Consider the following 115,077-nt stretch of genomic DNA (forward strand, 5'->3'; position numbering starts at 1 on the left):
AAGGGCTATCGATGCCGGTGAAATTCTTGAGCTGGCCTGCGCGCGCCTTCTTGTAGAGGCCCTTCACGTCGCGGCGCTCGGCCTCCGCCAGCGGGGTATCGATGAACACCTCGATAAACTCGCCTTCGGGCAGCATGCTACGGACCATTTCGCGCTCGACGCGGAAGGGCGAGATGAAGGCCGTGATAACGATCAGGCCGGCGTCGCTCATCAGCTTCGCTACCTCGCCGACGCGGCGGATATTCTCGATCCGGTCGGCCTCGGTAAAGCCAAGGTCGCGGTTGAGCCCGTGGCGCACATTGTCGCCGTCGAGCAGGAAGCTGTGACGGTTCATCCGGTGCAGCTTCTTTTCGACAAGGTTCGCGATCGTCGACTTGCCCGATCCCGAAAGCCCGGTGAACCACAGCAGCGCGGGGCGCTGGTTCTTGAGATCCGCACGCATGTCACGGCTGATGTCGGTTGCCTGCCAATGGACATTCTGCGCGCGGCGCAGGCTGAAGTGCAGCATTCCCGCGGCAACGGTCGCGTTGGTGAGCTTGTCGATCAGGATGAAGCCGCCGAGCGTGCGATTGTCGCCATAGGCTTCGAAGGTGATCGGCTTGTCGGTCGATAGCTCGGCGACGCCGATGCCGTTGAGGTCGAGCGTCTTCGCCGCGAGATGGTCGAGCGTGTTGACGTTGATCTCGTACTTCGGCGCCTGCACCGTCGCCGAAACGCTCTGCGTCGCAAGCTTCAGCCAATAGGCGCGCCCCGGGATCATCGCCTCGTCCGCCATCCAGACCAGCGTTGCCTCGAACTGGTCGGCCGCCTCGGGCGGATTGTCGGCGGCAGCGATCACGTCGCCGCGCGAGCAGTCGACTTCGTCGGCGAGCGTCAGCGTGATCGACTGGCCCGCGACGGCCTCGTCAAGGTCGCCGTCGAGGGTGACGATGCGGTCAACCGTCGTCGTCTTGCCGCTGGGCAGGATGCGAACCGCGTCGCCCGGCCTGACCTTGCCGCTCGCCAGCTGGCCCGAAAAGCCCCGGAAATCGAGGTTCGGGCGGTTGACCCATTGTACCGGCAGACGGAACGGCTTCGCCTCGTCGGCGGCCGCGCCAATCTCGACATTTTCGAGATGCTCGATCAGCGCCGGCCCCTTGAACCAGGGGGTGTTGTCCGACAGTGCGGTGATATTGTCGCCCTTGAAGCCTGAGATCGGGATCGCGGTGAAGTTGGTGATGCCGATCTCGCTCGCGAAGGCGCGGTACGCCAGCGTAATCCGGTCGAAGATAGTCTTGTCATAATCGACGAGGTCCATCTTGTTCACTGCGAGCACGATATGCTTGATGCCGATCAGGTGCGCGAGGAAGCTGTGGCGGCGGGTCTGGGTGAGCACGCCCTTGCGCGCATCGATCAGGATGACGGCAAGGTCGGCGGTCGAGGCGCCGGTGACCATGTTGCGCGTGTACTGTTCGTGCCCCGGCGTGTCGGCGACGATGAACTTGCGCTTTTCAGTCGTAAAAAAACGGTAGGCGACGTCGATCGTGATCCCCTGCTCGCGTTCGGCGGCGAGGCCGTCGACGAGCAAGGCGAAGTCGATCTCCTGCCCCTGTGTGCCGACGCGCTTGCTGTCGGCTTCGAGCGCGGCAAGCTGGTCTTCGAAGATCATCTTGCTGTCGTAGAGAAGACGGCCGATCAGCGTCGACTTGCCGTCGTCGACCGAGCCGCAGGTGATGAAGCGCAGCAGCGACTTCTTCTCATGCCCCGCAAGATAGGCGTCGATATCCTCGGCGATCAGCGCGTCGGTGACGTAAGCAGGAGAGTCCGGGGTATTTGGCATCAGAAATACCCCTCCTGCTTTTTCTTCTCCATCGACGCATCGCCGCCATCCTTGTCGATGATGCGGCCCTGCCGTTCGCTGGTCGTGGTGAGCAGCATTTCCTGGATGACTTCGCTGAGCGTCTTCGCCTCGCTCTCGACCGCCCCGGTAAGCGGATAGCAGCCGAGGGTGCGGAAGCGCACGGAACGTTCGACCGGCGTCTCGCCGGGAAGCAGCGGGAAGCGGTCGTCGTCGACCATCAGCAGCAGGCCATCGCGCTCGACCGTCGGGCGCGGCGCGGCGAAATAGAGCGGCACGATCGGGATATTCTCGCGCGCAATATATTGCCAGATGTCGAGCTCGGTCCAGTTCGAGATCGGGAAGACCCGGATGCTCTCGCCCTTCGCCTTGCGGGCGTTGTAGAGGTTCCAGAGCTCGGGGCGCTGCTTCTTCGGGTCCCATCCGTGGCTCGCGGTTCGGAACGAAAAGATACGCTCCTTCGCGCGGCTCTTTTCCTCGTCGCGGCGCGCGCCGCCGAAAGCGACGTCGAAGCCGTGAAGGTCGAGCGCCTGTTTGAGCCCCTCGGTCTTCCACATGTCGGTGTGCAGCGGGCCATGGTCGAACGGATTGATCCCGCGCTCCTTCGCCTCGGGATTCTGATAGACGATGAGCTCCATCCCGCTCTCAGTGGCCATGCGATCGCGCAGCTCGTACATCGCCCGGAATTTCCACGTCGTATCGACATGGAGCAGCGGGAACGGCGGCGGCGAAGGATAGAAGGCCTTGCGCGCAAGATGGAGCATCACCGCGCTGTCCTTGCCCACGCTATAGAGCATCACGGGCTTCGCCGCGTCGGCCATCACTTCGCGCATGATATGAATGCTCTCGGCCTCGAGCCGGTCGAGATGGGTCAGCGTATCGGTCATGCCCCGCCCTTGCCTCCGCTATCTGGGGCGATCAAGCTGTATGGCCTTTTGCGGGTGCAAGCCAGACTTGTGAGGAACCGGATCATGCGACGGCGTCGACCCTTGTCTCGCGCCATTCAGCCGCGACCGCGGCGATCGTTTCGAGGGCATGGGCCAGCCGCGGTTTGACATCGGGCAGGCTACCCCACGCCGGGTCAGCGATCAGCCCGAGTTCGCGCCGGAAATCATAGCCCGCGACTTTCAGCGGCACGATCCCTTCGATCGCCAGCGAGACAGGCGCCGTTGTAATCCCGATCCCCGCCGCGACCATACGCAGGCAACGCTCGTCGCTCTCGCTGCGCAGCGCGAAGCGCGGGCGCACGCCGTGGCGCGTGAAGAAGCGGCTCGTCGCATCGAGGAATTCGCACGAACGGCGCGCGATCATCGTCTCAGCCGCTAGTTCCTCGGGCCCCACCTCGATACGCCCCGCGAGCGGATGGTCCGATGCAATGAACATCGCGAGCGGCTCTTCGTAGAGCGGCAGCACATGGTCGCCGCGCTCCCCCGCGCGCAGCGGGACAAGCGCCATATTGATACGGCCGCTGCCAAGAGCGGCGCGCAGTTCGGAGTCGCTGTTTTCGATCAGTTCGATCGCGAACGCGGGCCGCAGCGCCGCAACGATCGACTGGAGCAATTCGCCGGGCGCCGACCGGATGATGCCGAGCTTGAGCCCTGTCTCCTGACGATCCTCCTCGCGGCCGAAGCTGTCGGCCGCGCGAAAGCCGCGATCGAGGTCGCGCGCGATCGGCAGGAACCGCCCGCCCGCCTCGGTCAGCCGGATCTGGCGGCGGTTGCGGATGAAGAGCGGACCCCCGACCAGCTTTTCAAGCTCGGCAATGCCGGTCGACAGCGCCGGCTGGGTGACGCGAATACGCAATGCCGCTTGCGTAAAGCTGCCCGCGTCGACGACAGCGAGAAACTGGCGGATATGGGTGCGTTTAATCATAGATTTTACTTATGCTAAAACTATGATCCTTTCAATTTCCCTATGTTGATTTTTTGGGGCAGTATTCACGCCTGCCCTGCCCCTCGATCGATAGGTTGATCCATGCGCGCCACCCCCGATTTCGACTTTGCTCTCGGCGAAACCGCCGACATGATCCGCGACACCACCGCCCGCTTCGCCGACGAACAAATCGCGCCGCTCGCCGCCAAGGCCGATGCCGACGACTGGTTCCCGCGCGATGAACTCTGGACGCAGATGGGCGATCTCGGGCTGCACGGCATCACCGTGGAGGAAGAGTTCGGGGGCCTTGGCCTCGGCTATCTCGAACATGTGATCGCGGTCGAGGAAGTGAGCCGCGCTTCGGGTGCGATCGGCCTCTCTTACGGCGCGCACTCGAACCTCTGCGTCAACCAGATCCGCCGCTGGGGCAATGCCGAGCAGAAGGCGAAGTATCTCCCCAAGCTGATCAGCGGCGAACATGTCGGCAGCCTTGCGATGTCCGAGGCGGGCGCGGGCAGCGACGTCGTCTCGATGAAGCTGAAGGCCGAACGCAAGGGCAGCGGCTATGTCCTCAACGGCACCAAATTCTGGATCACCAACGCGACGCACGCCGACACGCTCGTCGTCTATGCGAAAACGAGCCCCGAGGCGGGATCGCGCGGGATCACCGCCTTCCTGATCGAAAAGGACATGCCGGGCTTCAGCATCGGGCAGAAGATCGACAAGGTCGGCATGCGCGGCTCGCCGACCGCGGAGCTCGTCTTCACCGACTGCGAAGTGCCCGAAGAGCAGGTGATGGGCCCCGAAAATGGCGGCGTCGGCGTGCTGATGTCGGGTCTCGATTATGAGCGCGTCGTGCTCGCGGGGCTTCAGCTTGGCATCATGCAGGCGTGCCTCGACACGGTCATTCCCTATGTTCGCGAGCGCAAGCAGTTCGGCAAGCCGATCGGATCCTTCCAGCTGATGCAGGCGAAGGTCGCGGATATGTATGTCATGCTCCAGTCGGCACGCTCCTATGTCTACAACGTCGCCAAGGCGTGCGACGCAGGTCAGACGACGCGTTTCGACGCCGCGGGCGCGATCCTGCTCGCGAGCGAGAATGCGGTAAAGGTCGCGGGCGAAGCAATCCAGGCCTTGGGCGGCGCGGGTTACACCAAGGACTGGCCGGTCGAGCGTTACTGGCGCGATGCCAAGCTGCTCGACATCGGCGCGGGCACCAACGAGATCCGCCGCATGCTGATCGGCCGCGAACTGATCGGCGCCGGCGCGTGATCTGGCTCTGGCTGTCGGCCGCCTTCATGGTGACGACGGCCGGGGTTCATTCGGTTCTGGGTTACCGGCGGTTGATCGTGCCGATGTTGCGCAGCGAAGCTGGGCCGCTCGCCGATCCGCTGTCGCGGCGGATCATCCGGTTTGCCTGGCACGCAACGTCGGTGCTGATGCTGATTTCGGCGGCGGCGGTCGCATGGCCGGGAACGCCGAATGCGCTGCGGATCGTCATCGGCGGCGGATGGCTCGCCACCGGTCTGTTCAATGCCGTCTATACGAACGGCCGTCATATCGCATGGCCGGCGCTCAGCGGCGCGGGCATCTTCGCGCTGATCGGCGCGTTGGGATGAGCATGCGCGGGCTTGTCCATCATATCGATCTGACGGTCACCGACAGGGAACGGTCGCGCCTCTTCTACGACGCCGTGCTCGGCTTCCTCGGCTATCGCCGCTCGGCCGATTACGAGCATGGAAGCGACTGGGATCGCGAAGGCGAACCCTTTCATTCGATCGGGATCATCGAGGCGCGCGGCGAAGGAGCAGCGCGCGCGCACGACCGTTATTCGCCCGGTCTCCATCATCTCGCATGGACTGCCGAGAGCCGTGCGGACGTCGACGCGCTTCACGATTTGCTGCGCAGTATCGGCGCGACGGTGCTCGACGCGCCTGCCGATTATCCGCGCTACGGCCCCACCTATTACGCCCTCTTCTTCGCCGACCCCGACGGGTTGAAGCTCGAGTTCGTGTACGGGACGACCGGCGGATGAGCGATACGCTGCTCGACGCCCTCCAATATTATGGCGCCGCCGCAGCGACGCTTGCGGCACTGCTCGTCTCGCTCAACCTTGGCGAGCGCTGGAACGGCTGGGCGTTCGTCATCTTCGTGACGAGCAGCCTCGCGCTGATCGCATGGGGTTTCCTCCAGCCCGACAGCGAAGGCATCGGCTGGCAGAATGTCGCGCTGCTCTGCATCAATCTGGTCGGCGTCTACAGCCACCTGATCCGCAAGAAGCCTGTCGCAAAGAAGGAGGGCGGAGCATGACGCCCCGCCCCGCCCTGTCATCAGCCCCAGACGCGCACGCGCTTGTCGGGCGCGAGGTAGAGCTTGTCGCCTTCCTTGACGTCGAACGCCTTGTACCAGGCGTCGAGGTTGCGGACGGTGAGCGCGCGGTACATGCCCGGCGCATGGCCGTCGGTCGCGATGCGCGCCCGAAGGGCTTCGGCGCGCATCCTGGTCGCCCAGGTCTGCGCAAAAGCGATGAAGAAACGCTGGTCGCCGGTAAAACCGTCGATCACTGGCGCTTCCTTGCCGCCAAGCGACGCACGGTACGCGTCATAGGCGGCCTGAAGCCCCGCAACGTCGGCGATATTCTCGCCCAGCGTCAGCTTGCCGTTGACCGAAAGGTCGGGGAACGGCTTGTAGGTGTCGAACTGCGCCGCGAGCGCGTCGCCCGCAGCGTTGAACTTCGCCAGGTCCGCCGGGGTCCACCAGTTGCGCAGCGCGCCGGTGGAATCGAACGCCGCGCCATTGTTGTCGAAGCTGTGGCTGATCTCGTGGCCAATGACGGCACCGATCGCGCCATAGTTGAACGCGGGGTCGGCCTTGGCGTTGAAGAAGGGCGGCTGAAGGATCGCGGCGGGGAAGTTCAGCGCGTTCTGGACGGGCAGGTTCACCGCGTTGACGGTCTGCGGGACCATCCACCATTCGCCCTTGTCCATCGGCTTGCCGATCTTGGCGAGCTGGTGTGCATATTCGGCCTTCTGCCCCGCGACCTCGTTTGCATAGGCGTCGGCGCCGACGGTGTAGCTGCCATAATCGCGCCAGGTGTCGGGGTAACCCACCCCCACGGCAATGGTCTCGACCTTCTTGATCGCTTCTTTCTTCGTCTCGGGCGCCATCCAGTCGATCGTGTTCACCCGGGTCGCAAAGGCGGCCTTGATGTTCTTTACCATGTCGCCGACTTCAGCCTTGGCCGAGGCGGGGAAATATTTGTCGGCATAGGCCTTGCCCACCGCATCGCCGAGATAGACGTCCAGCGCGTCGAGCGCGCGCTTTTCGCGGCCACGCTGCTGCGGCGTGCCCGCCATCGTCGTCCCATAGAAGGCGAAGTGCGCGCTATCGATCGCGCTCGGCAGCACGTCGCTGTGGCTGTTGATCTGATGGAAGGCGAGCCAGTCCTTCCATGCATCGAGCGGTTCGGACGCGACGAGCGCCGACAGGCCGGTGATCGCATTGGCATGATAGGCGCCGAACTTGCCCGCACCGTCGAGCTTGGCGGCGGCAAAGAAGGCCGGCCAGTCGATGCCGGGGGCCTTTTTCGCGAAATCGCCCTTCGCCCAGACGTCGGCAGACTTGGTGAAATCCTCGCTCTGCTCGCGCGTCGCATGCGCCTTGGCGATCTTGACCTCGAGATCGTAGATGCGCTTCGCCTTCGCCGCGGCGTCGCTCTGCCCGGCGGCAGTCAGGAGCTTGGCGATATAGGCCTGATAGGCGGTGCGGATGCTCGCCATCTTGGGGTCGGCCGACAGATAATATTCGCGCTCGGGCATCCCGAGCCCGCCCTGCAGCAGATAGGGGATGACCTCGCCCGGGGTCGCGAGACCCTGCGTCACGAACACGCCGAAGAGATTTTCGGTCTGGAAGTTGGTCGCGTTGAGCGGATCGACGTCCGCGCGAAGCTGCTCGCCCAGCACCTTCGACAGACCGGCCTTGTCGCTGATCGCGGCAAAGCGCGCGAGGTCGGCGGCGACGGGCTTCATCCCCGCGGCGTCGATCGCCTTCACATTGGTGAAGGCTTTATAGAAGGCAGCGATGCGGCCTTCGTTCGTGTCGGCCCCAGCATCACCCTTGACGATCGCATCGACCAGTTCGCGGTTGCGTTTCTCGGTTTCGAGTTGCGCGACATAGAAAGCGCCGATCGACGAGCGGTCGGCGGGGATTTCATTCGCCTTGTCCCAATTGCCGTTGGCGTAGGCGTAAAAGTCGTCGCCGGGCTTTGCGGCCGTGTCCATCGCGGCCTTGCTGATCCCGATATCGGTGCCGACGGTGTAGGCGGCGCTGCCTTCCTCCTTACCGCTGGTACAAGCGACGGGCCCCGCAAGAACCGCGGCGGTGGACAGAAGGACGGCGAAGACAGCTTTTTTCATGAGAATGACCTTATTTTGTCACGGAAAGGCAGGCCGCCGACGCGTGGGAAAATCCGGTTTCAATACCAACCATTTTCGGCCTGCTGCGCTTTTCAATCGACGAGCGGCGGGTTAGTTCCGAACCGACTTCAGGGAGAGACTGTACAGTGAGCGCACCGGTTCTTGGCACGAGCATCAACGCGGACAGCGACGAATATCGCACCCGCAGCGCGCATAACCGCGCGCTGACCGACGCCCTGCGGACGGCGGTCGCCGAAGCCGCGCTTGGAGGCAACGAAAAGTCGCGCGAACGGCACACGAGCCGCGGCAAATTGCTGCCGCGCGAGCGCGTCGAGCGGTTGCTTGATCCGGGCGCGCCCTTTCTCGAAATCGGCCAGCTCGCCGCGAACGATCTCTACGACGGCGAAGTACCGGGCGCGGGGCTTATCTGCGGCATCGGACAGGTGTCGGGACGCCAGTGCATGATCGTTTGCAACGACGCGACGGTGAAGGGCGGCACCTATTATCCGATGACGGTGAAGAAGCATCTTCGTGCGCAGGAAATTGCCGAGGCGAACCGCCTGCCCTGCATCTATCTCGTCGACAGCGGCGGCGCGAACCTTCCGCATCAGGATCAGGTCTTCCCCGACCGCGACCATTTCGGCCGCATCTTCTTCAATCAGGCGAACATGTCGGCGAAGCGCATCCCGCAGATCGCGTGCGTAATGGGAAGCTGCACCGCCGGCGGTGCCTATGTCCCCGCGATGTCCGACGAGACGGTGATCGTGCGCAATCAGGGCACGATCTTCCTCGCCGGCCCGCCGCTGGTGAAGGCCGCGACGGGCGAGGAAATCAGCGCCGAGGATCTTGGCGGCGGCGATCTGCATGCCAAGAAATCGGGCGTCGTCGACCATCTCGCCGAAAATGACGAGCATGCGCTGACGATCGTCCGTGACATCGTCAGTCACCTCGGCGAGGACAAGGGTTTCGAGGTGCCGATGAAGGCCCCGCGCCCGCCCAAATATGCCGCCGAGGAAATCTATGGCGTCGTCCCCGACGACGTCCGCGCGCCTTACGACGTGCACGAGGTCATCGCGCGCATCGTCGACGGCAGCGAGTTTCACGAGTTCAAAGCGAACTACGGCGCGACGCTTGTCTGCGGCTTCGCGCATATCTGGGGCATCCCCGTCGCGATCCTCGCGAACAACGGCGTGCTGTTCAGCGAGAGCGCGGTCAAGGGCGCGCATTTCATCGAACTGGCGCAGCAACGCCGCATCCCCCTCCTCTTCCTCCAGAACATTTCGGGCTTCATGGTCGGCGGCAAATATGAGGCCGAGGGGATCGCCAAGCATGGTGCGAAGCTGGTCACGGCGGTTGCCACGGCGACGGTGCCCAAGATCACCGTGTTGATCGGCGGCAGCTTCGGCGCGGGCAATTACGGCATGTGCGGCCGCGCATACTCACCGCGCTTCCTGTTCAGCTGGCCCAACAGCCGGATCAGCGTGATGGGCGGTGAACAGGCGGCGAGCGTGCTCGCGACAGTCCACCGCGACGCCGACAAATGGACTCCGGAAGAAGCCGAAGCTTTCAAGGCGCCGATCCGCCAGAAATATGAGGACGAGGGCAATCCCTATCACGCCACCGCGCGCCTCTGGGACGACGGCATCATCGACCCCGCGCAGACGCGCGACGTACTCGGCATCGCCTTCGCGGCCACGCTGAATGCGCCAGTCGAGGACCGCGGCTTCGGCGTGTTCCGGATGTGACGATGCCCGATCCGGTCCTTTTCATACTCGCCGTCGTGACGATGCTGATGATCGCGGGCTTCGTGCTGGGCCTGACCGATCGCGGCGGATTTTCGCCACGGTGGCTGTTTGTCGCGGCGGGACTCGTCGTGGTCAACGACGCGCTGCTGACCAATTTCTATGGCGCGCTGCCCGACATGGTCGGTGCGAGCGACTGGAATTGGCAGGGCAAACTGCTCGCGCTGGCCGCGACGCTGGCGATCGCATCGCATCCGGCATTCGGCTGGCAGCGTTCGGGACTGACGCTCAAGCAGAACGCCGGTTCGCTACGTGCGGCGGTGCCGGTCGCCCTCCTCTATTGCCTCTTCTTCCTGGCGCTCGCCTTTTCTTTTCCGAACGAGCCCGCGTCGGGCGAAACCCTCGCCTACCAACTTACGATGCCGGGGTTCGAGGAAGAGCCCTTCTATCGCGGCATCCTGCTCTTGGCGCTCAACGAGGCATTCCGCGGCCGGATTCGGCTGCTCGGTGTCGACTGGGGCTGGGGTGCGGTGCTGTCATGCGCCTTGTTCGGCCTCGCGCATGCGTTGAGCTATTCCGCTGGCGATGGATTCCAGTTCGACGTCATCACGATGGCCCTCACCGCCATCCCATCCTTTCTCGCAGTTTGGCTCCGCGAACGCACGGGCAGCCTGCTTCTTCCTGTTGCGGTGCATAATTTCGGCAACGCGATCATGCTGGTGGTGTGACCATGAACGACCGTCTTTATCTTCTCGATCCGCTGTTCGAAGACCCCGCGCTGCCCGGACGCAATTTCTATTGCCGCGACTGCATTACCGTCGACGGGTTGCTGGCGAACTTTCCCGAACAGGCCGCGTCGCTCGAGGTCATCCGCATCGCCTATCCACGTCCGCGCAATGCCGTGATCGCAGCGATCGGGGCGGCGAACCAGAATCTGCCGGTGCTGGTGCTGGCCGGCGACGCCCCAGCTGAGCTTGCCGATGGTGAGCACCAGGGCACGCGCTTTGTCGGCGATTTGAAGCGGCTGCTCCACGCGCTGCACATCCGGCACGGCTTTCCGGAGGCGCATCCATGATCGCGCGGCGCTGGCACGGGATCGTCCCCAAGGACAAGGCCGAAGCCTATTTCCGGCTGATGCTCGACGTCGCCATTCCCGATTACCGGTCGGTCGCGGGAAATCGCGGCGCATGGTGCCTGCAGCGCGCCGACGGCGATATCGTCCATTTTGAGATGCTGACCTTCTGGGACAATCTCGACGTGATCGAGGGTTTCGCCGGCACGCCGGTCGACGCCGCCAAATATTATGATTTCGACGATGACTTCCTGATCGAAAAGGAAGCGCATGTTCTGCATTTCAAAGTGAACGGAACCCTATGATCCAGTCCCTGCTTATCGCCAATCGCGGCGAAATCGCCTGCCGCATCATCCGCACCGCGCGCGAGATGGGTATCCGCACCGTCGCCGTTTATTCGGACGCCGATGCCAAAGCGCTGCATGTGCGCGAGGCCGACGAAGCCGTGCATATCGGCCCGTCGCCGGCACGCGAGAGCTATCTCATTGGCGAGAAAATCATCGCCGCCGCAAAGGCGACTGGCGCGGAGGCGATCCATCCGGGCTACGGCTTTCTGTCCGAGAATGCCGAGTTCGCGCAGGCCGTCGCCGATGCCGGGCTGGTGTGGGTCGGGCCGAAACCCTCATCGATCACCGCGATGGGCCTCAAAGACGCCGCAAAGAAGCTGATGGCCGACGCCGGGGTGCCGGTGACGCCGGGTTATATGGGCGAGAACCAGGACCCCGCCTATCTCGCCGAACAGGCCGGGCAAATCGGCTTTCCCGTGCTCATCAAGGCGGTCGCCGGCGGCGGCGGCAAGGGGATGCGCAAGGTCGACGCCGCGGCAGACTTTGCCGACGCGCTCGCCTCATGCCAGCGCGAGGCCGCCGCGTCGTTCGGCAACGATCACGTGCTGATCGAGAAATATATCCTCACCCCGCGCCATATCGAGGTGCAGGTGTTTGGCGACACGCACGGCAATGTCGTCCACCTGTTCGAGCGCGACTGCTCGCTCCAGCGCCGCCACCAGAAGGTGATCGAGGAAGCCCCCGCCCCCGGCATGGACGAAGCGACGCGCGCCGAGCTGTGCGCCGCCGCCGTCCGCGCCGCAAAGGCGGTCGATTATGTGGGCGCGGGGACGATCGAGTTCATCGCCGACGCCAGCGAGGGCCTGCGCGCCGACCGCATCTGGTTCATGGAAATGAACACGCGGCTGCAGGTCGAGCATCCAGTGACCGAGGAGATCACCGGTGTCGACCTCGTCGAATGGCAGCTCCGCGTCGCGTCGGGCGAGCCTATCCCGCTGAAGCAGGACGAACTCGCGATCAACGGCTGGGCGATGGAAGCGCGGCTTTATGCCGAAGACCCGGCCAAGGGCTTCCTGCCCTCGATCGGCACGCTCGAACTGTTCCAGCTTCCCGAACATATGGGCCGCGTCGACACCGGCGTATACGAAGGCGCCGAGGTCTCGCCCTTCTACGACCCGATGATCGCCAAGGTCATCGCATGGGGCGAGGACCGCGAGGAAGCGCGCGAGCTTTTGTCCGAGATGCTCGAAGACAGCGCGATCTGGCCGGTGAAGACCAACTCGGCCTTCCTGATCAATGCACTCGACCATCCCGATTTCGTTGCGGGCACCGTCGACACCGGCCTGATCGGCCGCGACGGCGACGCGATGACCGAGGAGCCCGTCCCGACCGCACAGGCGCTGACCAACGCCGCCATGGCGATGGTGCCACGCTCGCTGCAATCGGGCTTCCGCCTCAACGCGCCCGACGTGCGCAGCGCGCCCTTCCTGCTCGACGGCAAGCGCGTCGAGGTCGAACTGCACGGCCCCGGCGCCGAAGAACCTGCTCCCGCGATGCTCGTCGCCGAAGCCGGATCGGTGTGGCAGCTCACCCCTTGGCGCGCCGAAGGCAGTGCCGTCGGCGCGGCGGGCGACGGCGCGATCCTGTCGCCGATGCCGGGCAAGGTCATCGCGGTCGATGTCGCCGCGGGCGACAAGGTGACCAAGGGGCAGAAATTGCTCACGCTCGAAGCGATGAAGATGGAGCACAGTCTGACCGCGCCATTCGACGGCGTCGTCGCCGAACTCAACGCGGCCGCGGGGGCGCAGGTGCAGGTCGAGGCCCTGCTGGTGAAGATCGAGAAGGAAGAATGATCCCCCCCGTTTGTGCTGAGCTTGTCGAAGCACCGTACTTCCCTTTAGCCTCGCAAAAAAGAACAGCCCTTCGACAAGCTCAGGGCGAACGGAGTTGAGAAAATGGCCGGCAAATATTTCGACGAATGGGCGATCGGCGACACGCTGACGCACGACATCCGCCGCACGGTGACCGAGACCGACAATCTCCTCTTCACCACGATGACGCACAATCCGCAGCCGCTTCATCTCGATATCGAGGCGGCGAAGGCGTCCGAATTCGGCCAGATCCTCGTCAACGGCACCTTCACCTTCAGCCTGATGGTCGGGCTGTCGGTCGGCGACACGACGCTCGGCACGCTCGTCGCGAACCTCGGCTACGACAAGCTCGTCATGCCGAAGCCGGTGTTCATCGGCGACACGCTTCGGGCCGAATCCGAGGTGGTTGGTCTCAAGGAGTCCAAATCACGGCCGAATGCGGGTATCGTGACCTTCCTCCACCGCGCGATCAACCAGCGCGATGAAATCGTCTGCCAGTGCGAACGCTCCGCGCTGCTCAAAAAGAAAGCCGCCTGATGCGCCTGCGCTCGCTCCTCTTCGTTCCCGGCGACCGGCCAGAACGCTTCGCCAAGGCGGCAGCGTCGGGCGCCGACGCGATCATCCTCGACCTTGAGGATTCGGTATCGCCCGCGAACAAGGAGGCGGCGCGCGCCGCGATTGCCGACTATCTGGCGGGAACACGCGAAGTCGTGACGCTGGTGCGCGTCAATCCGCTCGACGGCCATATGACCGCCGCCGACGTCGCCGCGATCGCCGCCGCGCGTCCCGATGCGATCATGCTGCCCAAGGCCGAGGGCGCGCCCAGCATCGCACAGCTCGATACGATCCTGCGCAGCGAGTCCGCGCGCGATGCCTCGCTGCCGCCGATCCTGCCGATCGCGACCGAAACGCCGGCGGCAATCTTCACGCTCGGCAGCTATCGCGAGGCGAAGGATCGCCTGCTCGGCCTGACCTGGGGCGCCGAAGACCTGCCCGCCGCGATCGGCGCGACGACGAGCCGCGAAGCCGACGGCAGCTATACCGCGCCCTATGAGGTCGCGCGCGCGATGACCCTGTTCGCCGCGCACGCCGCGGGCGCCGCGGCCATCGACACCGTCTTCCCTGCGATCAAGGACGAAACCGGCCTTGCCGCCTATGCCGCCCGCGCACGCCGCGACGGTTTCACCGGCATGATGGCGATCCACCCGTCGCAGGTCGAGCCGATCAACGCCGCCTTCACGCCGTCGGCCGACGAAGCCGCGCGCGCGCAGGCGATTGTCGATGCCTTCGCCGCCAATCCAGGCGCGGGCGTGCTGCAGGTCGACGGCAAGATGGTCGACGCCCCGCATCTCAAGCAGGCGAAGCACATCCTGTCGCTGGCGGACTGATCCTAGCGCTTCACGTGCCCGAAAGGCCTGTGGCGTTTCATCCAGTTGCGGCCGCGATGCCAGCTTTTCCTTAAGCCGCGCTCGGTCAGGCTTTCGAACATTTCATCGGGGCTGGTCGGGTCCAGCACCTCATTCTCCGCGATGAATTCGTCCATCGGCCCCGGCGGCACGAGGTCGAGCAGTTCGAGCGAGCGCCCCTTGCCGCGCAGCGCCTCGATCGTGTCGATCAGCGATCCGGTGCGTTCGAAGCTTGCCGCAACCTCCTCCTCCGACACGTCGAGATGTTCGGCGATGAGCGACGTGCGCAGGCGCGCGATGGTCGGTTCCACACCCTTGTTCGCAGGAAGCGCCGTGTCGATGGTGACATCGCATTCGCTGTCGAGACCCATCGACCGATTGTTCATATTGGCCGATCCGACGCGGATCATCCGGTCGTCGACGATTGCGGTCTTCGCGTGGACATATATCGCCTCGCCGCCTTTTGTGCGCGGATAATAGACCTTCAGCCGGTCGCCATGCTTGGCCTTGGCGATTTCGCGCACCAGCTTCACGCGCGCCGCGTCCATCGCCATCTGTTCGAGCCAGCCGTCGGCAGTTTGAGGCATCACCATCACGAACTCGGGCGGATCGTCCTCGTTCAGCCGCTCTGCGATCGCGGCGGCGATCTTGCCGCAGGTGAAATATTGATTCTCGAAATAGATGAAGCGTTTCGCCGCGGCGATCATGTCGAGATAGAGCTGCTCGATCTCGCGGATTTCCTCATGGCCGTCATATTCGGCGCGGGTGCGCGAGATGGCGACATCGACGCCCTCGAAATCGGGTTCGAGATCATCGGGCCAATTTTCGCCCTCGCCTTTCAGGTCGCGCAGCGGCTTTTTGGTCGCGCGCTGCCAGCGCTCGTTGCCGAGGTCGGCGAGCGCGTTGCCGACGGGGCCGGCAAGGATCATCGTGCTGTCGTGCCACGGCATATAGGCCTTGCCGTCGGGTGCGGTGCGGTGCGGGTCGCCGTCCTTGTGATCGCGCGTATCCCAGCGGCGCGCGCCGACGTCGATTCCCCCGCAGACCGCGAGATGGTCGTCGAACACCGCGACCTTCTGATGATGGCTGCATCCGACCGGATGCGCGCTGTCGAGGCGGAAGCTGATCGAGCGCGTCAGTTTCCAACGCGCGACCATCGACAGGATGCGCGGCATCGCAAATTGTTTCAGCCCGCCGAAATTCCAGCGCAAGATATCGATGTCACGATCGGGCTTTTCATGCGCGAGACGCAGCAGATAGTCGCCGAGCGGTTCGCCCTTGCCGTCCTTGTCAGGCTTCAATGCGATGCGCGGATCGAAGTCCCAGCCGATGAGCAGGATGCGCTGTTTCGCGTCGGCCATCAGCCGTTCGAGCAGCGCAAAATAATCGGCCGCATCGACGATCATGCGCGCCTTGTCGGCGCGTTCGATCCGCCAGCAATTGCGGCCCTCGACGACTATAGGTTTCAGTTCGGTCCCCATCGCCGCCACCACGCATGATGGCGGCGATAGTTGCAAGCGCTATCGATCAGGCTGCGACGAACTGCTCGGGCGTGAGCGCCATCATTGCCTCGCTGCCCGCTTCGATCTTGCGGCGGAGCGAGCCTGCGTCGGGCAGGAAGCGTTCGCCGAAATAGCGCGCGGTGACAAGCTTGGCTTCGAGGAAAGCCTTGTTTCCGCGACCTTCGGCAAGCGCCTTCTGCGCCGCCTCGGCCATCATCAGCCACATCGAACCCAATGCGACGATGCCCATGATGTGCATATAATGATGCGCGCCGGCGCCGACATTGTTCGGGTTCGCCATGCCATTCTGCATGAACCACATCGTCGCGGCCTTGAGCTCGCCATTCGCCTTTTCGAGCCGCGTCGCGAAATCGGCGAGCGCTTCGTTGCTCTTGGCGCGCGCGCATTCCTCGTCGACGACGGCAAAGAAGGCCTGGATCGCGCGACCGCCATTCTGCGCGAGCTTACGGCCGACAAGGTCCATCGCCTGCACGCCGTTCGCGCCTTCGTAGATCATCGTGATGCGGGCATCGCGGACATATTGCGACATGCCCTGCTCTTCGATGTAGCCGTGGCCGCCGAACACCTGCTGCGCGTTGGTCGCGACCTCATAGCCCTTGTCGGTGCCGAAGCCCTTGATGACGGGCGTGAGCAGGCTGACGAGGTCGTCGGCGCGCTGGCGTTCTTCCTCGGTCTCGGCGACATGCGCGAGATCGACCTGCAGCGCACCCCAGGTGCAGAGCGCGCGGAGCCCCTCGACCGTCGCCTTGCCGTCCATCAGCATGCGGCGCACGTCGGGGTGAACGAACAGCGGATCGGCCTTTTCCTGCGGGTCCTGCGGCCCGGTGAGCGCGCGGCCCTGACGACGGTCATGCGCATATTGAACCGCGTTCTGATAGGCGACGTCGGCCTGGCCGAGCCCCTGGATACCGACGCCGAGGCGCGCGGCGTTCATCATCACGAACATCGCGGCAAGGCCCTTATTCTCCTCGCCGACCATCCAGCCCTTTGCGCCGTCATAGTTCATGACGCAGGTCGAGTTTGCGTGGATGCCCATCTTGTGCTCGATCGACCCGCACGACAGCGTGTTGCGATCGCCGAGCGAACCGTCTTCATTGACGATGAACTTGGGCACGATGAACAGCGAGATGCCCTTGACGCTGTCGGGCGCATCGGGGGTTTTCGCGAGGACAAGGTGGATGATGTTGTCGGTGAGGTCATGCTCGCCCGACGAGATGAAGATCTTGGTCCCGGTGATGGCATGGCTGCCATCGCCGTTCGGCACGGCGCGGGTGCGGATCATGCCGAGGTCGGTGCCGGCGTGCGGCTCGGTCAGGTTCATCGTGCCGCCCCATTCGCCCGAAATCATGCGGGGAACATAGGTTGCCTTCTGCTCTTCCGATCCCTTGACGAGGATCGCGGCGGTCGCGCCCTGCGTGAGCCCGGGATACATGGCGAACGCCTGGTTGGCGGCGTTGCGATATTCCTCGACCGGGAAGCCGAGGACGTGCGGCAAGCCTTGCCCGCCGAATTCTTCCGGCGCGGTCAGCAGGCCCCAGCCCGCTTCCGAATAGGCCTTATACGCCTCCTTGAACCCCTTCGGCGTCGTCACCGATCCGTCGTCATGGCGCGTACAACCTTCGAGGTCGCCCGACTGGTTGATCGGGAACAGCACTTCCTCGCAGAATTTGCCCGCTTCGGTCAGCACCGCCTCGATCATGTCGGGGGTTGCATTCGCAAAACCGGGCAGGTTCGAATAACGCTCGATCCCGAGCACATCGTTGAGGAGGAAGAGCGTGTCCTGCACGGGGGCGCGATAGACGGGCATGGGGTATCCTTCTGAAAAGCAGTAGCGATGTCAAACTTGCCTGGGGAGAGGCTTCAGTCGACCTTTTGGCCGGCGTCGACTTTCTTCACCATATCGATGAAGCGCGACAATTCCTCGACAGCGCTGTCGATATCGTCGCGCTGACGCTGCAACAGACCGATGCGTTGTTCGCATTTCTCGATCGTCACCTGACGCTGCGTCTTGCGGCCATCGCCGACGTCGTAAAGGTCGATCATCTCGCGAATGTCGGCGAGGCTGAACCCCGTGCGCTTGGCGCGCAATATCCAGGCGAGCCGCGCGCGGTCGCGTTTCGAATAGATGCGCGACAATCCCTTGCGCGACGGACTGATCAGCCCTTCATCCTCATAGAAACGCAGCGCACGGGCGGTGACCCCGAACTCGGTCGACAAGTCGGTGATGCTGAATTGTTCGCGCCCCAGATGATCGGGCGTATCGATATGGGCGTGGCCATATGGTTCGGTCATGCCGATGAAACTAGTTTCCGTTGACGTGAACGTCAAGACCGGCAGAGCGGGTCATTTCGGGGCAGCTCAGCCCCCGCAAGGACGCTGTATATTGCCGTGCCGATCGGTGATCCGCAAGTCCCCTGCGTCGTCGGCCGACCAGCTTGCGCGCGGCAGGCGCAAACCCAAGAGCGAGGCGTGATTGGGGCAAAGGCGCGCGCATTGCGGTGGCAGACTTCCAGGCAGTCTCAGTTCGTCCTCTTCCTCATGGACGAGCGCCTCACAGCCGTCGACACCGGCAAAGCGCATCCGCCAGCCGTCGCCTTCGCGAACCATCGTTCCGGAGGCGGTGCAAGATACGGTCGCGCCGAAAGCCGCCGTGACGGCAAAGCGCCATTTCCCGGCCCCATCGGAAACGACGCACATCGCGTCGCGGCCCAGATCATGCTTGCGCTCGAATACGCCGACCGGGCTTTCCGCCTCGGGACGAACGACACCGCGCTGGCGGGCGGCGACCTCAAGCGGATTATTGGCGTCGATGCCTTCCCCGTTTTTTGCCGGCGCAGGCCGGTCGCACGCCGCGAGGAGCAGCGATGCGAACGCCAAAAGGACGCTAGCCCTGCGCATCGTCCGCCAAGAATGTCAGGCTGCCGTCGGCTTCGACGCGGCGATAGAAGCAAGAACGCCGCCCCGTGTGGCAGGCCGGGCCCGCGGGCCGGACACGAAGCAACAGCGCGTCCTGATCGCAATCGACGCGCATCTCGACAAGCGTCAGCCCGTTGCCCGACGTCTCGCCCTTCCGCCACAAGGCCTGCCGCGACCGCGACCAGAAATGCGCCTGCCCCGTCGCGCGAGTCTGCTCGATCGCCTCTTCGTTCATGTGCGCGACCATCAGCAGGATATGCGTGTCGGCATCGATGACTATAGCCGTCACCAGTCCGGCTGCGTCGAAACGCGGGAAAAATCGGTCGGTCGTGTCGCGCTGGTCATCCATAAACCGGGCTTTAGAGCAGGATATGAGCCGCTGTCACCCTGTCCGTCGCGACGCATATGACAAATGCGTGATTAGGGGGGCGACATTTGCGATTGCCGTCCCTATATGCGCCGCAGTCACTGCCCCTGCCCCTGGAATGACATGCTGACGACCCATCCTTTCGACGACGACAAGCTCCGCGAGGAGTGCGGCGTATTTGGTATTCATGGCGCCGATAGCGCCGCCGCGGTTGTCGCGCTGGGGCTTCACGCCCTGCAGCACCGTGGACAGGAAGCCGCAGGCATCACTGCCTTCGACGGCAAGGAGTTCCACACCCACCGCGCGATGGGCCATGTCGCGGGCAATTTCGACCGCGACGACATCATGCGCCAGCTCCAAGGCGGATCGTCGGTCGGCCATGTCCGTTATTCGACGACGGGCGAAACCGCGCTACGCAATGTCCAGCCCCTGTTCGCGGATCTTGCCACGGGCGGATTTGCCGTGGCTCACAATGGCAACATTTCTAACGCCGCCGCACTTCGCAAGGTGCTCGTCCGCCGCGGTTCGATCTTCCAGTCGACCAGCGATACCGAGGTGATCATCCACCTCGTCGCGACGTCGAATTATCGCTCGCTGCTCGACCGGTTCATCGACGCGCTGAAACAGGTCGAGGGCGCCTATTCGCTGATCTGCCTGACCGCCGAGGGCATGATCGGTTGCCGCGACCCGCTCGGCATCCGCCCGCTCGTGATCGGCAAGCTTGGCGACGCGCATATCCTCGCGTCGGAAACCGTCGCACTCGACGTCGTGGGCGCCGAATTTGTGCGTTCGGTCGAGCCCGGCGAGCTCGTCATCATCCGCGATGGCCAGCTGACCTCGCATCGCCCCTTCGCCGACCATCCGGCGCGGCCGTGCATCTTCGAATATGTCTATTTCTCGCGCCCCGATTCGATCGTCGACGGGACGAGCGTCTATTCGGTGCGCAAGGCGATCGGCGCCGAACTCGCGCGCGAGAACCCGGTAGAAGCCGACCTCGTCATCCCCGTCCCCGATTCGGGTACGCCGGCGGCGATCGGCTATGCGCAGGAATCGGGCATTCCGTTCGAACTCGGCATCATCCGTTCGCACTATGTCGGGCGCACCTTCATCCAGCCGGGCGACAAGGTCCGCCATCTGGGCGTCAAGCTGAAGCATAATGCCAATCGCGCGCTGATCGCCGGCAAGCGCATCGTGCTGATCGACGATTCGATCGTCCGCGGCACGACCAGCCTCAAGATCGTGCAGATGATGCGCGACGCCGGCGCGACCGAGGTGCATATGCGCATCGCGAGCCCGCCGACGCAGCACAGCTGCTTCTATGGTGTCGACACGCCCGAACGCGCCAAATTGCTCGCGGCGCAAATGAGCGTCGGCCAGATGGCGAATTTCATCAACGCAGACAGCCTGTCGTTCATCTCGATCGACGGCCTGTACCGCGCGCTGGGCGAAGCGAAGCGCAGCGACGATGCCCCGAAATATTGCGACGCCTGCTTCACCGGCGACTATCCGACGACGCTCACCGATTTCGACGAGCACGGGCTGGAAGATCAATTTTCGCTGCTTGCCGAACGGGTTGTCTGACACAATGAATACAACGTCTAAGGAATTGACGGGTCAGGTTGCGCTTGTCACCGGGGCAAGCCGCGGTATCGGCGAAGCGATCGCCGAATCGCTCGCCGCACGCGGCGCGCATGTCGTGATCACCGCGCGCACTGCGGGCGGGCTCGAGGAACTCGAAGACCGCATTCACGAAGCGGGGGGCAGCGCGACGATCGCACCGCTCGACCTGACCGACGGCGACAGCATCGCTCGCCTCGCAAGCGCGATCGCCGAACGCTGGCAGCAGCTCGACATGCTCGTGCTCAACGCGGCGATGCTCGGCACACTGACCCCCGTCGCCGCCATCGACGGCAAGGAATTCAACAAGCTGCTGACGCTGAACCTGATCGCACAGCAGGCGCTGATCGCCAATTTCGACCCGCTTCTGCGCCGGGCTGCGAACGGCCGCCTGATCGCGTTGTCGAGCAGCGTCGCACGCGAACCGCGTGCCTATTGGGGCGCCTACGCGGCGTCAAAGTCAGCGTTCGAAACGCTCGTCACCAGCTATGGCGCCGAAATGCGCAATATTTCGACCGTGCGTACCGCGATCCTCGACCCCGGCGGCACGCGGACGCAGATGCGCGCGCGCGCCTATCCCGGCGAGGATCCGCAGAGCATCAAGGATCCCGCAGCGGTCGGCGAATTTGTCGCCAATCTGATGGTCGAGGGCTTCGACAGCACCGCCTTCCATGCGCTGCCGAAGGTCATGGAAAAAGCTTAACGCCATCTTCGTTTTCCTGCGCTAAGAGAACCGCATAAGAGGGTTTGCGAGGGCGCGGGAATGACCAAGGATATTTTGCGGACGGCGATTGCCGCGGTGATCGGCATCGTCGTCGCGTTCGGGCTGATTTGGCTCGCGCAATATGCCGGCAGCGAGATTTCACCCGACGTCTACGACCCGAACAGCGGTGAAGTCCTAATCCCGATCGGATCGACGATCGCGCTGATCGTCGGCTGGTTCATCGGCACCTTTGGCGGCAGCTGGTTCGCGATGCGCATTTCAGCGGGCACCGGCGCGGGCTGGATCGTCGCGGGTGCGGTGATCGGCGCGGCGCTTTACCGCGCCGTCACGCTGGCCGATGCCTGGTGGATCATGGCGCTGGGCGTCGCCGTCCCGCTCGTCGCGGTGTGGCTGGCCCAGCGCGCCACCGCGACCGTCACCGAATGACCGGAAACGGGGCTTAGCGCCCCGCTTCCTTGTCTACTGCGGCCTGCACGCTCTTGTAAAAGGCTTCGCGAGCAGCGCCGACGCCCTCGGGATCGGTTGCCGTCGGCCAGTTGCCGTTCGACGCGATCACCAGCTTGCGCTTGGGATCGATGAAGATGCCTTGTCCGAAGATGCCCTGTGCGGCGAAGCTGCCGTCGTCGTTGGTCCACCATTGATAGCCATAGCCGCGCCCCGGCTGCTCGATGCCAGCCTGCTTGGTGGTCGCGGCGGGCAGCCAGTCGTCGGGCAGCACCTTCTTGCCGCCCGCAACCCCGCCATTCAGGATGAACTGGCCGAAGCGCGCATAATCCTTGAGGCTCGCCGACATGCAGCAGCCGCTGATCTCGTGGCCAGTCGCGCCGAGCATCCACACCGCGTCCTGCTCCATGCCGAAAGGCTTCCAGACCTTCTCCGACAGATAGGCCGACAGCGTCTTGCCCGTCGCGCTCGACACGAGCACGCCGATCAGATTGGTCTCGCCGGTCTTGTATACCCACTTCGACCCTGCGGGCGCTTCGCGCGGCAAGGTCTTCATATAGCTGACCGTTATGTCCTCGCCCGCGACCGGCTTTTGCAGGTTGAACAGCGCAACGTCGGATTTGGGATCGGTATAATCCTCGTTCCATTTGACACCCGACGTCATGGTGAGCAGTTGCTTTACCGAGACATCGTCATAAGCCGAGCCTTTGAGACCCGGGATATAGACGGTGACCTTGTCGTCGAGGCTCTTGATATAGCCGTCCTTCACTGCTGCCCCGACGAGGGTCGAGGTGAAGCTTTTGGCGACCGAGAAACTGGTCCAGCGGCCTGAAGCGCCATAGCCGAGGGCATATTTTTCAAGCCGGACCTTACCATCCTGCACGATAATCAGGCCCGCATTGCGCTGTTTCGCCATATAGGCATCGACATCGGAGCCAAGGTCAATCGGCGCGCCCTGCGGCAACGGATAGACCGGCCCGCCCGCCGCGACTTTGTTGACCACCACCTTGGGAACCGTCTCCATCGTGCGGAAGGCAGCGTCGCGTTGATCCTGGGTCCAGAACAGCACATTCAGATCCTTTGGCAGTTTATCGGTCGTCTCGGTCGGTGCGGGCGCGCTGCACCCCGCCGCCGCGGTGCACAGCAGCACCGCCGCCAAAAATCTTCGCATGCTTCTCTCTCCCCTGTTTTCAGGCTGTCTTTTCGAGCGTGACCTGCGCGACGTCGATACCGCCGCCGCGAAAGCCGCCCTCGCAATATTGCAGATAATAACGCCAAAGCCGTACAAAGCGCGCGTCGAAGCCTGACGGCAGCTGATCGGCTGCGACCGCCTCGTCGAAGCGTTCGCGCCACTGGCGCAGCGTCTCGGCATAATCGCCGCCAAACCGGTGCACATCGCGCCACGCGAGTCCGCGTTCCTCGGCAAGCGCGCGAAAACGGCTTTCCGAGATCAGGCAGCCGCCCGGGAAGATATAGGCCTGGATGAAGTCGCTGCTCGCCGCATAGCGTTCGAACAGCGCATCGTTGATCAGAATATACTGGATCGCCGCCTTGCCGCCGGGGCGAAGCAACCGCGCGATCGCGTCGAGATAGGCGGGCCAATATTCCTGCCCGACCGCTTCGACCATTTCGACGCTCGCGATCGCATCATAGGGGCCCTGCGCGTCGCGATAATCGCAGATTTCGATCCGCGAGCGATCCGACAGATCGACCGCCGCGAGCCGCGCGTCGGCGATTTCTGCCTGCGCTGGCGACAAGGTGATGCCGGTGTAGAGGACATCGTGCCGTTCGACCGCGCGCTCGGCCAGCGCACCCCAGCCGCAGCCAATCTCGAGCAGCCGGCTTCCCGAACGAAGGTCGAGCCGATCAAGGATCGCATCGACCTTTGCCGTCTGCGCCTCTTCGAGCGACTGAGCCGGATCGGTGAACAGCGCGCTCGAATAATTCAGACTAGGGTCGAGCCACAAGCGATAGAAATCATTTCCTAAATCATAGTGGGCGAGAATATTTCGCCGGGCCCCGCGACGATCGTTGCGGTGGAACGCATGGATCAGCTTGTTCAGCCAGCGCGACGGGCCATGCGCGCGGCCGACATTGCCGAGCGCCTCGCCGTTGCGCATGAACAGATCGAACAGCGGCACCGGATCGGGCGACGACCATTCACCGGCTTCCCACGCGCGATACCAACCGACCGAGCCCGACAAAGCCAGTCGCGCCAGCGCCGCCCAGCTGTGGAGTTTGACAACCGCCACCGGCCCCTTGCCACGCCCGCCCAGCAACCGGACGCTGCCATCGGGCAAATGCGCCTCGATCGTGCCCGACATAAGGCCCGCGTCGATCCGGTCGAGCATGCTATGAAATAGGCCAGCTGGCGCTAGCGCGATCAGCCGCGCCAATACGCCGCCGGCGCGATAGGCACGATCGGCGCGAAGCAGTTCCTTACCGCGGCGCGGGCTGACATGCGTGTTCATTAGCCCCTTCCTGCCTCAAACAGGAGCCGCTGACAATCGGTTGAAGCGCGGCGCCATGACGTCACGCGAATACCCTCATTCAGGATGGCTGGCGGTGTCGGGCGCGGTCAGGCGAACCTGGAAACGGTCCTGCGCGAGCGGGTGCATAAAGCGCTGGTCTCGCAGCAAAATGGCATCGCCATCCTTTTGCGCCACAGGCATCCGAGACCAGAAGAGAAAGGCACGCGCCGCAGGATCGGCCTTGGCCCATGTCGCAATCCGCGGATCGTCCATGCCCGTGGGTGCACCGGTCAGATCGACATTCCCGCCGACGCCCGGAACGAAGCTCGCGGTGCCGTAGCGGTCGACCGTCCGCCAGAAGATATCGCGCTTCCAGAAGGCGAGCGGCGGCGGGCTCGCGACAACGAGCGCGTCCTTATGCCCGCTCGCAGCGAGCGCGCTTGAGGCCATGCGCTCGGCTGCGCCGGTGATGAGGCCATTGACGAAAATATAGGCGCACACGGCCGTGAAGCCGATCCATGCCGGGCGCCGCCAGTTCACCGCGCCGCGCCGCTCGCTGCGCAGCGACAGCCACACCGAGACGGCAAGCGCGATCCATATCCACAGGTCGATGATGAAGACGCTGTCGCCATAGAACCAGCGATGACTGAACGGTTCGAGCAGGCGGATGCCGTAATTGTTGAGCCAATCGAGCGCCGGGTGGCTGAAACAGCCGATATAAGCAAGCGCGAGCAGCCAGCCCTTGTGAACCGTCAATCGAGCGGTGGGCCGCGTACCCCGCCCTTGCTGCCAGCGATCGAAAGCCAGCATCAGCGCCCACAGGACAATCGGCAGCACCAACAATGCAATCGGCCCGTGGGTAATTCCTCGCCGCATCGACAGCGATTCGATGCCATAGACTGCGCAAGCGGCATCGATATCGGGCAAGTTCGCCGCGATAATCAGCGTCGGCATCGCAAGCCCGGTCTTTTTCTTGAGCCCGATCTGGCCAAGAACCGCGCCGACAAGGCTGTGCGTCAGATTATCCATGACGAGCGAAGATCAGAGTTCGGGTCCGCCCTCGGTCACCGTCCAGGTCTGCCCCTTCTTGAGCAGGCTCTGCAGGTCCGCCTTCTTGCCCTCGGCCGCCGCCTTGTTCTGGCGGACGACATCGGCCTCGAAAGTCGGACGCGGGTCGTCGTAAAGCACGCCGAGCGCCATCGGAAACTCGCCGAAACGCATTTCGACGAGCATATGTGCAACGCTGCGGTTGGTCACGTCATGGACGATCACGCCCGCCGCCTGCCAATCGCCGTCGACGACATCGACGGTCTTGAGGTGCAGCGCGTCGACGTCGAGCGCGATGCCCTTGGTGCCCTTGGCATAGATCATCGGCTCGCCCTGCTTCAACCAGAGCTGGCGGTCTTCGGCACCCTTCGGCGCGGCGAAATCCTCGAACACGTCTTTATTATAGACGATACAGTTCTGGAAAATCTCGATAAAAGCCGCACCCTTGTGGGCATGCGCCGCTTTCAGAACGTTCGGCAATTCCTTCGACACGTCGAAGCCTCGCGCGACGAAACGGGCCCCTGCGCCAAGCGCGAAGGCCGCGGGCTGCGCCGGGCGGTCGACCGATCCATAAGGCGTCGAGGGGCTGGTCGTCCCGACACGGCTGGTCGGCGAATATTGCCCCTTGGTCAGGCCATAAATCTCGTTGTTGAACAGCATGATCTGGCAATCGAGATTGCGACGGATCAGGTGCATCGTGTGATTGCCGCCGATCGACAGCCCGTCGCCATCGCCGGTGACGATCCAGATATCGAGGTTCGGATTGGCAAGCTTCAGCCCCGTCGCAAACGCCGGGGCGCGGCCGTGGATCGTGTGGAAGCCGTAGGTTTCCATATAATAGGGGAAGCGCGACGAGCAGCCGATGCCGCTGATGAACACGGTATTCTCGGGCGCGGTGCCGATTTCCGGCATCGTGCGCTGCACCGCTTTCAGGATCGCATAATCGCCGCAGCCCGGGCACCAGCGGACTTCCTGATCGGTTTCCCAATCCTTGAGCGTCGTAGCGCGCGCGATGGTCGTTATCTCGTTCATGCGAGCGCTCCTTCGATGGCCGCTTCGATTTCGGCGATAGTGAAGGGCTGCCCCGACACCTTGTTCACCGCCTTGGCGTCGACCAGATACTGATCGCGCAGCACGGTCTTGAGCTGCCCGGTGTTCATTTCGGGCACGATCACCCTGTCAAAGCTCTTGAGCAGCTTGCCCAGATTGGCGGGCAGCGGCCAGATGTGGCGGATATGGACATGACTGACGTCTTTGCCCTCGGCGCGCTTGCGGCGCACCGCCTGATGGATCGGGCCGAAAGTCGATCCCCAGCCGACGACCGCAAGCTTGCCGCCCTCGGCACCGAGTTCAACGATCTGGTCGGGGACGCTGATGCCGTCGATCTTGTCCTTGCGGATATCGGTCATCGCCTGATGGTTATCGGCGGCATAGTTGATGTGGCCGGTATCGAGCTCCTTCTCGATCCCGCCGATGCGGTGGAGCAGGCCAGGCGTCCCGGGCTTGACCCACGGGCGCTTCAGCTTTTCGTCGCGGCCATAGGGTTTGAACCCGCCTTCGGGCACTTCGGTCAAGAATTCGACCGGGAATGCCTCGTAAGTGTTGAGGTCGGGGACCGCCCACGGCTCGGCGGCGTTCGCGATATAACCGTCGGTGAGCAGCATCACCGGGGTCATATATTGCACCGCGATGCGCACCGCCTCGACCGCGCATTCGAACGCGTCGCCGGGTGAGCGCGCGGCGATAACGGGCATCGGCGCGTCGCCGTTGCGGCCATAGACCGCCTGATAAAGGTCCGACTGCTCGGTCTTCGTCGGCAGGCCGGTCGAAGGGCCGCCGCGCTGCGAATTGACGATGACGAGCGGGAGTTCGGTCATGATCGCGAGGCCCATCGCCTCGCCCTTCAGCGCGATGCCGGGACCCGACGAGCTGGTGACGCCGAGCGAACCACCATAGCTGGCACCGATCGCCGAGCAGATCGCGGCGATTTCGTCCTCGGCCTGAAAGGTCGTGACGTCATATTCCTTGAGCCGCGACAGATGGTGCAGGATCGCCGAAGCCGGAGTGATCGGATAGCCGCCGAAGAACATCGGCAGCTTGGCAAGCTGCGCGCCCGCGACGAGGCCAAGCGCGATGCCTTCGGCGCCGGTCAGCGTGCGGTAGAGGCCGGGCGCCACCGGCGCGGGGTCGACATGATGCTGTTTGAGCGGGCCCGCGAGTTCGGCGGTCTCACCATAAGCGTGGCCGGCGTTAAGCGCGGCGACGTTGGCCGCGGCAAGGTCGGGCGCCTTCGCGAACTTCGCGTTGAGCCAGTCGATTAGCGGCTGACGGTCGCGGTCGAACATCCAGAGCGCGAGCCCCAGCGTCCACATATTCTTGCAGCGCAAAGCTTCCTTGTTGCCAAGGCCAAAGGGCTTCACGGCATCCATCGTCAGCTGGCTGATGTTGAGCTTGAGCAGCTGCCACTTCGCGAGACTGCCGTCGTCGAGCGGGTTCGCCTCATATTTCGCCTTGGCGAGATTGCGGTCGTTGAACTCGCCCTCATCAGCGATGATCAGTCCGCCGGGCTTCAGTTGCGGGACGTTGGTCTTGAGCGCCGCAGGGTTCATCGCAACGAGCACGTCGGGCGCGTCGCCAGCGGTGTCGATCGCCGACGATCCGAAATTGATCTGGAAAGCGGAGACCCCGAACAACGTGCCCTGCGGCGCACGAATTTCGGCGGGAAAGTCGGGGAAGGTCGCAAAGTCATTGCCCGCGAGCGCCGACGACAGGGTAAATTGACCGCCGGTCAACTGCATCCCGTCGCCACTGTCCCCGGCAAATCGTACTACCACCGCATCCGAAAGGGGGGACTGCCGTTTGTCGGCCTGGTCCACTACCGCTGTCGCCATTGTCTGTATCTGCCTCAATTTGCGAACCTGTAACGACGGCGTAGGCCCGTGCGCGCCAAGCCGCAATTGAGAAAAAATTGTGCGCTGCGAAGCGGGAAGCGCAGGTGAGTTTCATTTCGGGATTGAATTTGCCCCGCCGATACCGAATAGCATGGTGAAAACAGCAATCAGGGAGAGACGCAGATGACCGACGGCACCACCCATTTCACGCGCCCCGACGTGGCGGCTTTCCTTGCCTTCCTGAACGCGCAGGAAGGCCCGAAGATGGAAGAGATGCCGCCCGAGGGCGCGCGCGAAATGTTCCGCGTGATGGGCCAGCTTGCCGACGTCCCGCGCGGCGAAATCGCAAAGGTCGAGGATCGGACGATTCCCGGGCCCGCCGGCGAGATTCCGGTCCGCATCTATGACAATCGTCCCGATCGCACACCCGGGCCGGTCATGGTCTTCTATCACGGCGGCGGCTGGGTGATCGGCGACCTCGATACGCACGATCCCTATTGCGCCGAAGCATCGCGGCTGCTCGACATGCCGGTGATCGCGATCGACTATCGCCTTGCGCCCGAGCATCCCTTCCCCGCCGCGCCGATCGATTGCGAGGCGGCCACGCGCTGGGTCGCCGACAATATCCCCTGCACCGGCCTGGTCTTGTCGGGCGAAAGCGCCGGCGGCAATCTGACGATCGCCACCGCACTCGCGCTGCGCGACAAGCCGGCATCGAAACCCGTCATCGCGATCCACCCGATCTATCCCGCGGTGACGACGCATGACGACTGGCAGAGCTACCGCGATTTCGGCGAAGGCCATCTGCTCACGACGGGCAGCATGACCTGGTTCGGCAATCACTACGCCGCCGACCCCGCCGACTATCGCGCTTCGCCGCTCGATTTCCCGGCCGAGGGCCTGCCGCCGACGCTACTAATCACCGCCGGACTCGACCCGCTGCGCGATCAGGGCCGCGCCTATGCCGCCAAGCTGATCGAGGCCGGGGTTCCGACCACCTATCGCGAGGCGACGGGCACGATCCACGGTTACATCAACCTGTCGCAGGGCATCCCGAGCGCGAAAGAGGATATTCGTGGGGCATTGACCGTATTGAAAGCGATCGTCGCCGAAGCTACCGGGGCGGCATGATCGATCTTAGCGCCCTTCCCTATCGCCCCTGTGCCGGCGTCATGCTTGCCAACCGCGACGGCCGTATCTTCGTCGGCCAGCGGCTCGATACCTCGAGCGAAGCATGGCAGATGCCGCAAGGCGGAATCGACGAGGGCGAGGATGCCGAGGAAGCGGCGATCCGCGAACTCGGCGAGGAAACCGGCGTCCACGGCGGGCTGGTCGAAATTATCGCGCGCAGCCGCGAGGAGTATTTTTACGACCTGCCCGACCATCTTATCGGCAAGATGTGGGGCGGCAAATATCGTGGCCAGCGTCAGCACTGGTTCCTGATGCGCTTCATGGGTGAGGACAGCGACGTCAATATTCACACCAAACATCAGGAATTCCGCGCCTGGAAATGGGCCGAGCTGAACAAGATCGAAAAATTGATCGTGCCGTTCAAGCGCGCGCTTTATCGCGGGCTGGTTGAGGAATTCGGCCCGCTCGTCTGATCCTTGAGCGCGATCGCTGTGCGGAAGACATCGACGAACATTTCGGGCGTCAGCCGCCCGGTGTTCGTGTTGTAGCGTGAGCAGTGATAGCTATCGATCAGATGCCGTCCGTCCGGCAGCGCGTGGACTGCGCCATGAGCAAAGGGATAGGCCGCGAGGCGCATGCCCGCCGCCCTTAGCGTCGCATCATGCGCGATCCGGCCGAGCGCGATGATCACGCGAACGTTCGGCAAGGCTGCCAGTTGCGTCTCGAAGAACGGGCGGCAGTTCGCAATTTCGGCGGGCGTGGGCTTGTTTTGCGGCGGCAAGCATTTGACGCTGTTGACGATAATCGCGCCATCGAGCGCCAGCCCGTCGTCGATGCGCGCGTCATAGCGGCCCCGGCTCAACTCGAACTCCGCCAGCGTCGCGAACAACAAGTCGCCGGCATAGTCGCCCGTGAAGGGCCGCCCCGTGCGGTTGGCGCCATGCTTGCCCGGTGCCAGCCCTGCGAAAGCCAGCCACGCGTTGGGGTCACCAAAGGCATAGACGGGCGCATTCCACCAATCGGGATGCTCGGCCTGACATTCGCGCCGAAGCGCGACCAGCCGCGGGCAGCGCGGGCAATCGCGGGCAATCGCGGGCAATCGCGGGCAATCGCGGGCAATCGCGGGCAATCGCGGGCAATCGCGGGCAATCGCGGGCAATCGCGCGGCGCCTCGGTTCCGGGCAATGGGCTGTCAATTCCCACATATCTGCGATAGGCGCGAGGGTATGAGCAACGCAATGCCGCTTCCCCTCTATGCCATCGGCCTCGGATCGAACCGGCGCCATGTGCGCTTCGGCAACCCGCGCGCGGTACTACTCGCCGCACTCGCGGCGCTGGAGAGCGACGATATCGAGGCGGTAGATGCCAGCCCGATCATCGCGAGCGAGCCGATCGGTCCGTCGCGCCGCCGCTATGCCAATGCCGTCGCACTGGTCGCCTCGCCGCTGAGTCCGCCCGAAATGCTCGAGCGACTGCAAGAAATCGAGGCAAGCTTCGGCCGCCGAACCGGCCAGCGCTGGAGCGCGCGGACGCTCGATCTCGATATATTGCTCTGGTCGGGCGGCGCCTGGTCCGACGCTGCGCTCACGATCCCGCACCCCGCGATCGAACAGCGTGCGTTCGTCCTCGGCCCGCTGCGCGCGATCGTCCCCGAATGGCAGCACCCGCTGCACGGCCGCAGCGTCCGCCAACTCGCCGCGCGTCTTGCACGTCCAAAGCCGGTTGACCGGGACGCATCGGCGCACTAGGGCGGCGGCTCACTTCGCGAGGCCGCTTTGCCGCCACCGCGTTGGGCCCTTAGCTCAGTCGGTAGAGCAACTGACTTTTAATCAGTAGGTCGCTGGTTCGAACCCAGCAGGGCTCACCATTTTTTAGTTCCCACACATCATCCGGCAGCAACAATTATGCAGGTGTTGCTGTGAATTTACCTTTGCCTCGCTATGAGCAGGAAAGACGGCCCGATCCAAAGGGGCGTCCGGTAACTAGATCGCTGGGCTTGCGGCAAGCCAGCGGAGGAAATGGGGACGAGATTTGACGACGCTCATCACGGGTGCGGCTGGTTTCATCGGGATGCATGTCGCTGCCGCTTTGCTTGATCGCGGCGAGCGCATCGTCGGCATAGACAATTTCACGCCCTATTATTCGCTCGACCTCAAGCGCGCGCGGGTTGCGCGTCTCAAAGCGCACCGCAGCGAATCCTTTTCATTTCTGGACCTCGATTTTGGCGATGCCGACGCGCTCGCGCGAGCGCTCGCTACGGAAACAATCGACCGGATCGTTCACCTTGGCGCCCAACCCGGCGTGCGCTACTCGCTCGAAAATCCCGCCGCCTACATCCACTCGAATGTTTCGGGGCACGTCAATATTCTGGAGCTGGCGCGCCACAGAGCTGTTTCGCACTTGGTATATGCATCGTCTTCCTCGGTCTACGGAATGCGATCGGATACGCCGTTCCGGGTCTCCGATCGCGCCGACATGCCGATCTCGCTCTATGCGGCGACGAAGCGCGCCGACGAACTGATGAGCGAAACCTATGCGCATCTATTCCGGATACCGCAGACAGGCCTCCGCTTCTTCACCGTATATGGGCCATGGGGCAGACCGGATATGGCGGTGTGGAAGTTCACCGACGCCGTACTGCAGGGCCGTCCAATTGACGTTTACAATTACGGCGACATGCTTCGCGATTTTACGTTTATCGACGATATCGTGAACGGAGTCGTCCTGGCGCTCGACCGCCCTCCCCAAGACGATGGTCAAGAAAAACCGGGAGGCTTCACGACGCCTCATCGGTTGTACAATATCGGCAATAATCGGCCCGAGCAATTGACCGACCTGATCAATGCAATCGAAGAAGCGTGCGGTCGAAAAGCCGAGATAAACCTGTTACCGATGCAAGATGGTGATGTTTATCAAACATTTGCGGATATCGACGACATTAGCCGGGATTTAGGCTTTGCCCCGACAACGCCCCTGGCAATCGGAATTCCGGCCTTCGTAAACTGGTATAGGGGGGAATGGGCGAAGCGTTAAAGCCGCCGGTTTTCATGTCCATCGGCGATCCGGCACTTGTCGCATTCATACTGCATTGTCCACGGCGCATCCGGCTATGGTGACGGCGTAGAGCTCCGCCAATGTGCCGGCGACGATTTCGGCGCGCGCTTTCGCAGCATCCTCGCGGGCGGGTTCGCCCGTCCAGAGCAGACGCTGCTGGCAGGCGCCCATGCAGAGCGAAATCGTCAACGCGGCGGCCTTGGAGGCGTCATCGTTACGCAGCGAGCCTAACGCCATCTGGCGCGAATAATATTCCGCCAGCGCATTCTCGACGCAGGACACCAGTTCGGCATAAATCTGTCCGCCCACGGCAACATGCCCGACCACCGCGCCGGCCAACCGCTGCAGCTTCAATGCATCAGGGTCGATCATCCGCGCTATGAAATGCTCCGCGAAGGCGCGCAGCGTCGCGACGGGCGCCTGCGTGCTGTCGAGGATCGTCAAGGCGTCGGAATGGAAATCCTCGATCTCGGCATCGACGAAGGCCACCAGCAATTGCTCCTTCGAGGCGAAATGGGTCCACAAAATGCCCTTCGATCCACCGACGTCGGCGGCGATCGCCGACATGGTCGTGGCGAAATAGCCCTCGCTCAAAAAATGCTTTCGCGCCGATGCGAGAATTTCCCGGCGCTGCGTGGCGCGACGCTGCTCGGGGCACCGCGCGTCGGCGGGCGAAGTCATCAGGAGGGACAAGTCAGGAGGCTTTCTTGTTTTCGGCGACTTCCCATCCGCCGCCAAGCGCTTTGTAAAGCGCGGCAAGTTGTTGCAACCGGGCGGCCTGCGCCTGGATGTGCAGGCGGTCGGCGGCGCTGTAGGCGATTTGCGCTTGCAACAGCGCCGTCAGATCTTCCTCGCCCGCTTTGAACCGCCGCCGCGCGAGTTGGACGGCCTCGGCCGCCGCCGCGCGCGCTGCGGCGCGCTCGACGCCGACGAAGCCCGCCGACGCATAGCGATTGATGCTCGTCTCGCTGTCGACGAGCGCGTTCAGCACCGCGCGTTCGTAGCGTGCGGTCGCGGCATCGGCGCGCGCGTCGGCCGCACGGATCTGCGCGCGGATGCGCCCGCCCGAGAAGATCGGCCAGCGCAGCGACGGTCCGAACTGAAAGCGCAGACTGCTGCTGGAAACCAGATCGCCTGGCTCGCGCGCCTGCAGCCCGATCCCGCCGAGCAATGAGAAGCGTGGGAAGAGTTCGGCCGTCGCGACGCCAACGTCGGCGGTCGACGCGGCAAGATCGCGCTCGGCGACGCGGATATCGGGGCGGCGACGGAGCAAATCAGAGCGAAGCCCTGCGGTGACGTCGAGGCTCGCCGTCGGCATTGGCGCCGGACGCCGGAGCCGTTCGTGGAGCACCTCGGGCGGTTGACCAACGAGCAAAGACAAACGGAACGCCGCCGCGGCCTCGTCGCTTTCGTAGGCAGGGATCGTCGCTGCGGTCGAACGCGCCTGTGTTTCGGCGCGCAGGAAATCTACGCGGGAGGCGGCCCCGACACGCAGGCGGTCGCCGACCAGCCGTGCGATCTCGCCCTGCGCGGTAGCATCGACGACCGCATTCGCGCGTAACGTCTGCGCCGTGCGTAGGCCGACGTAGGAGCGGACTACTTCGGCGATCACCTGGATGATGACGCCGCGCCGCGCGTCCTCCGCGGCTTCGGCGCGCGCCTCGCTGCTTTCGACCGCGCGGCGGGTGCCGCCCCAAAGGTCGATCTCCCACGACGAATCGAATCCGACATCGTAAATCGAAAGGTTGCGGCCGAGCCCCGGGACCTTGCCGATCGGCAGCTGGCCATTTTCGCTGAGCCGGTTTTCGGTCGCTATCGCCGAAACCCCGACTTGCGGCAGTTCGCGCCCGTGAACGGCATCGCGATTGGCGCGCGCCTCGCGCAGCCGCGCACCGGCTTCGTCGATGTCCTTGTTCCCCGCAATCGCGGCTTCGACGAGTTCGGTGAGCAAGGGGTCGTTGAATTTTTGCCACCAGGCGCCATCGACATCCTCGCTGCTCACCTGCCCGACCCAGGTTTCGCCAAGGGCGGTTTCGGGCCGTTGATAATCGGGGCCGACGGTGGTGCAGCCCGCGAGACCGACAGCAAGAAGCGCCGCCAGTGTGATTTTGATGCGTGTCGGCTGTGTCATGAGTTTGCCTCAGCTGGAGCGGATTTCGGTTTTCCCATCGTCTTCGCGAGCAGGATCTTGAACGCGACGATGCACGGCGCGCCAAAAACGAAGAGCAAAGCGACAAGGTTGAAGGCGGTGTCGAAGGCGATGACGGCCCCTTGTCCGCCGACGGCGCGGCCGACCATCGCGGTTGCGGTCTTTGCCGCGGCGCCAGCCTCGATTCCACGCGATACAAGCAGGTTGGTCGTCGCCGCGATCCGCTCGGCAAGCGCGGGCGATCCCGCATTGATGGCCGCGCCGAGCACTGTCTGATTATGGACGATCCCGTGATCGATCGAGGTCTGGAGCGTCGCGACGCCCATCAGCCCGCCAAGCTGGCGCCCGATATTGAAGATGCCGATGCCGAACGCCACGCTGGCGGCGGGCAGCTTGCTGAACGCGATCAGCGTGATCGACAGGAAGAGGAAGCCGAGACCGAAACCGCGGAGCAGGATCGCCGGCATCATGTCGTCTGCACCGCTTTGGCCGTTCGATCCCGACAGCATCCACATCGCGATCATGATCGACAGGATACCGAAAGGCACGGTTGCGACCGGCGGCAGACCGCGGACCTGCATCATATAGGCGGCGAATAGCAGCGTCACGAGAAAGCAGGCGCCGCTGGGCAGGAGCAGTGCGCCCGCTTCGGTGGGCGTGAAGCCGAGCACCGACACCGCAAAGGCCGGGATCGCAAAGCCGCTACCGAACAGCGCCGCGCCGGCAACAAAGCTGACGAAGAAGGCAAAGGCGAAATCTTCGGTCTTAAAGGTCGACAGGTCGAGCAGGCCTTCGGACCCCGCGCGATATTGCCGGGTCGCAAGCAGAAGCAAACCGACGGCGATCACGGCGCTCATCCAGCCGATCCGGCTCGCCTCGAACCAGTCCCAGCGGCTGGCCTGCGTCAGCACATAGGTGGCGCAGAGCATCGCCGCGCCAAATGCGCCAAGCCCGATCCAGTCGAGGCGGCGTGGCGGTGCCGGCCGCACGGGCGTCGGATCGGCCAAGATCAGCAGTCCCGCGGCGCCCAGCGAAAGCGGCAGGACCATGAAGAAAATCCAGGTCCAGTCGTGAGTGTCGATCAACCACCCTTCGAGCAAGGGCGCCGCAGTAGCCGGTGCGACGACCGAGCCCATCGCGAATATCGCTTGCAGGATCGGCTGGCGCGCCGCGGGAAAGTTCCAGAACAGGATCGCCTGCCCGCTGATCAGCAAAGTCGCCCCGGCGAGCCCTTGAACCATTCGCAGGACGATCAGCATATCGAGCGCGGCCGTCGCGGCCGCCCACGCGCACGCCGCGCCCATCACCAGCGTCGCGATCAAAAGCAATTGGCGCGGATCGATCCGCGTCAGTAGCCAGGGCGCGAAGGCGAACCCAATGAACTTGAACGCGGTATAGCCGACGTCGAGCCATGCGAACTCGTCAGGGGTCGCAGCGGTGTCTCCGATGATGTCGGCACGGCCCAGCGACAGCAAGGTGCCCGCGAGCGCTTCGGTCAGGCTCGCAAGGACGATGCCGGTTACGAGGAGCCATCCGGTCGCAGCCTTTGTAGGCGCCGCCGTCGCCGGGGCAGCGACGGCGGTCATGACCGGGCGCCGCGCTCGACTTCGACGCGTGCCGACAGGCCGGGGACCAGCCGCCCGGGAAGCGGGTTGCGCTGGATCCGGATCTTGACCGGCACGCGCTGCACGACGCGGACAAAATTGCCCGTCGCGTTGTCCGCGGGAATCAGGGCAAAGGCCGATCCGCTACCGGGCGCAAGGCTGTCGACGACACCCTTGATCACGACGTCGGGATAACCGTCGACGCGGATCGTCGCGCCTTGTCCGGGGCGGATATGTTCGAGCTGCGTTTCCTTGAAGTTCGCGACGACATACAGATCGGCAACCGGAACGATATCGAGCAGCGATGCGCCGGGGACAACAAGCCGGCCGACGCGAACCTGCCGGTTGCCGACGACGCCGGCGATCGGCGCACGGACCACGGTATTCTCCAGATCGATCCGCGCGAGGTCGCGCGCCGCAACGGCCTGCGCCAGCGCCGCAACGGCGGCTTCGCGCTGGGTGCCGAGCAGTTCGACGCGCTGACGCTGGGCTTCGATCGAGGCGGTCGAGACCGACACGCCGGCTTCGGCGCGCGAGCGCGCGGTCTCGCTTTCGTCGAGTTGCGCCTGGCTGACCGCGCCGCCGTCGATGAGCTCGTTGCGGCGATTGCTCGTCTTGCGCGCGAGGCCGAGGTCGGCGACTGCTGCGCTGCGCTGCGCCGCCGCCTGCCGCACCAAGATGTGCTGGAGCCGGATGTCTTCGCCGCTGTTCGCAAGGCGTGCTTCTGCGGCTTTCACATTGGCTTCGGCCTGCGCCAGCTTGGCGCGATAGTCGCGGTCGTCGATACGGAACAATATGTCGCCCGGACGGACGGCCTGATTATCCTTCACCGCGACCGAAACGACATATCCGCCGACCTTTGGCGCCATCGAGGTCACGTCACCGCGCACATAGGCATTATCGGTTTCCGCAGCCTCGCCATCCGACCACGCCCAGCCGCCGAGCGCCACGACAAGTGCCGTGACGCACAACAGGATGCCGATCTTCTTTTTCTTAGCTGCACTGGCCACGAGCACCTCCGGTAATGATCATTACCATTGACCCATACGGTAATCATCGTTACCGGTCAATGGTAGAGGACGATGGATGGAGAAATTGGGATGAACGACGCATCGGGCGGGGCCCGTACCAAGGTCGGGCGCGAACAGCTTCTCGAGGTCGCTGCCGCCATCTTCTTCGAACAGGGCTATGCGGCCACGCGTATCGACGACATCATCGAGCGCACGGGTGGATCGAAACGCAATATCTACAGCGAGTTCGGCAACAAGGAGGGGCTGTTCGCGGCGATCGTGTCGCAGCACGCAGGCCGTGCGCTGTCCGCGCTGGCGATCGACAATCTGGCCGGCCAGAGCCTCCGTGAAACGCTCACCACTTTCGGCCACCGGCTGATCGACATCTATATGTCGCCCGCCCTGCTCGGCGTTTACCGCATCGCCATCACCGAATGCGCGCGCTTCCCCGATCTGGTCCGCCGCTTCTACGATCTCGGTCCGGGTCGCGCGGGCGCGACTCTTGCAGAGGTGCTCGTTGCGGCGCAGGACCGCGACGAGATCCGCACCGGCGATTGCGCGATGGCGGGCGATCATTTTGTTGGAATGATCCGCGGCAACCTGCATCTGCAGGTCATGCTGGGACTGCGCGAGCCGCCGGATGCGGCAGAACGTGAGGCACTCGTAGCGTCGGTCGTCGACATTTTCCTCGACGGCGCCGAATATCGAGACACGGCGCGGGGCCGCTAGGTCAATCGAAAATCTACCGCCAACGCACATGTCGCCTGCCCTTCGTCGAAAGGCACTCCGGCGGGGCGAATAGGCTTATCGCTCCTACCCACCGGAATGGTTCGGCGTGGAGACTGCTTATTTGGGGGTGGCGATTGAAGACCCGATTATTGGGGAAGCGACTATACCATCGTGTTCGCGCCGCGCTTACCAGCGCAAGAAGCGCGGCAAGAGTAGGCGGCCTACGATCCCCGAAACGGGCACTGCCGATGCGTGCCAGAGCGTGATATGAACAAGGTCGTCGCTCGAGCAGAGCAGTGCAACGATGGTCGCCCCGGCCGCCCCCGCGGCGATCCCGATCACCCAGCCGGCCCGCGTCGGCGAAGTGGGCGCGCTCGCCTTCAGCCAGAGGAACAGCGCTGCCCCGACGCCCAGCCCCGCCACGACGCCCTGCACAAGGCATTGCCCCTCGAAGCCGCCATGTGCCGCCTCGGCGGCGGTATGCCCATCGCCGAAAAACACGAATAGCGCCGCGAGCGGCAACGCCAGCAGCGCGCCGACCGCCCAGCGCCAGCCGCCATAGTCGCGGCCGACGCCGGGCAAACCCATGCGGAGCGCGCTCCATGCCGCCGCGACACCCGCGGCGGCGATCAGCCAGAAGCTGAGCATCGAAATCGGCGGCATGGCGCCCTCGGCAATATCATGCCGCGCGCCGAACAGGCCGATCAGCGCCGCCCCGACGCCCAGCCACCCGGCTGCCACCCATAGCGATCCACGCGCAACACGCCGCGGGCGTACCGGCTTCAGATCACCTGCCAAACCGTCGATCAGATCGTCGATCGATGCGTCCTTCATCTCATTCACTCTCAATCAGTTCGGCGAGCTTCTTGAGCCCGCGATGGATATTCACTTTGACGAGCGATTCGCTCTGGCCGCTGATCTCGGAGGCCTCGGCGATCGAGGCGCCTTCGATCTTGACCAATGTGATCGCCTGCGCCTGTCCCGGCGGGAGCAATGTCAGCAGATGGTCGATGCTGAGCTTGGCGTGCACCGCCTCGTCCTCGGCGCCGACCGCGGCGTCATTGTCGCCGAGCTCGGCCTCGTCGCGCTGGCGGCGTAGCATGTCGATCCAGCGATAGCGGGCGATGGCCGCGAGCCACGGCAGGAAAGCGCGGCTGCTATCCCATGTCGCGAGCTTGCGATGCATCGATACGAGCGTTTCCTGAACAAGGTCGTCGATATGGTGCGGCGCGATCCGACGCGCGAAATAGCGGGTGAGCCATTTGCGGCTGTCACCCAGCAACGCGCGATAGGCGGCACGATCCCCCCGCTGCGATGCGGCCATCAGCCGTGCGAGCGAAGGTTCGTCGATGCTCATTTGGCGTATGTCCTGACGAAGCGCACCGGAGCCGGCGACGCAGATGACGGCGTTTGATGACCTGTTCGCCGATATCGCCGCGAAGGTTACACGAAAACCGGCACATGGCCGACGGACAAATATTTGGCAGGATGTCGCGGATAGAATAGGTCCGTCCGCGACGGTCGCTGCGCGCCTATGGAGATGATCGAGCAATGAATATATTACTGACGGGTGGTGCGGGATATATCGGCAGCCATGTTGCGGCGCCGCTCGTGTCGGCCGGCCACAATGTGGTGTGCTTCGACAATCTGTCGAACAGCGATCCGTCGGTAATGGAGAGGCTCGAAGCGATCACGGGCCAGGCGGTTCCGCTCGTCACCGGCGACATTCGCGACGGCGATGCCTTGCGCCAGGTCCTTCGTGATCATGCGATCGAGGCGGTCATTCATTTCGCGGGCCTCAAAGCCGTCGGGGAATCGGTCGCCGAACCGATGAAATATTACGACAACAATGTCCGCGGCACCCTGTCGCTGCTCGAGGCAATGGCGGATTGCGGTGCCAAGACCCTCGTCTTCTCGTCGAGCGCCACGGTCTACGGCCAGCCCCAATATCTGCCGCTCGACGAAAATCATCCTACCTCGGCAACAAACCCTTATGGCCGCACCAAACTGATGATCGAGGAAATGCTGGCCGATGTCGCCGCCGCCGATCCCGAATGGCGCATCGCGATCCTGCGCTATTTCAACCCGGTCGGCGCACACGATAGCGGGCTGATCGGCGAGAATCCGAACGGCATCCCGAACAATCTGATGCCCTTCGTCAGCCGCGTCGCCGCCGGGCGGCTCGCCGAGCTATCTGTGTTCGGCAATGATTATGACACCCCCGACGGCACCGGCGTGCGCGACTATATCCATGTCGTCGACCTCGCCGACGGCCATGTCGCCGCGCTCGATGCGATCGGCAAGACCGACCAGTCCCTGTCGATCTGGAACCTCGGCACCGGCCAGGGCTATTCGGTGCTCGACATGGTCGAGGCGTTCGAGCGCGTGAACGGCGTGCGCATTCCCTATCGCATCGCCCCGCGCCGCGACGGCGATGTCGCAAGCTGCTTTGCCAGCCCCGAACGCGCCGCGGCCGAGCTCGGCTGGACGGCGGAGCGCGACCTCGACGCGATGTGCTCGTCGAGCTGGAATTTCGAACGCACCCTTGCGGGACGAAACGCCGACTAGCCGAGCCAGCCCGCGGTCTGCACCAGCACCCACAGGCCGATCACCAAGAACAGCGCCGCTGCGACCATGCGAACCTTCGCAAGGTCGACGCGCTTGAGCAGTTCGTGGCCGAGGAAGATCGCGGGGACATTGGCGATCATCATGCCGAGCGTGGTGCCTGCAGTCACCGCGATGACGTCCTGATATTGCGCCCCGAGCGCGATCGTCGCGACCTGCGTCTTGTCGCCCATCTCGACGAGGAAGAAGGCGACAAGTGTCGTCAGGAAGGCCCCGAACCGCGGTTTCGGCGCATCATCGTCGTCGAACTTGTCGGGAATCAGCGTCCATGCTGCCATAGCGACAAAGGAAAGACCGATGGCGTAGCGAAAGACTGGGCTGTCGAGGAAGGCCGCCGCTTGTGCACCCAGCAACGCCGCGAGCGCATGGTTCGCGAGCGTCGCGGCCAAAATGCCGAGGATGATCGGCACCGGACGGTTGAACCGCGTCGCGAGCAGGATCGCGAGCAATTGCGTCTTGTCGCCGATTTCGGCGAGCGCAACGACGGCGGTCGAGGTGAACAGGGCTTCCATGGGGTACTCCGGGGCCGAGCGGCTTCGCGATTCCAATAGACATCAAACCCGCCGCCCGGCCCGGACGAAGGTCGATGCCATTGGTCTCGCCCAAGCGGTCTCCCGCTTCCACCGCACCACGACCTCTCGGCCGAGTATGTTGACACGGTGGCCCGTCCCGAAGGACGGCTGGCTACTCCCCAGATGACGTGGGTCCGTTAGACGGCTTGGCGGGCTCTGGCAAGTCTTCCGATACGGCGGCGGCCGCCTCGTCCGATTTGGTAATATCGGCGTCCATCGCCTTGGCGCGCGCCTCGATCTCCTTGGCCGCCTTGTCATAGCGCTCCTCGAAGCGCGGCTCGTCCTTGCACGCCGCAAGCAGCAGCAACGGCACGAGGAGAACGACGGCGCGCATCAATAATCCTTGCGGTACCGGATGCTGAGGTTCGATCCGCCCGAACCGCCCGCCTGGCTGAGCAGCGACAGCGCGGGAGTCAGGCTGATCTCGAGCTGCGTCGCGGTATAGCCGCGCGCATCGGTAATCACCTCCAGATAAATATCCTTGGTGATATATTGCCCCGCCGCAAGCGCTGCACCGCGCCCAACCGTATCGTCGGGGCCGAGTACGCGCAGCCGGTCGATCCCCGTCGCCGACTGGAGCGAGCCGAGCGGGCTCAATCCCCCGCCCCCGCTGCTCAGCGTGTTGAGCGACGAGGCGAGTTGCACCGCCTGCAGCGGCGACAGCGTCGTAATCGAATCGCCGAAGAGGATGCGCGAGACGATTTCGTCCTGCGGCAGGCCGGGGACGCTCGAGAAAGCGATCTGCGGATTGCTCGCGCGGCCGGTGACGCTGATGCTGACGGTGACCGTCTCGATGGTATCGCTCGCAAGTAGGCGGATCGCCGGGTCGAAGGCCTCGCCGGTCGGGAAGGTTACCCTGCCCTCCTGAAGCTCGAACGAGCGGCCGGCAAAACCGAGCGTACCGCGCACCAACTCGATCTCGCCGGTAACGCGCGGATCCTGCGTCGTGCCACGCAGCACGACGTCGGCTTTCCATTCCGATTCGAGCCCCATGCCGCTGACATAGATTTCGTCGGGCGCCTTCAGCGCAATGTCGAGGCGAATGAGGTCGAACAGGCTGCCGCCGACCGCCTGGAGCCCGTCGCCGCTGATCCGCTGGCGTCCAGCGGGCGGCTTGCGCCGTACCCCGGTGAGCACCGGAACCTGCGCCGCACCCTCGCGGATGATGCGATAGCGCGTTTCGGGAAGGCGCAGGCTGCCCGAGAGCAGCGCGGTCTGTCCCGCCACCTTTTCGAGCGTCAGATTGCCCGTCGCGCGCGCCGCGATATTCTCGCTCTTGGCGAGCCGCGCATTGTCGAGCGTCGCCGAAATATTCATCGGATAACCATCGGCGGACGCGAGGCTGATAAAGCCCTTCGCTTGGATCGTACCGTCGCCAGCAGACGCGGTCAGTTGCTCGATCTCGAGCCGGTTGCCGGTGAAGCGGCCGTTCACGACCATATTGGTGAGCCGCGTGCCATAGGTCTGGTTTTCATAGACCATGTCCTTGCCGCGGATGACACCCTCCAGACACGGATCGGAGACGCTGCAACTGAAATCGGCCGCGACCGCGATCGGACCAGACACGTGCTGCGTCGCGGGACCGAAGAAGGAATAGAGCGTATCGGCAGGGCCATTGTAGCGGATGCCGCCGCCGAGCGGCGCCGCCATCAACCGTTCGGTCCAAGTGCCCGCACCTGCACCCAGCGGGCGCAGCGACGCCTGCAACCGCCCGATCACGCTGCCGCGCTTGCGCATCACGGCGCGCGCCTCGCCGCCGTCGGCGAGCAGCTTGCCCGCAAAATTGACGTCGACCGGCTGGCTCACGGACGCAGCGGTCGTGCGCGTAAAATCGGTGATCGTCAGCCGCGCATCGGCGCGCGGGAAGCTCTCCGAGTTCCTTTGCTCGAAATCGAGACTGCCCGTCGCACGGCCGCCGAGCCCCATGTCGGGATAGACAGCGTTGAGGATCGCAATGTTGACGCGTTCGAGCCGGCTCTGGATCATGATGCCGTCGCCGAAGCGTCCCGCGACGCGTGCGTTGCTGCCGCGACCGAGGTTGATGTTGGTCGGCAGCAATTCATAGCCGTCAGCGCCGGGAATGATGCGCGCGGGCGACGTCGTGCGGAAATTGATGCCCGTCGCGCGGCCCTGCACCGACGCGCGCCATAGCTTGGGCTGGAGGTCGGCGTTGGCGGCAATGCGGAACGGCACCCCGCTGGTACCCTCGACCAGCGCCTGCGCCTTGCCGGTTCCGTTGCGATAGTCGATCTTCGCACGGCCGACCGCAATGTCATATTCGCGGATCTGCGTGTCGGCGATCTGTATGTCGGCGACGATATGCGGCGTGTCGTAGAGCGTCACATCGGCGTCGACGATCGCCGAACCGACCGCGAGCTTGGCGGCGCCGGGGAGCACGACATCGTTGGCGCGGACGTTGATCGCCGCGGCCTGATATTGCCCCGCCGCGGTCAGCCGGACGAGACCGCCGAGCCCCTGCCCCGACGCGTTGAGTTGGCCGACAAAGGGCCCGGCATCGCTCTTCACCAGCCGCCCGTTGAAGCCAATGCCCGACAGGTCGCCGCGCTCGACATCGATTGTCAGCGGGCCCTTGGCGGTCAGCAGCACGACATCGGCCGACAGCGGGCCATAATCGGTGTCGCCCGTCGCCGCGAGGCGATAGCCGTTCGGCGCGCCGTTGATATTTGCGACCAGATTGGCGAGCCCGATCCCGAGCCCGGGGCGCGCGGCCGTGACCACAGCCCGCGGATCGCTGATCGTTCCGGCGAGTTGCACGCCAACGGGCCCATAGTCGGTCGAATGGGCCTGCGCGGTCAGGCGAATCTGGCCATTCGGCGCATAGCTTCCCTGCCCGCCTGTTACCCGCAGGCGCGGCGCCGACAGGCGGAGGCCCGAGAAGCGGATGATCCCGTCCGTGCCGTAACGCACCGCGCTCGAGGCCGTCGCATTGCCGCCGAGGAAATCGCGCACTCCCGAATTGAACAGGCGCGTCGAGCGCGCGCGCACATTGCCGACGATCTCGAACCCGCCGCGTGGCGCAGTCTTGAGGTCGGCGTCGGTGTCGATGTCGAAGATGCCGACGCTTTCGATCCGGTAATCGTTGATCCGCCCGTCGATTGCGCCGGTGTAAAAGCCCTTGTTGAGATCGGCGATGAGGATCACCTTCGCATCGATGCGCGGCGAGCGCAGCCGCAGATTGTCGCTGAGGATTCGACCATTGCTGTAGGCAAGGTCGCCGTCGAGCCGCACCTGAACCAGCGTCCCGCCCGCAACGGTATCAAGCCCGCGGATACGCGTGGCCTTGCCCGCGACGGGAATGACGATCTGATCGGCGTCGACGCGCGCCTTGCCCGCAAGGACGATCCCCTCGACGATGATGTCGTTCACCGCGAGGCTGTTGGCATTCGCCTGATAATCGACCGTCGGGAGCGCGAAGGCGCCGTCGAGCGTCGCGGTGGCGCGAAGGCCATTGGCCCGCATCGCAGGCGCGATCGCGCTCGGGCGGAGGATATTGGCCGCCAGCTTCAGACCCTCGTAGCGATTGGCGCCAAGGTCGATCCCGCCACTGATGCCGAGCTGCGCCGCGTCCGACGACAGTCGCCCGTCGATGGCGGCCTTGCGCTCGTTCAGCCGCGCGGTGAGGTCGATCGCGGTTTCGGTCCCCAGCAATGCCGCGACCGGTCCGTCGGCCAGCATCCGCGACGCCTGCGCCGTGCCCTTGGCTGTAAAGGTGCCGTCCCGCCCCGTCAGCGCGATGCGCGCGAGCGGCGCGGCGCCGAGGTTCGCCGTCAGATTGCCGTTCCACAGCTTCCAATCACCGCGTCCGTCGAGCTTGGCGGTCAGCGTTTCCTCAAACCCGCCCATCGCGGCGAGCACGCCGCCCTTCGGCGCGGAAAGATCGAGCTTGACCGCGAGCCGGTTCGCCTCAGGCACCGCATCGAGCACGAGTTTCAACACATCGCCCTGCCCGCCGCCGCCCGCGATCGCCTCGGCATTGGCGGTGACTTGTGCGCGGCGGTCGGCAATCGCGATCTTGCCGTTCAGTTTTGCGACCTGGCGCTCGCCGGCGACCGGCGGTTCAAAGACGAAACGGTCGACGCGCACCAGCCCGACGTCGATATCTAGGTCGGGCAGCAATGGCTCGCCCGTGTCAGGAACGACCTTGAATTCGGGCAGTTTCCGCATCGTCATCGTCGCGGCGGTCGCCGATCGGACGTCGATGTGGTTTGCCAGATAACGGATCGGCCGCCAGTCGACCCTGACCTCGGGCGATGCCAGGAACACACCTTTGGGGTCCGACAACGTAAAATCGCGAATGACCATCTGGCCATAGAGCGATCCGTCGAGCCGGCCGATGCCGATCTTCATCCCGTTTTCGAACTCATATTTCTCGATCTGGGTGACGACGAACCGCCGTCCCGCGTCGCTGTTGAGCCCGACGAGGAACAGCGCGAAGAGCAGCACCAGCCCGAGCAGGCTCAGCCCGATCCAGCGCAGGATCGTGAACGGCCACGAACGCGGCGCCTTTGCCGGCACGGCTTCGTCTTCGGCGAAGGCGGCGTCGTCGGCCATCAGAAGGCCTGCCCGATCGACACATAGACGCTGACGCGTGCCTCACCCGGCTTGCGGCCGATCGGGGTCGCGATGTCGAAGCGCATCGGACCGAAGTTCGTATAATAACGCGCGCCGATGCCGGCGCCAAAGCGCAAATTCTGGAAGGTCGGCGCCGACGAACGATAGACCTGTCCGGCATCGACAAAGCCGACGACACCGAAATTGCCGAAGCGATAGCGCGTCTCGAACGCCGCCTCCGCGACGCTGCGGCCCCCGATCGGGTCGTTGTTCGGATCCTTGGGGCCTAATTCCTGATAACCGAAGCCGCGCACCGATCCGCCGCCGCCCGCATAAAAGCGCCGTGACGGCGCCAGCCGCTCGCGCGCCGCACCAAGGATCGATCCGACGCGCACGCGTCCCGCGAGCACGATGCTGTCGGTTACGGGATAATAGCCGCTGACGTCGGTACGGAGCCGCGCATAAGGAGAGAAGCGACCGGCGAGCGAGCCTTCGGGCTGGATCAGGCTGGTAATGCGAAAGCCCTTGGTCGGGTTCAGCAAGCTATCGGTGCGATCCATCCCGACCTGTCCGGTCAGCCCGAGGATGGTGTAAAAATCGTAGGACCGTTCGCCCTTGTCGAAATCATAATCATCCTCACGCGTCGCGATCAGCTCGGCGCCATAGGCATAGGTGAACTTCTTCTGCCAGATCGGCGTCGAATCATAGCTGACACGCACCCCGACGCGGCCGGTGATCGCGTTGAACGCGTCATAATTGCTCCGCGTGACCTCGGTAACGAGTTCCATGGTGCGGTCGCGGCGGCCGGCGTTCGAGCGGCGCAACGTCGCCCCGATCCCCTGCTCCTGCGTACCTAGCACCCCGCGGAAGGTCAGCGCGCCTTCTGGCGGGAACAGATTGCGGTGCGTCCAGCTCCCTTCCAGCCGGATACCTTCGCCGGTGCCATAACCCGCGCTGGCGGCGAGCGTTCGCGGCGGCCCCGCCTGCTGCGTCACAAGCATCGTCACATATTCGGTGTCGTCGCCCGCACTTTCTCCGGTCGCTTGCGGCTCGGCGGCGACGCTCGAGAACAGGCCGGTGGCGACGAGCGCCTGCCGAAGGTCGTCGACCATGCGGCTGTCGTAGAGGTCGCCGCGCTTGAAACGCGCCAGCACCTCGACATGCTCGGCATCGAACGCGAGGTCGCCCGTTGTCTCGATCCCTCCGAAGCGCGAGCGTTTCCCGATATCGACAGGCAGCGTATAGACGCCATCGCCCGTCGCACCGTCGAGCAATATGTCGCGCTGTCCGACCTTGGCGAAAGGATAGCCTTCCTGCGGCAGCTTGAGCGCAATCGCGGCTTCGGCGCCCTGGATTCGCTGCGCGACGATCGGCTCGCCAACCGCGAGCGGGAAATTGTCGGCGATCAAGGTCGGCGGAATCGTCGGCGCGGCGTCGATGATGATGTCGGCGAGCGTGTAGCGTTTGCCGGGCTTCACATCGATCACGGCGGTGATCGACCGGCGCGGGCGTGGCTGCCCCTCCTGCGCTTCCGCCCCTTCCTCGCGCTCGCCGCGGTCGATGCGGGTATCGACAATCGCGTCATAATAGCCTTCGGACGCGAGGACCCGCTGCATCAACTCGCCATCGGCCGAGAGCCGGGCGCGGATCATCGCGGCATTGTCGGCCTTGCCGTCGCCGTCGTACAGCGCCGACAGGTCGCCGAACAGGTCGGCGAGATCGACGTCGGTGCTGTCGTCGGCTGCATCGAGGCCGTTGACCTTCACCGAATAGGCGATCTCCACATTGTCCTTGTCATCTTCGGGTTCGGCGAACTGAACGGGTTCGACGTTAAAGCTTTCGAGCGGCGGCAGCGGTGCGGCGAGCTCGCTGTCGGTGATCGGGGCGTCGCCGATCACTTCGACCGCATCGCCGTCGGCGAGCGCAGGAACCGGGACGCCGTCTACTGCTGGTGGCTGCGTTTCGACGGTCGCATCGGCGCTGCCCTCGGCCTCCGGCTTGCCACGTTTCGCAGCCTCAGCAGCTTGGCGCTTTTCGAAATCGGCGATCGATTCCAGCGGGCGGTCGAGTTCGGCGTCATCTTCGGCGCGGATTGGCGGGATCGCCTTCTCGAACTCCTCGTCGCTGATAATCGGTTCGACTGCTGGCAATTGTACATCGGGCGGTGGCGGCGAAGGGGCGGCTATCGTTTCGCTGACGGCAACCGTCGACACCACCTTCGGCGGTTCGACTTGCTGCGCACTGGCGGCGCCGGCCCACGCTAGGCAAAGAATGGAGGACGCGCCGATCAGCAACCGCCGGACCCGCGAGGATCGGCGACCTGAGCATTCACGCGAAATTTCAGACTTTTTCATCTGCTGGCCACCGATGCGCACTTGTGGCTTGCGAGATATGGCTGTGCAACCCGTTTCTCCCCGTTCGACAAGCTAACTCTCCGACAATGGGACAGTTCCCGGCGATGCGGCGAGTTGCGCCAGTAGGGACGTTTAGGAATCGGCGCCGAAAAGATCGCGGCTGTAGACCTTGTCCGCGACATCGGCGAGATCGTCGGTCACGCGGTTCGCGATGATGACGTCGGCCTCGGCCTTGAACGCGTCGAGATCGCGGATCACGCGCGAGTTGAACAGGCGGTCCTCCTCGACGAGCGGTTCATAGACGATCACCTCGATGCCCTTCGCCTTCACCCGTTTCATCACGCCAAGGATGCTGCTGGCGCGGAAATTGTCCGAGCCTGCCTTCATTGCGAGCCGGTGGATGCCGACGATGCGCGGCGCGCGCTTGATGATTTCTGACGCGATGAAATCCTTGCGCGTCGTGTTCGACGACACGATCGCCTGGATCAGGTTCTGCGGCACTTCGCTGTAATTCGCGAGCATCTGCTTGGTGTCCTTGGGCAGGCAATATCCGCCGTAGCCGAAGGACGGGTTGTTGTAGAATTGCCCGATCCGCGGATCGAGACACACGCCCTCGATCACCTGGCGCGAATCCACACTATGCGCCGCGGCATAGGTATCGAGCTCGTTGAAGAAGGCGACGCGCATTGCAAGATAGGTGTTGGCGAACAGCTTGATCGCCTCGGCCTCGGTATTGCCCGTCTGCAGGATCGCGGCTTCGGGCTTCAGCGACCCTTCGAGAAGCAGCTGCGCAAACGCGGCCGCGCGCGGGTGGGTGTTGCCGACGATGATCCGCGAGGGATGGAGATTGTCGTACAGCGCGCGCCCTTCGCGAAGGAATTCGGGCGAGAAGACGATGGCATCGGTGCCAAGCTCCGCGCGCATCCGTTCGGTGAAGCCCACCGGGACGGTCGATTTGACGATGATCAGCGCATCCGGCGCCTTCACTAGCGCATCGGCGATCACGCTCTCGACTGTGCTGGTGTTGAAATAATTGGTGTCGGGATCATAGTCGGTGGGCGTTGCGACGATGACAAAGGCCGCGCCCGAATAGGCCGCATCGCGGTCGGTCGTCGCGATCAGGTTCAGCGGCTTGTTGGCGAGATAATCCTCGATCTCCGGATCGGCGATCGGCGATCGCTTTGCGTTGATCTGTTCCACCTTGCCGGCATCGATGTCGAGCGCGACCACCTCATTACGCTGCGCCAGCAAAATGGCGTTGGAAATACCCACATAGCCCGTACCAACGACAGTGATTTTGACGGACGGCGCATGCGGCGAATTTGCTGGGGGCAATGACTTATCCTCTGATCAATATGGCACCGCCCCTAGCAACTGCGGCGCACCGGCTCAACCGCAGCCAGCGTCAGGTGCCGCAGAAGGTCTTGTAGGGGCCGGCGTCGGCCGCGGCCGGCTCAGCAAAACGCTCGAATCCTGGGCGAATGATGTAGGGATGGCGCACAACCTCAAGCAGCTCGAGCCACGGCGCGAGATCGCCCGCCTCCGCAGCGACCAAAGCGGCTTCGACCAGATGGTTGCGCGGGATATAGAGCGGGTTCACGGCATCCATCGCAGCCGCATGTTCCAGCGGCCCCGTCGGCTCCCGCGCGATCCTCTCCCACCAGTCGGCGATCCATGGCGCCATCGCATCGGGCGCCGGAAGCAAGCTTTCAAACAGCGCACCGTCGCCGCGCAGCAGCATTGCCAGCGCGCGGAAGAAGGAGGTGAAATCGACGTCATATTCTTCGAGGTCATCAAAGAGAGAATCGATCAGCTCGCTGTCGTCATCGTCGTGGACAAGCAGGCCCAGCTTTTCCCTGACCCGTGCATGCCAAACCGCACGAAATCGGTTGGGGATCGCATCCACCAGCGCCTTTGCCGCGTCGACATCGGCAGGCGATACCCGATGGATCGCGGGAAGCAGCGCCTCGGCGAACCGCGCCATGTTCCAGTGCAAAACCTGCGGTTGGCGGCCGTAGGCATAGCGACCATTTTCGTCGATCGAGCTGAAGACCGTGTTCACCGAAAAGCGATCCATGAAGGCACAGGGGCCATAGTCGATCGTCTCGCCGCTGATCGCAACATTGTCGGTATTCATCACCCCATGGATAAAACCGACGCCAAGCCAATTGGCGATCAGTTCGCATTGCAGGCCGACAACGCGGTCGAGCAGTGCGAGCGACGGGTTGTCGGCTTCGGCCAAGTCGGGAAAATGTCGACGAATGCTGTAATCGGCGAGTTGGACGACATGGTCGGCGCCGAAATGGGCGGCAAAGAATTGGAAGGTTCCGACGCGGATATGGCTGCTTGCAACGCGCGTCAGCACCGCACCGGGATGCGCGCGTTCACGCTGGACCCGATCCCCCGTCGCGACCGCAGCAAGCGCACGCGTTGTCGGGATGCCCATCGCGGCCATCGCCTCCGACACCAGAAACTCCCGCAACACCGGCCCGATCGCGGCCTTGCCGTCTCCGTTGCGCGAAAAGGCGGTCGGGCCCGATCCCTTGAGCTGGATATCGAATCGCGCACCATCGGGCGCCACGATTTCGCCCAGCAGCAACGCGCGGCCATCGCCCAGCTGCGGCGAAAAATGCCCGAACTGATGCCCGGCGTAGGCTAGCGCGAGAGGATCGGCTCCCGCGGGAAGCGCCAGTCCCGAAAACAATTGCGCCAGTTGCCCTTCATCGACGTCGGCGTCGTCGATCCCCAACCGCTGCGCCAAGCCATGATTGAAAGCCAGGAGTTTCGGCGCCGATGGTTTCGCGGCTTCGGCGGGAGCGTAGAAGCCCTCCATCTCATCGTGAAAAGTATTGTTAAAAGCGAAATCCATCGCGACTCCTAGGCACCATATCTTGAGTGCCGATGGCATGAATGCAACAGTCAGCGGGTTGCGGCACCCCGCTTTCTATTGACAACGGAAGGACCCTCACGTCTAGATCTTTAGTGCGAAACGCGCACCGCCTCGGGCCTCTGCGCCCCTTTGTTCTCTCCCAGCAACACCCGAAAGCGAAAAATGGAACGACCGCCCTTGCCTGCGTATCGATATGACATCGATGGGCTTCGCGCTCTGGCAGTCGCATCGGTGGTCATTTTCCACCTGTTCCACAATGTTCTGCCTGGCGGCTATCTGGGCGTCGATATTTTCTTCGTGATTTCGGGCTTTCTGATTTCGGGCATTATCATGCGCGATGTCGAAAGGAGCCGCTTTTCGATATCGGTCTTTTACCAGCGGCGCATTCGTCGATTGATGCCCGCGCTTACGATCGTCCTGATCGTGACGAGCATCGCAGGGGCGATCATTCTGCTGCCGGCCGACCTCGAAGGATATGGGAAAAGCTTGATCGCTGCGATCTTCTTCGTCGCGAACATCTATTTTTGGCGCGATACAGATTATTTCTCGCGCGCAGCCGAAAACAAGCCACTGCTCCACCTTTGGTCGCTCGGGATCGAAGAGCAGTTCTACATCTTTTTCCCGCTGATCCTGTTTTTCCTCGCGCGGCACCGCTCGTTTCTACTGCCAACCATCTGGGCGCTGACAATCGGGTCGCTGGCGCTCAACATCGCATTGCTGAAGATCGGCGGCGGCATTCCCGCCTTCTACCTCCTTCCGACGCGGGCATGGGAATTAGGCGCGGGGGCGCTCATCGCCCTGCACGGCCCCGCCATGCTGGCGGCAAGAACCGCCTCGGGAGTGCGCGCAGGCGCCTTCTTGCTGATGGCCGCGGGTCTCCTTTATGGAGGAGAATGGCCGTCCTGGTTTCCCGTTGCGATTCCCGCAGTGCTGGGCGCCGCGCTGCTGATATGGGTCGGCTCGCCGCAACAGAGTGCAACCGGCCGACTACTGGGATTGCCGCCCGTCAACCTGACGGGGCGTATCTCCTATTCGCTCTATCTCTGGCACTGGCCGCTGATCGTTTTGCTCAAATATTATCTGGTCCGCGACTTTGGCCTGATTGAAGGCTTCGCGGTGGGCGCCGCCGCCTTTGTCGCAGCGTTTCTCAGCTATAAATATGTCGAAAGCCCTTTTCGTGCCTCGACTATGCCATTCCGCAAGGTCGGAAGCTATGCCCTTGCCGGCGCGCTCCTCCTGCTCGCTGCCGGAGCTCTATTTACTGTCACCCGCGGCTTACCGGATCGACTGGATACCCATGCGGCGTCGATCAACCGGTCGGTCGACACACACTATCGTTGCCCCGTCTCCAAGCTGATGTCTTTTGGCGCGTCGCGCGCCTGTGACCTCAGCCTCGACGGCAAGGACAGCAGCGCGGCTGAGGTCGCGCTCATCGGCAATTCCCACGCCCAAATGTATGCCCCGATAGTGGAACGACAGCTCCGCAAGACGGGGCAAGCCGGCCTGTTGATCCCGATCAACAGCTGCCTTCCCACTGTGTCGGTGAATGTCACGAAGGACTGCTTCGGCGCGGCGCAAGCCAATCTCGATGCGCTCACGGCGTTACCGCATGTCAAAACGGTTATCATCGCGTTCAACTGGCCGATCGACAAGGCGCTGGTCACAGCGGACGGGCGGCGCGTCGAAGGCGTTCGGGCGCTGGCGATGGCGCATGGGGTTGAAGACCTCGCCGCAAAACTGCCCGGCCGAAAGATCATCGTCGTCGGCCCGATCGCGCAGCCGGGCTTCGATATCGCTTCAATCCTCAGCCGCCAGATCGCCTTTGGAAAACACCCGCAGGTGGCGTCGAGTACAGCGGCAAAGCCCTTCCACGCACAATTCGCGCCTGCCCTGTCGGTTTTGGAAGCAAACCCGCGTATCACGCTCATCCGGCCCGACCTGCGCCAGTGCGACGCTGAACATTGTTATTTTGTGCGCGGTGGGCTCAGCCTGTTTTCCGACAGCAACCATATCGCGGCGCCTGCGCTTACTGTATTCGAACCGGAATTTGTCGCCGCGCTGGCCAGACAGGGCGCCAAAAAATAGGCGCGTGGCAACCGAATCTTCGACCTTGTAACGGTGGACGGCGCTGCACGCGCGGCTCGGGCTGCGGCTATACGAGATGCAGACGGGCAACGCGCGTTGCCGGTTTCATAGGAATGCACGCGGCAGCCCACTAGCTGGTGGGCGGCGAAACCGCCCAGCACAGCGATTGCGGTCGGCGTCCCCGAACTTGTCGACGGTTCAGGCGGTCGGAAGCAGTTATGCCTGAGACGGCGCGCTCCGTGCGTCAGGCTCGGTTTTCTAGGTACCAGCGATAGACCCCGTCTATGCCATCGTTGAGGTCGATCGCGGCGCGCCAGCCGAGTCCCTCAAGCTTCGACGTATCGAGCCGTTTGCGCGGCGTACCGTCGGGCTTCGACGCGTCGCGCAGGATCGCTCCTTCGAAGCCGACGACACGGCCGATCATCTCGGCCAGATCACCGATCGCAATCTCGTCGCCGCTGCCGATGTTGACGATTTCGGGCGCCGAATAATTTTGTGCCAGGAAGACCAACGCGTCGGCGAGATCGTCGACGTGCAGGAATTCGCGGAGCGGCTTGCCGCTACCCCAGATGGTAAAATCCTGGGCGCCCGCCTGCTTCGCTTCGTGCGCCTTGCGGATCAGCGCCGGAAGTACATGGCTGGACGTCAGGTCGAAATTGTCGAACGGGCCGTAAAGATTTGTCGGCTGCGCCGAAATGAAATCGAGGCCATATTGATGACGATAGGCCTGGCACAGCTTGATGCCCGCGATTTTGGCAATCGCATACCACTCGTTCGTCGGCTCGAGCGGCCCGGTCAGCAGCGCATCCTCGTTGATCGGCTGCGGCGCGAACTTGGGATAGATGCACGACGAACCGAGGAAGACGAGCTTCGAGGTACCGACGTGGCGGGCAGCCTCGATGATGTTCGCCTCGATCATCAGATTGTCATAGAGGAATTCGGCCGGGCGCGTGTCGTTGGCGTGGATGCCCCCGACTTTTGCCGCGGCGACAAAGACGAGGTCGGGCCGCGCCTCTTCCATCCACGCTTCGACCGCGGCCTGCCGGCGCAGATCGACCCGCTCGCGCGGTGCCTCGATCAGCTCGCATCCCTCGCGCGCTAGCCGGCGCACGAGCGCCTGGCCGACCATGCCGCGATGCCCAGCAACCCAGATGCGGCGGCCCGTCAGATCAAACGTCGACACGGCCTCAGGCCGCCGAACGCGGAAGCAGCGACTGTTCTTCGTCGACACGGCGATGCTCGGCTTCGCGCGCGACAGCCTTGAGGTCTGCCTCCATCATGTCGGTAACCAGCTGTTCAAAGCTCGTCTCGGCGACCCAGCCGAGTTCGGCCTTGGCCTTCGCGGGATCGCCGATCAGCAGTTCGACTTCGGTCGGGCGGAAATAGCGCGGGTCGACTTCGACCAGAACCGTCCCCGTCTTGGCGCACACGCCGCGCTCATCGACGCCGGTGCCCTGCCAGTCGAGGGTGATATCGACGTGCGCGAAGGCGCGCTCGACGAAATGCCGGACGGTCTGCGTTTGCCCGGTCGCAAGCACGAAGTCGTCGGCCCGATCGTGCTGCAAAATGCGCCACATCCCCTCGACATAATCGCGGGCATGACCCCAGTCGCGCTTGGCGTCGAGATTGCCGAGCCACAGCTTTTCCTGAATGCCGAGGTGGATCGCGGATACCGCGCGCGTGATCTTGCGCGTCACAAAGGTTTCGCCGCGGATCGGACTTTCGTGATTGAAGAGGATGCCGTTCGAGGCGAACATGTCGTAGGCCTCGCGATAATTGACGGTGATCCAATAGGCGTAAAGCTTTGCCGCGGCGTAAGGTGAACGCGGATAAAAGGGCGTCGTCTCGCGCTGCGGCACTTCTTGCACCAAGCCATAGAGTTCGGACGTCGAGGCCTGATAGAAGCGGGTCTTCTGCGTCAGCCCGAGGATCTTGATCGCTTCGAGCAGCCGCAGCGTCCCGATTGCGTCGGCATTCGCAGTATATTCGGGCGTATCGAAACTGACCTGGACATGGCTTTGCGCCGCCAGATTGTAAATTTCGTCCGGCGCGACTTCCTGGACAATCCGGATCAAATTGGTCGAATCGGTCATGTCGCCGTAATGCAGATGTAACTTAGCCGCACTTTCGTGCGGGTCCTGATAGATGTGATCAATACGGCCGGTGTTAAAGGACGAGGATCGCCGCTTGACCCCGTGAACTTGATATCCCTTGGCGAGCAGCAGCTCGGCCAGATAGGCACCATCCTGGCCTGTGACACCGGTAATGAGTGCGGTTTTGGTCATGTGACTTTCCTGATTTTCGGTACTGTATAGGGGTTTCGGGCGCGCGCTAGCACAGGCGTCGACGAGAGGTCTAGCTGCTAACCACCCCTTCGTCACGGCGGAGTGCGACGAAATCGACCAGATCGCCATTATGCTCGAATTCCACGACAAGCTTTCGCAGAAGCTCGCGTGCGGCCAGCGATTTGCGCTCGGCGATCATCGCATTGAGCTGCTCCAGCGCGACGCGAAGCTCCGCCCATGCGATGAAGGGTTCGTTGGCACGCAGGATACGCGGATGCGCCGAAGGCATCGGATCATTGCCGATCAGAAGCTCTTCATAAAGCTTTTCGCCCGGCCGCAACCCGACATATTCGATCGCGATGTCGCCGTCGCCGTTATGCTCTTCGCGGACGCTGAGGCCCGAAAGCTCGATCATGGCGCGGGCAAGATCGACGATCTTCACAGGCTCGCCCATATCCAGCACGAACACGTCGCCACCATTCGCCATCGCGCCCGCCTGGATGACCAATTGCGCGGCTTCGGGAATGGTCATGAAATAACGGGTGATCTCGCGATCGGTAATCGTAATCGGGCCACCGGCCGCAATCTGATTGCGAAACAGCGGCACCACCGAGCCACTCGATCCCAGCACATTGCCGAAACGGACCATCGAGAATTTCGTGGGCAGGCCGTCCGCATTCAGCGCTTGCAGGGTGATTTCCGCAAGTCGTTTTGTCGCGCCCATGACGTTCGTCGGGCGCACCGCTTTGTCGGTGCTGATCAGCACAAAGGCAGACACGCCATGCTCGCGCGCGGCAAGGGCGCAATTTAGCGTTCCGAACACATTGTTCGCCACGCCTTCGAGCAAATTATGCTCGACCAGCGGCACATGCTTGTAAGCGGCGGCGTGATAGATGGTATGCGGGCGCCACGTGCCGATGATCTCGTCGAGCCGGCTTCGGTCGCGCACGGTGGCGAGCAGGGGCACGACCGACCGTGCGTTGACGAGGCCGCTTTCCATGTCGCGCACGAGTTCCTGGTGCATCGCATAGAGGTTATATTCGCTCGAATCGACGAGGAGCAGGATATCGGGCGCCAGCCGGGCGATCTGCCGGCAAATCTCGCTGCCGATCGATCCGCCTGCGCCGGTCACCATCACGACCTTGCCGGTAACATTCTTGTGCAACAGCTCAACATCGGGCGGAATCGGCGCGCGCCCCAGCAAATCCTCGATGTCGAGATCGCGCAGGTCGCCAAAGGATACGATACCGCGCGCAAGCTGGTCGACTCCCGGCATCGTGCGGATGTGCAGGCCCGATCCTTTCAGCCGGGCAATGATCGACGCTCGCTGCGCGCGGCTGGCCTGATTGATCGCGAGCAGCACGTCGGTGATACGATGCCGCGCGATAAGAGTCGCCAGCTTGTCGGGCGAATGTACGTTCAGACCGTTGATCGTCGCTTTCCACAATGTCGGATCATCGTCGAGGAAACCGACCACGCGCACCTGTCCGCTGACTTGCAGCGCCGACGCCAGCTGGCGACCTGACGCGCCCGCACCATAAATGATTGCCTGTGGCTTGTCGGCGGCGGCGACCGCATTGAGGTAGATCCCGCCGAGCCAACCACTGACGATCCCGCGCGACCCAACGACAAAAAGCACCAGCAATATGGGCTGGATCAGACCGATCGTCCGCGGCACCGGCGGCATGCCGATGAAGGTGTAGACGATTGCGAACGGGATCGCATAGATTGCTACGGCCTTGACAATCGCAAGAAGCGCCGCGCCGCCGCTATAACGGAAAATTGCGCGGTAAAGACCCGAAATCGCAAAAATCGGAAGCGCCAGAAATACGGCGGTGATTGCCGGATACAGCATCGGGCCCTGAAGGTCGGCCCACTCGTTGGTGCGAAGATAATAGGCGACATGAACGCTGATTACGCAAAGCAGTGCATCCGCTGCGAGCGCGATCGCCCGCTTGACGGGCCGCGACAGGCCGAGGACTTTTTCAGATAATATAGCTACCACAGGAAAAAGATCCGTCCTTCCGACCAGCGCATTTCCAAATATTTATGCAACCGAACTGCACCTTCTAGTGCGCTACGGACTTATCGCCAAGCAACTTCCCCGCCGTGCGCAGGATGATGAGGAGGTCGAAAAGCGACGACCGCCGCTCCAGATACTCGCGATCGAATGCCACTTTCTCCGGGATCGGAAGCTCGTCGCGGCCGTTTACTTGCGCCCAGCCGGTGAGCCCCGGGCGCAGGACGTCCACTCCCTGCTGCTGGCGTAGCGCGATCAGGTCATCCTGATTGAACAACGCGGGGCGTGGCCCGACGATACTCATGTCGCCGATAAACACGCTCCACAGCTGTGGAACTTCATCGAGGCTCGTACGGCGGAGGAAACCGCCGATCGGCGTCAAGGCAGAGGCTGGATCGACAATGAGATGCGTCGCCACCGCGGGGGTTCCGACTTTCATCGTGCGGAATTTAGGCATGCGAAAGATCGCCCCGCCCCGCCCCACTCGGTCGGACCAGTAAAGCGCGGGGCCCGGCGAGGTGAATTTAACCGCCAAGGCGACACCGAGCGCGACCGGCAACAACAAGATGCCACCTGCTATCGTCAGCACCAAATCGGTTACGCGTTTCACTCCAACCCCACGATATCGGTATCGAACGGGCGACCGCATACGCGCTTCCCACCTGCCGGGGAAGGGCTGTTTTTGTCATGCCGGCTGTGTATAGCGGCCGCCATGGCGGCGCGGCGCGACAATATCCTGGTAGTCGGAGGAGGCAGCCGCATCGCGACATCGCTCGCTCCATTGCTGGGAGAGCGCGCCCGCTTCATTTCGCGCCGGCCCTCGGGATTGCCGAGGGAAATAGCGGTCGAGAATTACGACATGCTTTCGCAGCAGATGTTCGACGGCATCGAATATGTGGTCAATTGCGTCGGCGTCAGTTCCGGCGACGCGGCGCTGATGCAGCGGGTCAATGTCGACATGCCGCTCGCGCTGGCTCGATCCGCCCGCGCAGCGGGCGCGCGCAGGATGATCCATATTTCGTCCTTCTCGGTCTATGGGGCAGCACGTCTGATCGACGAACGGACGCCCGCCGGGCCGACAAGCGATTATGGTCGCTCGAAGCTCACTGCCGACACACGCCTGCTCGCGCTGGCGGACGACCGGTTCGCTATAACGACGCTGCGGCTTCCACTGATCTACGCCCCGGATTCGCTCGGCAAGCTGGGCCAGCTTCTCAAACTATGGACGCGCCTGCGCTTGCTGCCGGTTCCCGCCGCCGATGTTTCGCGCGCGATGATCAGCGCGGACCTGTCGGCTTCGGTCGTCGCGCGGCTGTGCGAAGACTTCCGCCCGGGCGTCCAATTCGCCGCGGACCCGATGCCTTTCACTTATGTGCAGGCGGCCGCCGCGCGATCGGAAACGCTCTTCCGGCTCCCGCTGCCGGCCGTGGCAATCCGCACGGCCGAACGGGTTGCGCCCGCTATCGCCGCGCGGCTATTCGCCGACAGCCACCTTGCCGACGCGGACAATCTTGCAATCGGCTATGGCTTCGCGTCACAGCTGTACCGCGACATTGCTCACGCTGTTCTCCGTTAATTGCCGAAAGAAGATATGAAGCCTGAACGCCGCCTCTGGGTCGTATCCGAACTCTATTATCCCGAGCAGACATCGACCGGTTATTTCCTGACGCGCATCGCCGAAGGGCTCGCCTCGTCGATGCCGGTCGAGGTCGTTTGCGGTCAGCCGACTTACAGCGAGCATGGCGTGCGCGCGCCGGCGCGCGAGGATCGCGGAGGTGTACGCATCAACCGCGTGCCTGCGACGCATTTCGGCAAGGACCGGCTGCTGCTGCGCGCGATCAACATCCTGACGCTCACGCTGTCCGTCGCATGGTTCGCTCTTTTCAATTTCGCACGTGGCGACCGCCTGTTGATCGTAACCAATCCGCCGACGCTGCCGCCGCTGGTTGGGCTGATCGCACGCTGGAAACGGATGGATGCCCATCTTCTCGTTCATGACGTCTACCCCGAGGTCTTGGCAGCAACGGGGTTCATGCGCCGCCAGAGCCTGCCCTATCGGCTCCTCGAACGCCTTTTTTCGGCGACCTTTGCGCTCTACGGATCGATCATCGTGCTCGGGCGCGACATGGCCGACCTTGTCCGCGTCAAGCTGCGCGGCGCCGAACGGCGGGTTACCATCATTCCCAATTGGGGCGATGTCGACGAGATCGCGCCGCTCGCTCGCGATGCGAACCCCTTCTTCGCCCTGAACCAGATCGATGCCCCCTATGTGATCCAGTTTTCGGGCAACATCGGCCGCACGCACGATGTCGAGACAATTATCGCTGCCGCGCATCAACTAAAGTCGCGAAGCGACATATTGTTCGTCTTTGCGGGCTATGGCGGGAAAACCGATTTTATCAGTCAGGCCGTTGCATCGGGCGAACTGCCGAATGTCCGCCTGCTGCCGCGGCAGCCGCGCGAATTGCTTGGCCCCATGCTCGCCAGCGCGACGGCCACGATCATCTCGTTCGTCGATGAAATGAAGGGGCTTTCGGTCCCTAGCCGCATGTACAATGTGTTGGCAGCGGGCACGCCGATCATCGCCATCGCCGACGCTGATTCAGAACTCTCGTTGACGATCGCAGAGGAACACTCGGGCTGGGTCCTCGCACCCGGCGATACCGACGCGCTCGTCGCGCTTGTCGAGCGATTGGCAGCGCCTGCCGGAGCCGAAGAGGCGCGACAGTTCGGGGCGAATGGCCGCGCCGCGGTCAGCAGAAGTTACACGCTGGCGTCCGTTCTCGAAGGGTTTCGCGAAACCCTGCGCTGAACCGGCGTCAGCCGAAGAAGGCGCAGACCGCATCGGCGACCCGGTCGGCGTCGTCCATGTCCATGTCGGCATACAGCGGCAGCCGCACAAGGCAGTCCGTATAGCGCGTCGCCTGCGCAAGCGGCTGCGTCGCGTTGTTCGCCGCAAAATAGGGGCTCGCATGGAGCGCCTGATAATGGAACACTGCCATCACGCCGCTCGCCTTCAGATGCTCGATCAGCCTGGTGCGCGTTTCGAGTGCATCGCATACCAGATAGAACATATGCGCATTATTGGTCGCATAATCCGGAATCACGGGCAGGCTGATATCGTTGCGCTGCGTGAGATGCGCCAGCCGTTCGGCATAGCGATCCCACACCGCGATCCTCCGCGCCTGGATCGCGTCGACCGCTTCCAGCTGCGCCGTCAGAAAGGCCGCGACGAGTTCGGACGGCAGATAGGATGAACCCAGCCCGACCCAATTATATTTGTCGACTTCGCCGCGGAAGAAGGCCGACCGGTTGGTTCCCTTTTCGCGGACGATTTCAGCGTCGAGCGCACGCGCCGGATCGTTGACATGAAGCGACCCGCCTTCACCGCACACAATATTTTTCGTCTCGTGAAAGGAGAAGGCCGAGAAAGTCCCAAGCGTTCCGAGCGGTTTGCCCTTGTAAAAGGACGAGATCGCCTGCGCCGCATCTTCGACGATCGTCGCGCCGACGCCATCGGCGATCGCCTGCAGGGCATCCATATCGCACGCAACGCCAGCATAATGGACCGGCACGATCGCGCGTGTCCGCTCATTGACCAGCGATGCAACCGAGGCCGGATCGATATTCGGATTGTCGGCTCCGCTGTCGGCAAAACGGATCGTCGCCCCACGCAGCGCAAAAGCATTCGCTGTCGAGACAAAGGTGTAGCTCGGGACGATCACCTCGTCGCCGGGTTTGAGATCGCATAGCAATGCCGCGGCCTCCAGCGCGTCGGTGCACGACGTCGTCAAAAGCGACTTGCCCGATCCAAGCTGCGCTTCGATCAACGCCTGAGCGCGCTTGGTAAAGCTGCCGTCGCCCGACAGTTTGCGGCTCGCGAGCGCTTCACCGATATAGAGATTTTCGGTTCCGACGAGATGGGGTTTGTTGAAGGGGATCACGATTGCTGGTTCCAGAAATGAAAAACGTCGGAATGCGCGCTGATCGCGAAACCGCATGATTGATAGATTGCGAGGGCGACTTCATTCTCGCCCTGCGTGACGACGCTCGCCCTAGCGCAGCCTTCGCGTGCGAACCAGCCAAGAGCTTCACGCAGCAGCTTTTTACCAACACCCTTGCCGCGCGCCGCAGCGGCGACGCCGAACAGCCCGATCTGCCCCTGCTCACCCTTCGCCGATACGGTCACCATACCATCGATCGCATCGCCCTCCCCGGCGATGATCACTGCGTCGGCAAAGCTGCCACTCAGGCTGTTCTCCATCCAAATCCGATAGAGCCGCTCGAAAACCGGGCGCGGAAAGCGACGGTCGAGCGCGAAGCGCGAGGACCAGCCGCTCGCCAGTGCAAGTTCTTCGAGCACGCGTCGTTGCGCAGGATCGGGATCGGCAATCGTCCGCGGTTCGCTGGCCCCCTGCCCTGCCAAGCTCATATCAAGGAGCACGCGGCTGTTGATGAGCTCGCCCCCGTTGCGCAACGCCGCCAGCTGGCTTGGCTCGTCGCCGTGCGGCGCCTCCCAATATGCGAGCGCGATGCCGTCCGCGATCAATTGGGCCCGTATGGCCGGCAACTGGGCGACCGGATCATCGATATTCTCGATCCGCGCGACCGCGAAGCCGAACGCTTCGCTGTCCCATGCAAGCGGGTGAATATGCGTCATGAGCAGTTCGCCGACAGGTTGACAAAGGCGCGCACCTGCTCGTCGACCGAACAATGTCTGATCGCGTGCGTCCGGCAAGTTTCACGCGATTCGGCCCGGCGGGCGTCATCCCAGGCCAGCACGCGCGACAATGCGGCGGTGAGCCCCGTGCAGTCGATCGTATCTGCCAACGCCCCGGTCTTGCCCTCGACGACAAGGTCGGGCAGCACACCGATCTGAAAACCGACCACCGGCGTACCCGACATCATCGCCTCGTTGACCATCATAGGCCCCGAATCCTCGATCGACGGGCAGACGAAGAAGTCCGCGGCGCAATAGGCCTGCGCCAGCGTATCGGCTCCCACATAGCCAAGGCGGTGCATCGGCAGCCCGAGTGCATCGAGCGCACCAAGGCCACCGGAATGACCGACAAGAAGTAGCGCGACCCGTCGCCCGTCGAGCGCTCCGTCGGCCGCGAGCGAGGCGAGCGCGTCGACGAGCAGTGCCATGCCCTTGCGCGGATCGGTCAGTTCCTGCGCGCCGAAAAGAAGATAGATTCCTTCGCGCGGAATGCCCAACGCCTCGCGCGCGGCCGCACGATCGAGCCGGCCAAGCCGGGCGGGATCAACTCCGATCAAAATCCGGCGAAACGTCGAATTCGCGAAGGGCGCCGCACCTTCGGCATCCTTCGCCAACTGCGCTGACGGCACCACCACAACATGGTCGAGCGCGCGGGTCGCGGCGACCTTTTGCGCCAGCGTGCGCGCCGAAACGTCGCGGCCGATACGCGCAGGCAGCGCGGGACACGAGCCGCAGCCGTCACGATAGCGTCGGCAGCCCCAGGAGTAATGGCATCCACCGGTCAAAAGGCCCATGTCGACCGGATGGAAAGCAACGCGCGCGCCGGTCAGCGTCTGGAGCGCCGCGACATCGTCGAAATCCAGAAAATCGGAAATATAATGGACAACGATCAGATCGGGCCGCGTCTCTGCCGCGATAGCCGCCAGCCGGCGGCGCGAGAGGCTGTTCATCCGCTGGTCGCGGAAAACATAGCGGCGACGACTTGCGATGCGGTACCAGGCGCGCCCTGCAAAGCGTCGTAGCGCCGCCCATCCACGACCGCCCACCGCCTGCACGTCCGTGGCCCCGCTCCGCGATTCCCAGACGAGCATGTGCGAAGCCACCCCACGCTCCCGCATGGCCAGATGCAGCCGCAACGCCGCGGTGCCGGCGCCTCCATGGTCGACCGCCGCCAGGTGAAGTACGCGCGACCCAGCCGCAATCATAGCGGGCGAGTCGTTCAAATCATTTCCTCGATCCGCTGCAGGATCGCGCGGCCATATTCGGTCTTTGACAACTGCTCGCCCTTGGCGCGGGCGGTCTCGATGCTGATCCAGCCTTGCATCAACGCGATTTCCTCCAGGCACGCGATCTGAATGCCCTGCCGATGCTGCATCGTGCGAACGAACTCACCCGCTTCCATCAGGCTGTCGTGCGTGCCGGTGTCGAGCCAGGCATAACCGCGCCCCATCTGCTCGACGAACAATTCGTCGCTGTCGATGTAGCACTGGATCAGGTCGGTTATTTCGAGTTCGCCGCGCGCCGACGGTTTCAGCCCTTCCGCGAAACGCACGACCCGATTGTCGAAGAAATAGAGTCCGGTCACCGCCAGATGCGATTTGGGCTGCGCCGGCTTCTCCTCAAGGCTTACGGCTTGCCCGCGCGCGTCGAGTTCGATCACGCCATAGCGTTCAGGATCGGCGACGCGATAGCTGAATACCGTCGCCCCGCTTTCGCGGCCGGCCGCCGAGCGAAGCAACTGGATCAACTGCGCGCCGAAAAAGATGTTGTCGCCGAGGACCAGCGCGGCCGGGCTGTCGCCGATAAACTCGCGCCCGAGCGTAAAGGCCTGCGCCAACCCTTCGGGACGCGGCTGTTCGATGTAGGAAATCTCGATCCCGAATTCAGAGCCGTCGCCGAGCAGCCGCTGATAATTCCCCAGATATTCGGGCGAGGAAATGAGCAATATCTCCCGGATCCCGGCAAGCATCAGCACCGAGAGCGGATAATAGATCATCGGCTTGTCATAGACGGGCAGCAGCTGCTTGTTGATCGCGAGCGTCGCGGGATAGAGGCGCGTGCCCGACCCGCCTGCCAAGATGATACCCTTCATGCCGTCCTCTCGAAAATGAAGCGAAGATGGATCGTCGCCGGCGACGCCGATCAGCTCGCGATCCCGCGCCGAGCCACGGCGTCGCGCTCGCGGATCAGCGTCTGCCACCAATCCTCGTTTGCCAGATACCAGTCAACCGTTGCGGCAAGACCGGTCTCGAATGTTTCGCGCGGATCCCAGCCCAACTCGCTGCGGATCCGCGAAGCGTCGATCGCATAGCGCTTGTCGTGCCCCGGCCTGTCTGCGACGAAGCTGATCTGGTCGGCATAGCTCCGCCCGTCTGCCCGCGGACGCCGCGCGTCTAGCAGCGCACATAACGCGCGCACGACCTCGACGTTCTGCTTCTCGTTGCCGCCGCCGACATTGTACGTCCGACCGGGCACCCCACGTTCGAACACACACTGCAAGGCGCGGACATGATCGTCGACATAAAGCCAGTCGCGCACCTGATCGCCCTTGCCATAGACGGGTAGCGGACGGCCCGCGAGCGCCTGCGCGATCATCAGCGGGATAAGCTTTTCCGGGAAATGGTATGGACCATAGTTGTTCGAGCAATTGGTGATCAGCACCGGCAAGCCGAAGGTGTGGCCCCAGGCACTGACCAGATGGTCCGACCCCGCCTTTGACGCCGAATAGGGCGAGCGGGGATCATAGGGCGTCTCTTCGCTGAACAGGCCGTCAGCGCCCAGCGAACCGTAAACTTCGTCGGTGGAAATATGATGGAAACGGAACCGCGCGCGCACATCGTCCGGCAAGCCTTCATAATAGGTGCGCGCTTCGGACAGCAGTACAAATGTGCCCACGAGGTTTGTCTGGATGAAGGCTCCCGGGCCGTCGATCGAGCGATCGACATGGCTTTCGGCGGCAAGGTGCGTGACGATGTCGGGCTGGAAGGAGGCGATCGCCGCGCGTACCGCATCTGCATCGCAAATATCGCCCTGAACAAAGCGGTATCGCGGGCTGTCGGCGACCGAGGCGACCGTCGAGGGATTGCCAGCATAGGTCAGCTTGTCGAAATTCAGGACCTCGTAATTCCCCTCCGCCACCAGATGGCGGACGAGCGCCGAACCGATAAAGCCCGCCCCGCCGGTCACGAAAATACGCATGTCTTGCTCGTTCCTTCTCTTTCGCGCCTGCAATCAAAGCAGCCTGACGAAATCTTCCCATTGGCGCGACTTGCTGTACCGGTCGGCAATCATGGCCGCGCCCGCATCCGCTATGCTGCGGCGCCGATCCTCGTCGTCGAGCAGGCGGTCCAATTGATCCAGCATATCGTCGACATCGCGGTAACTGCTCATCGTCACGCCGTCCTCCATCCCGGGCGGATAGGTCCCGGCATCGGACAACATCAGCGCGCCGCAGCCAAGTGCTTCCCAGCAACGCATGTTGCCCCGGTCATTGCCCGACATGTCGATCGCGCCGTTGAGAACAATCTTTGCGCCGCCAAAGGCAGCATAAAGCCCGCGCCCGAACACGGGTGGCCGCGCAACTTTCGCGACCGGCCGCGGCAGGCGATGTCCCCGAAGCGGCGGCAGCAGACCCAGCGGCGTGCCCGCCAGCCGCGTCATTCGCGACTGCTGCAAATGAATCCGCACGCTGCGGCGGTCCTGCAGCTTCGCCAGTGCCTCGATGACCTGCGCGCGGTTGCGGTGATGGCGGCTATAGGACCCGACGAAGACGATATCGACGGCACGATCCGCCTGCCGGTAATCGGCCATCACCGGGTCGAACGCCGGATAGAACCAGGCGGCATTCCATCCGCTTTCGCGATAGGATTGCAGGATCGATTCAAAATTGCAGACGATAAGGTCATAGGCAGCAAAATCGGCGCCGGGGCTCGGCGCAGCGCGCCAAGCGATCGCCTTTTTCACGCTCCCCGGCAGCTTGCGAACAAAATCGCTGCCGAACCGTAGCGGGTCCATGTTGTAGAAAATGTCGGCGCCCGAAGCCTCGATCTGCGCCAACAATATGGCTTCTGGTGTAGCGTCCTTCGCCAACCCGTGGGCATCCGCCCACGCCCGCTGCGATCGCGCGTCGCCTCCGACTGCAAAGCTGCCCCCGGTGCCGTCGAGCACCGGTTGAAGCATATGAAGTGCGACAAAGCGATCATCGAGGAGTTCCTGCAGGACATCGCGATAATCCGCCAAACGTGCGCGCGCATGCACCCCGTCCATATAGGTGGGGTAGATGTCGAAATTCTGGAAGACCGCAGTCATGGAGGGAATTAGCCGCAGAAAAGAAGGGGAATGTAGAGGAGAATCATCTGACCCGGACGCCGGGGACAGTGCCGGCAGATTGCGCCTTGAGGCGCGTCGGCGCAGTTATTTTTCCGAATTCCTCGGTAGAGCGATAGAGATAGAGCAACAACGCAGCCATGCCGCCACCGCCAGTCAGAATGGCCGTGAACAGCGACGCGTCGGCGAGCGAAACCACGAATGGCATCAGAACCGCGCATGCAATGCGGCGATCGATCTCACCGATAAGCCGCGAGGATATCCAGAGCCAGAGACCCGCCAGAAAAAGGATCAGTGGCACACCGAGGGTACCAAAGCCGGCAATGCCATCCGCAGCAATGAAATTCGCGTTATAATTGTTGATTTCGGCGACCGCCGCTGTCGGCGTGACATAGCGGCCAATGACCTGACCGACCGATTCCACCCCATAGGGATATTCGGAGAAAGGCCGCCCAACGAGCGAATGCGACAGATAGGTGACCGGATAATTCAGAAAAAAGTCGCTGTACACACCGACGAGAACACCCGGGAGCGCCAGAATTCGCATGTAAACCAGATCTGAAATATTGCTGAACACTCCTGTGCCAGCCCGGTAGACCGATACGATTGGGCCAAGCACGGCAAAGAACAGGACAGCCGCATAGATACGGCCGAACATGACCCGGCCGTTGCGGAAGACAAAGAAGACCCCGATCGTGAGCAGCGTCGATCCCAGAACCACCTTACCGGCGAGAGTCGAATAAATCAGCAACTGGCCAATGAGGCCGGCGGCAATCAGCACGGGCTGGCGGCGCGTGATGCCGGCAACCAGCAGAAAGGGGTTAACCGCACCGCTGAGCGTACCCATCACATAGCCCATGAGCGCACCGCCAAGGGTGGTCGCGGCCGCACGCTGCTCATAAACCTGCTCAAGGCCTACAATGTTGAGCGTCTCACCAAAAATTACGAAAATCCCGACATTCCCGACCCCCCACACGCCCAGAACGCCGGCCCAGAACGTGCGCGGCGCCAGTCTCAATTTTGCAAAGGGCTTCCCATCGCTCAGCAGAAGAATGAATGCCGCCGCCGAAGACCATATGACGGCCAAAAGAAAGATGAGGTCGCCCATGGGCAAAATGCCCTGTTGCGGCGGGATGATCACCGAAGGAATGAAGAGAAGGAAATAGAGCGCCCATTTGGCAAAGCCCACAATTGTCCAGCTATGCATCGGCAAGAACATGCCGAGCAGGGCGGACAGGCCGATCGTCGCGCCGGTCAGAAACGGCGACGGTGGCTGATACCAGAAGCCCAGATAGCTCCACTGGGTAGATAGCTCGGCATATGTCGTGATAAGAAACCAAGCATAGATGCCGCCCATCAAAGCCGTCACAAGGTGAAGCGCCGCCTTCGACGCTCCGGCCTTTTCCGTTCGAGCTTGCTCTTGCACCATCATTTCCTCGTGATCAGGCGGCGCATTACCGCCCGTCCTTTTAATAATCTGTCCGTCAACGCCTTATCGCTATCGAACAGATTGTGCGAGACAATGGGGGCATCGATCAGCGCTTTTAACTCGTCGGTCGGCATTCCCAGCTTCTTTGCGACGAAACGCGTGTCGCGTTCTGCTTGCGCCTCGGTCGTGATCGGAACGCGCAATTCCTCCAGCGCCGCATCGCGTGTCAACTGCCCGGCAACGATCAGCGACGACAGGTGCAGCCGCCGCTTGTCGAAGCGCAGCTTGCGCGGAAGATAGACGTCCTGATAGAATTTCGTGAAGCGACTTTCGGAATGCTTCGGGCCATAATCACGCCAGCCATAGACGGCGCGCAATTCTTCCTGCGCCGCTTCCTTGTCGTAATTGGTGAAGTCGAGCGGCCGATAACGTTTCGGCAGGCCGCGCACCCGCGTCGTCCAGAGATATTCGGCCATCGTCATGATCGGATAGGCGTGAAGCGATTTTTCGCCATACGCCTTGTGCACCGCGCGCACATGCTTGCCGTCGCTCGAACTCGGTCCGTCGTGCGGAATATGGAGATTTTCCGACGCGAAATTGACCCCAGACAGGAAAGATCGAACGCCGTGCTTGCGCGCCAGCCGCAACAGCGTCGCGAAAAAGGCATGATCCTGCGGGAAGTCCTGATTGAGCACATTCGCGCGCAGAAAAGCCCGCTGGACATCGCGGACCTCGTCCCATTCGACCACGCAGGTGACGAGGTCGAGGTCGAGGCTGCGAACAAGCTTTTCGATATTATGGACCGCGGGCTCGCTGTTCCAGCCAGCATCGACATGCACGGCAAGCAGGCGCAGGTCGTGCTTCGCGGCCATCAGATGCGCAAGATAGGCGCTGTCGACCCCTCCGCTGAGGCCAACGAGCGCATCATAGGGCTTGCCCCTGCCCTCTTCCTTCAGCGTTGCGACAAGGGATGCCATCCGGCGCCCGCCTTCTTCGCCCGGCCACCATTCGTGCGGACTGCGGGCGAAGGCATCCTTGCAGCAGTTGCACTGACCGTCAGGGCCGATCTCGACCCCTTCGACATCCTCGGGCATCACACAGACCGTGCAGATTCTGGCGTTTGTTCCGGCGATCATCGGTTCATCGCCTGCTGCCGTGTCTCATAATCGGGATAGGTAATCAGCACCGCGCGCAGTCGCCCGATGAAGGAAAAGGCGCTTCCTGACGCCGCAGCATCGGCTCCGGCGCCAAGCGCGGCGTCGAGGTGCGAGACCTCGCCCGCGCCGCCCAGCGCGATGACGGGAACCTCAAGGCTAGGTGCAATCGCCGCGATACCCTCGATATCCATCCCCGTGCGCAATCCGTCGCGGTCGATCGACTGTAGGATGATCTCGCCGACCCCGGCCTTGGCAAGCCGCGCCGCTTCCTGTTCCAGAGGCTTGCCGGTCGAGGTCGTCCGGCTGGCGCCGTCGACGCGATAGTCGAGGCAGCCGACTAGGGCCTGAACGCCGAACGCACCCGCTATTTCCCCAATCAGCTGCTCGGACGTTTGCGAACGGAGCACCAGTTTCTCGACACCGTCTGCAACCAGCCGGCGCGCATGCTGGATCGTCGATATCCCGCCGCCATAGCTGAGCGGCATGAAACACTCGGACGCGAGACTGGCGACGAAATCGAAATCCGGCTCGCGACCATCGGCGCTGGCGTCGATGTCGAGCACACAGATTTCGTCGACTTCCTTCTCGTTGAACAGGCGGATGATATTAAAAGGATCACCCACATATGTGCGCTCGCCAAAGCTGACCGTTTTCACGACCCGCCGCGATCGATCGATCAGCATCACGACAATGAGGCGGGGCAATACCACGTGGAAAATCCGACGTTAGAGAGACGCGCTGCCGCTCAGGCGGCGCGCGGAACGATACGGATGATGTCGGCCGAGACCTCGGCGCGATAATCGGGATCGTCCTCGAAATGCGACAGCAGCGTCGAAAGACGCGGATAGCCGTCCTGTCCGGTGAAATCCCGGGCGTCGTCGATCAGGATGATATGCCCCTTTACGTTATGATCGAGGACCATCTGCAATTCCGCCGACACCGGTGTGTCGATTTCGGCCTTGCCGGTAAAACCGCCGCTGTAATGGCCGTCGAGCCAGAAGACCGCAGGACGGTCGATCGTCTTCAGCACTTCGGGCAGGACGACCGCGCTATCGCCCTTGAGGCAGCTGATGTTCTTCTTCCGCTTCAGCATGTCGACCGCACGACGGTGAATTTCATCATCGATCTCGATCGTTATGCAGTCTACGCCGGTCTCGGCGATATGTTCGACCATGCTGCCGAGATATGTGCCGGTTTCGACGAAATATTTCGCACCGCTGGTTTCGACATAGTGGCGGACCACCGCCATCTTCACGACGTTCGGCGCCGGTGACGGGCAACCGCGCGAAACCCATGTGCCGATATCCCGGCGAACGACGGCTCGCAAATTGCGCACGATAGTCAACAAACCGGCCCGTTGGACTGCGTCGCGAACCGGAAATCGCAGATCGTTTTGATTATTCACGGCATTTTCCTGCATTACAAAAAACTTTCTTTCAGACTGGACCGCGCTCGAGCCGCGCGAAATCGGCGAGCAATCGCATGCCAAAACGGTGGCTTTTTTCGGGATGGAATTGAACTCCATGCACCGCTCCGTGCGCCACCGCAATTGCCTTTTGACCGTCATAGTCGACGACCGCCGCGACGTCGGCGTCGCTGTCGCAGACCATGTGATAGCTATGCGCGAAGTAAAAACGCTCTGAAGCTGCGCTGGACGGCGCCATCCATGTATCACGCACATATACGACGTCGCGCCAGCCCATGTTGGGCACCTTGACGCCCGGGAGAGACGGCACGATCCGTCTGACATCCGCGGCGATAAGGCCAAGCCCTTCGGCACCGCCTTCTTCGCTCGTTCGCGCCAGCAACTGCATGCCCAGACAGACGCCAAGCAAGACAGCCCCGCGGTCGACCGCCGTCCGGATCGCGTCGGACAGCCCCCCGGCGTTCAGCACTGCCATGGCGTGCCCGAATGCTCCGACACCGGGAAGAACGAGATGGCGGGCATCGGCAATGACGTCGGGGTCGCCGCTCAGATGCGTATCGGCGCCGACATGATCGAACATATTGGCGAGCGACGCGATATTTCCGACGCCATAATTGACGATCGTGATCATGATGCAGGCCTCGCTTCCGCGCCTTCGACATGCGGTCTCGGCAACGCATGATAACATAGGAAAAGCTGCACGAGCGAAAACAGGCACAGCAATATGCTGTGGACCACGACAATCTTCTCGACCGCCCAGTCGGCGCCCGGCGCGTAGAGCCAGAGCAGCGCCATCGCTGCAAACCGGCTGATGTCCCAGCCAAGCTGGGTAATTTGCCGCCCCATGATCGTAAGGGTCATGTTAATGCCCCCCGACACCAGCCCGAGGAAATAGGCAGGCGCCAAAATCTGGGCGAATTTGGCCGCCTCGTTCCACCCCGGCCCGAATACCAACTGGAAAAGCATCGGGGCAAAAATCACACAGGCGATTGTCGGAAACAATGCCGCGCCGGCAAGGAGCAAGGACAGGCGCCGAAAACTGCGACGTGCGGTGCCGGTTCCCAGTCGCAGATCCTCCGCCAGATTTCCCATATGAACCTGCGACACCGCGCCGACTATCAGCGCGACCGGCAGACCCACGGCCCGATCGACCAGCCCGAACTGTCCTGCGGTCGACGCATCGAAGCTGGCGTATATGAACAGCGGCGTCATGATGCTGCCCGCCGTACTTAACACCGCCCCTGGCAGCGAAATCAGCGACAGGTCACTGAACTGCCGCGCAACCGTGCGAAGATCCGACCAGCTCGTTCCGAAAATACCGCGGAGGGCATGAAGTCGGCCCCGCGCGAGCCAATATCCATTGAGCAGACGACCGGCGAGGTCGGCCAGGATCAGGCTGCTGCCGATCGGTGCGACAATCGCGAGACCCGCGCTGGTTCCCGCGTTGGTCAGCCCCTGCGCGATCTTGGCGCTGGCGATAGTACCGTACGCCGCGTCGCGGGTCCCGAGATAGGAGAATATCTGCGCCCACCCGACAGCAAGCGCCGACAGGGAAAGCCACCACCAGCCAAAACCAAGATCGGCGAGAAAACGGGGCCACCCCATCGCTAGCGCGGCAAGCAGGATGCCGGTGAAGACGACCGTCGTGACCAATATCAGTAATCCGCAAAGTGCGATGACATACGTCAACTCGGGGCCGTCGCTTGCGCGCAGTATCGCGATTTCATAGCGCAGCATCACAACGACGATGACCAGCATCATGATCGACTGGAATGCCTGAAAATGCCCGAAAACCTCAGGCCCGAACGAGCGCGACAGGAGCGGTAGGATCAGAAAGCCGATCAACTGCGCCAGCGCGCTCCCCTTCATTATGGTCAGGACCGAGCGGAGCATCGATCAGTGGCCTAGTCGCTCTCGCACATGCGCGACGAAAGAGGCCGGAATATCGGCACCAAAATCCGATTCGATGTCGCGCGTCGGCTCTGCATCGATCGGGACGATCGACTGCCCGAGGTGCGCGATACGCGGGACCGAGCCCAAAAAGGCGCCCCACAGGCTGAAGCCCGACCCTGATGCGATCAGCGCCGCGCCCTGGCCCATGTGCAGCAGGTCTGTAACCGATTGTTGCCTCGGCGCCCGCTCGAGACCTGGCCGCGCCAGCAGCGCGGCGAGTTCTTCATCGGAGCCGTCCGAGAACAGGACCGCCGGCAAATCCTCGCCCAAGGCGCGGCGAAGCGCATCGAGGCGGTCGCCATACCAGTCGAGTGGAAGGCGGGTGTTGGTGGATTCTTCGGAAACCGCATTCCCCGCCACCGGCTTGGCAAAGTCGCCCAACCGGACATGGATCGCGACAAAGGGCGTGACCGACGGTGCGGGATGGTAGCGCGGGCGGGTCATTGCCAGCAGCTCACGGCGCAGGAAAGGCCCATGACCGACGACCTGCGCGAAGGATTTCTTTTCATTGTCCTTCAGCGCGTTGTGGAAGCGCAGGACCTGTCTTTCCGTGGCGACAGGCTTAGCAGGCCATTCGGTACCGACGTCGACCTTTTTCGCGTTTGCCAACGCAAACAGGCGCCGCAGTCCGCCGATCGCCGTGCCGCGATTGAACAACAGAAAGTAATTCCGCTTGTCGCGCTCGCGGCGAAGATAGGGGCCGACGCGCAGCTTGAGCCAGAAAGGCGCGAGCATCGTGGCGTCATTCTGTTCGCACCACAAGCGGCAACGCGCCCAGGCCAGCAGCCCGTGCGTCAGACCATATCGCCCGAGGACGGGGATCGCGTGGACACGCCGGTCACTCATGCAACGGCGGCCGCCACCTCGTGCAAAGCGGCCGCGACCTGATCCTGCTGAGCCACGGTTAGTTCGGCATAGATCGGAAGCGAAAGGATGCGGCCTTGCAGCCGGTGCGCGACGGGGAAGTCCTCCGGACGGTGCCCCATATGCGCGTAGCAAGGAAGAAAGGGCAGCGCCCGCTTGTAGTTAACGACGGTGGGAACACCGCGATCCTTCAGCGCAACGGCAAGGCCGTCGCGGTCGTGGGCCTCGATGACATAGAGGTGATAGACATGTTCGCGCCCGGCGACTTCGGTGGGCCTGACGATGCCCGGAACGTCTGCGAGCAATTTGTCGTACCGCTTTGCCACTGCACGGCGGCGTTCGGTCCAGCTAGCCAGATGCGGCAACTTGACGTTGAGGATGGCGGCCTGGATTCCGTCGAGCCGCGAGTTGATGCCCTCCATTTCATGATCGCCCTTCACCAGCCCGCCATGACGCGCAAAGCAGGCCATGTGGCGCGCCAGCGCGGCGTCGTTGGTCGTGATCGCCCCGGCATCGCCCATCGCGCCGAGATTCTTGCCCGGGTAGAAGGACCAGGTCGCGATCTGGCCGAAGCTGCCGGCCTTGCGGCCGTCGATCGTGGCCAGGTGCGCCTGCGCGCAATCCTCGATCACCCACAGACCGTGTTTTTCGGCAATTGCCATAATCGCAGGCATGTCGGCCATCTGGCCATAAAGGTGCACCGGAATCATGCCGACGGTGCGGCTCGTGATCTTCTCCGCTATTTTCGACACATCGATCGTTGATGTGACCGGATCGATATCGACGAAAATCGGTTTTGCGCCGTGCTGCCCGATCGTTTCGGACGTCGATATCCATGACTGCGCGGTCGTGATCACCTCATCGCCGGGTTTGATGCCGAGCGCCTTCATCGCGATATAGATCGCGTCGGTTCCGTTCGCGCACGAAACGGTATGGTTTGCCCCCATCAACGCCGAATATTCGCTTTCGAACAGTTCGACATCGGGACCGCGGACAAAGCTGCTCGCCGCGATCACCCGCGCGATGGCGCCGTCGATCTCGTCCTTGAGCGACAGATATTGCGCATGGAGGTCAACGAAAGGAATAGACATGTTTTCTCCAGTCGGCACTTTAGCTGTGGTGGCGCAGGAGGCGCGCCGGATTGCCCGCGTAGGTACCGGGCTGGACGATAGATTTTGTGACGACCGATCCAGCGCCGATCACGACATCGTCGCAAATCGTCACAGGCATGATCGTCGCGTTCGAACCGATCGACACGCGATCGCCGATCGAGGTGGTTTCCCATTTGCTCTTGTCGCCCCTCGCGGGGCCTCCGCTTGCGAAACGGTCGTTTACAAACATCACGCCATGACCGACGAAACAGTCGGCGCCGATCTTGACCAGTTCGCAAATGAAGCTGTGGCTTTGAACCCGGGTTCGGGCGCCAATCGTAACACCCTTCTGGATCTCGACAAAGGGACCAATGAAAACATCGTCGCCGACGGTACAGCCATAGACGTTCGACGGCTCGACGACCGTGACATTGGCACCGAAGATCACATTGACGATGCCAACGGCCTTCCGATCGACGCTATCGGTCATTCTCAAACTCCACCCGTCTCAGCCGCGGCCGAGCTTGGCCACCTTGGGATTGAACCGAAGATCGACGCGCCGTCCGGTTTCGATCGATTCATAGATGGCGGAGATCAGTTCGAGGCTTCGGCGTCCCTGGATCCCGTCGACCAGTTGGGGGCCGCCATTGCGGATAACATCGACGATATGTTCGTAATAGGCCTGATGCCCAAACCCGTACACACTGGGGGGATTGACCGAATATTTCTCGATCACGTCGCCGTCTTCAGGGCCGGCGTCGAGGAAATTCCAGGTCTCGAGCTTGTTCACCGCGAAGCCCCCGATCACGACCGTACCGCCCTCGCCAAGGATAGAAATCGACCCCTCGAGATCCTTGGGACGCGTCCCGCCGGTCGCCTCTATGATGCCGAGCGCGCCGTTGGCGAAGGTCAGGATCACCGCAGCCGTGTCTTCGGCCTCGATGTCGACAAGGCGCGTCGCGCTCATAGCCGACACCGACACAACATCGCCCATCATCCATTCGAGCAGATCGACATGGTGACTGGCCTGATTGGTCAGGACGCCGCCATCGAGCGCCCAGGTGCCGCGCCAGGCATCCTGATCATAATAGGCCTGCGGACGGCACCAGCGCACGCGCACCGTTCCCATGACAAGCTTGCCGAACCTGCCAGCTTTCAGCGCTTCACGTAGCTTGACCACGGGAACGTTGAAACGGTTCTGCTTGACCACAAACAACTTCACCCCGGCTTCATCGCAAGCCGCGATCATATGATCGGCGTCCGTCAGGGTCAGCGCCATCGGCTTTTCGACGATGATATGTTTACCATAGGGCGCCAATTCGATGACATTCGACGCATGATTGCCGCTCTCGGTCAGCACCACGAACGCATCGATGTCCGCTTCACGCGCCATTTTGTGCATGTCCGTGAACCAAGGCACGCCGAATTGCTCGCCGATCGCCCGCGCCTTTGCCTCGACAATGTCGCAGACCGCCGCGAGCTCGGCATTCTCGATCTGCTGATTGCCGAGCAATTCCGAATGCCGCTTTGCGATCCGACCGCAACCAACCAACGCAAATTTAATCATCGTCAACCTTTAGTGATTTCAATGGGATATGCCAAAAAGGCGAAATCGCCATCTTGTGTCGAAGACTCACCGCTGACTTCGCGATCTGATAGATGAGTGCGCCCGCGATTGATCGCCGGTCGCCCTCTCTCAGCTCTCTGCCGCATCCGCACCATAGCCATAGCCATAGCCATAGCCGTAGCCGTAGCCCGCCTGACGATGCCTCAGCTTGGTCAGGATAAGACCAAAGACATGGGCGTGCACTGCCTGCAGCCTTCCCAGCGACGCCTTGATCCCCCGAACCGCAACGCCTTCGGCTTCGGCCACGAAAATGCAGCCTTCGACGGCGCGCGCCAGCAGCGGCGCGTCAGCCAGACCGAGGATCGGCGGAGAATCGATCACGACATGGTCGTAATGCTTGAGCGCGTGATCGACGAGGAGGAGCATGCGGTCGCTGCTCAACAGTTCGGCGGCGCTAGGCGGCATCGGTCCTGCCGGCAGCAGGCTCAGCCCCTTTGCATCGGTGTTGATGATAAGCTGCTGCCAGTCGTTGTCGCCGGCAAGGAAGTTGCTGAGGCCGGCCTTGTTCGCCTGCCCCGTAAACTGATGCATCGAAGGCGATCGCATATCCGCATCGATCAGCAAGACATTCTTGCCGGTCCGGCCCAGAACGGTGGCCAACGCGAGGCTGGTCGTGCTCTTGCCTTCGGCAGGCCGGGTACTGGTGACCATGAGCGATTTGGGGACGCCATGATCGGTGGAGAATGCGAGGTTTGACCGGATACTAAGATAGGATTCGGACAGGGGCGACTTGGCGTCGCGAAGCAGGTCGAGCGCGTCGCCCTCTCCTGCCTCCGGAACACTGCCGAGCAAGGGAACCTGCAGCAGGCGGTTAACCTGGCTCGGATCGCGGAGCCCTTCGTCGATCTGGTCGAGCGCAATGGTTGCGATCGCAGCGAGGCCGAGACCCGCGAGGAGCGCCAGCGCAAGATTGAGCAGCAAGTGCGGCGACGAAGGCCGGTCCGGCGTCTTCGCAGCATCAACCACCGAGATATTATTCGCGCCGATACCGGCGACACCGATTTCCTTGTAACGCTGAAGAAGACCATCATAGAGTTCGCGGTTGGTGTCGACCTCGCGCTGGACGATATTATACTGGATGTTGTCGCGCTGCTGCTGGCTCATACGCCCTTTCAGCTGCTCCACCCGCGCGCGCAAGTCGTTCTCGCGCGCCGCCGCTTCACGATATTCGCTCGACCGGCTCGAAAAGACACGCCCTTCCTCCCGCGCGATACTCGAATCGAGCGCCCGGATCTCTTCTGCAAGCGCCTTCGCCGGCGGATAGTCAGGCTCAAACTGAACTAGCATCTTGGCATACTCTGCCGCCGCTTCCGCACGCTTCTGGCGAATCTGGTTGATCCCAGTATTCGCCAGCGCCTCAGCCGTCACACCGCCGCCGCTGCGCGCGCGGCTCTCGGCGGCGATACGATCCGCCGTCGACTTCGCAAGCGCTTCGTTCAGCGCTTCGAGATCGCTCGAAACCAGCGTGCGGTCAACTTCCGTGCGGCCATCGGCACTCTTACTCTTGCCCAGCGCCACGATGCCCTTTTCGGCAGCATAGTTTACGAGCTGGCGTTCTGAGGTCTCGAGACGGAGGCGAAGATCGGCGAGCCGTCCCTCGAGAAACTGACGCGCGTCCGCCGTGGAGGCGAAACGACGATCCATGCTTTGAACGATGAATTGTTGTGTCCACATGTTCGCGACCTTCGCCGACAGGTCAGGCGATGCGCTGGTATAGCTGATATCAACCAGCGCCGAGCCGCGGATAGGTGCAACGGCAACATGGTCGAGCAGCAGGTCTACGGCGAGCTTTTCACGCCGTTGCCGTTCGCTGGCACTCAACCCGCGACCGCTGGCGCCAGAAAAAAGTGTGCCTTCGTCCGGGCTGATGTCGTGCGCAGCAAAAAAGGCATCGTTCGACGCAAGGCGCAATTGTCGCGCAACACGCTCGGCAAGCGAACGCGCTTTCAGCAGCGAATATTGGGTCTGGTAGAATTCGATGTCGCGCCCAGCATCCGCCGATTCCAGACCTTCAACGTTGGTCACCTTCTTCTGGTCGCGACTGATCTCGATTCGCGACATCGCCGTATATTGCGGCGTCGCGAGCAAGGTCACAATCAAGCCGGTTGCCAGCGCGGCAAGCACGACACCCGCGATCACCCACTTCCAGCGAAGGACCACCTGCCAGTATTGAAGAAGGATCGGCGGGGCGAGGCTGACCTGATCCCCGTGATTGTCCGAAATATCGCCGATCGCCCCGGAAGCCATCGGGTTAATTGTTTGCAACATGCTATTCCCTGCCTCGAAGGCCAAAACTAATATATTGGTCGAAATAGACCGATCGGGAGGCGACTAACGACACAGGTCCGCCACCCGCATATCGGCGCTTCCGCTAGCTGATAACCAACATCATTGCTACCATTTTCCTGATTCTTCTTCGCACTTGCGGTATCCCGACCTCATCGCATTTCCGACGCTCTATTCGCCGGAATCCAACGCATTGGGACGCCTTTCGGGCTTGCTTGAGGTCAATGTCTTTCCTCCGCCTGCCGAGGTCAGCGCAACGCCCGAAATCTCTGCCTCAAGACCAGTCTGGCCGCCACCACCCGATGCCAGAAGCTGGAGAAGCTGCACGCGGCATCCCGCACCTATCACGATATCCGAGCCCTTACCGCCGCGTGCCGCGTCCAGACGCCACAGCGGCTGTGCAACCACGGGTTCCATGCACCGAAGCCACCAGCCAACCGACCGCCCCTCACCTGGCGTCGTCGAAGCGACCTTGAACGACAGGCGATATCGCCCCGGCGCAAGAAACAGGAGCTTTTGCGCGACCGGGCGGGTCGTACCTGCATTCGCGTAGATAGCGAGCGATGCGTGCTTCGTGTTATCATCACGAACGACATTCGCCCCTGCTTCCGCGTCGTCCAATAATTGCCACGCCGCCGGGCCGAAACTGTCGCGCTGTTCCAGCGACGCCAGGTTAACCTGGGTCAAGAGATTGGCCGACACCCCTGGAACACTGCGCAAGAGGCGATCGAGATCAGCATATTTACGCTGGTGAAACAACACCCAGAGCAGCGCCTCGGTCTGCTCCCGGTGCATTCGGGGATCGGGTGAACCGCCGCTTTCCAAAACCAGATCAACGAGCGACCCCATATCCGCTTCGGCGCTGTCCTTGGCGAAATTCACGAAGCTCACCGGCCACGCAGCGCCGCTCTTGAAGTAGGGCTTCAGTGCGTCCCGAATTCGCGGATCCTTGATCGCCTTCACTAAGCGCGGGTAAAGGATCTGCGGCGCAGAGGAACTCGTGCGTAGCGCCGTGTCATAATGGGCGAGCGCGCCTCCCAGATCGTCATTTTTAGCGGCAATTTCGACCAGGAATACCTGCGTGATTACATCGCGCCGAGACAAGCTGGCGGCTTTGGCCATCAACGCCTCTGCCCTCGCCTCTTTGTTCTGAAGCCCGGCCGCCATTGCCAACAGCCGGACCGCTTTGGCGTTGAGGGGAGCGTTGCGCCTCGCCGCGAGGCTCCATGCGGTGATCGTCTCGGGCGGCAGCTTCTTGCCAGACATTACAAGCGCATCGGTTTTTGCGGTGAGCGCGTCGCCTTCCCAAGGAATGAACGCAAGTGCCCGGTCCGGGCCTTTCAGACGCGCGGCGCCCGACACGGCGAGCGCGAAAGCCCCGGCTGCACCAGCGAGCCCTACCCCGGCCAAGACAACGAATTTGGCAACACCACGACGATCGGGAAGCCGCTGCGCAATATTGGCGACCAGTTTTTGGCGGCGTTTTCTTTGAAATTGGATCATCGCTTGCCCCCCTGCCACGCAGCGTCTTTTGCGCCGTCGCCCGCTGCTCCGCCCCCGGCGAGCCAGAGGCCCGCCACGGCGGCGACACACATCATGATCGGGATTCGAACGGGATAATCAGGGACGCTGGCGAGGGCGAGCATGGCCACCATGACCGACCCCAGACGGGCGAACTGGGTCGTGCGACTGGTCGCCTGCTGGCGGCGCCATATCGAGAGAGTGGTGCGGAAAAAGGCAAACAGGCAAATGGCCATCAACAGGACTGCGGGCAGTCCGAAGGTCATAGCCACTTCCAGCCAGTCATTATGGGCATGGTTGACAAAGAAGTGGCCCAACATGCGGTTAGGCTCGACGACTTGATACGCGCTGGCGAACGACCCGGAGCCCGATCCCACCGGGAAATATTTCCAGAAAAGTTCGATCGAGGTTTTCCAGAAATCCATGCGGGCATCGTCGGCACTGTCACGATTCATGAGGCGCTCGATCGACTGCGCGCGCGAAAAAACAATGGTGAGCATCGCAAGGGCCAGAACCGTCAGCCCGCCGATCAAGGGAAGCGGCTTGATCTGGAACCGCTTTCCGCCACGGCGGACGTGACGGCCGTCGGCAGGGCGACGATACAACGCCGGGATCGACAATAATCCGATCAGTGTCAAAATCAGCCCTGCACGCGATCCGCTCACCAAAATCAACGGCAGCAGCACCACGCCCAGCGAGATCGCGAACAGCCGGCGCCACTGCTGAGCGTCGATAGTTCCCTCGGGATTTGAAGCAAAAATGGCGAGCATCGGAAAAAGCATGGCCAGCATCAGCGCGCCGTGGTTACGGTTCGCAAAAAAACCGACCGCCGAACCATTGTTTGTGATCCGGTACAGATAAAGGGGACCGTTCGGATCACCGATAACCTGTAACAGTCCGAGCAGGCCGGAAAAAACGCCAAGTCCGATCAAAATAATCAGCAAGAGATGACTCTCGTTCCGGCGCAGTTGCAGTCCGAGGAGGATCACCGCAAGCGGCGCGAATAAAGAGATGAACGCGTGCCAGCCATTCATGGGAGTCAGGCTGAGCGGCCGCCAGATGTCACCCAGGCCAGCCAGACGGTCGAGCTCGGCAACCTCTGCGCGGCCAGGAAGAGCCTGCCAAACAGCAGGCGGCAAAGGGACAACGTGGGACAGGCTCAATGCAAATATCGCACCCATTAGCGCGAGGAGCCAGCCGCGGCCCTGCCAATGCTCACGGCGGAAAGTGAAGAGAGCTGCGGCAGAGATCAATACCGAAACCGGGCGCAGGGCGACGAGCGACGCGGCGTCGACCCGCGACGCGCCGCCCATAAGGAACACCATACCCAGGAAGAACGCCAGCAACCAGAACTGAGGCGTCAGGGGGGCACGCGAATAAGAAGGAGACTGCAAGCGACAAATCCATTTCAAAGTTCGATACTTGGCTTTGGGTAAGCCGAAACGGATCGCCTCCTAGGCGCTCCGGGCATCAGGCTTGAATGAAAGGCCGATCCTCATTTCTGGAATGCCACGATGATCGGCGTTGTCAGCAACGGAATGATCTGGATAAAATCGCGGAACAAGCGCCGTGCCGACGAATCGCCCACCACGATCGTGTCGTTCGCAAACACCGCCGGGTCAGCGTAATTTCCGCGCCGGATCGCCTGCAGATTATAGAGTGCGGCGTATTTCTGGTCATTGACCGTCCGAAAGATCACAACCTCGCTCAAGCGCGCGTTCTCGGTCGTCCCCTCGGCGGTCGCAATCGCTTGGATCAGCGTCATATTCGGCACAACCGGATGAAGACCGGGTTTTCCGACCTGGCCATCAACGGTCAGTTTCGCGCTTTCGACTTCCAACAGGCTGACAGAAACCTGGGGGTTACGAAAGTAATTGGCGCGAAGGCGTGCGACAATCTGCGCTTCCAGCTCCTCGATCGACAGGCCGCCCGCATTGATTACGCCAGCAACCGGCACCGACAATCGTCCGCTCTTGTCAATCCGGACGCTCTCAATGCTTGCGTCCGGGCTTCCAAACACGCGCACCGCCACAACATCATCGGCGCCGAGCTTGAAGGGCGCAGATTGGCCCGATTCGAGCCGCGCCACGGGTTCGGGCAGGGAATCGATGACGGTCATCGTGCCGCCGGCATTCCCGACCGCAGGCTTGCCGCCACACGCAGCAACAGCCATCATTGCAGCCGACAGCACCATCACACGAAGAGCCTTAGCCGGGGTCCATGTCGAATTCGGCTTCATAGCGTGGTAGCTCTTCTCTCTGATTCAAATAAATAATATCGCGATCGACGTTATCCGGAAATATCCGCCATCGGCCGCTGATAAAGAGTCCACTAGCTTGCACGGCATTTCGGTCAAGTCCGAATTATGGGCGCGTGCGGCCAAAAACACCGGTTATTCGGTCAGCCGGTATTGCCGCTCGCTACGCCGCTTCGTGTCGGACCTGCACAAACCAATGGTCAGACTTGTCGAGCCCGATGGCTGTCAGTTTGCCGGTGGCATAGGCGCCGGTATCGATGCCGATCCGGTTTGCCCTGCGTTCGACATCTTCGCTAATGGTATGGCCGTGTACGACCATCCGGCCATGCTCGGATTCGCTGCCAAGGAAATCTTCGCGAATCCAGCGGAGGTCGCTTGTCTTTTGCCGGTCGAGTGCAACGCCCGGCCGGACGCCCGCATGAACAAAGACATAATCGCCATATTCGACCAGATCCTCACCGCGGCCCAGAAAATCGACATGCGACTGCGGGACGCACCGGGGAAATATTTCCGCCAATTCTTCAAAGCTGGTCGCGTCATATCGCGCGTCGTCGCGCAGGTAGCTGCGCACGGTCGCGTCACCGCCGATGCGGATAAAATAGCGCAGCGCCCGGACCTCTCCGGTCAGCGCCGCCAGCATACATTCCTCGTGATTTCCGATCAGGTGATGCGTCCGGTCGAACCGGTCGCGAAGCCCGATCGCGCGGTCGATCACCTTGTCCGAATCGGGGCCGCGATCGACTAGGTCGCCGAGCAGAATCAATATGCAACGCTCGTGCGGGCGCCGACTGCGATCCGCATCGATTTCGTCCAGCAACGCCGCAAACAGGTCGTCGCGCCCGTGAATATCGCCGATAGCATAGATCAGCGAACCGTCGGGAACGGCACGCAAGGCCGGCGGCGCGGCGCGCGTTCTGGCAAAGCGCGAAAAAAAACTCATGACCCGATGATAATCCCTATCCTGCCGGTCCGATCCCGAGCAGACGTCACAAAAGGCGCCGGCCCATAGCAATCGCGGCCCGCGGTTGCCACACTTTCCGCGCCCTTCCTGCAGGTCCGGCCTTGCAGAGGCATGAACGGCGCTGAATCGCCGTGACCGACGCGCTATGCATAGTTAAAGCTATTACAACAGTTTCGCGCTATTGCGCGGCCGATGCTGGCCAATTTCGCGACAGGCCGGCAAACGAACCCATTTGCGAGCGAGACCGACGTGCCGTCCAAGATCATAACCGTATTCGGCACCCGCCCCGAGGCGATCAAAATGTTCCCCGTCGTTCACGCGCTGCGTGCGCAACCCAACATCGACGCGCGGCTCTGTGTCACCGCCCAGCATCGCGAAATGCTCGATCAGGTCCTCGATATCGCACAGCTTGTCCCCGATATCGATCTGGACGTAATGACGCCGAACCAGTCGCTTGACGCGCTGCTCGCGCGTCTGGTCACGGGCCTTGGCGAGGCCTTCGATGCCGAAAAGCCGGACCGCGTTCTTGTCCACGGCGACACACTGACGACGATGGCCGCGACGCTCGCCGCCTATTTTCGCAAGATCCCGGTCGGACATGTCGAGGCGGGTTTGCGCAGCGGCAATATCTATCACCCCTGGCCCGAAGAGGTGAATCGAAAGGTCACCGGCGTCGTCGCCGATCTGCATTTCGCGCCGACCGAGACCGCCGCGGCCGCACTGCGCGCCGAAAATGTGTCGGCAAACCATATTCACGTCACGGGAAACACGGTGATCGACGCCCTGCTGGCGACCCAGGCGCGGATCGGCGAGGAGCCGGCGCTCGCCGCCGGTCTCGATCCACTGCTGGATCGCTTCACGGGCAAGCGCCTAATCGCGGTCACTTCGCACCGGCGTGAAAATTTCGGCGACGGGATGAAAGCCATAGCCGATGCCATCGCCGGCATTAGTGCGCGTCCCGACGTCGCGGTGATCTTTCCCGTCCATCCCAACCCGCATGTGCGCAGCGCGATGGAGCCCATTCTCGGCGGCCTTTCCAATGTCGCCCTGATCGATCCGCTCGATTATCCCCATTTCGTCCGCCTGCTCGGCGCGAGCAGCCTTGTCCTTACCGACAGCGGCGGGGTGCAGGAAGAAGCGCCTTCACTGGGCAAGCCCGTACTGGTGATGCGCGAGACGACCGAGCGCCCCGAAGGCATCGCGGCGGGCACCGCGCGGCTTGTCGGAACCGATAAAAATCGCATCGTTTCAGAAATTTTCAGCCTTTTGGACGATGAAGGCGCCTATGAGGCCATGGCCCGCGCCCACAATCCGTTCGGCGACGGCAAGGCGGCGGAAAGAATTGCGGAGATTATTGCGCGTGCCCATTGATAGCGAACAGAAAGTCACGGTCCTCGGGCTTGGTTATATCGGCCTGCCGACCGCAGCGCTCATCGCGCGTTCGGGCAACCGCGTGACCGGCGTCGACGTCAGTCAGCATGTCGTCGACACCGTCAACAACGGCAAGGTCCATATCGAGGAAGTCGATCTCGACGGCCTCGTCCAGGGCGTCGTTGCGCGCGGCAACCTCGTTGCATCGACCGAGGTCGCGCCTGCCGACGTCTTTGTCATCGCGGTGCCGACCCCGCATGACGACGGGCATCGCCCCGACATCGCCTATGTCCTCTCGGCCGCGCGGGCCATCGCGCCAAAGCTTCAGGCGGGCAACCTCGTCATCCTCGAATCGACCTCGCCCGTTGGCACGACCGAAAAGGTCGCCGCGTTGCTCGCCGAACTCCGCCCCGACCTCAAGGTTCCGGGCGCCTGTATCGGCGCCGCTGACATCTTCGTCGCCTATTGCCCCGAACGCGTGCTGCCCGGCCGCATCCTCGTCGAACTCGTCGACAACGACCGCTGCATCGGCGGCATCACGCCGCGTTGCGCCCGCCGCGCGATGACCTTCTACCGTCAGTTCGTGCGCGGCGCCTGTGTCACCACTTCGGCGCGCGCCGCCGAAATGGTGAAGCTCGTCGAGAACAGCTACCGCGACGTCAACATCGCCTTTGCCAACGAGTTGTCGATGATGGCCGAACATATGGGCGTCGACGTGTGGGAGGTGATCCGCCTCGCCAACCTCCACCCGCGCGTCAACATCCTCCAGCCGGGGCCCGGCGTCGGTGGCCATTGCATCGCGGTCGATCCGTGGTTCCTCGTCCATGGCGCCCCCGATCACAGCCGCCTGATCCGCACCGCACGCGAGGTCAATCTGGCCAAGACCGCGCATGTCATCGGCGCCGCCGAAATGCTCGTCTCGCAACATCCGCAGGCCCGCGTCGCGTGCCTCGGCCTCGCCTTCAAGCCGAATATCGACGATTTCCGCGAAAGCCCGGCGGTTGAAATCGCCGCCGCACTCGCGCGCCGCTTCGGCAAACAGATCGAGATCGTCGAACCTTATGCGCGCGGCCTGCCGATGGAGTTTGCCGGAACGGGCGCTTCGTTGACCGACCTCGATACCGCCCTTGCGTCGTGCGACCTGCTCATCGTTCTGGTCGATCACGACCTCTTCAAATCGATCCCGCTCGAAGAGCGTGGCGGTAAAATCGTCTACGACACCCGTGGCCTCTGGCTCGACCAACCAAAGGCGGGAGAAGGCGGCCACTTTAATCGGGCCGCCTGACTCCGCCGACTTGACGATCGAACCGCGGGCAGACATGAACCGCGCATGTTCACACGCCTTCAAACACTTGTTGTGGAAAAACCCTGGGGGCGCACCGATATTCCCAGCGATTTCGGCGACTTCGGTGACCGCCGCATCGGCGAGATTTGGTTTGCCCATCCCGTTGGGGACGACGCGCAGATCATGGTGAAATTCCTCTTCACGTCCGAACGCCTGTCGATCCAGGTTCACCCCGACGATGAGGCCGCGCAAGCAGCAGGCTATCCGCGCGGCAAGGAGGAGTGCTGGCTGGTGCTCGACGCCAAACCGGACGCCGAACTCGGCGTCGGCCTGATCGCCGAAACGACGCGCGAAGCGCTTCACGATGCGGCGCTCGACGGAACGATCGTGGACATGGTCGACTGGCGCCGCGCACGCGCCGACGATTTCGTCTATAATCAGGCGGGCACCATTCACGCCATCGGCGCCGGGCTGACCGTCGTCGAAGTGCAACAGAATGTCGACTGCACCTATCGCCTCTATGATTATGGCCGTCCGCGCGAATTGCATCTCGAAGCGGGGCTCGCCGTATCGGAAACCGCCCGTCGCCCCGATCCGCGCGACGGGCGTGTCGCGGCGAACGACAACCGCCTGCTCGTCGACGGGCCGCATTTCCGCCTTCTCCATCTGTCGGGATCCGACGCCGCGGAGTTGTTGCCGCAACATGGCGCCGACTTCACCTTCACCCCCTTGTCACCGGGATGCAGCATATCGGGCGAAGAGGTGAAACTCGGCGAATGCGTCGCGACCGACCGCGCCGACGGCATTGCGCTGGCCCCGGGGGCACGCGCGCTGCTGTGCTGGCCCGCCTGACCCCCCCCCGAAAATCGAGACCATAGATGATTATCCCAATCATATTATCGGGGGGGTCGGGCACGCGGCTCTGGCCCGTTTCGACCAATAGTGCGCCCAAACAGTTCCAGCCGCTGACCGGCAAAGACAGCATGTTCCTGCAAACGCTCGACCGCGCGATCGACCGGAGCCGCTTCGCCGCGCCGATGATCGTCTGCGGCCCGGCGCACGTTGCACATGTCGAGGCCGATCTGCTGGCGGCGGGTGTCGCCGACGCCCGCATCGTCGTCGAGCCCGCCGCGCGCAATACTGCCCCCGCGATCGCGCTTGCCGCGTGCGCGGCGCTCGCCGAAGATCCCGACGCGACGATCCTCGTCATGCCCGCCGATCACGTCATGACCGATGTACCCGCTTTTCTGGGCGCTATCGAAGCCGCGATGCCGGCGGTCGAGGCCGGTGCGCTCGCGACCTTCGGGATTGCGCCGTCGCATCCCGAAACCGGTTATGGCTACATCGCCGCGGGTGCGCCGCTCACCGCGACGCCGGATATCTATGAGGTCCGGCGCTTCGTCGAAAAGCCCCCGCGCGACAGGGCGGAGGCCATGCTTGCCGAAGGCGGCCATTATTGGAATGCCGGCATCTTTCTGATGCGCGCCGATCGGTTCCTCGCCGAACTCGAACGACAGCAGCCGGCGATCGCCGCGTCCTGCGCAGCTGCGATGGCGAAGGCACGCGAGGACGGCGCCCGGATCCATCCCGAAACCGATGCCTTTCTTTCCAGCCCGTCGGATTCGATCGACTATGCCGTGATGGAGGGCGCCGAACAGGTGGTCGTCGCCCCGGTCGATCCCGGCTGGTCCGACGTCGGCGGCTGGGCGGCGCTGCACGAACTCGGCGACAAGGACGAAAGCGGCAATGTCCGTATCGGCGACGTCATCGCGATCGATGCCGCGAACAACTACCTCCGCGCCTGCGACGGAAAGCGTGTAGCCGTCGTCGGCGTTTCGGACATCATCGTCGTCACGCATGGCGACGATATCCTGATCATTCCGCGCGAGCGCGCACAGGAGGTCAAGGCGATCGTCGAATATCTGGCGGCAAACCCTTCGCGCTAACGGAGCGGCCGCCCCCTCCCCTTGCGGCGCGCGGGGCCATCGCCCATATCCCGCCGCATGACCAATCCCCATGCGCAAAGTGCCGCGCCTTGGCACGGAACCACCATCCTTTCCGCCCGCAGCGCCGACAAGGTCGTCATCATCGGCGACGGCCAGGTGTCGATGGGCCAGACGGTGATGAAGCCTAACGCCCGCAAGGTCCGCCGCCTCCACGACGGCAGCGTGATCGGCGGCTTCGCCGGCGCGACGGCCGACGCCTTCACCCTCTTCGAGCGGCTCGAAGCCAAGCTCGAACGCCATAACGGCCAGCTGCTCCGCGCTGCGGTCGAGCTCGCGAAAGACTGGCGCACCGACAAATATCTCCGCAATCTGGAGGCGATGATGATTGTCGCCGACAAGGAGGTGACGCTCGTCATCACCGGCAACGGCGACGTGCTCGAGCCGAAGGGCGGCATCGCCGCGATCGGATCGGGCGGCAATTTTGCCCTCTCGGCGGCGCGCGCGCTCGTCGACTATGAAAAGGACCCCGCGGTGCTGGTACGCAAGGCGATGGAGGTCGCCGCCGATATCTGCGTCTACACCAACGACCAGTTCACCCAAGAAATCATCGAAATTCAGGCATAATCACATGAACAAGGATCTGACGCCCAAGGCGATTGTCGCTGCCCTCGACACGCACATCATCGGCCAGGACGCCGCCAAGCGCGCGGTCGCCGTCGCCCTCCGCAACCGCTGGCGCCGCCAGCAGCTCTCGGCCGACCTCCGCGACGAGGTGAGCCCCAAGAATATCTTGATGATCGGCCCCACCGGCTGCGGCAAGACCGAAATTTCGCGCCGCTTAGCCAAGCTCGCCGACGCGCCCTTCATCAAGGTCGAGGCGACCAAATTCACCGAGGTCGGCTATGTCGGCCGCGACGTCGAACAGATCGCGCGCGACCTGGTCGAAGAAGCGGTGCGGCTCGAAAAGGATCGCCGCCGCGAGGCGGTGCGCGCCACCGCAGAGGAAGCCGCGATGGAGCGCCTGCTCGATGCCCTCACCGGCAAGGGCGCGAGCGAGGCAACGCGCCAGAGCTTCCGCCAGCGCATCCGCGAGGGCCATCTCGACGATAGCGAGGTCGAGATCGAGATCGCCGACGCGCCGGGCATGCCGTTCGAACTACCCGGTCAGCCGGGCCAGATGAGCATGATCAACCTGTCCGACATGCTCGGCAAGGCGATGGGCGGTGCGCCCAAGAAGCGCCGCAAGCTCAAGGTCATCGACGCCGCGACGCGCCTTATCGAAGAGGAGCAGGACAAGCGCCTCGATCAGGACGATGTCGCGCGCATCGCGCTCGCCGATGCCGAGGCCAATGGCATCGTCTTCCTCGACGAGATCGACAAGATCGCGGTCAGCGACGTGCGCGGCGGCTCGGTCAGCCGCGAAGGCGTCCAGCGCGACCTGCTGCCGCTGATCGAGGGTACGACCGTCGCGACCAAATATGGCCCGATGAAGACCGACCATATCCTCTTCATCGCATCGGGCGCGTTCCATGTCGCGAAACCCAGCGACCTGCTCCCCGAACTCCAGGGCCGCCTGCCGATCCGCGTCGAACTTGGCGCGCTGACCGAGGCGGATTTCGTCCGCATCCTCAGCGAGACCAAGGCTGGCCTGCCCGAGCAATATGTCGCTCTGCTCGGCACCGAAGGCGTGACGCTGAACTTCACGCCGGAAGCGATCGCGCGCGTCGCGAAGCTCGCGGCCGAGGTCAACGAGAAGGTCGAGAATATCGGCGCCCGCCGCTTGCAGACGATCATGGAGCGGCTGGTCGAGGAAATCAGCTTCACCGCCGAGGATGTCGGCGGCACGACGCTCGATATCGACGCGGCCTATGTCGAGCGCCAGCTTTCGGAGATCGTCGGGGACACCGACCTCAGCAAATACGTTCTTTGATCCGGCAATTCCTCCCGCGTCCCCGGCGCGGGAGGGATCGTGCCGACGCAAAATCCATCCTTATCCAACAGTCCTGAATCTGCATCTTTTCAGCCGTCCGTTTACCGAACTTCATTTGACTTTCGCGCGTCGTCAATGCGATGAACGGACGACACGGTCGATCTGGGTCAAACGACCGGCACGGAGACAGTAATGGCAGATGAAGACGTCGCCCCGGAACAGGGCGAGTTGGCGATCACGCGTACCGGCGATCGGCTCCGGCTGGCGCGGGAAGCTGCAGGGCTGTCGCTTGCCGACGTGGCGACGCGGACGCGGATTACCCAGCGTCATCTCGCCGCGATAGAAAAGTCCGATTATTCGGAACTTCCGGGCCGTACTTATGTCACCGGCTTCGCCCGTGCCTACGCTCGCGCGGTCGACCTACCCGAGGCCGAAATCGGCGCCGCAATCCGTCAGGAACTCGAAGAGGACGCTTATGGTTCGCGCCCGCTTTATGAAGCCTATGAGCCGACCGATCCGGCCCGCTTGCCCACCGCGAGGCTGACCTGGACGCTCGTCGTCATCGCACTGATCCTCGTGTCTGCTTATGGCGTTTGGCGCTTCCTGTCGGTCGAGCCCGATGAGGCGCTGATCGCCGCACAAAACCGGGCGGCCGATGCGTCGGAGGCGCCGCAAAATAACGCCGCCGCCGCGCCCGCGGTCAAAGCTGGCACGACCGGAGTGGCCGCGAACGCACCCGTTGTGCTGACCGGCCTCTCTGAAGTGTGGATCGGCTTCGACGATGCGAAGGGCAAGACGGAGAATTGGCGGACGCTCGATGCGGGCGAAACCTATCAGGTCCCGCCCGAATATATCGAGCAATTTACGCTTCGCACGAGCATTCCGCAGGCGCTGAAGGTCACCGTCGGCGGCCGCGACGTCGGCCCGATCGGCGCCGCGGACACGCTGGTGAAGGGCGTCTCGCTGAAGCCCGCCGACCTCGTCGCGCGTACCGATGCCAGCGGCACCGCGGCTGCCGTGCCGCCAGTGGTACCCCGCCCTAAGGGTTGACGCCCATATCATTCGGGCCGGTCGAAGCTGCAGCGCGCCGAATTGGGTTTGCGCTGCGGCGCTTTGGCACGTTATGGATGGCAAAACTGGTTAATAGTCGAGGACCTAACGGCAGATGATGATGCGTCAGATTACCTTCCTTGGAGCGGCAACGGTTGCGCTAGTTGCGGCCATGCCCGCGACGGCACAGGACAATACGGTCGTCAAGCGAGTCGAACGGCTCGAAAAGGAAATGCGCGCAGTTCAGCGGTCGGTCTTCCCCGGCGGCAGCCCGACCTTCTTCGAAGGCGAGATTGCGCCCGACAACACCCCCGGCGAACGGGCGCGTACCAACGCCCCGGTCATCGACCTGACCGCGCGCGTCGATGCGCTCGAATCGCAATTGCAGGCGCTGACCGGCCAGACCGAACAAAATGCTTTCCAGCTGCGCGAACTCGAAAAGCAGTTCACCGCCTATAAGGCTGAAATGGACAAGCGTTTCGCAGATCCCGCCGTGGAGGCCGCGCCCACCGCGACGCCCGCGAGCCTTGCCCCGACAGTGAAGCCGCCGGCGGCCGCGACCACCGTCGCCGCAACGCCGGTGAAGAAGCCCGCCGACAAACCCGCGGCGAAGCCCGCCACCACCGACGCCGCGCGGCTCGCGCTCGTCAAGAAGGTCGAGGTTCCGGCGAGCGGCAACGAGACCAAGGATGCATACGACTATGGCTACCGCCTGTGGGAAGCCAAGCTCTACCCCGAAGCGCAGGCACAGCTGAAGACGGTCGTGGCCAAATGGCCGAAGAGCAGCCAGGCGAGCTTCGCGCAGAATTTGCTCGGCCGCTCCTATCTCGACGAAGGCAAGCCGAGCCTCGCCGCGGTCGCTTTTTACAATAATTACAAGGATCGCCCGAGCGGCGCGCGGGCTCCGCACAGCCTGATGTATATGGGCGTCGCGCTCGACAAGCTCGGCCGCAAGGCCGACGCATGCAAGGCGTTCCGCGAACTTGATGAAGTCTATGGCGACAAGGCGCCACAGGATGTCCGGACAGATGCTGCCGCCGCAAAAACAAAAGCAGGCTGCTGACCGGGACGCCGCGGACCGGCTGGCGGGCGATCTCGCTCAGCTCGTCGGGTCCGACTGGCACCGCCTCCATTATGGCGTCGCCGTGTCCGGCGGCCCCGACAGCATGGCTTTGCTCTGGCTGATGGCCTCGCTGCTGCCCGGGCAGGTCTGGGCCGCGACGGTCGATCATGGGCTACGCAAGGGGTCGGACGAAGAGGCACGCATGGTCGCGGGCTTTTGCGACCGCGAACATATCCCGCATTCGACCTTGCGTCCCCCCGCCCCGATCAAGGGGTCGCAGCAGGCGGCGGCGCGCACCGAACGTTATCGTTTGCTTGAGCAATGGCGTGAAGCCAATGCGCTGGGGCACATCGTGACCGCACACCATGCCGATGACCAGCTGGAGACGATGGTGATGCGGCTCAACCGCAGCAGCGGCGTCGGTGGACTTGCGGCGATCCGAGCGAGGAACGGTCTCATCGTGCGCCCCTTGCTTCATTGGCGACGCAGCGAACTCGTCGACCTCGCGCTCGACCATGACCTGCCCTTCGTCGACGATCCGTCGAACAGCGACAATCGCTTCGATCGCGCACGGCTGCGCCATGCGCTGCGTGCCCAGACCGCGCTCGATCCCGTCGCTGCGGTGAAATCGGCGGCGTGGCTCGCCGAGGCGGACGAGGCGCTCGATTGGGCGGTCGAGCGGCTGATCGCATCCTGGCCGGATGCCTCGGATGTCGCGGTGATCCGCGACGACGGCTATCCGCCCGAGATGTTCCGCCGCATCGTCGCGCAGCGGCTACGCGCCAATACGCCGCAGCTCGTATTGCGCGGCGCCGCGCTCGACGGCGTGATCGCGGCGATGCATGAAGGACGCCGCGCGATGGTCGGCGCGCTGCTGATCGACGCGGTTCGCGGTCTTGAGGGGACGATTTGGCGCATTTCTGCGGCGCCGCGACGGAAAGCCGCTAAAAAGGCCTGATTGCCTCATTGTCATTTAACCCGATTATCCTATCTTGTTCGGGATAGGAGCGCAGTGCCGCGCCGTTTAGGAAAGTATCCGCATGCAGGACGACAAGGAACCGCAGGGCAATCCCTGGATGAAGAGCGTGATGATCTGGAGCGGCATCCTGCTTGCCATGCTCCTCGTCGCCTCGATGTTCGGCGGCGCCTCGCAGCCTGTCGGCAGTCCGCTTGCCTATTCCGAGTTCCGCCAAAAGATCCAGGAAGGCAGCGTCAAGGACGTGGTCCTGTCCGAAGACAAGGCGACGGGTACGCTGTCGAACGGCGACCGTTTCAGCGCGAACATCGTGCGCGATCCCGAACTGCTGAAACTGCTCAACGACAATGGCGTCAAATATGACGGCAAGGCGCCCGACACTGGGAACCTGTGGGTCTATCTGCTCATGCAGTCGCTGCCGTTCATCCTGATCCTCGGCATCGCTTTCTTCGTGTTCCGTCAGGTTCAGAAGAACAATGGCTCGGGCGCGATGGGCTTTGGCAAGTCGCGCGCGAAAATGCTCACCGAGAAACAGGGTCGCGTGACCTTCGACGACGTCGCCGGCATCGACGAAGCGCGCGAAGAGCTCGAAGAAATCGTGGAATTCCTGCGCGATCCGACCAAATTCTCCAAGCTCGGTGGCCAGATTCCCAAGGGCGCATTGCTCGTCGGTTCGCCGGGCACGGGTAAGACGCTGCTCGCCCGCGCGATCGCGGGTGAAGCGGGCGTTCCCTTCTTCACCATTTCGGGTTCGGACTTCGTCGAAATGTTCGTCGGCGTCGGCGCTTCGCGCGTCCGTGACATGTTCGAACAGGCAAAGCGCAACGCGCCGTGCATTGTGTTCATCGACGAAATCGACGCGGTCGGCCGCCATCGCGGCGCCGGTCTCGGCAATGGCAATGACGAGCGCGAACAAACGCTCAACCAGCTGCTCGTCGAAATGGACGGCTTCGAAGCGAATGAGGGCATCATCATCGTTGCGGCGACGAACCGCCCCGACGTGCTCGATCCCGCGCTGCTGCGTCCGGGCCGCTTCGACCGTCAGGTCGTCGTGCCGCGCCCCGACATCGAGGGCCGCCAGAAGATCCTCGAAGTCCACACGCGCAAGAAGCCGCTCGCACCCGACGTCGACCTCCGCCGTGTCGCGCGCGGAACCCCGGGATTCTCGGGCGCCGATCTGGCTAATCTTTGCAACGAAGCGGCGCTGCTTGCCGCGCGCAAGGGCAAGCGCCTGATCGCCAACGACGAGTTCGAAGAGGCGAAGGACAAGGTCATGATGGGCGCCGAACGCCGCTCGATGGTCATGACCGAGGACGAGAAGAAGGCAACCGCCTATCACGAAGCCGGCCACGCGCTCGTGTCGCTCCACGTCGAGCACAACGACCCGCTGCACAAGGTGACCATCATCCCGCGCGGCCGCGCGCTGGGCGTGACGTGGAACCTGCCCGAACGCGACCGCTATTCGCAGAATATGAAGCAGATGAAGGCGCGCCTCGCGCTCTGCTTCGGCGGGCGCATCGCTGAACAGCTGATCTACGGCAAGGACGAGCTCAACACCGGCGCGTCGAACGACATCCAGCAGGCGACCGACATGGCGCGCGCCATGGTCATGGAATATGGCATGTCGGAAAAGCTCGGCTGGTTGCGCTATCGCGACAATCAGGACGAGGTCTTCCTCGGCCACAGCGTGTCGCGCGCGCAGAATATGTCGGAAGAAACGGCCAAGCTGATCGACGCCGAAGTCCGCCGTCTGGTCGAAGAAGGCGAGAAAGTCGCGCGCAAGGTGCTGACCGACAATCTCGACGAGCTCCACCTGCTCGCCGGTGCGCTGCTCGAATATGAGACGCTGTCGGGCGAAGAAGCAAAGCGCGCGATCAAGGGCGAAGACATCGGCCGCGAAGACGACGCCAGCAAGCGCGGCACCCCGGTGTCGGGACACGCCGGCGGCATCCCGCAGATCAAGCGCAAACCTCGTCCGTTCGGCGACGCCAACCCGCAGGGAGTCTAGGCTCCAGGCCTAGCCCCTTCGATTCAGGGACTATTCATTGGCTGGGGGCAAGTTGCGGCATATGACCAACGGGACATATGCACGTATCTTGCCCGCCCTGCTCGCCGCTCCCTTCCTGTGCGCTATGGCGCCGGGGGACATGAGCGTCGCCGCCTTTCTGACCCGCGCTGACTCTATTTCGCGACTGGGCCCGCTTGCCCTTGCGACGCCGCAAGGGAACCAGCTCAAGGGCGAAGTGATCGCGGCGGGTAAACGTTACAAGGCGCGGATCGACGCCGACCGTAAGGCAGGTCGCAAGACCACCAGTTGCCCTCCCGAATCCGGGTCGCTGTCGCCCGAGGAATGGCTCGCGCATTTGCGCCGCTATCCGGTGCAGGTCCGCAAATCGGTGAGCGTTTATTCGGCATTCGATGCGCTGATGAAGAAACGCTATCCCTGCCCCGCCTGATGCGCCAATGGTACGACGAGGACCAAGGGAGAGCGAGATGATAGGCAAGAAGTGGGATATTCTGGCTGCGGCTGCGCTCGTCGCGATCGGCGCGCAACCGGCGCTCGCGCAGAATGGCGGGGAGCTGACAAGCAAGGTCGAACTGGAAAAATCGACCCCAGGTCAAGACGGGCAGCCTGCGACCAAAACTTATGTCACGCCCGACGTCGTTGTTCCGGGCGACAGGGTACGCATCTCGGTTATCTTCACGAACAACGGCACAAAGGCCGCGTCGGGTGTCGTCATCGCCAATCCGATCCCGCAAGCGCTGATGTTCGACGGCACGACCGATCAAGCGGGCTTCGGCGTCTCCACCGACGGTGGCAAGAGTTTTGGCGCTTTGGCCTCGCTGACCGTTCCGGTCGAAGGCGCCCCGCCCCGCCCTGCGACCGCTTCCGACGTCACCCACGTCCGCTGGCAATGGTCCGACGCGATTGCACCGGGGCAGAGCCGGTCGGTCGCCTTTTTCGGGCGCGTACGGTAACTTCGAATGACCATCTATTGCGATGAATCGGGCGGCCTCAACACTGGCGTGATGACCTTTTCGGCCGTGATGCTGACGCCCAAGGCGGCCGCCGACATCCACGCACGCTTTCGCAGCGTGACCGGGCTCCGCGGTGAGCTGAAAGGCAGCCGGATCAGCATCGTCGAGCGCGCCTATCTGCTCGAGCTCTTCGACCGCGCGGGCGGCCGCGCTTGGGTCGCCGTCGCCGAGCGCGACAAGCTCGTACAGAACCCAGGCGGCACCCTGCCCAGCGACCTCGCGCTTTACGGCGCATTGCTCAACAGCGCCGTGGGTCACTGGCTGCCCGAAACGGGAGGCGTCTGCACCGACGTCGTGATCGACGACGGGCGCTATGACCCGAAGATATTGTCGCATGTGCGCGAAGAGATACAGGCGGGGCTCGGCCAATGGGGCCGCGCATCGCTGGCCGACAGCAAGCGCAGCGACGGCGTCCAGATCGCCGACGTGATCGCGAACAGCCTGTTCAATATCAAGGTCGGCTCGCCGCGCGCCTATCGTATCCAGCGGATACTGGAACCCATGCTGGCATCGAAGGCGATCCGCATCGCCGAGCTGACCCACCTGCCATGACAAAAGGGCCGCAGTTTCCTGCGGCCCCCTTGGTGATCGATTGATGCAGCGCTTATTCGAAGTCGCTGCCACCGCCCGCGGGGCTGCGCGGCGGCGCAGCGGCGGTCAGGCGAAGCGCTTCGGCCGAGCGGCTGATCGAGCTGATTTCATCGGGCGTATCGTCGTCGTCGACGACGACCTTCTGCATCGAGCCGACGAGCGTTTCCTTGAGATCCTTCGGACGGATCGTCTGCTCGGCGATCTCGCGCAGCGCCACGACGGGGTTCTTGTCGCGGTCGCGATCGACGGTCAGCTCCGAACCACCCGAGATTTCGCGGGCGCGGTGCGCCGACAGCAGAACCAGGTCGAAACGGTTGGGAACTTTGTCGACGCAATCCTCGACGGTAACGCGGGCCATATTGTTTCCTTAGGTATAGGAGAGGCCAGCCCTTTTAGGGGGCATGGCGGCAAGCGCTGCGCGCTAGCAGCCCGGCCGCGCAATGTCAATCAAAGCGCTACCCTTGCGGGCTTTGCGGACACCGGCCTATGACCGGGATGATGACCGAGGCCCATAGCAATGTCGATTTGTCGCAGCGATTGACAGCCGACGTGGCCGGGCACCGGGTCGCGCTGATTTTCGACGGCGAAGAGCGACTTGCGCGCCTGCTCGAACTCATCAACGGCGCGGCGCACAGCATCGACATCATCATGTATATTTTCGAGGCCGATGCGGCGGGCACCCGCATCGTCGATGCCTTGCTGCTTGCCGCGAAGCGCGGCGTTCGCGTGCGCGCCGTCATCGACAGCTTTGGGTCGGGCGACACGCCCGACGGCCTGTTCGCACCGCTGCGCGAAGCGGGCGGCAGCGTCACCTTCTTTTCGCGGCGCTGGCGCTCGACCTATTTGATCCGCAACCATCAGAAGCTGATCCTGATCGACGAATATATCGCTATCACCGGCGGGTTTAACATCGCCAACGCCTATCTCAGCCCGCCGCGCGGCGACTGCTGGTTCGATATCGGCATGATCGTCAGGGGACCGACCGTCGCGCGCGCGACGCAATGGTTCGCCGAAATCCACGATTACACCGTCAACGACGACGGCAAGCTGTTGATGCTGCGGCGGCTGATACGCGAATGGCCGGTCGACGGCGGCGCGGTGTCGTGGCTGGTCGGCGGGCCGACCCAGCGGCTGTCGCCATGGGCGCGCGCGGTGCGCGCCGATCTCGAAGACGCGCGGCAACTCGACATGGCGATGGCCTATTTTTCGCCCGGCCAAGGCATGCTTCGCCGGCTCGCGCGCGTCGCGCAACGCGGGCGCGCGCGATTTGTCATGGCGGGCAAGTCGGACAATCCCGCGACGATCGGCGCATCGCGGCTGCTCTATGGCTATTTGCTGCGCAAGACCGCCGCTGTCTGGGAATATCAGCCGTGCAAATTGCATATGAAGCTGATCGTCATCGACGATGTCGTCTATATCGGATCCGCCAATTTCGACGTCCGTAGCCTGTTCGTGAATGTCGAGGTGATGGTTCGCATCGCCGACGCGGGCTTCGCCGAAAAGATGCGCAATTTCCTCGGCCAGTTGCGACCCGATTGCGAGGTCGTTACGCCGGATTCGCACAAGGCGCGCGCCAGCTGGCTGACGCGGCTTCGCTGGACGCTCGCATGGTTCGTCGTCGGCGTCGTCGACTATACGGTATCGCGAAAATTGAACTTCGGGCTCGGCGACCCCGACCCGGAAGTTTAGTCCTTCCAGCCCCAGAACAGGAAACAGGGCGGGACGTTGACCCATTCGAACGCATTGTCGATGCGGCTGAAATGCGCCGCGAGGAAATCCCGCGCGCGGGCGCGGAACTGATAGACGAGAAAAGCGCCGCCGGGGCGAAGCACACGGTGCGTCGCGGCGGCAATCGCCGGACCGACACCCGCGGGCAGCGTCGAGAACGGCAGCCCCGAGAGCACATAATCGGCCTGTTCGAAGCCGTGCGCGCGCACGATTTCCTCGACGTCGGCGGCGGAGCCGTGGACCGCGATGAAACGGCTGTCGCGGATGTCCTTCCGGAGATAGTCGATAAAATCCTCGTTGGTGTCGATCGCGATCAGCGTCGCGTCGCCCGACATACGCTCAAGTACGGGGCGGCAGAAGGTGCCGACCCCGGGGCCATATTCGACGAACAATTTCGTGTTCTTCCAGTCGACGGGCTTCAGCATGTGGCGGATCAGTGTCGGTGACGACGGCACGATCGACCCGACCATCACCGGATGCTTGATAAAGCCGCGGACGAACATGCCCCACGGCCCGAAAAAGCGTTTGAGGCCCTCGCGCAGCCGACGGCCTAGCGGAGCTTTCTTTTCTTGGGCCTGCGCCCGCGGATTGGTCATGATGGCTTTCGCGTTGTTGCGGTTGCCAAAGGCGTGGCAAAATCGGCGCCGGGGCGCAAGGAAAGAGTCTGTCTTGACTCTGGACAGACGGACCTCCGCGTGTAGGGAGAGGCGGCGTTACCGACCGCGCGCAAGGAGGGGCGAACATGGCGACGACATCGCATTCCATCCCCTCCGATCGCATGGCGGTGCTGTTTGCCGTGATGCTCGTCGCCGCCGCCGGCAACACGGCAATGCAGTCGATCCTGCCCGCAATCGGCGCGAAGCTGCATATTCCGGACGTCTGGGTCAGCCTTGCATTCAGCTGGTCGGCGCTCCTCTGGGTACTCACCGCGCCGCATTGGGCGCGCCAGTCGGACAAGCGCGGCCGCAAGGCGCTTATGGCGTTGGGCGTGATCGGCTTTCTCTCGTCGATGGCGCTTTGCGGCGTCATGCTGTGGCTGGGCCTGTCGGGCTGGCTCGCCGCAGGCACGACCTTCATCCTTTTTGCGCTTTTTCGAAGCCTTTACGGAGGGCTCGGATCGGCGGCCCCACCCGCCGTGCAAGCTTATGTCGCTGCACGTACAGACCCCGAACAGAGGACGCAGGCGTTATCGCTCGTGTCGTCGTCATTCGGTTTGGGTACGGTGATCGGCCCGGCTATCGCGCCTTTTTTTATCTTGCCCTTCGTCGGTCTCGCCGGTCCGTTGCTGGTGTTTGCACTGATCGGACTCGGCGTCCTGATCGCTCTGCGATGGCGCCTGCCAGACGATGTTCCGCGCTTTGCTGCGCGCGGCGCGATCGTATCCTATCCAACGACCGGGGCCTCGCCGCAAACCGCGGCAGAAGAGGCCGAAGAGCAAGTTCTCGATCCGAGCGAACCCCACCCTCCCCTTAAGTGGTCCGACAAGCGCGTGCGGCCTTGGCTCCTTGCCGGGCTGTTCGGCGGACAAGCGCAAGCGATGGTGCTCGGCGTCATTGGTTTCCTGATTCTCGATCGTCTGCATCTGCGGCTGCGCCCCGACGAGGGTGCCGCGATGACGGGGATCGTGTTGATGGCGGGCGCCTTCGCAACATTGCTCTCACAATGGGGCTTGATCCCGTTGCTTAAGATGTCGCCGCGCACGGCGGTGCTCTGCGGCGCCACCCTCGGCGGCCTCGGGACAGTGATGACCGGCCTGTCGTACGACTTCCACGGAATCATCATCGGCTTCGCGCTTGCGTCGCTCGGCTTCGGGCTTTTCCGCCCGGGCTTCACTGCGGGCGCATCGCTGTCGGTGCCGCGCCGCGATCAGGGAAGCGTCGCAGGCATGACCGCGTCGATCAACGGATCGGCCTATATTGTGTCGCCCGCGATCGGTGTGCTGCTCTATAATTGGCACGCGATGGTCGCGTATGGCCTGATGGCGGGCTTTTGCGGCTGGCTGGTCCTGTGGGGCTGGTCGGCGCTGAAACCGAACCAGCCCACGGAACAGCGGCCTTAGTCGGTCGCGTCGTCGTGCTTGCGCTCGCGGACGGGCTTGAGCATGCCGGGCGCGAAGAAGCCGATCGGATCGACGCTCATCGCGGCCTGCTTGATCTCGCCCTGGATCTTTTCATAATCCTTTTCCATCGCCTCGGTGACCGAGGCGCGGGTGTCCTTCAGCGCGGTTTCGAAATCCGCCATCGTCACCGTGTCGCTGTCGAGCGAGCGTTTGAGCGCAGCAAGACCGGCGCGGCGTGTCAGATCCTCCAAGTCAGCGCCGGTAAAGCGATCCGACTTTTCAGCTAGCACCGTAAGGTCCACATCTTTCGCCAGCGGCATCTTGCCCGTCTGGATTTCAAGGATGCGCTTGCGGCCTTCCGCGTTCGGCACCGACACATAGATCAGCTCATCGAGCCGGCCCGGGCGAAGCAGCGCCGGATCGATCAGGTTCGGGCGGTTCGTGGCGCCGATGACGACCACCGACTGCATCTCCTCAATCCCGTCCATCTCGGCGAGGATCGTGTTGACGACACGTTCGGTCACCTGCGGTTCGCCCGATGCCCCGCTGCCACGCGCGGGCACCAGGCTATCGAGTTCGTCGATGAAGATGATCGTCGGCGCCACCGCGCGCGCGCGCGCAAAAAGCCGCGCAATCTGCTGCTCGCTCTCGCCATACCATTTCGAGAGCAGATCCGACGATTTGATCGAAATGAAATTGGCATCAGATTCGCGTGCCGCGGCCTTTGCGAGCAAGGTTTTTCCGGTTCCGGGCGGGCCGTAGAGCAGAAAACCTTTTGCCGCACGAATACCGAGCCGGCGGAATGCCTCGGGATTCTTCAGCGGCAGCTCGATCCCTTCGATCAGCTTGTCGCGTGCAGCATCGAGCCCGCCGATGTCGCTCCAGCGCGTTTTCGGCGCCTGCACCATCACTTCGCGCATAGCCGACGGCTGCACGCGTTTCAGCGCGTTATTGAAGTCCTCGCGTGTCACGCGCAGTTCTTCGAGCACCTCGGCCGGGATCGTCCCTTCGGCCAAATCGAGCTTCGGCATGATCCGCCGCACCGCCTCGATCGCAGCTTCACGCGTCAGAGCCGCCATGTCAGCGCCGACGAAGCCAAAGGTCGTGCGCGCGAGTTCCGCTAGGTCGACATTCTCAGCCAGCGGCATGCCGCGTGTGTGGATGCCAAGGATTTCGCGCCGCCCGCTCTCGTCAGGAACGCCGATCACAATTTCTCGATCGAAACGGCCGGGACGACGCAGTGCCTCGTCGATGGCATCGGGGCGATTGGTCGCGGCGATCACGACAAGGTTCGTTCGCGGCTCCAGCCCGTCCATCAGCGTCAACAGCTGCGCAACGAGGCGCTTTTCAGCCTCGCCCTGCACCTGCCCACGCTTCGGCGCGATCGAATCGATTTCGTCAATGAACAGGATCGACGGCGCAGCCTTTGCCGCAGCTTCGAACACATCGCGCAGCCGCTTCTCGGACTCGCCGTAAGCGCTACCCATGATTTCCGGGCCGTTGATCAGGAAGAATTGGGCGTCGCTTTCATTGGCAACGGCGCGCGCGAGGCGCGTCTTGCCCGTTCCCGGCGGGCCGTGCAGCAACACCCCGCGCGGCGGATCGACACCGAGGCGCTGGAAGAGTTCGGGATAGCGCAGCGGCAGTTCGACCATCTCGCGAAGCTGATCGATCGTCTCGCCCAGCCCGCCGAGATCGTCATAGGTGACGTCGGTACGGCGGGCGTCCTGCGGCTCCTGATACTCGGGAAGCAGTTCTATTTCGGTATTCTCGTCGATGAAGACGACCCCCTTGGGGGTGGCGGAAACGACGAGCAGGCGCACCTCGGCCAGCGCATAGGCCGGCGCGTTGAGCATCTGGCGGAGCTGGGGCGGCATATCGCCCGACTCCACCCGCTGTTGCCCCGCGGTCGCGACCGTATCGCCGGCGACCACAGGACGGCCGAAGAAGCTCCGCTTCAACGCATTGGCCGAACCCTGAAGGCGCAAATTCTCCTGCGCCGGCGCGAAAACAACCCGCGTGGCCGGACGCGCTTCAATGCGGCTCAGTTCCACCATATCGCCAGCGCCCGCGCCCGCATTGGCGCGCTGAAGGCCGTCGAGACGGATGACTTCAAGCCCCTCATCTTCGGCATAGGGCAACACGACACGCGAGGCGGTTTGCCGCTTGCCGCTGATCTGGACGATATCGCCTTCCGTCACGCCGAGTTCGGCCATCGCAGAGCGTGGAATGCGCGCAATCCCGCCACCGCTTTCCTCGGCACGCGAATTCGCGACCTGCAGTTTCACCTGTTTTTCTTTTACCGCTGCATCGGCCAAGGCGTGTCTCCCGCAAAATGGTCAGAATGCGAAGATAGGATGGTGGTTCCCGATTTGCGACCCCCGGCACCGCAGCAACTTATGACGCACTGCACAAAATTCTGGCTTGTCCGCCAAGGTCATGCCATCATCGGTAACCGATATGCCACGCCTTCCCCCCATCAGCAGCATGGAAGCCTTTCTGGAGGTCGCCCGCCACGGCACGGTCAAGGCGGCCGCAATCGAGCTCGGCTTGTCGATGCCCGCGCTATCGCGCCGCATCCAGACGCTCGAACATGCCGTCGGCCGGCCGCTGTTCAACCGCCATCATCACGGGCTCAGTCTGACCGAAGCGGGCCGGGCGCTGCACGAACAATTGTCGCCGATCCTCGACGAACTGCGCACGGTGATCGAACAGGTCGGTAGCCCCGACGCCTCGCTCCGCCTGCACCTCAACGTCCTGCCGCTCTTTGCGCAGCAGCGCCTGTTTCCGCGCCTTCCCGAACTGCGCAGCAAACATCCCGAACTCCATATCGACATCGACACCATGTCGCATGCCGAAGCGCGGCTGGGTGACGGCATCGACGCCGCAATCGCCCTCGCCCGCTCGATCGACCCCGTGCTCTATGCGGCACGGCTCGACCAGGACAAGGTGTTCCCGATTGCGTCGCGGACGCTGACCGACGGTGACCGCGCGATCACCGTGCCCGAACAGATGCAGCGGATGACGATCCTGCTCCACCGCGAGATGCCCGAGACCTTTACCGAATGGAAGAAGGCGATCGGCATGCCCTATCTGGAACCGGCGGGGATCGATTATTTCGATTCGGGGCCACTGATGCTGGAGGCCGCGGCGCAGGGGATCGGCGTCGCCTTCATGCACGGCCATCATTTCGACGACGCGCACGATCCGCGCCTCGTCCGCCTGTTCGATTTCGACGTCGACAGCCCGTACAGCTATTGGTTCGTGTGCCGCCCGCGCGCGCTGCGCCAGCCGGCGGTGAAATTGTTCCACGACTGGCTGCTCGCGGCAAAAATCTGACCGGCAAGGCACCGTGCGAGCCCCTTCGGGCCGGTTCTCAAAATCTGGAAAATGGTGCTGCTGGACAGGATTGAACTGTCGACCTCGTCATTACCAATGACGCGCTCTACCACTGAGCTACAGCAGCAACCGGGGCGCCGGCAAACACATGTTCGCTGGGCAGGCGCGGCCTATGGCGGGGTGCCTTGCGCCTGTCAAGCCGCGAGGCTTGACGATGCGGCAATTTCGCGGGCATGGCGCTTCGGGTGAGCAAGACGCCCTCCCCCGCCGATATCGAACGCGAGCGCCGCCTCGCCGAGGCGCTGCGCGCCAATCTGCGCAAACGCAAGGCGCAGACGCGCGATGCGAAGGCCGAAACCCCGCCTAAAGACTGACGGTCACCGTTACCGGATCGCCTTCGGCCAACCCTTCCGCCTTTCGGACGGCTGCCTTGACCGGCAACAACCAGCCGCCGCTTTCCTTGTGCGGAAAAACGGAAGTCTTCCAGTGCGTATCGCCAATATTCGCCTCGACGCGAGCCGATCCGAATCCCTTGCGCCCGTCGAGCCATTGGCCCGTGATCGCCGCCATGCGAATCCCGTCGGCAGCCTCGCCCGCGATGGTCACGAAGAACCACGCCGCCGGCGCCGTCGCCGACTGCCAGCGCCAAAGCGGCGTCGTGACGGTGAAATCTTCCAAGATGCTACTTCGCGACGACCGGACGCACCGGCACCGGAATATTGCAGATATCGGCGCCGCCCGCCGGAAGGATGAAGAAGGGGTCGCGGCGATTTTGGCGGGCATCGGCATAGCGCGCGAAGGTTTCGCTTTCTGTCGACAAATATTCGAAGCGCGGTTGCTGCGCTGCAGGCAGCTCGGTCGCAAGGCGAATCGAGGCAATCGCCACACGTTCGGCCGGGTCTTCGTAGAAACCAAGCGCACCGGTGCCGCGCGGCAGGCTCGACAAATGCTCGATTCCACCGATCACGCGGCCGACGACTGCTATGTTGCGGTCGAGGTGTCGCGGGGCGTGGCCGATCACCGTATAAAGTTCCGCGCCCGATCCCGTGTCGGGCGACAGGTTCCGACCGACCCCGACCATGCCATAGCAATGCACCGGCCAAGCCTTGTCGATCACTGCATAATCCCAAATCGGCAGGCGTTCACCCTCTGCACTGGTCTTTGCCTGGCCCCGCTCCACCTTCGACAGGACCGCAAGCGGCATTCCCGCGACAAATGCGTAGGAGCTGGCATAGGGGTCCGCGACCTTCTTGGACGGCGGTGTTTTCGGTGTCGGGACGACCACCATCATTGTTCGCGCGGGTTGCTTGCCATTGCTCGTCCAGACCGTCTTGATCGATCCATCGCCGACCGTTTGATATTCACTCTCCGCCACCGTCGCCAACCCTCTCGGAAGCGCCTTCTTCTCGGTCGCATCACCCCATTGCGCGACATAATTATCCTGCACGCGGTTCACGCTCGTCCCGTCCCACCAGTGCGCGGCGGCGAGTTTGCGGATGTTGCCGATCCATCCCTGGCTGAACGGCGCGGGCATCAACTGGATGACCACGCGGCGCGGCTTGCCTTTGGCATCGGGCGCGAGGTCCATCACGAGCAGGTCCGATGGCGCGATGGCAATCCAGTCGCTCGCCGGCGCAGAGGCCACAATCTCGCCCGGCGACGGGATCGGTGCGGGCTCTTGGGCGAGTGCGGGAAGGACAAGCGACGCGGCGGCAACGGCCGTCAGGAGCAGATGTTTCATGCCATCTGTCTGCCATGCCCAATCGGCTTGCGAAAGCCCCGCCAAGCGATTAGGGCGCCCCTTCCAGTGCATGCGGAGCGGTGGCCGAGTGGTCGAAGGCGCTCGCCTGGAAAGTGAGTATACGCCAAAAGCGTATCGAGGGTTCGAATCCCTCCCGCTCCGCCATTTCCCGAACCATTCAGATCGCGTCGCTCACAGTCACCAGAAGCGTTCGGTGGCGCTGAAATGCTCATGCGCATCGACTGCAGGCTATCCGACGCGTGATGCGCGACTGCTGAAAGCGCCACCCGACGCAACCGGGCAGGTGAAGACAATCTATAGCTTGGAAAACCCGCGGTTCTGGTCGCCTTTGGGCAATGACAGAAGGGGAATGGCGCACCCGGAACGATTCGAACGTCCGACCCTCAGATTCGTAGTCTGATGCTCTATCCAGCTGAGCTACGGGTGCGTGGAGAGGCGCCTTTAAGACCCGTTGTGCGGGGGCGCAACCCCCTATTTCAGCTTTGTGACCGTTCCGCACGACGATTGGCGGCGGATCGCGTCGAGCGCGCCGATTTCCGCGGGCTCTTTCAGCAAAATGCGGATCAGCGCGATGCCATGATCATGGTTCGTGCGAGCGACTTCGGCGCCTTTTGGGACCGCCTGCCCCTCGCGCGCGACGATGATTCGAAACGGCTTGCCGCCTGCCTCGACATCGTTGCGCACGAAAATCACGTCGGTTGCGGTGTCGAAGATGCTGAGCGAGGTGTAGCGGCCGGGAACCGGCGTGACGTCGATGGCGATCGGGCCGTTCGAAATATTATACGGACAGCTCGAATAAGCGAGATCGGGGCTCGGTCGCACGACCGGCTGACGCTCGGGCGTCGCGAGATTGCCATAGGACATGGTGTTGATACCGCCCTGCCCCAGCCGCTCGATCGCGACATTCATCAGGCCATAGGGAATCGCCCATATCGCGGCATAGGCTGTAACAGCGGCGACGATGAGGCCAAAGGCGAGCGGGCCGAGCCAATTGCGCATCTCAGCAGCCCTCCTTCACGATTTTCGGCAGCGCGGCCTTTTCGGGATTGGCGCGGAAGGCCTTTCCGGGATTGTACATGCGAAGGGTCAGGTGGAAGGGCTGCCCCTTCGTCCCCGGCAGCCACGCGCCCTCAGCGGGCTTCGACGGCGAGATGGTGACGCGCCATTCGCCTTTGGCATCGAGCGCGACGTTGGCGCCGTTCACCGACCAGATATTCGCCGGATTGACGACCAGATAGCCCGCCTCGTCATAGATGGTGACGCTCCACCAGCGCGCGTCGAGCGGCGTGCCCGACAGGCTGTAACGGCAATTGCCGTCGAGCTTCGCACCAGCGGCGTCGGTCTTGGCCGACCAATAGATCGTTTCCTTCGCCGGGAGCGCCAGCAGCCCGCCGCGCGCCACCGCGGCGCGCGTGATCGGATCGGTCGCCTTGGTGCCATAGCCGAGCGAGGTCGACCAGGGACCATTTTCGATCCCGCCGTCGCGCAGCCCGCCGGTGGTGAGCGCCCATGCCGCGCCGAGCCCCACCGCCAATCCGCCCACCAAAGTGATCGTATAGCGGTGCCAGCTCTTCATGCGGTTGCCCCCGGTTATTTGCCCTGTTTCAACGCAGCCTGGGCGGCGGCGAGCCGGGCGATGGGGACACGGTAAGGCGAGGCGCTAACATAGTCGAGGCCCGTCTTTTCGCAGAAATGGATGCTAGGCGCGTCGCCGCCATGCTCGCCGCAGATGCCGAGCTTGACGTTGGAACGCGTCTTGCGACCCCGGTCAGCGGCGATCTCGATCAGTTGGCCGACACCCTCAACGTCGAGGCTGACGAACGGGTCGGTCAGGAAAATGCCCTTGTCGACATATTGCGTGAGGAAGCGTCCCGCATCGTCGCGGCTGATGCCGATCGTCGTCTGCGTCAGGTCGTTGGTGCCGAAGCTGAAGAATTCGGCGCTCTCGGCGATCTCGCCCGCCATCAGCGCGGCGCGCGGCAGCTCGATCATCGTGCCGACGAGATAGGCGATCTCGCGCCCCTTTTCGGCGAACACCGCCTTGGCCTGGCTATCCACGACCGCCTTCATCAGGTCGAATTCGCGGCGCGTCGCCACCAGCGGGATCATCACCTCGGGAATCGGCGCTGCGCCCGTTTCGGCGGCGACGTCGCACGCCGCCTCGAAAATCGCGCGCGCCTGCATCTCGTAGATTTCGGGATAGGTGACGCCGAGACGGCAGCCGCGATGGCCAAGCATCGGATTGAATTCGTGCAGTTCGTTCGCGCGGGCCTTCAGCGCTTCGATACCCACGCCTGCCGCAGCGGCAACATCGGCGAAATCCTCTTCGCGCGTCGGCAGGAATTCGTGGAGCGGCGGATCGAGCAGGCGGATCGTCACCGGAAGTCCCGCCATCACGCCGAAGATCGCGGCAAAATCGCCCCGCTGTTCGGGCAACAGCTTGGCGAGGGCGGCGCGGCGGCCAGCTTCGCTGTCGGCGAGGATCATCTCGCGCACCGCAGTAATACGCGCGGCGTCGAAGAACATATGCTCGGTGCGGCAGAGCCCGATGCCCTCGGCACCGAAGTCGCGCGCGACCTGCGCGTCGGCGGGGGTTTCGGCGTTGGCGCGCACCTTCATGCGGCGGACCTTGTCGGCCCACACCATCAGCGTACCGAAGTCGCCGACGAGTTCGGGGAGCAACGTCTTGACCTCGCCCGCCATCACTTCGCCGGTCGAGCCGTCGAGGGTCAATATGTCGCCTTCGCGAAGTTCACGGCCCGCAACACGCAACACGCGTGCATTGCCGTCGATCGACAGCCCGCCCGCGCCCGAGACGCACGGACGGCCCATACCGCGCGCCACCACGGCGGCGTGTGACGTCATGCCGCCACGCGCGGTCAGGATGCCCTTCGCGGCGTGCATGCCATGGATGTCTTCGGGCGAGGTTTCGACGCGGACAAGGATCACGGCCTCGCCCATTTCGGCCGCCTTTTCGGCGCCGTCGGCGGTGAACATGATCTTGCCCGACGCCGCGCCGGGGCTGGCTGGCAGCCCCTTGGTGAGCACATCGCGCGGCGCATCGGGGTCGAGCGTCGGGTGGAGCAGCTGGTCGAGCGCGCCCGGATCGACGCGACCAACGGCTTCCTCTTCCGAAATCAACCCCTCGGCGGCCATTTCGACCGCGATGCGCAGCGCCGCCTTCGCGGTGCGCTTGCCCGAACGGGTTTGCAGCATCCACAAAGTCCCGCGTTCGACAGTGAACTCGATGTCCTGCATGTCGCGATAGTGCGTTTCGAGCGTGTCGAAGACGCCGCCGAGCTCGGTGAAGGTCTCGGGCATCGCCTCTTCCATCGACAGCGGCTTGGCGCCCGCCTTTTCACGCGCGATTTTCGTGAGATATTGCGGCGTCCGGATGCCCGCGACAACGTCCTCGCCCTGCGCATTGATCAGCCATTCGCCGTACCAGGCGCGCTCGCCGGTCGCGGGATCGCGCGTGAAGGCGACGCCGGTGGCCGAGGTGTCGCCCATATTGCCGAACACCATCGCCTGCACATTGACTGCGGTCCCCCATTCGGCGGGGATCGAGTTCAGGCGGCGATAAACTTTCGCACGGTCGCTTTCCCAGCTCGCGAACACCGCGCCGACCGCGCCCCACAGCTGGTCGTTCGGCTCCTGCGGGAAAGGCGCCCCGGTCTCGCGCTCGACGATCGCCTGATATTCCTTGACCAGCGCCTGCCAGTCTTCGGCCGACATCTCGGTATCGAGATAGAAGCCCTTGTCTTCTTTCGCGATTTCCAGCGCTTCTTCGAACTCGGCATGGTCGAGCCCCATGACGACGTCGGCGTACATCTGGACGAAGCGGCGATAGCTGTCCCACGCGAAGCGCGGATCGCCCGACGCTTCGGACAGGCCGACGACGGTCTTGTCATTAAGCCCGAGGTTGAGGACGGTATCCATCATCCCCGGCATCGACACGCGCGCGCCCGAACGGACCGAGACGAGCAAAGGATCGGCCGCATCGCCGAATTTCTTGCCCGTGATCCCCTCGATATGCGCGATGCCCGCGGCGACATCCTCGACCAGCCCGGCCGGGAATTGCTCGCCATTGGCATAATAAGCGGTGCAGACGTCGGTGGTGATCGTAAAGCCCGGGGGCACCGGCAGTCCGATCGAGGCCATTTCGGCGAGGTTCGACCCCTTGCCGCCCAGCAATTCCTTCGAACGCTCGGCCGTCGTGGCCGCGCCGCCGAACAAATGCACCATCTTCGTCATCATATGCTCCTGCTGCCCCGGGGAGGAGGTTGCGGCTGGGTAGGTATGCAATCGCTCTTCGTCGATTCAGTTTTGCTTCGTTCGTTCAAAGGGGCCGTAGGATCAGCCCTCGATTTTCGAGAAATCGGCGACGCCATGCACCGCGCCGGTAAATCGCGCGAGCAGGCCGAGGCGATAGGCGCGGACCGCTTCATCGGGGTCGTTGACCATCACGCCGTCAAAAAAGGCGTCGATCGGGGCGCGGAGCGACGCGAGCGCGGCCATCGCGTCGGTGAAGCGTTCGTCGGCGACGGCGACAGAAGCCGCTGGCTCGGCGGCGTCGAGCGCCGCGAGCAGCGCCTTATCCATTTCCGTCGCCCCAGCGAAAGCTGGGGCCGCCATCGTCGGCGCACTATCGCCATTGATCCCAGCTTTCGCTGGGATGACAGTATCTTTGCCCGCCTGCTTCAGGATATTCGCCGCCCGCTTGTAGCCCGCGAGCAAATTGGTGCCGTCCTCGGTCGCCATGAACGCCTGCAACGCTTTCACGCGGGCGAGCAGGCGAACAAGATCATCCTCGCCGCCGAGCGCGAACACCGCGTCGATCAGGTCGTGGCGGACACCGGCTTCGCGTTGCTGGACCTTGAGGCGATCGGCGAAGAAGTCGAGAAGCGCGATGAAGTTTACATCGACACTACCGAACGGCGGATAGTCCTTCAGCGCCTGCGCGTTAATCGGCAACTGTTGGACCAGCGCATTGAAGGCGGAGAGCACATGAAGCCGAACGCCGTTCGCCTGAATCAAAGAGAGCACACCCAACGCCGCTCGCCTTAAAGCAAATGGATCTTTCGAGCCGGTCGGAACCATTCCAAAGGTAAAGAAGCCAATTAGGCTGTCCAGCTTATCCGCCAGCGCTACGGCCACTGTCACCGGCGCAGTCGGCACGTCATCGCCCTGCCCGACCGGCTTGTAATGGTCGCGGATCGCATCAGCGACCGCATCGGGCAAGCCCTCGGCGCGGGCGTAATAGCCGCCCATCAGGCCCTGCAGTTCGGGAAATTCGCCGACCATTTCGGTGACGAGATCGGCTTTCGCCAGCTCGGCCGCCTGCCGCGCGAGCCCGGGTTCGCAGTTCGGGACGATGCCTTCGCTCGCCAGCCATTCGGCCAGCTTCGCGACGCGTTCGACCTTGTCGGCGACGGTGCCCAGCTTTTCGTGGAAGGTGATGTTCGCCAGCTTTTCGGCGTGCTGCGCGAGCGTCTTCTTCTGGTCCTGTTCCCAGAAGAAGCGCGCATCCGACAGCCGCGCTGCGAGCACCTTGCGATTGCCCGCGACGATCTCCGCGCCGCCGTCCTTCGCGTCGATGTTGGCGGTGCAGACGAAGCCGTTCGCCAGCTTGCCGTCGGCGCCGTTCACGACAAAATATTTCTGGTTCACGCGCGCGGTGAGCTGGATGACCTCAGGCGGCACTTCGAGGAACGCTTCGTCGAAGCGGCCGAGCAGCGGAACCGGCCATTCGGTGAGGCCGGCATTCTCGATTACCAGCCCCTCGTCCTCGACGAGCGTCAGCCCGGCGTCGGCCGCGGCCTTGGCGGCGCCGTCGCGGACGATCGCCTGCCGTTCCTCATGGTCGACAATGACGTGGCACGCGCGCAGCTTCTCGGCGTAATCGGACGCTGAACCGATCGTGATCTCGCCCGGGCAATGGAAGCGGTGGCCGCGCGTCGCGAAACCTGCAGAAATCCCGCTAACTTCACATGGCACAAGCTCTTCGCCGAAGATCGCGACGATCCCCGACAACGGGCGGACCCAACGCAGGCTTTCGCTGCTGGCGCTTTCCTTGCCCCAGCGCATCGACTTGGGCCACGAAAAGCCGCGAACGATCGCGGGGATCGCCTCGGCAAGCACTTCGACGGTCGCGCGGCCGGGCTTGTCAATCACGGCGAAATACACGCCATCGCGGTCTTCGAGCTGTTCTTGCGTCAGGCCGGTCTTGCGAAGGAAGCCTTCGAGCGCCTGCGGCGGCGCGCTGCTACGCGGCCCCTTGAGCTCCTCGCTGACGGCCGCGGTCGCTTCGGGCAGCCCCTTGGCGATCAGCGCAAGGCGGCGCGGGGTCGACCAGATGGTGAGGTCGCCAGCTTCGAGGCCCGCGGCGCCCAGTTGCGCGCGGAACAGCTTTTCCAGCTCGGCGCGTGCGCCGGCCTGCATCCGCGCCGGGATTTCCTCACTGCGCAGTTCGAGAAGAAAGTCGGTCACAGCGTCCACCCCGGATATTTTGCGGTCCAGCGTTCGGACTGGCTGTCGATCCACGCCTTGCAGCTGCCCTTCGCGAGGTCGCGGACGCGCGCCATATAGTTGGCACGTTCCTGCACGCTGATCACGCCGCGCGCCTGGAGCAGATTGAACAAATGGCTCGCTTCGATCGCCTGATCATAGGCGGCGAGCGGGACATTCGCCGCGATCGCGCGCTTGCACTCTTCCTCGGCGGCCTTGAAGCCCGCGAAAAGCGTATCGGTATCGGCGACCTCGAAATTCCATTTCGAGAACTGGCGTTCGTTTTCCAGGAACACGTCGCCATAGCTGACCGCAGCGACATCGCCGACCGCGTCCGAAAAGCGCAGGTCGTACACATTGTCGACATTCTGGATATACATGGCGAGGCGCTCGAGCCCGTAGGTGAGCTCACCCGCGACGGGCTTGCAGTCGAAACCGCCCATCTGCTGGAAATAAGTGAACTGGGTGACTTCCATTCCGTCGCACCAGACTTCCCAGCCCAGCCCCCACGCGCCGAGCGTCGGCGATTCCCAGTCATCCTCGACAAAACGGATGTCGTGGAGCAGCGGGTCGATGCCGATCGCGGCCAGCGAGCCGAGATACTGCTCCTGCAGGTCGGCGGGCGACGGCTTCAGGATCACCTGATATTGGTAATAATGCTGGAGCCGGTTCGGGTTCTCGCCATAGCGGCCATCTGTGGGCCGGCGGCTCGGCTGGACATAGGCGACGTTCCACGGCTCGGGACCGAGACTGCGCAGCGTCGTCGCGGGGTGAAAAGTCCCCGCCCCCACGCGCATGTCATAGGGCTGCAAAATCGCGCAACCGCGCGCGCTCCAGTAATTATGCAGCGTCAGGATCATGTCCTGAAAGCTGAGTGGTGTCTTGTCCGCCCCGTCGGCCACAGCCGCAATTCCTTCGCAGGTGCAAAAATCGCCGCCGCATTGGCCTAGCGGCGGCGCACGGTCAAGGCTCCCCGCCTTTCATCACGGCGCGAAAATGCGCGACTTGGTCAGGTGTGCAAAACTTTTTGTAAGGTTTTATTGACATGGTCAGCGAATCGCGACATATGGTCATGCATACCTGACATGAAGACAGGTTGAGTTGACCAAGACCCCGTCGATCCAAGGAGAATAGACATGGTGACCCGCACGCTGATCCTCGCCCTCTCGCTCACTGCTGCCCCCGCCGTGGCTGTCGCGACCGAAAATCGCGCCGTCGAAGTCCGCGTCGATGATCTCAGCCTGACCCGCACGGCCGATCGCGAGCGCCTCGACACCCGGCTGAAAAGCGCAGCGCGCAGCGTCTGCCGCACTGGTCTTCGCGGTGCTGCCGAATCTGCCCGCCAGTCGGCATGCGTCTCAAACGTCCTTTCCAGTGTCGAATTCCAGGCCGAACAGGCGATCGCCCGCGCACAAAACGGCACGCAGCTCGCGCTGCTGATGATCGACGCCGCGCGGTAACATGGGATCGGGACGACTTCGCTCGCGCCGTACCTCCCCGGTGACGGCTGGCGACCTGGGCTGGAGCGCCCTCTCTATGACGGCGCTCCAGTCTCTTGCCTCGCGAAGGACTGTCCCGTCCTGCCCCCAATCCCGACCATCCCGAAGGCGCGGACAAAAATTCCCTTCCCCGACATTTCGGTGCGCTATGGGGAAGGCCGTGATCCTTCGGATGGAAATGCTGGCGAGGCGCCGATGAACAATAAATTGAAAGTGCTGCGCGCGATGCGGAACTGGAGCCAGGCGGAACTTGCCGACCGGCTCGATGTCTCACGGCAGGCGGTGAATGCGATCGAAACGGGGAAATACGACCCCTCGCTACCGCTCGCCTTCAAGCTCGCACGGCTGTTCGAAATGCCGATCGAAGAGATTTTCGACGACGGCCACGAAGGAAATAGCAATGACTGAGACCCGGAATATGAAACGTCCGATGTCGCCGCGCCGCAAACGTTACTGGATTGCGCTCGGCTTGGCAGGTGCGTTCGGCGGCGTATTGGGCGCGTGGATGCAGATGGCGCAGAGCGACGGTCCGGCGATCGGCCTCGCATTGCTCAGCAACTCCGCCTTGCCTGCCAATTTCGCGATCGGCGCGTCGATGGTGTGGGTCGTCGGCATGGCCATCTCGCTGATCCTCTATCATCGCTCGGTCGACGATCATGAGGAGCGCGCCTATCTGTGGGCGGGCACCGCGGCCTGGTACACGCTGACGCTCGCGGCGCCGACCTGGTGGGTGCTCCACCGCGCCAGCCTTGCCCCCGCGCCCGATGTCATGCTGCTGTTCCTCGGCGCGCTCGCGGTCAACGCCATCGTCTGGCTGTGGCTCAAATACCGCTGAGTATTTTCCGCTCCCCTTCCCCGTTCGATCCGGCCATAAGCGCCCGTAACGAAAGTGATTTCCCGATGAAAACCTGGTTCAAGAAGCTTGCCACCACCTGCTCGATCGTGGCCTTCTCGGCGACTGCGGCGCTTCCCGCCGTCCACGCGGCCGAGCCTGCCGCCGCTGCGCCCCCCGCCACGACCGACGCCGACCCCGCGCTGTGGGTCGTCAAGGACAAGGACACGACGATCTATCTCTTCGGCACCGTCCATGTGCTGAAACCCGGCCTCGGCTGGTTCGACGAGGCGGTGAAGACGGCGTTCGACAAGTCCGACGAGCTGATGCTCGAAATGGTGATGCCCGAAGATCAGGCGGCGATGGCGAAGGAAATGATGCCGCTGGCGATGGACCAGAGCGGCAAGACGCTCTCGTCACGCCTCGATCCCGAGCAGCTCAAGGCCTATCAGGCCGCGCTGGCGAGCCTTGGCATCGCGCCGGCGCAGTTCGATATGTTCGAGCCGTGGTTTCCCGCCATGACCCTGTCGGTGCTGCCGCTTACCAAATTGGGTTACGATCCCGAACAGGGCGTCGAAAAACTGCTGACAAGCTCGGCCAAAAAGGCGGGGAAGCCGGTTGCCGGTCTCGAAACGCTGGGCCAGCAGCTCGGCTATTTCGATACGCTTCCCGAAAACCAGCAGATCGGTTTCCTGAATTCGGTGGTCAGGGATCTCGACAAGCTGGGGCCGCAACTCGACAAGATGGTCGCGCAGTGGGCGAAGGGCGATCCCGACGCGCTGGCCGTAACGATGAACGAAAGCCTGGCCGAGACGCCCGAACTCGGGAAGGTGCTGCTTTGGGATCGCAATGCCCGCTGGGCCGATCAATTGAAGGCACGGATGGACCAGCCCGGCACGG

Annotated in this window: 105 protein-coding genes, 4 tRNA genes, 1 pseudogene and 1 riboswitch (2 of these 111 running past the window's edge); of the genes and pseudogenes, 46 read left to right on the forward strand and 64 right to left on the reverse strand. The window is 63.2% G+C overall.

The genetic code is table 11. The annotated features are described in order from the left end of the window. From cysN to GGC65_RS03300, 3 genes are all read right to left on the reverse strand, one after another. A protein-coding gene (gene cysN, locus GGC65_RS03290) for a sulfate adenylyltransferase subunit CysN (protein ID WP_192645856.1) crosses the window boundary here: on the reverse strand, window positions 1-1,819 show its 5' portion. It extends 95 nt beyond the left edge of the window; only the first 1,819 of its 1,914 coding nucleotides appear in the window; its start codon is at window positions 1,817-1,819; its stop codon lies off the left edge, out of view. Then, on the reverse strand, window positions 1,819-2,724 hold the full coding sequence (cysD, locus tag GGC65_RS03295) for a sulfate adenylyltransferase subunit CysD (RefSeq protein WP_192645857.1): 906 nt from the start codon (window positions 2,722-2,724) through the stop codon (window positions 1,819-1,821). Before cysD ends, cysN begins: the two co-directional genes overlap by 1 nt. A gap of 82 nt (window positions 2,725-2,806) precedes the next feature. Then, window positions 2,807-3,709, reverse strand: coding sequence for a LysR family transcriptional regulator (locus GGC65_RS03300; RefSeq protein WP_192645858.1), 903 nt, complete (start codon window positions 3,707-3,709; stop codon window positions 2,807-2,809). 102 nt (window positions 3,710-3,811) lie between these two features. Here GGC65_RS03300 and GGC65_RS03305 point away from each other — a divergent pair, with 102 nt between their 5' ends. The 4 genes from GGC65_RS03305 to GGC65_RS03320 are packed head-to-tail and all read left to right on the forward strand — an operon-like array spanning window position 3,812 to window position 6,019. After that, a complete protein-coding gene (locus tag GGC65_RS03305; RefSeq protein ID WP_192645859.1) occupies window positions 3,812-4,981 on the forward strand; it encodes an isovaleryl-CoA dehydrogenase in 1,170 nt (389 codons plus the stop codon). Continuing rightward, window positions 4,978-5,328, forward strand: a complete 351-nt coding sequence (locus GGC65_RS03310) for a hypothetical protein (RefSeq protein ID WP_192645860.1) — start codon at window positions 4,978-4,980, stop codon at window positions 5,326-5,328. The genes GGC65_RS03305 and GGC65_RS03310 overlap by 4 nt, the downstream gene beginning before the upstream one ends. Then, on the forward strand, window positions 5,325-5,744 hold the full coding sequence (locus GGC65_RS03315; RefSeq protein WP_192645861.1) for a VOC family protein: 420 nt from the start codon (window positions 5,325-5,327) through the stop codon (window positions 5,742-5,744). The genes GGC65_RS03310 and GGC65_RS03315 overlap by 4 nt, the downstream gene beginning before the upstream one ends. Further along, window positions 5,741-6,019, forward strand: a complete 279-nt coding sequence (locus GGC65_RS03320) for a hypothetical protein (RefSeq protein WP_192645862.1) — start codon at window positions 5,741-5,743, stop codon at window positions 6,017-6,019. The genes GGC65_RS03315 and GGC65_RS03320 overlap by 4 nt, the downstream gene beginning before the upstream one ends. A 20-nt stretch (window positions 6,020-6,039) precedes the next feature. Here the strand turns inward: GGC65_RS03320 and GGC65_RS03325 are convergent, their stop codons facing one another. Then, complete coding sequence (locus tag GGC65_RS03325) at window positions 6,040-8,124, reverse strand: M13 family metallopeptidase (RefSeq protein WP_192645863.1); 2,085 nt, start codon at window positions 8,122-8,124, stop codon at window positions 6,040-6,042. Window positions 8,125-8,270: 146 nt separating this feature from the next. Here GGC65_RS03325 and GGC65_RS03330 point away from each other — a divergent pair, with 146 nt between their 5' ends. From GGC65_RS03330 to GGC65_RS03360, 7 genes and pseudogenes are all read left to right on the forward strand, one after another. After that, on the forward strand, window positions 8,271-9,869 hold the full coding sequence (locus GGC65_RS03330) for a carboxyl transferase domain-containing protein (protein ID WP_192645864.1): 1,599 nt from the start codon (window positions 8,271-8,273) through the stop codon (window positions 9,867-9,869). Window positions 9,870-9,871: 2 nt separating this feature from the next. Further along, entirely contained in the window at window positions 9,872-10,594 is a 723-nt protein-coding gene (locus tag GGC65_RS03335; protein WP_192645865.1) for a CPBP family intramembrane glutamic endopeptidase, BDIM_20840 family, read from the forward strand. A 2-nt stretch (window positions 10,595-10,596) separates the two neighbouring features. Beyond that, a complete protein-coding gene (locus GGC65_RS03340; RefSeq protein WP_192645866.1) occupies window positions 10,597-10,941 on the forward strand; it encodes a DUF3088 domain-containing protein in 345 nt (114 codons plus the stop codon). Beyond that, on the forward strand, window positions 10,938-11,243 hold the full coding sequence (locus GGC65_RS03345) for an antibiotic biosynthesis monooxygenase (RefSeq protein ID WP_192645867.1): 306 nt from the start codon (window positions 10,938-10,940) through the stop codon (window positions 11,241-11,243). The genes GGC65_RS03340 and GGC65_RS03345 overlap by 4 nt, the downstream gene beginning before the upstream one ends. Beyond that, window positions 11,240-13,078 (forward strand): acetyl/propionyl/methylcrotonyl-CoA carboxylase subunit alpha, encoded by a 1,839-nt coding sequence (locus GGC65_RS03350; RefSeq protein WP_192645868.1) that lies wholly within the window; start codon window positions 11,240-11,242, stop codon window positions 13,076-13,078. Before GGC65_RS03345 ends, GGC65_RS03350 begins: the two co-directional genes overlap by 4 nt. Window positions 13,079-13,174: 96 nt before the next feature. After that, window positions 13,175-13,633: pseudogene (locus GGC65_RS03355) on the forward strand (MaoC family dehydratase); the annotation flags it as partial. Further along, window positions 13,633-14,484, forward strand: a complete 852-nt coding sequence (locus GGC65_RS03360) for an HpcH/HpaI aldolase/citrate lyase family protein (RefSeq protein ID WP_192645869.1) — start codon at window positions 13,633-13,635, stop codon at window positions 14,482-14,484. The pseudogene GGC65_RS03355 and the gene GGC65_RS03360, both read left to right, overlap by 1 nt. A 2-nt stretch (window positions 14,485-14,486) precedes the next feature. Here the strand turns inward: GGC65_RS03360 and GGC65_RS03365 are convergent, their stop codons facing one another. From GGC65_RS03365 to hisI, 5 genes are all read right to left on the reverse strand, one after another. Then, window positions 14,487-15,983 carry a phospholipase D-like domain-containing protein gene (locus GGC65_RS03365; protein WP_192645870.1) on the reverse strand — a complete coding sequence of 499 codons (1,497 nt, stop codon included), beginning with the start codon at window positions 15,981-15,983 and terminating at the stop codon, window positions 14,487-14,489. A 46-nt stretch (window positions 15,984-16,029) separates the two neighbouring features. After that, complete coding sequence (locus tag GGC65_RS03370; RefSeq protein ID WP_192645871.1) at window positions 16,030-17,832, reverse strand: acyl-CoA dehydrogenase C-terminal domain-containing protein; 1,803 nt, start codon at window positions 17,830-17,832, stop codon at window positions 16,030-16,032. A gap of 53 nt (window positions 17,833-17,885) precedes the next feature. Beyond that, window positions 17,886-18,317 carry a MerR family transcriptional regulator gene (locus tag GGC65_RS03375; protein ID WP_192645872.1) on the reverse strand — a complete coding sequence of 144 codons (432 nt, stop codon included), beginning with the start codon at window positions 18,315-18,317 and terminating at the stop codon, window positions 17,886-17,888. Between the two features lie 66 nt (window positions 18,318-18,383). Then, on the reverse strand, window positions 18,384-18,902 hold the full coding sequence (locus tag GGC65_RS03380) for a hypothetical protein (RefSeq protein ID WP_225940653.1): 519 nt from the start codon (window positions 18,900-18,902) through the stop codon (window positions 18,384-18,386). Window positions 18,903-18,909: 7 nt separating this feature from the next. Beyond that, window positions 18,910-19,290, reverse strand: a complete 381-nt coding sequence (gene hisI / locus GGC65_RS03385; RefSeq protein ID WP_192645874.1) for a phosphoribosyl-AMP cyclohydrolase — start codon at window positions 19,288-19,290, stop codon at window positions 18,910-18,912. Between the two features lie 141 nt (window positions 19,291-19,431). Here hisI and purF point away from each other — a divergent pair, with 141 nt between their 5' ends. The 3 genes from purF to GGC65_RS03400 are packed head-to-tail and all read left to right on the forward strand — an operon-like array spanning window position 19,432 to window position 22,075. Next, window positions 19,432-20,889 (forward strand): amidophosphoribosyltransferase, encoded by a 1,458-nt coding sequence (purF, locus tag GGC65_RS03390; protein WP_192645875.1) that lies wholly within the window; start codon window positions 19,432-19,434, stop codon window positions 20,887-20,889. 4 nt (window positions 20,890-20,893) lie between these two features. Continuing rightward, complete coding sequence (locus tag GGC65_RS03395) at window positions 20,894-21,628, forward strand: SDR family NAD(P)-dependent oxidoreductase (RefSeq protein WP_192645876.1); 735 nt, start codon at window positions 20,894-20,896, stop codon at window positions 21,626-21,628. A 60-nt stretch (window positions 21,629-21,688) separates the two neighbouring features. Continuing rightward, window positions 21,689-22,075, forward strand: a complete 387-nt coding sequence (locus tag GGC65_RS03400) for a hypothetical protein (RefSeq protein ID WP_192645877.1) — start codon at window positions 21,689-21,691, stop codon at window positions 22,073-22,075. Between the two features lie 13 nt (window positions 22,076-22,088). On the opposite strand, the gene GGC65_RS03405 is transcribed toward GGC65_RS03400, so the two are convergent. The 5 genes from GGC65_RS03405 to GGC65_RS03425 form a co-directional block, all read right to left on the reverse strand. Then, window positions 22,089-23,264: a serine hydrolase domain-containing protein gene (locus GGC65_RS03405; protein ID WP_192645878.1), complete on the reverse strand. Its 1,176-nt coding sequence runs from the start codon at window positions 23,262-23,264 to the stop codon at window positions 22,089-22,091. 19 nt (window positions 23,265-23,283) lie between these two features. Beyond that, complete coding sequence (locus GGC65_RS03410) at window positions 23,284-24,564, reverse strand: SAM-dependent methyltransferase (RefSeq protein WP_192645879.1); 1,281 nt, start codon at window positions 24,562-24,564, stop codon at window positions 23,284-23,286. Window positions 24,565-24,639: 75 nt separating this feature from the next. Then, on the reverse strand, window positions 24,640-25,593 hold the full coding sequence (locus tag GGC65_RS03415; protein WP_192645880.1) for a metal-dependent hydrolase: 954 nt from the start codon (window positions 25,591-25,593) through the stop codon (window positions 24,640-24,642). 12 nt (window positions 25,594-25,605) lie between these two features. Next, complete coding sequence (locus tag GGC65_RS03420; protein ID WP_192645881.1) at window positions 25,606-26,643, reverse strand: 2-oxoacid:ferredoxin oxidoreductase subunit beta; 1,038 nt, start codon at window positions 26,641-26,643, stop codon at window positions 25,606-25,608. Continuing rightward, window positions 26,640-28,502 carry a 2-oxoacid:acceptor oxidoreductase subunit alpha gene (locus tag GGC65_RS03425; RefSeq protein WP_192645882.1) on the reverse strand — a complete coding sequence of 621 codons (1,863 nt, stop codon included), beginning with the start codon at window positions 28,500-28,502 and terminating at the stop codon, window positions 26,640-26,642. Before GGC65_RS03425 ends, GGC65_RS03420 begins: the two co-directional genes overlap by 4 nt. A 183-nt stretch (window positions 28,503-28,685) precedes the next feature. Here GGC65_RS03425 and GGC65_RS03430 point away from each other — a divergent pair, with 183 nt between their 5' ends. Both GGC65_RS03430 and GGC65_RS03435 read left to right on the forward strand, forming a co-directional pair. Continuing rightward, complete coding sequence (locus tag GGC65_RS03430) at window positions 28,686-29,633, forward strand: alpha/beta hydrolase (RefSeq protein ID WP_192645883.1); 948 nt, start codon at window positions 28,686-28,688, stop codon at window positions 29,631-29,633. After that, window positions 29,630-30,106 (forward strand): RNA pyrophosphohydrolase, encoded by a 477-nt coding sequence (locus tag GGC65_RS03435; protein ID WP_192645884.1) that lies wholly within the window; start codon window positions 29,630-29,632, stop codon window positions 30,104-30,106. Before GGC65_RS03430 ends, GGC65_RS03435 begins: the two co-directional genes overlap by 4 nt. Here the strand turns inward: GGC65_RS03435 and GGC65_RS03440 are convergent. Then, on the reverse strand, window positions 30,067-30,732 hold the full coding sequence (locus GGC65_RS03440; protein ID WP_225940654.1) for a uracil-DNA glycosylase: 666 nt from the start codon (window positions 30,730-30,732) through the stop codon (window positions 30,067-30,069). The genes GGC65_RS03435 and GGC65_RS03440 overlap by 40 nt on opposite strands. Before the next feature lie 127 nt (window positions 30,733-30,859). On the opposite strand from GGC65_RS03440, the gene folK reads away from it, so the two are divergent. The 3 genes from folK (at window position 30,860) to GGC65_RS03455 (ending at window position 32,666) form a co-directional block, all read left to right on the forward strand. Next, a complete protein-coding gene (gene folK, locus GGC65_RS03445; protein WP_192645886.1) occupies window positions 30,860-31,381 on the forward strand; it encodes a 2-amino-4-hydroxy-6-hydroxymethyldihydropteridine diphosphokinase in 522 nt (173 codons plus the stop codon). 43 nt (window positions 31,382-31,424) lie between these two features. After that, window positions 31,425-31,500 (forward strand) — tRNA-Lys (locus GGC65_RS03450). Window positions 31,501-31,664: 164 nt separating this feature from the next. Further along, the gene (locus GGC65_RS03455) at window positions 31,665-32,666 is read left to right on the forward strand and encodes an NAD-dependent epimerase/dehydratase family protein (RefSeq protein WP_192645887.1); all 1,002 of its coding nucleotides are present in this window, start codon (window positions 31,665-31,667) and stop codon (window positions 32,664-32,666) included. A gap of 45 nt (window positions 32,667-32,711) precedes the next feature. On the opposite strand, the gene GGC65_RS03460 is transcribed toward GGC65_RS03455, so the two are convergent. From GGC65_RS03460 to GGC65_RS03475, 4 genes are read right to left on the reverse strand one after another with little or no spacing between them, the layout of a single operon-like run. Further along, entirely contained in the window at window positions 32,712-33,368 is a 657-nt protein-coding gene (locus GGC65_RS03460) for a TetR/AcrR family transcriptional regulator (RefSeq protein WP_192645888.1), read from the reverse strand. A gap of 13 nt (window positions 33,369-33,381) precedes the next feature. Next, window positions 33,382-34,818 (reverse strand): efflux transporter outer membrane subunit, encoded by a 1,437-nt coding sequence (locus GGC65_RS03465; RefSeq protein WP_225940655.1) that lies wholly within the window; start codon window positions 34,816-34,818, stop codon window positions 33,382-33,384. Beyond that, a complete protein-coding gene (locus GGC65_RS03470; protein WP_192645889.1) occupies window positions 34,815-36,422 on the reverse strand; it encodes an MFS transporter in 1,608 nt (535 codons plus the stop codon). Before GGC65_RS03470 ends, GGC65_RS03465 begins: the two co-directional genes overlap by 4 nt. Next, window positions 36,419-37,450, reverse strand: a complete 1,032-nt coding sequence (locus tag GGC65_RS03475; RefSeq protein ID WP_192645890.1) for an HlyD family secretion protein — start codon at window positions 37,448-37,450, stop codon at window positions 36,419-36,421. The genes GGC65_RS03470 and GGC65_RS03475 overlap by 4 nt, the downstream gene beginning before the upstream one ends. Before the next feature lie 90 nt (window positions 37,451-37,540). On the opposite strand from GGC65_RS03475, the gene GGC65_RS03480 reads away from it, so the two are divergent. Next, the gene (locus tag GGC65_RS03480; protein ID WP_192645891.1) at window positions 37,541-38,179 is read left to right on the forward strand and encodes a TetR/AcrR family transcriptional regulator; all 639 of its coding nucleotides are present in this window, start codon (window positions 37,541-37,543) and stop codon (window positions 38,177-38,179) included. A 186-nt stretch (window positions 38,180-38,365) separates the two neighbouring features. Here the strand turns inward: GGC65_RS03480 and GGC65_RS03485 are convergent, their stop codons facing one another. Both GGC65_RS03485 and GGC65_RS03490 read right to left on the reverse strand, forming a co-directional pair. After that, the gene (locus tag GGC65_RS03485; protein ID WP_192645892.1) at window positions 38,366-39,013 is read right to left on the reverse strand and encodes an NrsF family protein; all 648 of its coding nucleotides are present in this window, start codon (window positions 39,011-39,013) and stop codon (window positions 38,366-38,368) included. Between the two features lies 1 nt (window position 39,014). Beyond that, complete coding sequence (locus GGC65_RS03490; protein WP_192645893.1) at window positions 39,015-39,536, reverse strand: sigma-70 family RNA polymerase sigma factor; 522 nt, start codon at window positions 39,534-39,536, stop codon at window positions 39,015-39,017. A gap of 194 nt (window positions 39,537-39,730) precedes the next feature. On the opposite strand from GGC65_RS03490, the gene galE reads away from it, so the two are divergent. Continuing rightward, the gene (gene galE / locus GGC65_RS03495; protein WP_192645894.1) at window positions 39,731-40,747 is read left to right on the forward strand and encodes a UDP-glucose 4-epimerase GalE; all 1,017 of its coding nucleotides are present in this window, start codon (window positions 39,731-39,733) and stop codon (window positions 40,745-40,747) included. Here galE and GGC65_RS03500 read toward each other — a convergent pair. The 6 genes from GGC65_RS03500 to GGC65_RS03525 all read right to left on the reverse strand — a co-directional run bounded on the left by GGC65_RS03500 (window position 40,744) and on the right by GGC65_RS03525 (window position 51,171). Continuing rightward, window positions 40,744-41,316 (reverse strand): TMEM165/GDT1 family protein, encoded by a 573-nt coding sequence (locus GGC65_RS03500; protein ID WP_192645895.1) that lies wholly within the window; start codon window positions 41,314-41,316, stop codon window positions 40,744-40,746. The genes galE and GGC65_RS03500 overlap by 4 nt on opposite strands. A gap of 17 nt (window positions 41,317-41,333) precedes the next feature. Then, window positions 41,334-41,510: riboswitch (yybP-ykoY riboswitch) on the reverse strand. Beyond that, on the reverse strand, window positions 41,489-41,710 hold the full coding sequence (locus GGC65_RS03505) for a hypothetical protein (protein WP_192645896.1): 222 nt from the start codon (window positions 41,708-41,710) through the stop codon (window positions 41,489-41,491). It overlaps the preceding riboswitch by 22 nt. After that, window positions 41,710-45,948, reverse strand: a complete 4,239-nt coding sequence (locus GGC65_RS03510) for a translocation/assembly module TamB domain-containing protein (RefSeq protein ID WP_192645897.1) — start codon at window positions 45,946-45,948, stop codon at window positions 41,710-41,712. Before GGC65_RS03510 ends, GGC65_RS03505 begins: the two co-directional genes overlap by 1 nt. Continuing rightward, the gene (locus GGC65_RS03515) at window positions 45,948-48,302 is read right to left on the reverse strand and encodes an autotransporter assembly complex protein TamA (RefSeq protein WP_192645898.1); all 2,355 of its coding nucleotides are present in this window, start codon (window positions 48,300-48,302) and stop codon (window positions 45,948-45,950) included. The genes GGC65_RS03510 and GGC65_RS03515 overlap by 1 nt, the downstream gene beginning before the upstream one ends. 132 nt (window positions 48,303-48,434) lie before the next feature. Beyond that, the gene (locus tag GGC65_RS03520) at window positions 48,435-49,637 is read right to left on the reverse strand and encodes a nucleotide sugar dehydrogenase (protein ID WP_192645899.1); all 1,203 of its coding nucleotides are present in this window, start codon (window positions 49,635-49,637) and stop codon (window positions 48,435-48,437) included. 70 nt (window positions 49,638-49,707) lie between these two features. Beyond that, window positions 49,708-51,171 (reverse strand): protein adenylyltransferase SelO, encoded by a 1,464-nt coding sequence (locus tag GGC65_RS03525; protein WP_192645900.1) that lies wholly within the window; start codon window positions 51,169-51,171, stop codon window positions 49,708-49,710. Between the two features lie 150 nt (window positions 51,172-51,321). Between GGC65_RS03525 and GGC65_RS03530 the strand changes: the two genes are divergently transcribed. Next, window positions 51,322-53,277: an acyltransferase family protein gene (locus GGC65_RS03530; protein WP_225940656.1), complete on the forward strand. Its 1,956-nt coding sequence runs from the start codon at window positions 51,322-51,324 to the stop codon at window positions 53,275-53,277. A gap of 244 nt (window positions 53,278-53,521) precedes the next feature. Here GGC65_RS03530 and fcl read toward each other — a convergent pair whose 3' ends face one another. From fcl to GGC65_RS03550, 4 genes are all read right to left on the reverse strand, one after another. Further along, window positions 53,522-54,460, reverse strand: coding sequence for a GDP-L-fucose synthase (gene fcl, locus GGC65_RS03535; RefSeq protein ID WP_318780113.1), 939 nt, complete (start codon window positions 54,458-54,460; stop codon window positions 53,522-53,524). A gap of 4 nt (window positions 54,461-54,464) precedes the next feature. Continuing rightward, window positions 54,465-55,562, reverse strand: coding sequence for a GDP-mannose 4,6-dehydratase (gene gmd, locus GGC65_RS03540; RefSeq protein WP_192645902.1), 1,098 nt, complete (start codon window positions 55,560-55,562; stop codon window positions 54,465-54,467). Window positions 55,563-55,632: 70 nt separating this feature from the next. Beyond that, complete coding sequence (locus GGC65_RS03545) at window positions 55,633-57,567, reverse strand: polysaccharide biosynthesis protein (RefSeq protein ID WP_192645903.1); 1,935 nt, start codon at window positions 57,565-57,567, stop codon at window positions 55,633-55,635. A 64-nt stretch (window positions 57,568-57,631) separates the two neighbouring features. Beyond that, window positions 57,632-58,231 carry a sugar transferase gene (locus GGC65_RS03550; RefSeq protein WP_225940657.1) on the reverse strand — a complete coding sequence of 200 codons (600 nt, stop codon included), beginning with the start codon at window positions 58,229-58,231 and terminating at the stop codon, window positions 57,632-57,634. A 63-nt stretch (window positions 58,232-58,294) separates the two neighbouring features. Here GGC65_RS03550 and GGC65_RS03555 point away from each other — a divergent pair, with 63 nt between their 5' ends. After that, window positions 58,295-59,158: an NAD-dependent epimerase/dehydratase family protein gene (locus tag GGC65_RS03555; RefSeq protein ID WP_192645905.1), complete on the forward strand. Its 864-nt coding sequence runs from the start codon at window positions 58,295-58,297 to the stop codon at window positions 59,156-59,158. A 15-nt stretch (window positions 59,159-59,173) separates the two neighbouring features. Then, window positions 59,174-60,394 (forward strand): glycosyltransferase family 4 protein, encoded by a 1,221-nt coding sequence (locus tag GGC65_RS03560; protein ID WP_192645906.1) that lies wholly within the window; start codon window positions 59,174-59,176, stop codon window positions 60,392-60,394. Between the two features lie 7 nt (window positions 60,395-60,401). Here GGC65_RS03560 and rffA read toward each other — a convergent pair whose 3' ends face one another. The 21 genes from rffA to GGC65_RS03665 form a co-directional block, all read right to left on the reverse strand. Further along, window positions 60,402-61,526 (reverse strand): dTDP-4-amino-4,6-dideoxygalactose transaminase, encoded by a 1,125-nt coding sequence (gene rffA / locus GGC65_RS03565; RefSeq protein ID WP_192645907.1) that lies wholly within the window; start codon window positions 61,524-61,526, stop codon window positions 60,402-60,404. After that, window positions 61,523-62,242, reverse strand: coding sequence for a GNAT family N-acetyltransferase (locus tag GGC65_RS03570; RefSeq protein ID WP_192645908.1), 720 nt, complete (start codon window positions 62,240-62,242; stop codon window positions 61,523-61,525). The genes rffA and GGC65_RS03570 overlap by 4 nt, the downstream gene beginning before the upstream one ends. Beyond that, entirely contained in the window at window positions 62,239-63,405 is a 1,167-nt protein-coding gene (locus GGC65_RS03575; protein ID WP_192645909.1) for a glycosyltransferase, read from the reverse strand. Before GGC65_RS03575 ends, GGC65_RS03570 begins: the two co-directional genes overlap by 4 nt. 116 nt (window positions 63,406-63,521) lie before the next feature. Next, window positions 63,522-64,394 (reverse strand): glucose-1-phosphate thymidylyltransferase RfbA, encoded by an 873-nt coding sequence (gene rfbA, locus GGC65_RS03580; RefSeq protein ID WP_192645910.1) that lies wholly within the window; start codon window positions 64,392-64,394, stop codon window positions 63,522-63,524. A 50-nt stretch (window positions 64,395-64,444) separates the two neighbouring features. Further along, on the reverse strand, window positions 64,445-65,500 hold the full coding sequence (rfbB, locus tag GGC65_RS03585) for a dTDP-glucose 4,6-dehydratase (RefSeq protein WP_192645911.1): 1,056 nt from the start codon (window positions 65,498-65,500) through the stop codon (window positions 64,445-64,447). Between the two features lie 33 nt (window positions 65,501-65,533). Further along, the gene (locus GGC65_RS03590) at window positions 65,534-66,610 is read right to left on the reverse strand and encodes a glycosyltransferase (RefSeq protein WP_192645912.1); all 1,077 of its coding nucleotides are present in this window, start codon (window positions 66,608-66,610) and stop codon (window positions 65,534-65,536) included. A gap of 43 nt (window positions 66,611-66,653) precedes the next feature. After that, complete coding sequence (locus GGC65_RS03595) at window positions 66,654-68,060, reverse strand: hypothetical protein (protein ID WP_192645913.1); 1,407 nt, start codon at window positions 68,058-68,060, stop codon at window positions 66,654-66,656. Continuing rightward, window positions 68,057-69,193, reverse strand: a complete 1,137-nt coding sequence (locus GGC65_RS03600; RefSeq protein ID WP_192645914.1) for an N-acetyl sugar amidotransferase — start codon at window positions 69,191-69,193, stop codon at window positions 68,057-68,059. The genes GGC65_RS03595 and GGC65_RS03600 overlap by 4 nt, the downstream gene beginning before the upstream one ends. After that, on the reverse strand, window positions 69,190-69,924 hold the full coding sequence (locus GGC65_RS03605; RefSeq protein WP_192645915.1) for a HisA/HisF-related TIM barrel protein: 735 nt from the start codon (window positions 69,922-69,924) through the stop codon (window positions 69,190-69,192). The genes GGC65_RS03600 and GGC65_RS03605 overlap by 4 nt, the downstream gene beginning before the upstream one ends. 35 nt (window positions 69,925-69,959) lie before the next feature. Next, on the reverse strand, window positions 69,960-70,550 hold the full coding sequence (locus GGC65_RS03610; RefSeq protein ID WP_192645916.1) for a hypothetical protein: 591 nt from the start codon (window positions 70,548-70,550) through the stop codon (window positions 69,960-69,962). A 100-nt stretch (window positions 70,551-70,650) separates the two neighbouring features. Further along, a complete protein-coding gene (gene hisH, locus GGC65_RS03615) occupies window positions 70,651-71,271 on the reverse strand; it encodes an imidazole glycerol phosphate synthase subunit HisH (RefSeq protein ID WP_192645917.1) in 621 nt (206 codons plus the stop codon). Continuing rightward, window positions 71,268-72,533 (reverse strand): lipopolysaccharide biosynthesis protein, encoded by a 1,266-nt coding sequence (locus tag GGC65_RS03620; protein WP_192645918.1) that lies wholly within the window; start codon window positions 72,531-72,533, stop codon window positions 71,268-71,270. The genes hisH and GGC65_RS03620 overlap by 4 nt, the downstream gene beginning before the upstream one ends. 3 nt (window positions 72,534-72,536) lie before the next feature. Beyond that, window positions 72,537-73,439, reverse strand: a complete 903-nt coding sequence (locus GGC65_RS03625) for a hypothetical protein (protein ID WP_192645919.1) — start codon at window positions 73,437-73,439, stop codon at window positions 72,537-72,539. Beyond that, complete coding sequence (locus tag GGC65_RS03630) at window positions 73,436-74,548, reverse strand: DegT/DnrJ/EryC1/StrS family aminotransferase (protein WP_192645920.1); 1,113 nt, start codon at window positions 74,546-74,548, stop codon at window positions 73,436-73,438. The genes GGC65_RS03625 and GGC65_RS03630 overlap by 4 nt, the downstream gene beginning before the upstream one ends. Window positions 74,549-74,567: 19 nt before the next feature. After that, entirely contained in the window at window positions 74,568-75,038 is a 471-nt protein-coding gene (locus tag GGC65_RS03635; protein WP_192645921.1) for an acyltransferase, read from the reverse strand. Between the two features lie 18 nt (window positions 75,039-75,056). Next, a complete protein-coding gene (locus GGC65_RS03640; RefSeq protein ID WP_192645922.1) occupies window positions 75,057-76,115 on the reverse strand; it encodes a Gfo/Idh/MocA family protein in 1,059 nt (352 codons plus the stop codon). Between the two features lie 129 nt (window positions 76,116-76,244). After that, window positions 76,245-78,443, reverse strand: a complete 2,199-nt coding sequence (locus GGC65_RS03645) for a GumC family protein (RefSeq protein WP_225940659.1) — start codon at window positions 78,441-78,443, stop codon at window positions 76,245-76,247. Between the two features lie 189 nt (window positions 78,444-78,632). Continuing rightward, window positions 78,633-79,964 carry a hypothetical protein gene (locus tag GGC65_RS03650; RefSeq protein WP_192645923.1) on the reverse strand — a complete coding sequence of 444 codons (1,332 nt, stop codon included), beginning with the start codon at window positions 79,962-79,964 and terminating at the stop codon, window positions 78,633-78,635. Continuing rightward, the gene (locus GGC65_RS03655; protein WP_192645924.1) at window positions 79,961-81,376 is read right to left on the reverse strand and encodes an O-antigen ligase family protein; all 1,416 of its coding nucleotides are present in this window, start codon (window positions 81,374-81,376) and stop codon (window positions 79,961-79,963) included. Before GGC65_RS03655 ends, GGC65_RS03650 begins: the two co-directional genes overlap by 4 nt. 101 nt (window positions 81,377-81,477) lie before the next feature. Next, window positions 81,478-82,176, reverse strand: a complete 699-nt coding sequence (locus tag GGC65_RS03660; protein WP_192645925.1) for a polysaccharide biosynthesis/export family protein — start codon at window positions 82,174-82,176, stop codon at window positions 81,478-81,480. Window positions 82,177-82,402: 226 nt separating this feature from the next. Then, window positions 82,403-83,179, reverse strand: coding sequence for a metallophosphoesterase family protein (locus GGC65_RS03665; protein WP_192645926.1), 777 nt, complete (start codon window positions 83,177-83,179; stop codon window positions 82,403-82,405). A gap of 321 nt (window positions 83,180-83,500) precedes the next feature. Here GGC65_RS03665 and wecB point away from each other — a divergent pair, with 321 nt between their 5' ends. From wecB to GGC65_RS03730, 13 genes are all read left to right on the forward strand, one after another. Beyond that, window positions 83,501-84,571: a non-hydrolyzing UDP-N-acetylglucosamine 2-epimerase gene (wecB, locus tag GGC65_RS03670; RefSeq protein ID WP_264081046.1), complete on the forward strand. Its 1,071-nt coding sequence runs from the start codon at window positions 83,501-83,503 to the stop codon at window positions 84,569-84,571. Continuing rightward, complete coding sequence (gene wecC, locus GGC65_RS03675; RefSeq protein ID WP_192645928.1) at window positions 84,561-85,856, forward strand: UDP-N-acetyl-D-mannosamine dehydrogenase; 1,296 nt, start codon at window positions 84,561-84,563, stop codon at window positions 85,854-85,856. The genes wecB and wecC overlap by 11 nt, the downstream gene beginning before the upstream one ends. Before the next feature lie 45 nt (window positions 85,857-85,901). Continuing rightward, window positions 85,902-86,708, forward strand: coding sequence for a class I mannose-6-phosphate isomerase (locus GGC65_RS03680; protein WP_192645929.1), 807 nt, complete (start codon window positions 85,902-85,904; stop codon window positions 86,706-86,708). Between the two features lie 26 nt (window positions 86,709-86,734). Next, on the forward strand, window positions 86,735-87,802 hold the full coding sequence (locus GGC65_RS03685; RefSeq protein WP_192645930.1) for a mannose-1-phosphate guanylyltransferase/mannose-6-phosphate isomerase: 1,068 nt from the start codon (window positions 86,735-86,737) through the stop codon (window positions 87,800-87,802). Window positions 87,803-87,859: 57 nt separating this feature from the next. Further along, window positions 87,860-88,426 carry an ATP-dependent protease subunit HslV gene (gene hslV, locus GGC65_RS03690; protein ID WP_192645931.1) on the forward strand — a complete coding sequence of 189 codons (567 nt, stop codon included), beginning with the start codon at window positions 87,860-87,862 and terminating at the stop codon, window positions 88,424-88,426. A gap of 4 nt (window positions 88,427-88,430) precedes the next feature. Then, complete coding sequence (hslU, locus tag GGC65_RS03695) at window positions 88,431-89,732, forward strand: ATP-dependent protease ATPase subunit HslU (protein ID WP_192645932.1); 1,302 nt, start codon at window positions 88,431-88,433, stop codon at window positions 89,730-89,732. A gap of 192 nt (window positions 89,733-89,924) precedes the next feature. Further along, the gene (locus tag GGC65_RS03700) at window positions 89,925-90,782 is read left to right on the forward strand and encodes a helix-turn-helix domain-containing protein (protein ID WP_192645933.1); all 858 of its coding nucleotides are present in this window, start codon (window positions 89,925-89,927) and stop codon (window positions 90,780-90,782) included. Window positions 90,783-90,897: 115 nt separating this feature from the next. Further along, window positions 90,898-91,845: a tetratricopeptide repeat protein gene (locus GGC65_RS03705; protein ID WP_192645934.1), complete on the forward strand. Its 948-nt coding sequence runs from the start codon at window positions 90,898-90,900 to the stop codon at window positions 91,843-91,845. Then, entirely contained in the window at window positions 91,799-92,803 is a 1,005-nt protein-coding gene (gene tilS, locus GGC65_RS03710) for a tRNA lysidine(34) synthetase TilS (protein ID WP_192645935.1), read from the forward strand. Before GGC65_RS03705 ends, tilS begins: the two co-directional genes overlap by 47 nt. A gap of 82 nt (window positions 92,804-92,885) precedes the next feature. Beyond that, entirely contained in the window at window positions 92,886-94,829 is a 1,944-nt protein-coding gene (gene ftsH / locus GGC65_RS03715) for an ATP-dependent zinc metalloprotease FtsH (RefSeq protein WP_192645936.1), read from the forward strand. Window positions 94,830-94,968: 139 nt separating this feature from the next. After that, a complete protein-coding gene (locus GGC65_RS03720) occupies window positions 94,969-95,277 on the forward strand; it encodes a hypothetical protein (protein WP_225940661.1) in 309 nt (102 codons plus the stop codon). 37 nt (window positions 95,278-95,314) lie between these two features. Continuing rightward, window positions 95,315-95,800: a DUF11 domain-containing protein gene (locus GGC65_RS03725; protein ID WP_192645938.1), complete on the forward strand. Its 486-nt coding sequence runs from the start codon at window positions 95,315-95,317 to the stop codon at window positions 95,798-95,800. A 6-nt stretch (window positions 95,801-95,806) separates the two neighbouring features. Next, entirely contained in the window at window positions 95,807-96,412 is a 606-nt protein-coding gene (locus tag GGC65_RS03730) for a DUF3800 domain-containing protein (RefSeq protein ID WP_192645939.1), read from the forward strand. A 52-nt stretch (window positions 96,413-96,464) separates the two neighbouring features. Here the strand turns inward: GGC65_RS03730 and rpoZ are convergent, their stop codons facing one another. Further along, window positions 96,465-96,809 (reverse strand): DNA-directed RNA polymerase subunit omega, encoded by a 345-nt coding sequence (gene rpoZ, locus GGC65_RS03735; protein ID WP_062181454.1) that lies wholly within the window; start codon window positions 96,807-96,809, stop codon window positions 96,465-96,467. A 128-nt stretch (window positions 96,810-96,937) separates the two neighbouring features. On the opposite strand from rpoZ, the gene GGC65_RS03740 reads away from it, so the two are divergent. After that, entirely contained in the window at window positions 96,938-98,140 is a 1,203-nt protein-coding gene (locus GGC65_RS03740) for a phospholipase D-like domain-containing protein (RefSeq protein ID WP_225940662.1), read from the forward strand. Here the strand turns inward: GGC65_RS03740 and GGC65_RS03745 are convergent. Beyond that, window positions 98,137-98,775, reverse strand: coding sequence for a class I SAM-dependent methyltransferase (locus GGC65_RS03745; protein WP_192645940.1), 639 nt, complete (start codon window positions 98,773-98,775; stop codon window positions 98,137-98,139). The two genes, GGC65_RS03740 and GGC65_RS03745, sit on opposite strands and share 4 nt — an antisense overlap. Window positions 98,776-98,921: 146 nt before the next feature. Between GGC65_RS03745 and GGC65_RS03750 the strand changes: the two genes are divergently transcribed. After that, entirely contained in the window at window positions 98,922-100,238 is a 1,317-nt protein-coding gene (locus GGC65_RS03750; protein ID WP_192645941.1) for an MFS transporter, read from the forward strand. Here GGC65_RS03750 and GGC65_RS03755 read toward each other — a convergent pair. Next, on the reverse strand, window positions 100,235-102,556 hold the full coding sequence (locus GGC65_RS03755; RefSeq protein ID WP_192645942.1) for a CDC48 family AAA ATPase: 2,322 nt from the start codon (window positions 102,554-102,556) through the stop codon (window positions 100,235-100,237). The genes GGC65_RS03750 and GGC65_RS03755 overlap by 4 nt on opposite strands. Window positions 102,557-102,698: 142 nt before the next feature. Here GGC65_RS03755 and GGC65_RS03760 point away from each other — a divergent pair, with 142 nt between their 5' ends. Continuing rightward, complete coding sequence (locus tag GGC65_RS03760) at window positions 102,699-103,577, forward strand: LysR substrate-binding domain-containing protein (protein WP_192645943.1); 879 nt, start codon at window positions 102,699-102,701, stop codon at window positions 103,575-103,577. 52 nt (window positions 103,578-103,629) lie between these two features. Here the strand turns inward: GGC65_RS03760 and GGC65_RS03765 are convergent. Beyond that, window positions 103,630-103,704, reverse strand: a tRNA-Thr gene (locus GGC65_RS03765). A gap of 106 nt (window positions 103,705-103,810) precedes the next feature. Between GGC65_RS03765 and GGC65_RS03770 the strand changes: the two genes are divergently transcribed. Further along, on the forward strand, window positions 103,811-103,951 hold the full coding sequence (locus GGC65_RS03770; RefSeq protein ID WP_192645944.1) for a hypothetical protein: 141 nt from the start codon (window positions 103,811-103,813) through the stop codon (window positions 103,949-103,951). Here the strand turns inward: GGC65_RS03770 and GGC65_RS03775 are convergent. Both GGC65_RS03775 and GGC65_RS03780 read right to left on the reverse strand, forming a co-directional pair. Then, entirely contained in the window at window positions 103,941-104,255 is a 315-nt protein-coding gene (locus GGC65_RS03775) for a DUF1905 domain-containing protein (RefSeq protein ID WP_225940663.1), read from the reverse strand. The genes GGC65_RS03770 and GGC65_RS03775 overlap by 11 nt on opposite strands. A 4-nt stretch (window positions 104,256-104,259) precedes the next feature. Continuing rightward, the gene (locus tag GGC65_RS03780) at window positions 104,260-105,318 is read right to left on the reverse strand and encodes a peptidylprolyl isomerase (protein ID WP_192645946.1); all 1,059 of its coding nucleotides are present in this window, start codon (window positions 105,316-105,318) and stop codon (window positions 104,260-104,262) included. 74 nt (window positions 105,319-105,392) lie between these two features. Here GGC65_RS03780 and GGC65_RS03785 point away from each other — a divergent pair. Further along, window positions 105,393-105,483: transfer RNA gene (locus GGC65_RS03785), tRNA-Ser, on the forward strand. Window positions 105,484-105,689: 206 nt separating this feature from the next. Here GGC65_RS03785 and GGC65_RS03790 read toward each other — a convergent pair. The 6 genes from GGC65_RS03790 to GGC65_RS03815 all read right to left on the reverse strand — a co-directional run bounded on the left by GGC65_RS03790 (window position 105,690) and on the right by GGC65_RS03815 (window position 112,706). Next, window positions 105,690-105,766, reverse strand: a tRNA-Arg gene (locus tag GGC65_RS03790). A 44-nt stretch (window positions 105,767-105,810) separates the two neighbouring features. Continuing rightward, entirely contained in the window at window positions 105,811-106,338 is a 528-nt protein-coding gene (locus tag GGC65_RS03795; protein ID WP_192645947.1) for a DUF1254 domain-containing protein, read from the reverse strand. A 1-nt stretch (window position 106,339) separates the two neighbouring features. Continuing rightward, a complete protein-coding gene (locus GGC65_RS03800) occupies window positions 106,340-106,915 on the reverse strand; it encodes a DUF1214 domain-containing protein (RefSeq protein WP_192645948.1) in 576 nt (191 codons plus the stop codon). 14 nt (window positions 106,916-106,929) lie between these two features. Then, on the reverse strand, window positions 106,930-109,593 hold the full coding sequence (ppdK, locus tag GGC65_RS03805; RefSeq protein WP_192645949.1) for a pyruvate, phosphate dikinase: 2,664 nt from the start codon (window positions 109,591-109,593) through the stop codon (window positions 106,930-106,932). Between the two features lie 102 nt (window positions 109,594-109,695). Beyond that, window positions 109,696-111,828, reverse strand: a complete 2,133-nt coding sequence (glyS, locus tag GGC65_RS03810; protein WP_192645950.1) for a glycine--tRNA ligase subunit beta — start codon at window positions 111,826-111,828, stop codon at window positions 109,696-109,698. After that, on the reverse strand, window positions 111,825-112,706 hold the full coding sequence (locus GGC65_RS03815) for a glycine--tRNA ligase subunit alpha (RefSeq protein WP_192649380.1): 882 nt from the start codon (window positions 112,704-112,706) through the stop codon (window positions 111,825-111,827). Before GGC65_RS03815 ends, glyS begins: the two co-directional genes overlap by 4 nt. Window positions 112,707-112,982: 276 nt before the next feature. Between GGC65_RS03815 and GGC65_RS03820 the strand changes: the two genes are divergently transcribed. From GGC65_RS03820 to GGC65_RS03835, 4 genes are all read left to right on the forward strand, one after another. Next, window positions 112,983-113,306 carry a UrcA family protein gene (locus GGC65_RS03820; RefSeq protein ID WP_192645951.1) on the forward strand — a complete coding sequence of 108 codons (324 nt, stop codon included), beginning with the start codon at window positions 112,983-112,985 and terminating at the stop codon, window positions 113,304-113,306. 234 nt (window positions 113,307-113,540) lie between these two features. Then, complete coding sequence (locus GGC65_RS03825) at window positions 113,541-113,753, forward strand: helix-turn-helix transcriptional regulator (protein WP_192645952.1); 213 nt, start codon at window positions 113,541-113,543, stop codon at window positions 113,751-113,753. Then, the gene (locus GGC65_RS03830) at window positions 113,746-114,180 is read left to right on the forward strand and encodes a hypothetical protein (protein WP_192645953.1); all 435 of its coding nucleotides are present in this window, start codon (window positions 113,746-113,748) and stop codon (window positions 114,178-114,180) included. The genes GGC65_RS03825 and GGC65_RS03830 overlap by 8 nt, the downstream gene beginning before the upstream one ends. 65 nt (window positions 114,181-114,245) lie before the next feature. Beyond that, on the forward strand, window positions 114,246-115,077 hold the 5' portion of the coding sequence (locus tag GGC65_RS03835) for a TraB/GumN family protein (RefSeq protein ID WP_192645954.1). It continues 98 nt past the right edge of the window; only the first 832 of its 930 coding nucleotides appear in the window; it begins with the start codon at window positions 114,246-114,248; the stop codon falls past the right edge of the window.

The organism is Sphingopyxis sp. OAS728 (assembly GCF_014873485.1).
In the GTDB taxonomy this organism is placed as follows: Bacteria; Pseudomonadota; Alphaproteobacteria; order Sphingomonadales; family Sphingomonadaceae; genus Sphingopyxis.

Coding starts and splice junctions, on each gene's coding strand:
- hisH (WP_192645917.1), bottom strand. CDS start 71,271: ATGATCACGATCGTCAATTATGGCGTCGGAAATATCGCGTCGCTCGCC.
- GGC65_RS03435 (WP_192645884.1), top strand. CDS start 29,630: ATGATCGATCTTAGCGCCCTTCCCTATCGCCCCTGTGCCGGCGTCATG.
- GGC65_RS03345 (WP_192645867.1), top strand. CDS start 10,938: ATGATCGCGCGGCGCTGGCACGGGATCGTCCCCAAGGACAAGGCCGAA.
- GGC65_RS03485 (WP_192645892.1), bottom strand. CDS start 39,013: ATGAAGGACGCATCGATCGACGATCTGATCGACGGTTTGGCAGGTGAT.
- GGC65_RS03730 (WP_192645939.1), top strand. CDS start 95,807: ATGACCATCTATTGCGATGAATCGGGCGGCCTCAACACTGGCGTGATG.
- tilS (WP_192645935.1), top strand. CDS start 91,799: ATGTCCGGACAGATGCTGCCGCCGCAAAAACAAAAGCAGGCTGCTGAC.
- GGC65_RS03745 (WP_192645940.1), bottom strand. CDS start 98,775: ATGACCAATCCGCGGGCGCAGGCCCAAGAAAAGAAAGCTCCGCTAGGC.
- GGC65_RS03325 (WP_192645863.1), bottom strand. CDS start 8,124: ATGAAAAAAGCTGTCTTCGCCGTCCTTCTGTCCACCGCCGCGGTTCTT.
- GGC65_RS03505 (WP_192645896.1), bottom strand. CDS start 41,710: ATGCGCGCCGTCGTTCTCCTCGTGCCGTTGCTGCTGCTTGCGGCGTGC.
- GGC65_RS03600 (WP_192645914.1), bottom strand. CDS start 69,193: ATGATCGCCGGAACAAACGCCAGAATCTGCACGGTCTGTGTGATGCCC.
- GGC65_RS03470 (WP_192645889.1), bottom strand. CDS start 36,422: ATGACCGCCGTCGCTGCCCCGGCGACGGCGGCGCCTACAAAGGCTGCG.
- GGC65_RS03400 (WP_192645877.1), top strand. CDS start 21,689: ATGACCAAGGATATTTTGCGGACGGCGATTGCCGCGGTGATCGGCATC.
- GGC65_RS03415 (WP_192645880.1), bottom strand. CDS start 25,593: ATGGATAATCTGACGCACAGCCTTGTCGGCGCGGTTCTTGGCCAGATC.
- GGC65_RS03740 (WP_225940662.1), top strand. CDS start 96,938: ATGACCGGGATGATGACCGAGGCCCATAGCAATGTCGATTTGTCGCAG.
- GGC65_RS03375 (WP_192645872.1), bottom strand. CDS start 18,317: ATGACCGAACCATATGGCCACGCCCATATCGATACGCCCGATCATCTG.
- GGC65_RS03815 (WP_192649380.1), bottom strand. CDS start 112,706: ATGATCCTGACGCTGCATAATTACTGGAGCGCGCGCGGTTGCGCGATT.
- purF (WP_192645875.1), top strand. CDS start 19,432: ATGCTGACGACCCATCCTTTCGACGACGACAAGCTCCGCGAGGAGTGC.
- GGC65_RS03300 (WP_192645858.1), bottom strand. CDS start 3,709: ATGATTAAACGCACCCATATCCGCCAGTTTCTCGCTGTCGTCGACGCG.
- GGC65_RS03820 (WP_192645951.1), top strand. CDS start 112,983: ATGGTGACCCGCACGCTGATCCTCGCCCTCTCGCTCACTGCTGCCCCC.
- GGC65_RS03460 (WP_192645888.1), bottom strand. CDS start 33,368: ATGACTTCGCCCGCCGACGCGCGGTGCCCCGAGCAGCGTCGCGCCACG.
- folK (WP_192645886.1), top strand. CDS start 30,860: ATGAGCAACGCAATGCCGCTTCCCCTCTATGCCATCGGCCTCGGATCG.
- GGC65_RS03680 (WP_192645929.1), top strand. CDS start 85,902: ATGTTCACACGCCTTCAAACACTTGTTGTGGAAAAACCCTGGGGGCGC.
- GGC65_RS03360 (WP_192645869.1), top strand. CDS start 13,633: ATGCGCCTGCGCTCGCTCCTCTTCGTTCCCGGCGACCGGCCAGAACGC.
- wecB (WP_264081046.1), top strand. CDS start 83,501: ATGTTCCCCGTCGTTCACGCGCTGCGTGCGCAACCCAACATCGACGCG.
- GGC65_RS03340 (WP_192645866.1), top strand. CDS start 10,597: ATGAACGACCGTCTTTATCTTCTCGATCCGCTGTTCGAAGACCCCGCG.
- GGC65_RS03410 (WP_192645879.1), bottom strand. CDS start 24,564: ATGAACACGCATGTCAGCCCGCGCCGCGGTAAGGAACTGCTTCGCGCC.
- GGC65_RS03650 (WP_192645923.1), bottom strand. CDS start 79,964: ATGATCCAATTTCAAAGAAAACGCCGCCAAAAACTGGTCGCCAATATT.
- gmd (WP_192645902.1), bottom strand. CDS start 55,562: ATGACCAAAACCGCACTCATTACCGGTGTCACAGGCCAGGATGGTGCC.
- GGC65_RS03770 (WP_192645944.1), top strand. CDS start 103,811: ATGGCGCTTCGGGTGAGCAAGACGCCCTCCCCCGCCGATATCGAACGC.
- GGC65_RS03500 (WP_192645895.1), bottom strand. CDS start 41,316: ATGGAAGCCCTGTTCACCTCGACCGCCGTCGTTGCGCTCGCCGAAATC.
- GGC65_RS03570 (WP_192645908.1), bottom strand. CDS start 62,242: ATGACGCATATTCACCCGCTTGCATGGGACAGCGAAGCGTTCGGCTTC.
- GGC65_RS03515 (WP_192645898.1), bottom strand. CDS start 48,302: ATGAAAAAGTCTGAAATTTCGCGTGAATGCTCAGGTCGCCGATCCTCG.
- GGC65_RS03665 (WP_192645926.1), bottom strand. CDS start 83,179: ATGAGTTTTTTTTCGCGCTTTGCCAGAACGCGCGCCGCGCCGCCGGCC.
- GGC65_RS03645 (WP_225940659.1), bottom strand. CDS start 78,443: ATGTTGCAAACAATTAACCCGATGGCTTCCGGGGCGATCGGCGATATT.
- GGC65_RS03420 (WP_192645881.1), bottom strand. CDS start 26,643: ATGAACGAGATAACGACCATCGCGCGCGCTACGACGCTCAAGGATTGG.
- GGC65_RS03830 (WP_192645953.1), top strand. CDS start 113,746: ATGACTGAGACCCGGAATATGAAACGTCCGATGTCGCCGCGCCGCAAA.
- hslV (WP_192645931.1), top strand. CDS start 87,860: ATGACCAATCCCCATGCGCAAAGTGCCGCGCCTTGGCACGGAACCACC.
- GGC65_RS03525 (WP_192645900.1), bottom strand. CDS start 51,171: ATGGATTTCGCTTTTAACAATACTTTTCACGATGAGATGGAGGGCTTC.
- GGC65_RS03555 (WP_192645905.1), top strand. CDS start 58,295: ATGGCGGCGCGGCGCGACAATATCCTGGTAGTCGGAGGAGGCAGCCGC.
- GGC65_RS03760 (WP_192645943.1), top strand. CDS start 102,699: ATGCCACGCCTTCCCCCCATCAGCAGCATGGAAGCCTTTCTGGAGGTC.
- GGC65_RS03305 (WP_192645859.1), top strand. CDS start 3,812: ATGCGCGCCACCCCCGATTTCGACTTTGCTCTCGGCGAAACCGCCGAC.
- GGC65_RS03590 (WP_192645912.1), bottom strand. CDS start 66,610: ATGACTGCGGTCTTCCAGAATTTCGACATCTACCCCACCTATATGGAC.
- GGC65_RS03550 (WP_225940657.1), bottom strand. CDS start 58,231: ATGCGGTCGCCCGTTCGATACCGATATCGTGGGGTTGGAGTGAAACGC.
- GGC65_RS03620 (WP_192645918.1), bottom strand. CDS start 72,533: ATGCTCCGCTCGGTCCTGACCATAATGAAGGGGAGCGCGCTGGCGCAG.
- GGC65_RS03510 (WP_192645897.1), bottom strand. CDS start 45,948: ATGGCCGACGACGCCGCCTTCGCCGAAGACGAAGCCGTGCCGGCAAAG.
- GGC65_RS03560 (WP_192645906.1), top strand. CDS start 59,174: ATGAAGCCTGAACGCCGCCTCTGGGTCGTATCCGAACTCTATTATCCC.
- GGC65_RS03795 (WP_192645947.1), bottom strand. CDS start 106,338: ATGCGCAATTGGCTCGGCCCGCTCGCCTTTGGCCTCATCGTCGCCGCT.
- GGC65_RS03725 (WP_192645938.1), top strand. CDS start 95,315: ATGATAGGCAAGAAGTGGGATATTCTGGCTGCGGCTGCGCTCGTCGCG.
- GGC65_RS03490 (WP_192645893.1), bottom strand. CDS start 39,536: ATGAGCATCGACGAACCTTCGCTCGCACGGCTGATGGCCGCATCGCAG.
- rfbA (WP_192645910.1), bottom strand. CDS start 64,394: ATGAAGGGTATCATCTTGGCAGGCGGGTCGGGCACGCGCCTCTATCCC.
- GGC65_RS03780 (WP_192645946.1), bottom strand. CDS start 105,318: ATGAAACATCTGCTCCTGACGGCCGTTGCCGCCGCGTCGCTTGTCCTT.
- GGC65_RS03320 (WP_192645862.1), top strand. CDS start 5,741: ATGAGCGATACGCTGCTCGACGCCCTCCAATATTATGGCGCCGCCGCA.
- GGC65_RS03595 (WP_192645913.1), bottom strand. CDS start 68,060: ATGATGGTGCAAGAGCAAGCTCGAACGGAAAAGGCCGGAGCGTCGAAG.
- GGC65_RS03700 (WP_192645933.1), top strand. CDS start 89,925: ATGGCAGATGAAGACGTCGCCCCGGAACAGGGCGAGTTGGCGATCACG.
- hisI (WP_192645874.1), bottom strand. CDS start 19,290: ATGGATGACCAGCGCGACACGACCGACCGATTTTTCCCGCGTTTCGAC.
- GGC65_RS03800 (WP_192645948.1), bottom strand. CDS start 106,915: ATGAAGAGCTGGCACCGCTATACGATCACTTTGGTGGGCGGATTGGCG.
- GGC65_RS03405 (WP_192645878.1), bottom strand. CDS start 23,264: ATGCGAAGATTTTTGGCGGCGGTGCTGCTGTGCACCGCGGCGGCGGGG.
- GGC65_RS03750 (WP_192645941.1), top strand. CDS start 98,922: ATGGCGACGACATCGCATTCCATCCCCTCCGATCGCATGGCGGTGCTG.
- GGC65_RS03720 (WP_225940661.1), top strand. CDS start 94,969: ATGAGCGTCGCCGCCTTTCTGACCCGCGCTGACTCTATTTCGCGACTG.
- GGC65_RS03335 (WP_192645865.1), top strand. CDS start 9,872: ATGCCCGATCCGGTCCTTTTCATACTCGCCGTCGTGACGATGCTGATG.
- rfbB (WP_192645911.1), bottom strand. CDS start 65,500: ATGCGTATTTTCGTGACCGGCGGGGCGGGCTTTATCGGTTCGGCGCTC.
- GGC65_RS03640 (WP_192645922.1), bottom strand. CDS start 76,115: ATGATTAAATTTGCGTTGGTTGGTTGCGGTCGGATCGCAAAGCGGCAT.
- ppdK (WP_192645949.1), bottom strand. CDS start 109,593: ATGACGAAGATGGTGCATTTGTTCGGCGGCGCGGCCACGACGGCCGAG.
- GGC65_RS03660 (WP_192645925.1), bottom strand. CDS start 82,176: ATGGTGCTGTCGGCTGCAATGATGGCTGTTGCTGCGTGTGGCGGCAAG.
- GGC65_RS03350 (WP_192645868.1), top strand. CDS start 11,240: ATGATCCAGTCCCTGCTTATCGCCAATCGCGGCGAAATCGCCTGCCGC.
- GGC65_RS03315 (WP_192645861.1), top strand. CDS start 5,325: ATGAGCATGCGCGGGCTTGTCCATCATATCGATCTGACGGTCACCGAC.
- GGC65_RS03625 (WP_192645919.1), bottom strand. CDS start 73,439: ATGAGTGACCGGCGTGTCCACGCGATCCCCGTCCTCGGGCGATATGGT.
- GGC65_RS03480 (WP_192645891.1), top strand. CDS start 37,541: ATGAACGACGCATCGGGCGGGGCCCGTACCAAGGTCGGGCGCGAACAG.
- GGC65_RS03635 (WP_192645921.1), bottom strand. CDS start 75,038: ATGACCGATAGCGTCGATCGGAAGGCCGTTGGCATCGTCAATGTGATC.
- rpoZ (WP_062181454.1), bottom strand. CDS start 96,809: ATGGCCCGCGTTACCGTCGAGGATTGCGTCGACAAAGTTCCCAACCGT.
- galE (WP_192645894.1), top strand. CDS start 39,731: ATGAATATATTACTGACGGGTGGTGCGGGATATATCGGCAGCCATGTT.
- GGC65_RS03465 (WP_225940655.1), bottom strand. CDS start 34,818: ATGACACAGCCGACACGCATCAAAATCACACTGGCGGCGCTTCTTGCT.
- GGC65_RS03425 (WP_192645882.1), bottom strand. CDS start 28,502: ATGGCGACAGCGGTAGTGGACCAGGCCGACAAACGGCAGTCCCCCCTT.
- hslU (WP_192645932.1), top strand. CDS start 88,431: ATGAACAAGGATCTGACGCCCAAGGCGATTGTCGCTGCCCTCGACACG.
- GGC65_RS03370 (WP_192645871.1), bottom strand. CDS start 17,832: ATGCCCGTCTATCGCGCCCCCGTGCAGGACACGCTCTTCCTCCTCAAC.
- GGC65_RS03705 (WP_192645934.1), top strand. CDS start 90,898: ATGATGATGCGTCAGATTACCTTCCTTGGAGCGGCAACGGTTGCGCTA.
- cysD (WP_192645857.1), bottom strand. CDS start 2,724: ATGACCGATACGCTGACCCATCTCGACCGGCTCGAGGCCGAGAGCATT.
- GGC65_RS03395 (WP_192645876.1), top strand. CDS start 20,894: ATGAATACAACGTCTAAGGAATTGACGGGTCAGGTTGCGCTTGTCACC.
- GGC65_RS03630 (WP_192645920.1), bottom strand. CDS start 74,548: ATGTCTATTCCTTTCGTTGACCTCCATGCGCAATATCTGTCGCTCAAG.
- ftsH (WP_192645936.1), top strand. CDS start 92,886: ATGCAGGACGACAAGGAACCGCAGGGCAATCCCTGGATGAAGAGCGTG.
- GGC65_RS03365 (WP_192645870.1), bottom strand. CDS start 15,983: ATGGGGACCGAACTGAAACCTATAGTCGTCGAGGGCCGCAATTGCTGG.
- GGC65_RS03825 (WP_192645952.1), top strand. CDS start 113,541: ATGAACAATAAATTGAAAGTGCTGCGCGCGATGCGGAACTGGAGCCAG.
- GGC65_RS03685 (WP_192645930.1), top strand. CDS start 86,735: ATGATTATCCCAATCATATTATCGGGGGGGTCGGGCACGCGGCTCTGG.
- GGC65_RS03430 (WP_192645883.1), top strand. CDS start 28,686: ATGACCGACGGCACCACCCATTTCACGCGCCCCGACGTGGCGGCTTTC.